Annotated in this window: 102 protein-coding genes, 1 tRNA gene and 1 pseudogene (1 of these 104 running past the window's edge); 45 read left to right on the plus strand and 59 right to left on the minus strand. The window is 72.4% G+C overall.

The features are described from left to right. A protein-coding gene (locus GPA04_RS12700) for a hemolysin family protein (protein ID WP_206674210.1) crosses the window boundary here: on the minus strand, positions 1–1132 show its 5' portion. Its footprint begins 185 nt before the window's first position; the window shows 1132 of its 1317 coding nt (coding positions 1–1132); its start codon is at positions 1130–1132; its stop codon lies off the left edge, out of view. Positions 1133–1343: 211 nt separating this feature from the next. Here GPA04_RS12700 and GPA04_RS12705 point away from each other — a divergent pair, with 211 nt between their 5' ends. The 5 genes from GPA04_RS12705 (at position 1344) to GPA04_RS12725 (ending at position 8422) form a co-directional block, all read left to right on the plus strand. Then, entirely contained in the window at positions 1344–2060 is a 717-nt protein-coding gene (locus tag GPA04_RS12705) for a response regulator transcription factor (protein WP_156224547.1), read from the plus strand. Between the two features lie 26 nt (positions 2061–2086). Further along, positions 2087–3256, plus strand: a complete 1170-nt coding sequence (locus GPA04_RS12710; protein ID WP_241680766.1) for a HAMP domain-containing sensor histidine kinase — start codon at positions 2087–2089, stop codon at positions 3254–3256. Positions 3257–3431: 175 nt separating this feature from the next. Next, the gene (locus GPA04_RS12715) at positions 3432–7355 is read left to right on the plus strand and encodes a multifunctional oxoglutarate decarboxylase/oxoglutarate dehydrogenase thiamine pyrophosphate-binding subunit/dihydrolipoyllysine-residue succinyltransferase subunit (protein ID WP_156224548.1); all 3924 of its coding nucleotides are present in this window, start codon (positions 3432–3434) and stop codon (positions 7353–7355) included. Continuing rightward, complete coding sequence (locus tag GPA04_RS12720) at positions 7352–7942, plus strand: GDSL-type esterase/lipase family protein (protein WP_277754304.1); 591 nt, start codon at positions 7352–7354, stop codon at positions 7940–7942. The genes GPA04_RS12715 and GPA04_RS12720 overlap by 4 nt, the downstream gene beginning before the upstream one ends. A 198-nt stretch (positions 7943–8140) precedes the next feature. Next, the gene (locus GPA04_RS12725; protein ID WP_156224549.1) at positions 8141–8422 is read left to right on the plus strand and encodes a hypothetical protein; all 282 of its coding nucleotides are present in this window, start codon (positions 8141–8143) and stop codon (positions 8420–8422) included. A gap of 72 nt (positions 8423–8494) precedes the next feature. Here GPA04_RS12725 and GPA04_RS12730 read toward each other — a convergent pair whose 3' ends face one another. From GPA04_RS12730 to GPA04_RS12745, 4 genes are all read right to left on the minus strand, one after another. Beyond that, positions 8495–9328 carry a DUF4097 family beta strand repeat-containing protein gene (locus GPA04_RS12730; protein ID WP_156224550.1) on the minus strand — a complete coding sequence of 278 codons (834 nt, stop codon included), beginning with the start codon at positions 9326–9328 and terminating at the stop codon, positions 8495–8497. Continuing rightward, positions 9325–10308 (minus strand): zinc-binding dehydrogenase, encoded by a 984-nt coding sequence (locus GPA04_RS12735; RefSeq protein WP_156224551.1) that lies wholly within the window; start codon positions 10306–10308, stop codon positions 9325–9327. Before GPA04_RS12735 ends, GPA04_RS12730 begins: the two co-directional genes overlap by 4 nt. Before the next feature lie 399 nt (positions 10309–10707). After that, complete coding sequence (gene rsrA, locus GPA04_RS12740) at positions 10708–10977, minus strand: mycothiol system anti-sigma-R factor (protein WP_156224552.1); 270 nt, start codon at positions 10975–10977, stop codon at positions 10708–10710. Continuing rightward, positions 10974–11753: a sigma-70 family RNA polymerase sigma factor gene (locus GPA04_RS12745; protein WP_436277912.1), complete on the minus strand. Its 780-nt coding sequence runs from the start codon at positions 11751–11753 to the stop codon at positions 10974–10976. Before GPA04_RS12745 ends, rsrA begins: the two co-directional genes overlap by 4 nt. Before the next feature lie 95 nt (positions 11754–11848). On the opposite strand from GPA04_RS12745, the gene GPA04_RS12750 reads away from it, so the two are divergent. From GPA04_RS12750 to GPA04_RS12770, 5 genes are all read left to right on the plus strand, one after another. Continuing rightward, complete coding sequence (locus tag GPA04_RS12750) at positions 11849–12361, plus strand: DoxX family protein (RefSeq protein WP_156224554.1); 513 nt, start codon at positions 11849–11851, stop codon at positions 12359–12361. Positions 12362–12395: 34 nt separating this feature from the next. After that, positions 12396–13688, plus strand: a complete 1293-nt coding sequence (gene aroA / locus GPA04_RS12755; protein WP_156224555.1) for a 3-phosphoshikimate 1-carboxyvinyltransferase — start codon at positions 12396–12398, stop codon at positions 13686–13688. Between the two features lie 4 nt (positions 13689–13692). After that, complete coding sequence (rsgA, locus tag GPA04_RS12760) at positions 13693–14712, plus strand: ribosome small subunit-dependent GTPase A (protein WP_156224556.1); 1020 nt, start codon at positions 13693–13695, stop codon at positions 14710–14712. A 71-nt stretch (positions 14713–14783) separates the two neighbouring features. Next, complete coding sequence (locus GPA04_RS12765; RefSeq protein ID WP_156224557.1) at positions 14784–15980, plus strand: carboxylate-amine ligase; 1197 nt, start codon at positions 14784–14786, stop codon at positions 15978–15980. Between the two features lie 40 nt (positions 15981–16020). Further along, complete coding sequence (locus GPA04_RS12770) at positions 16021–16437, plus strand: nucleoside deaminase (RefSeq protein WP_366464685.1); 417 nt, start codon at positions 16021–16023, stop codon at positions 16435–16437. A gap of 76 nt (positions 16438–16513) precedes the next feature. Here GPA04_RS12770 and GPA04_RS12775 read toward each other — a convergent pair whose 3' ends face one another. Then, entirely contained in the window at positions 16514–17386 is an 873-nt protein-coding gene (locus GPA04_RS12775; protein WP_241680767.1) for a helix-turn-helix domain-containing protein, read from the minus strand. 35 nt (positions 17387–17421) lie between these two features. On the opposite strand from GPA04_RS12775, the gene GPA04_RS12780 reads away from it, so the two are divergent. Next, complete coding sequence (locus GPA04_RS12780) at positions 17422–18000, plus strand: maleylpyruvate isomerase family mycothiol-dependent enzyme (protein WP_156224558.1); 579 nt, start codon at positions 17422–17424, stop codon at positions 17998–18000. 10 nt (positions 18001–18010) lie between these two features. After that, positions 18011–18814, plus strand: a complete 804-nt coding sequence (locus tag GPA04_RS12785; RefSeq protein ID WP_156224559.1) for an LLM class flavin-dependent oxidoreductase — start codon at positions 18011–18013, stop codon at positions 18812–18814. Between the two features lie 3 nt (positions 18815–18817). On the opposite strand, the gene GPA04_RS12790 is transcribed toward GPA04_RS12785, so the two are convergent. Both GPA04_RS12790 and GPA04_RS12795 read right to left on the minus strand, forming a co-directional pair. Beyond that, the gene (locus tag GPA04_RS12790) at positions 18818–19822 is read right to left on the minus strand and encodes an aldose 1-epimerase (protein WP_162458602.1); all 1005 of its coding nucleotides are present in this window, start codon (positions 19820–19822) and stop codon (positions 18818–18820) included. Positions 19823–19836: 14 nt separating this feature from the next. Beyond that, the gene (locus tag GPA04_RS12795) at positions 19837–20964 is read right to left on the minus strand and encodes a DNA glycosylase AlkZ-like family protein (protein ID WP_156224561.1); all 1128 of its coding nucleotides are present in this window, start codon (positions 20962–20964) and stop codon (positions 19837–19839) included. A gap of 190 nt (positions 20965–21154) precedes the next feature. Between GPA04_RS12795 and GPA04_RS12800 the strand changes: the two genes are divergently transcribed. Beyond that, a complete protein-coding gene (locus GPA04_RS12800; RefSeq protein ID WP_156224562.1) occupies positions 21155–21562 on the plus strand; it encodes a RidA family protein in 408 nt (135 codons plus the stop codon). Between the two features lie 50 nt (positions 21563–21612). Here the strand turns inward: GPA04_RS12800 and GPA04_RS12805 are convergent, their stop codons facing one another. From GPA04_RS12805 to GPA04_RS12850, 10 genes are all read right to left on the minus strand, one after another. Next, complete coding sequence (locus tag GPA04_RS12805; protein WP_156224563.1) at positions 21613–22164, minus strand: hypothetical protein; 552 nt, start codon at positions 22162–22164, stop codon at positions 21613–21615. Between the two features lie 68 nt (positions 22165–22232). Next, complete coding sequence (locus tag GPA04_RS12810) at positions 22233–24365, minus strand: glucosidase family protein (protein ID WP_156224564.1); 2133 nt, start codon at positions 24363–24365, stop codon at positions 22233–22235. After that, positions 24362–25324 carry an acetylxylan esterase gene (locus GPA04_RS12815; RefSeq protein ID WP_156224565.1) on the minus strand — a complete coding sequence of 321 codons (963 nt, stop codon included), beginning with the start codon at positions 25322–25324 and terminating at the stop codon, positions 24362–24364. Before GPA04_RS12815 ends, GPA04_RS12810 begins: the two co-directional genes overlap by 4 nt. Before the next feature lie 28 nt (positions 25325–25352). Further along, on the minus strand, positions 25353–26636 hold the full coding sequence (locus GPA04_RS12820) for an enolase C-terminal domain-like protein (RefSeq protein ID WP_241680768.1): 1284 nt from the start codon (positions 26634–26636) through the stop codon (positions 25353–25355). After that, on the minus strand, positions 26633–27433 hold the full coding sequence (locus tag GPA04_RS12825; RefSeq protein ID WP_156224566.1) for an SDR family NAD(P)-dependent oxidoreductase: 801 nt from the start codon (positions 27431–27433) through the stop codon (positions 26633–26635). The genes GPA04_RS12820 and GPA04_RS12825 overlap by 4 nt, the downstream gene beginning before the upstream one ends. Positions 27434–27498: 65 nt before the next feature. Then, complete coding sequence (locus tag GPA04_RS12830) at positions 27499–28365, minus strand: carbohydrate ABC transporter permease (protein ID WP_241680769.1); 867 nt, start codon at positions 28363–28365, stop codon at positions 27499–27501. Beyond that, positions 28365–29276: a carbohydrate ABC transporter permease gene (locus GPA04_RS12835; RefSeq protein ID WP_156224567.1), complete on the minus strand. Its 912-nt coding sequence runs from the start codon at positions 29274–29276 to the stop codon at positions 28365–28367. Before GPA04_RS12835 ends, GPA04_RS12830 begins: the two co-directional genes overlap by 1 nt. Before the next feature lie 123 nt (positions 29277–29399). Further along, a complete protein-coding gene (locus tag GPA04_RS12840) occupies positions 29400–30695 on the minus strand; it encodes an ABC transporter substrate-binding protein (RefSeq protein WP_156224568.1) in 1296 nt (431 codons plus the stop codon). A 62-nt stretch (positions 30696–30757) separates the two neighbouring features. Further along, positions 30758–31456 carry a FadR/GntR family transcriptional regulator gene (locus GPA04_RS12845; RefSeq protein WP_241680770.1) on the minus strand — a complete coding sequence of 233 codons (699 nt, stop codon included), beginning with the start codon at positions 31454–31456 and terminating at the stop codon, positions 30758–30760. 245 nt (positions 31457–31701) lie between these two features. Further along, positions 31702–32886: a DUF5005 domain-containing protein gene (locus GPA04_RS12850; protein ID WP_156224569.1), complete on the minus strand. Its 1185-nt coding sequence runs from the start codon at positions 32884–32886 to the stop codon at positions 31702–31704. A gap of 129 nt (positions 32887–33015) precedes the next feature. Here GPA04_RS12850 and hisN point away from each other — a divergent pair, with 129 nt between their 5' ends. Then, positions 33016–33825 (plus strand): histidinol-phosphatase, encoded by an 810-nt coding sequence (hisN, locus tag GPA04_RS12855; protein WP_156224570.1) that lies wholly within the window; start codon positions 33016–33018, stop codon positions 33823–33825. A 15-nt stretch (positions 33826–33840) separates the two neighbouring features. On the opposite strand, the gene GPA04_RS12860 is transcribed toward hisN, so the two are convergent. Genes GPA04_RS12860 through GPA04_RS12870 form a run of 3 tightly spaced genes read right to left on the minus strand, consistent with a single transcriptional unit; the run spans position 33841 to position 36191 of the window. Beyond that, positions 33841–34287: a DUF6912 family protein gene (locus tag GPA04_RS12860; protein ID WP_156224571.1), complete on the minus strand. Its 447-nt coding sequence runs from the start codon at positions 34285–34287 to the stop codon at positions 33841–33843. A 9-nt stretch (positions 34288–34296) separates the two neighbouring features. Continuing rightward, positions 34297–35574, minus strand: a complete 1278-nt coding sequence (locus GPA04_RS12865) for a CpaE/TadZ family protein (protein WP_156224572.1) — start codon at positions 35572–35574, stop codon at positions 34297–34299. A gap of 2 nt (positions 35575–35576) precedes the next feature. Then, positions 35577–36191, minus strand: coding sequence for a CpaB family protein (locus GPA04_RS12870; RefSeq protein ID WP_156224573.1), 615 nt, complete (start codon positions 36189–36191; stop codon positions 35577–35579). Positions 36192–36373: 182 nt separating this feature from the next. Between GPA04_RS12870 and GPA04_RS12875 the strand changes: the two genes are divergently transcribed. Continuing rightward, positions 36374–36592 (plus strand): helix-turn-helix domain-containing protein, encoded by a 219-nt coding sequence (locus GPA04_RS12875; protein ID WP_156224574.1) that lies wholly within the window; start codon positions 36374–36376, stop codon positions 36590–36592. 8 nt (positions 36593–36600) lie between these two features. On the opposite strand, the gene GPA04_RS12880 is transcribed toward GPA04_RS12875, so the two are convergent. Further along, positions 36601–37107, minus strand: coding sequence for a hypothetical protein (locus tag GPA04_RS12880; protein ID WP_156224575.1), 507 nt, complete (start codon positions 37105–37107; stop codon positions 36601–36603). A gap of 122 nt (positions 37108–37229) precedes the next feature. Here GPA04_RS12880 and GPA04_RS12885 point away from each other — a divergent pair, with 122 nt between their 5' ends. Continuing rightward, positions 37230–37943, plus strand: a complete 714-nt coding sequence (locus GPA04_RS12885; RefSeq protein WP_156224576.1) for a LysM peptidoglycan-binding domain-containing protein — start codon at positions 37230–37232, stop codon at positions 37941–37943. Beyond that, complete coding sequence (locus GPA04_RS12890; RefSeq protein ID WP_156224577.1) at positions 37940–38446, plus strand: Rv3235 family protein; 507 nt, start codon at positions 37940–37942, stop codon at positions 38444–38446. Before GPA04_RS12885 ends, GPA04_RS12890 begins: the two co-directional genes overlap by 4 nt. 22 nt (positions 38447–38468) lie before the next feature. Here the strand turns inward: GPA04_RS12890 and secA are convergent, their stop codons facing one another. The 7 genes from secA to mtrA all read right to left on the minus strand — a co-directional run bounded on the left by secA (position 38469) and on the right by mtrA (position 48589). Beyond that, entirely contained in the window at positions 38469–41345 is a 2877-nt protein-coding gene (secA, locus tag GPA04_RS12895; RefSeq protein ID WP_241680787.1) for a preprotein translocase subunit SecA, read from the minus strand. Positions 41346–41454: 109 nt separating this feature from the next. Further along, the gene (locus GPA04_RS12900) at positions 41455–42711 is read right to left on the minus strand and encodes a winged helix-turn-helix domain-containing protein (protein WP_156224579.1); all 1257 of its coding nucleotides are present in this window, start codon (positions 42709–42711) and stop codon (positions 41455–41457) included. Between the two features lie 89 nt (positions 42712–42800). Continuing rightward, entirely contained in the window at positions 42801–43457 is a 657-nt protein-coding gene (gene hpf, locus GPA04_RS12905) for a ribosome hibernation-promoting factor, HPF/YfiA family (RefSeq protein WP_156224580.1), read from the minus strand. 159 nt (positions 43458–43616) lie between these two features. After that, complete coding sequence (locus tag GPA04_RS12910) at positions 43617–44411, minus strand: ComF family protein (RefSeq protein ID WP_156224581.1); 795 nt, start codon at positions 44409–44411, stop codon at positions 43617–43619. Positions 44412–44496: 85 nt separating this feature from the next. Then, positions 44497–46215 (minus strand): LpqB family beta-propeller domain-containing protein, encoded by a 1719-nt coding sequence (locus GPA04_RS12915; protein ID WP_156224582.1) that lies wholly within the window; start codon positions 46213–46215, stop codon positions 44497–44499. Further along, positions 46212–47906: an MtrAB system histidine kinase MtrB gene (gene mtrB / locus GPA04_RS12920; RefSeq protein ID WP_156224583.1), complete on the minus strand. Its 1695-nt coding sequence runs from the start codon at positions 47904–47906 to the stop codon at positions 46212–46214. Before mtrB ends, GPA04_RS12915 begins: the two co-directional genes overlap by 4 nt. Then, positions 47903–48589, minus strand: a complete 687-nt coding sequence (gene mtrA / locus GPA04_RS12925) for an MtrAB system response regulator MtrA (RefSeq protein WP_156224584.1) — start codon at positions 48587–48589, stop codon at positions 47903–47905. The genes mtrB and mtrA overlap by 4 nt, the downstream gene beginning before the upstream one ends. 135 nt (positions 48590–48724) lie before the next feature. Here mtrA and GPA04_RS12930 point away from each other — a divergent pair, with 135 nt between their 5' ends. The 5 genes from GPA04_RS12930 to GPA04_RS12950 are packed head-to-tail and all read left to right on the plus strand — an operon-like array spanning position 48725 to position 54153. Beyond that, positions 48725–49786: a DUF7847 domain-containing protein gene (locus tag GPA04_RS12930; RefSeq protein ID WP_156224585.1), complete on the plus strand. Its 1062-nt coding sequence runs from the start codon at positions 48725–48727 to the stop codon at positions 49784–49786. Position 49787: 1 nt separating this feature from the next. Beyond that, positions 49788–50477 (plus strand): DUF4129 domain-containing protein, encoded by a 690-nt coding sequence (locus tag GPA04_RS12935; protein ID WP_241680771.1) that lies wholly within the window; start codon positions 49788–49790, stop codon positions 50475–50477. After that, entirely contained in the window at positions 50474–51658 is a 1185-nt protein-coding gene (locus GPA04_RS12940; RefSeq protein ID WP_156224586.1) for a DUF4350 domain-containing protein, read from the plus strand. The genes GPA04_RS12935 and GPA04_RS12940 overlap by 4 nt, the downstream gene beginning before the upstream one ends. Further along, positions 51655–52842, plus strand: a complete 1188-nt coding sequence (locus tag GPA04_RS12945; RefSeq protein ID WP_241680772.1) for an AAA family ATPase — start codon at positions 51655–51657, stop codon at positions 52840–52842. Before GPA04_RS12940 ends, GPA04_RS12945 begins: the two co-directional genes overlap by 4 nt. Positions 52843–52860: 18 nt before the next feature. After that, positions 52861–54153, plus strand: coding sequence for a DUF58 domain-containing protein (locus GPA04_RS12950; RefSeq protein WP_156224587.1), 1293 nt, complete (start codon positions 52861–52863; stop codon positions 54151–54153). Positions 54154–54281: 128 nt separating this feature from the next. On the opposite strand, the gene GPA04_RS12955 is transcribed toward GPA04_RS12950, so the two are convergent. Beyond that, the gene (locus tag GPA04_RS12955) at positions 54282–55277 is read right to left on the minus strand and encodes a stage II sporulation protein M (RefSeq protein WP_156224588.1); all 996 of its coding nucleotides are present in this window, start codon (positions 55275–55277) and stop codon (positions 54282–54284) included. A 40-nt stretch (positions 55278–55317) separates the two neighbouring features. On the opposite strand from GPA04_RS12955, the gene GPA04_RS12960 reads away from it, so the two are divergent. Then, a complete protein-coding gene (locus GPA04_RS12960; RefSeq protein WP_241680773.1) occupies positions 55318–56193 on the plus strand; it encodes an RDD family protein in 876 nt (291 codons plus the stop codon). Here GPA04_RS12960 and nhaA read toward each other — a convergent pair. The 8 genes from nhaA to ahcY all read right to left on the minus strand — a co-directional run bounded on the left by nhaA (position 56169) and on the right by ahcY (position 67137). Continuing rightward, positions 56169–57392 carry a Na+/H+ antiporter NhaA gene (nhaA, locus tag GPA04_RS12965; RefSeq protein WP_156224589.1) on the minus strand — a complete coding sequence of 408 codons (1224 nt, stop codon included), beginning with the start codon at positions 57390–57392 and terminating at the stop codon, positions 56169–56171. The genes GPA04_RS12960 and nhaA overlap by 25 nt on opposite strands. Before the next feature lie 105 nt (positions 57393–57497). Beyond that, a complete protein-coding gene (locus GPA04_RS12970) occupies positions 57498–58730 on the minus strand; it encodes an ROK family transcriptional regulator (RefSeq protein ID WP_156224590.1) in 1233 nt (410 codons plus the stop codon). A 75-nt stretch (positions 58731–58805) separates the two neighbouring features. Continuing rightward, positions 58806–61199 (minus strand): glycoside hydrolase family 2 TIM barrel-domain containing protein, encoded by a 2394-nt coding sequence (locus tag GPA04_RS12975; protein ID WP_156224591.1) that lies wholly within the window; start codon positions 61197–61199, stop codon positions 58806–58808. Then, entirely contained in the window at positions 61186–61863 is a 678-nt protein-coding gene (locus GPA04_RS12980) for a YesL family protein (RefSeq protein WP_156224592.1), read from the minus strand. Before GPA04_RS12980 ends, GPA04_RS12975 begins: the two co-directional genes overlap by 14 nt. 75 nt (positions 61864–61938) lie before the next feature. Then, entirely contained in the window at positions 61939–63504 is a 1566-nt protein-coding gene (locus tag GPA04_RS12985; RefSeq protein ID WP_156224593.1) for an ABC transporter substrate-binding protein, read from the minus strand. A gap of 64 nt (positions 63505–63568) precedes the next feature. Then, positions 63569–64549, minus strand: a complete 981-nt coding sequence (locus GPA04_RS12990; protein WP_156224594.1) for a carbohydrate ABC transporter permease — start codon at positions 64547–64549, stop codon at positions 63569–63571. Continuing rightward, positions 64536–65426 (minus strand): ABC transporter permease, encoded by an 891-nt coding sequence (locus tag GPA04_RS12995; RefSeq protein ID WP_206674211.1) that lies wholly within the window; start codon positions 65424–65426, stop codon positions 64536–64538. The genes GPA04_RS12990 and GPA04_RS12995 overlap by 14 nt, the downstream gene beginning before the upstream one ends. A gap of 229 nt (positions 65427–65655) precedes the next feature. Then, the gene (gene ahcY, locus GPA04_RS13000; RefSeq protein WP_156224596.1) at positions 65656–67137 is read right to left on the minus strand and encodes an adenosylhomocysteinase; all 1482 of its coding nucleotides are present in this window, start codon (positions 67135–67137) and stop codon (positions 65656–65658) included. A gap of 164 nt (positions 67138–67301) precedes the next feature. Between ahcY and GPA04_RS13005 the strand changes: the two genes are divergently transcribed. Continuing rightward, positions 67302–68465 (plus strand): MalY/PatB family protein, encoded by a 1164-nt coding sequence (locus GPA04_RS13005; RefSeq protein WP_156224597.1) that lies wholly within the window; start codon positions 67302–67304, stop codon positions 68463–68465. Between the two features lies 1 nt (position 68466). On the opposite strand, the gene GPA04_RS13010 is transcribed toward GPA04_RS13005, so the two are convergent. Genes GPA04_RS13010 through GPA04_RS13020 form a run of 3 tightly spaced genes read right to left on the minus strand, consistent with a single transcriptional unit; the run spans position 68467 to position 71349 of the window. Then, the gene (locus GPA04_RS13010; RefSeq protein WP_156224598.1) at positions 68467–69429 is read right to left on the minus strand and encodes a cation diffusion facilitator family transporter; all 963 of its coding nucleotides are present in this window, start codon (positions 69427–69429) and stop codon (positions 68467–68469) included. A 43-nt stretch (positions 69430–69472) separates the two neighbouring features. Then, the gene (locus tag GPA04_RS13015; RefSeq protein ID WP_156224599.1) at positions 69473–70924 is read right to left on the minus strand and encodes a phosphomannomutase/phosphoglucomutase; all 1452 of its coding nucleotides are present in this window, start codon (positions 70922–70924) and stop codon (positions 69473–69475) included. 29 nt (positions 70925–70953) lie between these two features. Further along, positions 70954–71349 (minus strand): DUF3499 domain-containing protein, encoded by a 396-nt coding sequence (locus GPA04_RS13020; protein WP_156224600.1) that lies wholly within the window; start codon positions 71347–71349, stop codon positions 70954–70956. Positions 71350–71418: 69 nt separating this feature from the next. On the opposite strand from GPA04_RS13020, the gene GPA04_RS13025 reads away from it, so the two are divergent. Beyond that, on the plus strand, positions 71419–71886 hold the full coding sequence (locus tag GPA04_RS13025) for a metallopeptidase family protein (protein ID WP_366464696.1): 468 nt from the start codon (positions 71419–71421) through the stop codon (positions 71884–71886). Here the strand turns inward: GPA04_RS13025 and GPA04_RS13030 are convergent. The 3 genes from GPA04_RS13030 to GPA04_RS13040 form a co-directional block, all read right to left on the minus strand. Continuing rightward, positions 71874–72461 carry an ArsR/SmtB family transcription factor gene (locus GPA04_RS13030; protein ID WP_156224601.1) on the minus strand — a complete coding sequence of 196 codons (588 nt, stop codon included), beginning with the start codon at positions 72459–72461 and terminating at the stop codon, positions 71874–71876. The genes GPA04_RS13025 and GPA04_RS13030 overlap by 13 nt on opposite strands. 1 nt (position 72462) lies before the next feature. Beyond that, positions 72463–72603 carry a hypothetical protein gene (locus GPA04_RS13035; protein ID WP_156224602.1) on the minus strand — a complete coding sequence of 47 codons (141 nt, stop codon included), beginning with the start codon at positions 72601–72603 and terminating at the stop codon, positions 72463–72465. A 202-nt stretch (positions 72604–72805) separates the two neighbouring features. Next, positions 72806–74314, minus strand: a complete 1509-nt coding sequence (locus tag GPA04_RS13040; protein ID WP_156224603.1) for a DUF5719 family protein — start codon at positions 74312–74314, stop codon at positions 72806–72808. A gap of 1667 nt (positions 74315–75981) precedes the next feature. On the opposite strand from GPA04_RS13040, the gene GPA04_RS21520 reads away from it, so the two are divergent. Then, positions 75982–77343 (plus strand): pentapeptide repeat-containing protein, encoded by a 1362-nt coding sequence (locus GPA04_RS21520; RefSeq protein WP_366464714.1) that lies wholly within the window; start codon positions 75982–75984, stop codon positions 77341–77343. A gap of 9 nt (positions 77344–77352) precedes the next feature. Here GPA04_RS21520 and GPA04_RS21525 read toward each other — a convergent pair. Together GPA04_RS21525 and GPA04_RS13050 are read right to left on the minus strand one after the other, a co-directional pair. Further along, positions 77353–78030 (minus strand): annotated as a pseudogene (locus GPA04_RS21525) (glycosyltransferase); the annotation flags it as partial. A gap of 19 nt (positions 78031–78049) precedes the next feature. Then, positions 78050–78400, minus strand: coding sequence for a WhiB family transcriptional regulator (locus GPA04_RS13050; protein ID WP_156224605.1), 351 nt, complete (start codon positions 78398–78400; stop codon positions 78050–78052). Between the two features lie 278 nt (positions 78401–78678). Between GPA04_RS13050 and GPA04_RS13055 the strand changes: the two genes are divergently transcribed. Continuing rightward, a complete protein-coding gene (locus GPA04_RS13055; RefSeq protein WP_241680774.1) occupies positions 78679–79320 on the plus strand; it encodes a TIGR03089 family protein in 642 nt (213 codons plus the stop codon). Here the strand turns inward: GPA04_RS13055 and manA are convergent. After that, a complete protein-coding gene (gene manA, locus GPA04_RS13060) occupies positions 79307–80491 on the minus strand; it encodes a mannose-6-phosphate isomerase, class I (protein ID WP_156224675.1) in 1185 nt (394 codons plus the stop codon). The two genes, GPA04_RS13055 and manA, sit on opposite strands and share 14 nt — an antisense overlap. A gap of 60 nt (positions 80492–80551) precedes the next feature. Here manA and wecB point away from each other — a divergent pair, with 60 nt between their 5' ends. Then, entirely contained in the window at positions 80552–81601 is a 1050-nt protein-coding gene (gene wecB / locus GPA04_RS13065) for a non-hydrolyzing UDP-N-acetylglucosamine 2-epimerase (RefSeq protein WP_156224606.1), read from the plus strand. Between the two features lie 49 nt (positions 81602–81650). Here the strand turns inward: wecB and GPA04_RS13070 are convergent, their stop codons facing one another. Beyond that, entirely contained in the window at positions 81651–82733 is a 1083-nt protein-coding gene (locus GPA04_RS13070) for a glycosyltransferase family 2 protein (RefSeq protein WP_156224607.1), read from the minus strand. Further along, positions 82730–83839 (minus strand): glycosyltransferase, encoded by a 1110-nt coding sequence (locus tag GPA04_RS13075; RefSeq protein WP_156224608.1) that lies wholly within the window; start codon positions 83837–83839, stop codon positions 82730–82732. Before GPA04_RS13075 ends, GPA04_RS13070 begins: the two co-directional genes overlap by 4 nt. Positions 83840–84080: 241 nt before the next feature. Here GPA04_RS13075 and GPA04_RS13080 point away from each other — a divergent pair, with 241 nt between their 5' ends. From GPA04_RS13080 to GPA04_RS13125, 10 genes are read left to right on the plus strand one after another with little or no spacing between them, the layout of a single operon-like run. Further along, positions 84081–84500: an OsmC family protein gene (locus GPA04_RS13080; protein WP_162458603.1), complete on the plus strand. Its 420-nt coding sequence runs from the start codon at positions 84081–84083 to the stop codon at positions 84498–84500. Positions 84501–84509: 9 nt separating this feature from the next. After that, entirely contained in the window at positions 84510–85277 is a 768-nt protein-coding gene (locus GPA04_RS13085; protein ID WP_156224610.1) for a hypothetical protein, read from the plus strand. Between the two features lie 10 nt (positions 85278–85287). Further along, positions 85288–86091 (plus strand): thymidylate synthase, encoded by an 804-nt coding sequence (locus GPA04_RS13090; RefSeq protein WP_156224611.1) that lies wholly within the window; start codon positions 85288–85290, stop codon positions 86089–86091. A 10-nt stretch (positions 86092–86101) separates the two neighbouring features. Next, positions 86102–86593 (plus strand): dihydrofolate reductase, encoded by a 492-nt coding sequence (locus tag GPA04_RS13095; RefSeq protein ID WP_156224612.1) that lies wholly within the window; start codon positions 86102–86104, stop codon positions 86591–86593. A 26-nt stretch (positions 86594–86619) separates the two neighbouring features. Next, positions 86620–87357 (plus strand): DUF4129 domain-containing protein, encoded by a 738-nt coding sequence (locus GPA04_RS13100; protein WP_162458604.1) that lies wholly within the window; start codon positions 86620–86622, stop codon positions 87355–87357. Beyond that, positions 87354–87818: a hypothetical protein gene (locus GPA04_RS13105; RefSeq protein WP_156224614.1), complete on the plus strand. Its 465-nt coding sequence runs from the start codon at positions 87354–87356 to the stop codon at positions 87816–87818. Before GPA04_RS13100 ends, GPA04_RS13105 begins: the two co-directional genes overlap by 4 nt. Then, the gene (locus GPA04_RS13110; protein WP_156224615.1) at positions 87815–88810 is read left to right on the plus strand and encodes an AAA family ATPase; all 996 of its coding nucleotides are present in this window, start codon (positions 87815–87817) and stop codon (positions 88808–88810) included. Before GPA04_RS13105 ends, GPA04_RS13110 begins: the two co-directional genes overlap by 4 nt. Then, positions 88807–90090, plus strand: a complete 1284-nt coding sequence (locus tag GPA04_RS13115; protein WP_156224616.1) for a DUF58 domain-containing protein — start codon at positions 88807–88809, stop codon at positions 90088–90090. The genes GPA04_RS13110 and GPA04_RS13115 overlap by 4 nt, the downstream gene beginning before the upstream one ends. A gap of 50 nt (positions 90091–90140) precedes the next feature. Continuing rightward, the gene (locus tag GPA04_RS13120; RefSeq protein ID WP_156224617.1) at positions 90141–90629 is read left to right on the plus strand and encodes a hypothetical protein; all 489 of its coding nucleotides are present in this window, start codon (positions 90141–90143) and stop codon (positions 90627–90629) included. Positions 90630–90659: 30 nt separating this feature from the next. Next, the gene (locus GPA04_RS13125; RefSeq protein ID WP_156224618.1) at positions 90660–91919 is read left to right on the plus strand and encodes a D-arabinono-1,4-lactone oxidase; all 1260 of its coding nucleotides are present in this window, start codon (positions 90660–90662) and stop codon (positions 91917–91919) included. A gap of 131 nt (positions 91920–92050) precedes the next feature. Here GPA04_RS13125 and GPA04_RS13130 read toward each other — a convergent pair. Together GPA04_RS13130 and GPA04_RS13135 are read right to left on the minus strand one after the other, a co-directional pair. Then, positions 92051–92124 (minus strand) — tRNA-Met (locus GPA04_RS13130). A gap of 165 nt (positions 92125–92289) precedes the next feature. Continuing rightward, positions 92290–95199, minus strand: a complete 2910-nt coding sequence (locus tag GPA04_RS13135; protein WP_436277911.1) for a UPF0182 family membrane protein — start codon at positions 95197–95199, stop codon at positions 92290–92292. Between the two features lie 199 nt (positions 95200–95398). Here GPA04_RS13135 and GPA04_RS13140 point away from each other — a divergent pair, with 199 nt between their 5' ends. After that, complete coding sequence (locus tag GPA04_RS13140; RefSeq protein ID WP_241680776.1) at positions 95399–95947, plus strand: PPA1309 family protein; 549 nt, start codon at positions 95399–95401, stop codon at positions 95945–95947. A gap of 6 nt (positions 95948–95953) precedes the next feature. Here GPA04_RS13140 and GPA04_RS13145 read toward each other — a convergent pair whose 3' ends face one another. Continuing rightward, positions 95954–97045 carry a YlbL family protein gene (locus GPA04_RS13145; RefSeq protein WP_156224620.1) on the minus strand — a complete coding sequence of 364 codons (1092 nt, stop codon included), beginning with the start codon at positions 97043–97045 and terminating at the stop codon, positions 95954–95956. Between the two features lie 137 nt (positions 97046–97182). Between GPA04_RS13145 and GPA04_RS13150 the strand changes: the two genes are divergently transcribed. After that, positions 97183–98673: a zinc-dependent metalloprotease gene (locus GPA04_RS13150; RefSeq protein WP_156224621.1), complete on the plus strand. Its 1491-nt coding sequence runs from the start codon at positions 97183–97185 to the stop codon at positions 98671–98673. 18 nt (positions 98674–98691) lie between these two features. Here GPA04_RS13150 and GPA04_RS13155 read toward each other — a convergent pair whose 3' ends face one another. Next, positions 98692–99237, minus strand: a complete 546-nt coding sequence (locus GPA04_RS13155; RefSeq protein ID WP_206674212.1) for a M48 metallopeptidase family protein — start codon at positions 99235–99237, stop codon at positions 98692–98694. A 127-nt stretch (positions 99238–99364) separates the two neighbouring features. On the opposite strand from GPA04_RS13155, the gene GPA04_RS13160 reads away from it, so the two are divergent. Beyond that, positions 99365–100408, plus strand: a complete 1044-nt coding sequence (locus tag GPA04_RS13160) for a thiamine biosynthesis protein ThiF (protein ID WP_156224623.1) — start codon at positions 99365–99367, stop codon at positions 100406–100408. 40 nt (positions 100409–100448) lie between these two features. Here GPA04_RS13160 and GPA04_RS13165 read toward each other — a convergent pair whose 3' ends face one another. Continuing rightward, positions 100449–100778: a WhiB family transcriptional regulator gene (locus tag GPA04_RS13165; protein WP_156224624.1), complete on the minus strand. Its 330-nt coding sequence runs from the start codon at positions 100776–100778 to the stop codon at positions 100449–100451. 459 nt (positions 100779–101237) lie between these two features. Then, positions 101238–103292: an ATP-dependent helicase gene (locus GPA04_RS13170; protein ID WP_156224625.1), complete on the minus strand. Its 2055-nt coding sequence runs from the start codon at positions 103290–103292 to the stop codon at positions 101238–101240. 102 nt (positions 103293–103394) lie between these two features. On the opposite strand from GPA04_RS13170, the gene GPA04_RS13175 reads away from it, so the two are divergent. Beyond that, positions 103395–103658 (plus strand): mycoredoxin, encoded by a 264-nt coding sequence (locus GPA04_RS13175; RefSeq protein WP_156224626.1) that lies wholly within the window; start codon positions 103395–103397, stop codon positions 103656–103658. A 46-nt stretch (positions 103659–103704) separates the two neighbouring features. On the opposite strand, the gene nudC is transcribed toward GPA04_RS13175, so the two are convergent. After that, positions 103705–104625 carry an NAD(+) diphosphatase gene (gene nudC / locus GPA04_RS13180; RefSeq protein ID WP_156224627.1) on the minus strand — a complete coding sequence of 307 codons (921 nt, stop codon included), beginning with the start codon at positions 104623–104625 and terminating at the stop codon, positions 103705–103707. Between the two features lie 109 nt (positions 104626–104734). Between nudC and GPA04_RS13185 the strand changes: the two genes are divergently transcribed. Then, the gene (locus GPA04_RS13185; RefSeq protein ID WP_156224628.1) at positions 104735–105913 is read left to right on the plus strand and encodes a phosphotransferase; all 1179 of its coding nucleotides are present in this window, start codon (positions 104735–104737) and stop codon (positions 105911–105913) included. On the opposite strand, the gene GPA04_RS13190 is transcribed toward GPA04_RS13185, so the two are convergent. From GPA04_RS13190 to GPA04_RS13200, 3 genes are read right to left on the minus strand one after another with little or no spacing between them, the layout of a single operon-like run. After that, complete coding sequence (locus tag GPA04_RS13190) at positions 105903–109100, minus strand: ATP-dependent helicase (RefSeq protein WP_156224629.1); 3198 nt, start codon at positions 109098–109100, stop codon at positions 105903–105905. The genes GPA04_RS13185 and GPA04_RS13190 overlap by 11 nt on opposite strands. After that, entirely contained in the window at positions 109100–112354 is a 3255-nt protein-coding gene (locus GPA04_RS13195; protein ID WP_241680777.1) for an ATP-dependent DNA helicase, read from the minus strand. The genes GPA04_RS13190 and GPA04_RS13195 overlap by 1 nt, the downstream gene beginning before the upstream one ends. Positions 112355–112391: 37 nt before the next feature. Beyond that, positions 112392–113168 carry a DUF3152 domain-containing protein gene (locus tag GPA04_RS13200; RefSeq protein ID WP_206674213.1) on the minus strand — a complete coding sequence of 259 codons (777 nt, stop codon included), beginning with the start codon at positions 113166–113168 and terminating at the stop codon, positions 112392–112394. 84 nt (positions 113169–113252) lie between these two features. Here GPA04_RS13200 and GPA04_RS13205 point away from each other — a divergent pair, with 84 nt between their 5' ends. Both GPA04_RS13205 and GPA04_RS13210 read left to right on the plus strand, forming a co-directional pair. After that, positions 113253–113495, plus strand: a complete 243-nt coding sequence (locus GPA04_RS13205) for a DUF3107 domain-containing protein (RefSeq protein WP_156224630.1) — start codon at positions 113253–113255, stop codon at positions 113493–113495. Between the two features lie 207 nt (positions 113496–113702). Then, a complete protein-coding gene (locus tag GPA04_RS13210; protein ID WP_156224631.1) occupies positions 113703–115343 on the plus strand; it encodes a DEAD/DEAH box helicase in 1641 nt (546 codons plus the stop codon).

Raw genomic sequence — 115343 nt, forward strand, 5'->3', positions numbered from 1 at the left:
CCCTCAGCCCGGTCTCGTGGTGCAGCTCGTCAGGCCGTAGCGTGCCGGCCACGACCCAGGTGCGCTCGCCCCCGGAACGCACGGGCCGCCGTCGGGGGTCGTGCTCGTCGGCGACGTCGCCGACCAGCTCCTCCACGACGTCCTCGAGGGTGACGGCGCCCGACGTGCCGCCGTACTCGTCGACCACGACGGCCATCTGGTGCCCGAACTCGCGCAGCTCCAGCAGCAGCGGCGCGAGCCGGATCGTCTCGGGGACGCGCGGCGCGTCGTCCATGAGGGCGCCGACAGGGACGCTGTCGCGACGCTCGAACGGCACCGCGACGGCGCGTCGCAGGTGCACGAGCCCGACGACCTCGTCCGGGGAGTCCTCGATGACCGGGAACCGCGAGTGCCCGGTCTCGCGAGCCCTCGCGATCACGTCGGCGGCGGTGTCGCTCGACTCGAGCGTCGCGAGCCGCATCCGGTCGGTCATCACGTCGACGGCGGTCAGCGAGCCCAGCCCGATCGACCGGGTCAGCAACGCGGCGGTGCCGACGTCGAGCGTGCCGACCGCGGCGGAGTGCCGCACCAGCGCGGCGAGCTCGGGGGCCGACCGTGCCCCGCTCAGCTCCTCGCGCGGCTCGATCCCGAACTTGCGCAGCACCCAGTTCGCCGAGGAGTTCAACCCCTGGATCATCGGGCGCAGCGCCAACGTGAAGCCGCGCTGCACCGGTGTGATCAGTCCCGCGACCTGCATCGGCTCGGAGATCGCCCAGTTCTTCGGGATCAGCTCGCCGAACACCATCGAGAAGGTGTTGACCAGGACGAGGCTCCCGGCCACGGCGATCGCGGTCGCGGCGCTCTCGGCGAGCGCCGAGGGCAGGGCCGCCGTCAGCAGGTTCGAGATCGCCGACTGGGCGGTGTAGCCGAGCAGGATCGTGGTCAGCGTGATGCCGACCTGCGCGCCGGAGAGCTGCGTCGACAGCTGCCGCAGCGCCTTGGAGACGCCGGCGGCGCGGCGGTCACCCGCGGCGACCCGGCGATCGACCGCGGTCGGGTCGAGCGCGACCAGCGAGAACTCGGAGGCGACGAAGACGAATGTGCCGGCCGTGAGGACGACACCCAACAAGACCATCAACCAGTCGACGATCACGCAGGATCCCCGACCGGTTTCGTATGACCGCTCTCCATGGTGGCGCACAGCCTAACCGGCGCGGCGCCGCCGGGGAACTGCGTCCACAGGCGCCGGCCGCACGCCGGCACCGCCCCGGACGCACGAGACCTCCCCGACCTCGTCACCAGGCCTGCGCAGCAGCGGCCGCCACGTCCCGCGAACCGGCGATCGGCTGTGCCAGAGTGGCGGTATGAGCCCAGCGACACCCGTGGTGCTCGTCGTCGAGGACGAGCCCGAGATCGCCACCCAAATCGTCCGACGTCTGGAGGCGGAGGGCTGGACCGCGCACTCGGTCGGTGACGGCAACGCCGGCGTCGAGGCGGCCACGACGCTGCGACCCGACCTCGTCGTCCTCGACGTGATGCTGCCGGGCATCGACGGCCTCGAGGTCTGCCGCCGGATCCAGGCCCAGGGCGCGGCCGACGGCCGGGCCGCACCTCCGGTTCTCATGCTGACCGCACGCGACGACGAGACCGACCTGCTCGTGGGGCTCGGCGTCGGTGCCGACGACTACATGACCAAGCCGTTCTCGATGCGCGAGCTGCTGGCTCGCCTGAAGGTGCTGCTGCGCCGGGTCGAGCGCGCTCGTGCCAGTGCGCAGACGAGCGACGGCGAACCTCCCCTCGTGCTCGGGGACCTCACCATCGACCGGGCCGCCCGGCGGGTGTTCCGGGGTACCGACGAGGCGCACCTGACGCCCACCGAGTTCGACCTGCTCGTCTGCCTGGCCGCGACGCCGCGCACCGTGCTCTCGCGCGAGCGGCTGCTCGCCGACGTCTGGGACTGGGCCGACGCCTCGGGCACCCGGACGGTCGACTCCCACATCAAGGCCCTGCGCCGCAAGCTCGGCTCGGAGCTGATCCGGACCGTGCACGGCGTCGGCTACGCGCTCGAGCCCGTCACCTAGGCCGTGTCTCGATACCGGCTCCAGACATGACCGAGCGGCACGGCCGGCAGGTCCCGACGAGCCCACCGGGTCCGCAACGGGTGCGGCACGCGCGCTCCGACGAGCCGTCGTGGCGCAACCCTTTCCCCGACACGATGCTCGACCTGCGCCCCCTCGACCCGGTGCAGTCGCTCAAGGGGAAGATGATCGTCATCATCGCCGCGACCGCGACGATGTACATGCTGGTCACCTGGCTGGGCGACCAGCTCTTCGGCCTCGGGGTGCTGCGCACCTTCCCGCTGGCGCTGGTCTGCTCGCTGGTCCTGACCCAGCTCCTCGCGCGCGGCATGACACGGCCGCTGCGCGAGATGACGGCGGCCGCCCGGGCGATGGCACGCGGCGACTACTCGATCCGCGTGCACACCAACAGCCGCGACGAGGTCGGCCAGCTCGCCGCCGCCTTCAACTCGATGGCCGCCGACCTCGACGCCCTCGACAGCCAGCGGCGCGAGATGGTCGCCAACGTCAGCCACGAGCTCCGCACCCCGGTCGCGGCGCTGCGTGCCCAGGTCGAGAACATGGCCGACGGCGTGATCGAGCCCGACTCCGACGCCCTCGAGGCCGCGCTCGCCCAGATCGAGCGGCTGTCCCGGCTGCTGGCGTACCTGCTCGACCTGTCCCGCCTCGAGGCCGGCGCGGCCGACCTCCACGTCGCGCCGATCGCCGTCGACCCGTTCCTGCGCAGCATCGTGAGCGACACCTCCCGGGCCAGCGCGCGGACCGAGCTGCGCTGGGAGGTCGAGACCAAGCCGGACGGCCTGACCGTCGTCGGCGACGAGGAGCGGCTCCGGCAGGTCGTGTCCAACCTTCTGGACAACGCCTCACGGCACTCCCCCGACGGCGGCACCGTCACCTTGCGCAGCTCGGCCACCCACGGGTACGTGGTGATCGACGTCATCGACGAGGGCCACGGGATCCCCGAAGCCGACCGCGACCAGGTGTTCGGCCGGTTCCAGCGTGGCAACGCCCCTGCTCAGACCGGCGGGACGAGCACCGGCGGCACGGGTCTGGGGCTGGCGATCGCCCGCTGGGCGGTGGGTCTGCACGAGGGCACGATCGCCGTCATCGATCCTCCCGGCGGCGTCGGCACCCGGATCCGGGTGCGGCTCCCCGCCGCTGGTCCGCGCGGTCGGGCCGGCGGCGACGACGAGCCGTGACGGACGGTCTGTGACCCCAGGTTGACCGCCGTTTGACTCGGCGGCGCGCGAGCCGGTGAATCTGGCCCACGACGGCCCGAAACAGGCCTCTCGGTGCGGGTTATGGAGCCAGTTTGTGACACGCTGGGTAGGACGTACTTGTCCACATGCAGGTTGAGGGAAGAGGCGACACCGCGTGTCCGCACCGACCGCTGGCGAAGGGGCTACCGGGCACTCCGGCGCTGCCACCTTCGGCGGTAACGAATGGCTGATCGAGTCTCAGTTCGAGGCATACCAGAACGACCCTGAGTCGGTCGAGGAGTCATGGCGGGAGTTCTTCGCCGACTACACGCCGCCGGAACAGTCCGAGCAGGCCTCGAACGGCAGCGTCGGTGCCCACGCAGGCAGCGCCACGACGAAGCAGCCGGCCGCGAAGACGCCCGCCACGGTGCCCGCGGCGCAGGCGAAGCCGCCGGCGAGCCCGCCCCAGGCCGGCGGTGGACAGACCCCGCCCGAGCCACGCCAGGAGCAGCCGCTGGCCAAGCAGCCGGCGGCATCGACCCGCCCCGCTTCCGCCGAGCCCGTGCCGCCGCCGCCCGCCCCGGTCGACGAGTCCTCGCACGCTGCCGAGACCCTGGTCGAGGAGCCGGCGCCGGTGGCGCCCGAGGCCGTCGGTCCGACAGCGCCCTACACCCAGCCCGCCCCGCGACGCCGCGAGCTGAGCACCGGGGGCGATGACGAGCTGCAGCGCCTGCGCGGCCCGCAGGCGCGCGTGGTCACGAACATGGAGTCCTCGCTGGCAGTCCCCACCGCCACGAGCGTTCGCGCCATCCCCGCCAAGCTGCTCGTCGACAACCGCATCGTGCTCAACAACCACCTGGCACGCGGTCGCGGCGGCAAGGTCAGCTTCACCCACCTCATCGGGTTCGCGCTCGTCGAGGCCCTCATGGAGATGCCCGAGATGAACGCGGGCTACCGCGTGGTCGACGGCAAGCCCGGCGTGCTGCGCCCCTCGCACATCAACCTCGGCCTGGCGATCGACCTCGCCAAGCCCGATGGCACCCGGCAGCTGCTGGTGCCCGCGATCAAGGGCGCCGAGGCGATGGACTTCGCCCAGTTCTGGCGTGCCTACGAGGACGTGGTGAAGCGCGCGCGTGGCAACAAGCTCACGGTCGAGGACTTCCAGGGCACCACGATCTCGCTGACCAACCCGGGCACGATCGGCACCGTGCACTCGGTGCCGCGCCTGATGGAGGGCCAGGGCACGATCATCGGCGTCGGTGCGATGGACTACCCCGCCGAGTTCCAGGGAGCGTCCGCGGAGAACCTCGCGCGGATGGGTGTCTCGAAGGTGATGACCCTCACCTCCACCTACGACCACCGCATCATCCAGGGCGCCCAGTCCGGCGAGTTCCTGCGGGTCATCCACAGCAAGCTGCTCGGCGAGGACGGCTTCTACGACCGCATCTTCGCGGCGCTGCGGGTGCCGTACGAGCCGGTGCGGTGGACCACCGACGTCGACGTCGACCCGGCCAACGACTTCGGCAAGCCGGCCCGCATCCTCGAGCTGATCCACGCCTACCGCTCGCGCGGTCACCTGATCGCCGACACCGACCCCCTCGCCTACCGTCAGCGCAAGCACGCCGACCTCGACGTGCAGAACCACGGCCTGACGCTGTGGGACCTCGACCGCTCCTTCCCCACCGGCGGCTTCGGCGGCAAGCCGAGGCTGCCGCTGCGCGACATCCTCGGGCTGCTGCGCAACTCCTACTGCCGCACCATCGGCTCGGAGTACATGCACCTGCACGACGGCGCGCAGCGGCGCTGGCTGCAGCAGCGGCTGGAGTCCGGCTGGAACAAGCCCGAGCCGCAGGTGCAGCAGCAGATCCTGCGCAAGATCAACCAGGCCGAGGCCTTCGAGACCTTCCTGCAGACGAAGTTCGTGGGGCAGAAGCGCTTCAGCCTCGAGGGCGGGGAGTCGTTGATCCCGCTGCTCGACCAGATCCTGCAGGCGGCTGCTCACGAGGGGCTCGACGAGGTCGGCATCGGCATGCCGCACCGCGGCCGGCTCAACGTGCTCGCCAACATCGCCGGCAAGTCCTACGGCCAGATCTTCGCCGAGTTCGAGGGGAACCAGGACCCCAAGACGGTCCAGGGCAGCGGCGACGTCAAGTACCACCTCGGCACCGAGGGCGAGTACACCTCGCTCACCGGTGAGAAGACCCGCGTCTACCTCGCGGCGAACCCCTCCCACCTCGAGGCCGTCAACGGCGTGCTGGAGGGCGTGGTCCGCGCCAAGCAGGACCGCATCGACCTCGGCGGCGGCGGCTTCTCGGTGCTCCCGATCCTCATCCACGGCGACGCCGCGTTCGCGGGTCAGGGTGTGGTCACGGAGACGATCAACCTCAGCATGCTGCGCGGCTACCGCACCGGTGGCACCATCCATGTGCTGATCAACAACCAGATCGGCTTCACGACCGGCGCCTCGTCGTCGCGCTCCACGCTGTACCCGACCGACGTCGTCAAGGGCCTCCAGGTCCCGGTGTTCCACGTGAACGGCGACGACCCCGAGGCCGTGGCGCACGTGGCCCAGCTCGCGTTCGAGTACCGGCAGGAGTTCAACCGCGACGTCGTTATCGACATGGTCTGCTACCGCCGCCGTGGTCACAACGAGGGTGACGACCCCTCGATGACCCAGCCGGTCATGTACGGGCTGATCGAGAACAAGCGCAGCGTCCGCACCCTCTACACCGAGGCGCTCGTTGGCCGCGGCGACATCACCGAGGACGAGGCGAAGCAGGCCCTGCAGCACTTCCAGGGCGAGCTGGAGCGGGTCTTCACCGAGTCCCGTCAGGACTCGGTCAAGAAGGGTGACCAGGTCGCCGGCCTCGAGGTCCCGGAGTCCCAGCAGGAGGACGCCGGGATGATGGTCGGGTGGCAGACCGCCGTGCCAGGTTGGGTGCTCGAGCGCATCGGCGAGGCGCACGTGCGCCCGCCGGAGGGCTTCACGGTCCACAACAAGCTCAAGCAGCTCCTGGACCGCCGGTCCACCATGTCCACCCAGGGCGACATCGACTGGGCCTTCGGCGAGCTCGCGGCCTTCGGGTCGCTGCTGATGGAGGGCACCCCGGTGCGCCTCGCCGGCCAGGACAGCCGCCGCGGCACGTTCGTGCAGCGGCACGCCGTGTTCCACGACCGTCAGACCGGTGCCGAGTGGACGCCGCTGACCTACCTGTCGGCGGACCAGGCGAAGTTCTGGGTCTACGACTCCTCGCTCAGCGAGTACGCGGCGCTCGGCTTCGAGTACGGCTACTCGGTCGAGCGGCCCGACGCGCTCGTGCTCTGGGAGGCGCAGTTCGGCGACTTCGTCAACGGCGCCCAGATCGTCATCGACGAGTTCATCTCCTCCGCCCAGGCGAAGTGGAACCAGAGCTCGTCGGTCGTGCTGCTGCTGCCGCACGGCTACGAGGGTCAGGGACCGGACCACTCCTCCGCACGCATCGAGCGCTTCCTGCAGATGTGCGCCGAGGACAACATGGTGGTCGCACAGCCCTCGACGCCCGCGAACTACTTCCACCTCCTGCGCCGCCAGGCCTACCAGCGGCCGCGCAGGCCGCTGGTGGTCTTCACGCCCAAGCAGCTGCTGCGGCTGAAGGCGGCGACCTCCTCGGTGGAGGACTTCACCGAGGGCACCTTCCAGCCGGTCATCGGTGACGCGCACGTCCCCGCGGACCGGGTGCAGGACGTCGACCGGGTGCTGCTGTGCACCGGGCGGGTCTACTACGACCTGCTGGCCGAGCGCGCGAAGCGGAGCAGCACGGGCGACGAGAAGACGGCGATCGTGCGGCTCGAGGAGCTCTATCCGTTCCCGGCCGCGGAGCTGGTGGCCGAGCTGTCGCGGTACCCCGACGACGCCCAGCTGATGTGGGTGCAGGACGAGCCCAGCAACCAGGGCGCCTGGTCCTACGTGTCCTACCAGATGCGGTTCAAGACCCCCGAGCTCGCCGGCCGCGACCTCGAGCACGCGAGCCGCAGGCCCGCGGCCGCCCCGGCGACCGGCTCCGGCAAGGCGCACAAGAGCCAGCAGGACGAGATCATCGCCCAGGCGTTCGCACGGTGAGCAGGCGAGTTGCCGTCGTCGGCGACGAGCTCGCCGCCGGCGTCGGTGACCCGCGCGGGATGGGGTGGGTCGGCCGTGTCATCGGCCGCACCACAGCACCGGAGACGCTGGAGGTCTACACTCTCGCGGTGCCGGGCGAGACCTCCACGCAGCTCTCCGCGCGGTGGGAGACCGAGTGCAACCGCAGGTTCGGGCCGGGTGACAACCGGCTCGTGGTGTCGCTCGGCTCGGCCGATCTCGACCACGGCATCTCGCTCGCGCGCAGCCGGCTGAACCTGGCGAACGTCCTCGACGACGCGGCGAACCGCCGTATCCCGGCGTTCGTGGTCGGGCCACCGCCACGCCCCGGTGTGGAGGAGTCGGCGCTGGCCGAGCTCAGCCGTGCCTACTCGGACGTCTGCCAACGCCGTCGGGTCCCTTACGCCGAGACCTTCGAGCCGCTCCGCGCCCACGAGCAGTGGCTCGCCGACGTCGCCGCCGGTGACGGCATCCACCCGGGGCAGGCCGGGTACGGCCTCCTCGCCTGGCTCGTGCTCCACAACGGGTGGCACGACTGGATCGGCGCCGACGACCCGGACGCCTCGTGAGCGCCCGACGGCGCTCCGGCATCTGAGGAGCCCGGCCGGTCTCAGCTCGTGACACCGGGGTTGACACGGTGCGCCGCCGCGACACGCCGGGTTGCCCGTCGGGCCGGTCTGTGTGACGGTGGATGTGTCCGAGGCGCAACGCGACCAGTGCAGCGTGCTGCTCGTCAGCGTCACAGCCAAGGCGAAAGAGAGCTGAACATGCTCAGCATCACCGAGACTGCCCAGACCGCGATCCGCTCCCTCAGTGAGCAGGCCGGGCTCCCCGAGACCGGCGGCGTCCGACTCGCGATGGACGAGACCCAGGACGGCCTGCAGATGTCGTTGGCCCCCGAGCCCCAGACGGGTGACCAGGTCGTCGAAGGCGCGGGAGCCCGCGTCTTCATGCCGACCGAGACGGCCACCCTGCTCGAGACGCAGGAGCTCGACGCTGCTGCTACCCCCGAGGGCACGGGATTCAGCCTGCGCGCGCAGGCCAGCTGACCCAGCACCGACAAGGGCCGGGCGGCGTCACACCGACGCCGCCCGGCCCTTCGTCGTGCGGGAGCGGCCCCCTCATGCGTCCTGCACGTCGCCGGGCGGCAGCGGTGGCGACCATGGGGTGGAGCGCTCGACCGTGACGTTGCCGCTGACGGTCGTCACGGTCGCCATGACGCGGTCCCCCGATCCCGCCTCGTCCACCCGCGTGACGCCGAAGCCGCTGTTGCGCTCACGCCCGTCGACCTTCACGCGCGCGGCGACGCCACGGACCTCGAGCTCCAGGTGCGCCTGCGTGGGCACCACGACGCCGACGTCGCCGGAGACCGTCGTCAGCGTCAGCAGCGACGCGCCGCCGCGCTGGCGCACGTGGATGTCACCGGAGACCGAGGTGACCGCGGCCCGTGGCAGCTCACCGTCGACCCGCAGCACACCCGAGGCCCCGCTCACGTTCACCGGGCCGTTATGGTCCTCGACCTCGACGCTCCCCGAGGCGGTGCGCAGCTTGATGGCCCCGGTGGTGCGGACCAGCCGCGAGGGTGCGGACGCCGTCGAGACGTCCACATCGCCGGTGCTGCCGCTCACGACCACCGGCGCGCTGACCGTCGCCGCCGACAGGCTGACGCCGGAGCCGACGTGCAGCCGCACGACCGCACGGTCAGGGGTGTCGGTGGACGTCAGCCGTTTGATCCAGCCGTCCCAGCCGATCGAGGGGTAGCCGACGCTGACGCGGTCGGCCTCGGTGGCGATCTCCAGCGGCTGGCCGACGATCTCGGTGACCTCCACGACCACCCCGGGCTGGTCGCGCGGCACCACCTCCAATGCGCCGCCCACGAGCTGCACGCGCACGGAGGCGCCGTCGTCGCTGGTCACGGTGTCGGGGCCGGTGATGATGCGGGACATGGTGGTCATGAGGCCGTGCCTTCCGAGGTGAGGACGATCTTGCCGAAGGACTCCCCGTCCAGGAGCCGCGCGAAGGCGGCGCGGACGGCGCTGTCCGAGCTCAGGTCCGAGGTGGTGTCGATCACGGGCGCCACACCGCTCGCCTTCATCATCGCGGCGAGCCGGGAGAGCTCGGCCCGGGTTCCCATCGTGGAGCCCACGACGCGAAGGCTGCGGAAGAACACCCGGTTGAGGTCGGCCGAGGGAGCGGGTCCCGAGGTCGCTCCGGCCACGGCCACCACGCCGCCGGGACGCAGCGAGCGCAGCGAGTGCCCCCACGTGGCCTCCCCGACCGTCTCGATCACGATGTCGACCGGCTGCACCCGCTCACCGCCGGCCACCGCGTCGTGGGCACCGAGGTCGAGCGCCCTCTCGAGCTTGGCGGCGGACCGCGACGTCACGGTCACGTGCAGGCCCGCCGCACGCGCGAGCAGCACGGCAGCGGTGGCGACACCACCGCCGGCACCCTGGATCAGCACACGCTGCCCCGGGCGTGCGTCGGCGGCGTGGAACAGCAGCCGGTAGGCGGTCAGGTACGCGGTCGGCAGGCACGCGGCCTCGGCGAACGACATCCCCTCCGGCATCGGCACCAGGTTGCTCGCCGGCACCGCCACCCGCTCGGCGAGCGTGCCCGGGTGCAGCTCGGAGAGCAGCGTGCGCCGCGGGTCGAGGGTCTCGTCGCCCTCCCACCCGCGCGAGGAGATCACACCGTGGACGAGCACCTTCGAGCCGTCCGGTGCGATGCCTGCGGCATCGGTGCCCAGCACCATCGGCAGCCGGTCCCCCGGCAGCCCCACACCTCGCAGGCTCCACAGGTCGTGGTGGTTCAGCGACGCCGCACGAACCTGCACCCACACCCAGTCCGGCGGGACCTCGGGCTCGAGCTCGCCGATCCTCAGCCCGGCGAGCGGGTCGTCAGGATCCTGGGATGCCGCGTAGACACTGCGCACCCAGCCAGCCTACGACGAACGCGAGGAGCTCAACGGTGGCGCGGGCTCCGCCGGTGACTTGCCGCCCACCCCCGCCCAGCACCGGTGAGTTAGCGCCCACACCCGCGAGGTACCGGTGAATTAGGGCCCACCGCAAGCCCTTCGGTGGGCCCTAACCCACCGCCACTGCGGGGACGTGGGCGCTAGGTCACCGACGCGGTCGGTGGACGTGCATGCGCAACCACGCGCGAGGCCGGGCCGCAGCCGAGCGTGCAGGACCGCCGTCGTGACAGCGGGCTGTGCGTCGCGCCCACCCAGAGACCGCGAGGAGCCGCAGGAACACTGGTAGTGCTGCACGTGGACAGCCACCGTTGGCACGCCCCATGCAGCTGGTCAGCCCAGCACGAGCTCCGATCCCTGTCAGCCCGCCCCGGAGGTGCGGGCACGGATCACCGTGATCTCGGTGCGCACACGCAGACGGAGGGTCTCGGGTGCGACCTCGGAGCAGGACCGGCGCAGGACGGCGCGCAGCCGCTGCTCGAGCTCGGCCTCACCAAAGCACGAGGTGCACTCCTCGAGGTGCGCGCGCAGCCGGTGGCCGTCGAGCTCGCCGATCTCGGAGTCCAGGTACTCCTCGAGCTTGTCCAGCGCCTCTTCGCACTGGCACCGCTCGCTGGGCTGGTCGCTCATCGTCCCTCCCTGACCAGACCGAGGTCACGGGCGTGGTCGGCCAGCAGCGTGCGCAGCTGGCGACGGCCCCGGTGCAGCCGTGACATCACGGTGCCGATCGGGGTGTCCATGATCTCGGCGATCTCCTTGTAGGCGAACCCCTCGACGTCGGCGAGGTACACCGCCATCCGGAAGTCGTCGGGAAGATCGGCGAGGGCCTGCTTGATGACGTCGTCGCCGATCTGGTCCAGCGCCTCCGCCTCGGCCGAGCGCAGCCCGGTGGAGGTGTGCGAGGCGGCGCGGTGCTCCTGCCAGTCCTCGATGTCGTCGGCGTTGGACTGCAGCGGTTCCCGCTGCTTCTTGCGGTAGGAGTTGATGAAGCTGTTGGTGAGGATCCGGTACAGCCACGCCTTGAGGTTCGTCCCCGGGCGGTACTGGTGGAACGCGGCGTACGCCTTGGCGTACGTCTCCTGGACCAGGTCCTCGGCATCGCTCGGGTTGCGCGTCATGCGCAGCGCGGCGCCGTACAGCTGGTCGATGAGAGGCATCGCCTCGTCCTCGAACCGCTGGTCCCGCTCGGCGGTGGTCTCTTCCGGTGCGCGCTCCAGATCGGCGCTGTCGCTCTCGGCGATCACGCCTGGTCCCTCACCCTGATCTGCCATCACCGACGAGCCTAGTCTGCGTCGGCGACCTCGCCGCGCCGGGGGGCCGCTGGGCGCCGGCCGGCCGGCGGTACCAGGGCAGCCGGGCCGTGCCGGCGCCTCGGCACGGGCCCGATCGGTCGCAGTCGTGGTCAGTGCTGTCACGTCCGGCTCAACGTCGAGGAACGTCTCGGGAATTCCCGGCGACGCTTCGGCTACCGAAGTGGCCCGCAGTGCTGTAGCAATGAGACATGAGTCCTCTTCGTGCGCTCGCACGCCCGCTGCTGGCATCGGCTTTCATCCTCGACGGCGTCGACGCGCTGCGTCATACCGAGGAGCACGCCCGCAAGGCCCAGCCGTTCGCCCCTGCGCTCGCCAAGGCCGGGGCGAAGGTGCCGGGCCTGCCCACGGACCCGAGGACGCTGACCCGTCTGGTCGGTGCGGTCCAGATCGCTGCCGGCGTGCTGCTCGCCACCGGGAAGGCACCGCGCGTCGCCGCAGCGACGCTCGCGGTGATCACGGTCCCGACGGCGATCGTTCGCCACCCCGCGTGGGCCAGCACCGGTGCCGAGCGGCAGGAGCACCTCGGTGGCCTGCTCCGCAGCGCCGCGCTGCTCGGCGGCCTGATCTTCGCGGCCGAGGACCGCGAGGGAAAGCCGTCGATCGGATGGCGCTACGACAACTGGCGCGAGCACCGCGAGGAGCTCGTCCAGCTGCGCGACGAGCTCAAGGCCGAGGTCAAGGCCGCCAAGCAGGCCGCCTGATCGTTGACGGTCTCGGGATGACTACCCTGGGCGGGTGCTGACTACCGCCGCCTGGCCCGCCCCCGGCGCGCACGCGCCGCTGGACGCGACCGTCCTCGTGCCCGGATCGAAGTCGCTGACCAACCGGGCGCTGCCGCTCGCGGCGCTCGCGACCGAGCCGACCACGATCCGCGGCGCGCTCCGCTCGCGCGACGCCGACCTCATGATCGCGGCGTTGCGCGCGCTGGGCACCGGGATCGAGGTCGCCGACGGCGGCACGACGGTCCGCGTCACCCCCGCGCCGCTGCGCGGGCCCGCCGAGATCGACTGCGGCCTCGCCGGCACCGTGATGCGGTTCCTGCCCGCGATCGCCGCGCTCGCCGACGGCCCCGTGGTGCTCGACGGCGACGCGGCCGCACGAGTGCGGCCCATGGGTCCGGTGCTCGCGGGCCTGGCCCGCCTCGGCGTGAGGGTCACCTCCGCCGACGGCGGCGAGCCCCGTCACCTGCCCGTGACGGTGCACGGTGCCGGGTCCGTGGTGGGCGGCGAGGTCGAGATCGACGCCTCGGCGTCCTCCCAGTTCGTCTCGGGCCTGCTGCTCGCGGCCCCCCGGTTCGAGGCCGGGCTGACGCTGCACCACGTGGGCGAGGTGCTCCCGAGCCAGCCCCACATCGACATGACGATCGCGGTGCTGCGCGAGCGCGGTGTGGACGTCGACGACATCGCACCGGGCAAGTGGCGCGTCGAGCCCGGCCCGATCGCCGGCGGCGAGGTCGTGGTTGAGCCGGACCTGTCGAACGCCGGACCCTTCCTGGCGGCCGCGCTCGTCGCCGGCGGCACCGTCCGGGTGCCGCACTGGCCCGGCGCGACCACGCAGCCGGGGGCGTTGCTTCCCGACCTGCTCGGCCGCATGGGCGCCGATACCGACCTCACCGACGGCGTCCTGTCGGTCACCGGCACCGGCTCGGTACGCCCGATCACGGTCGACCTCGGGCTCGCCGGCGAGCTCGCGCCGACGATCGCCGCGCTGGCGTCGCTCGCGCCCGGCGAGTCCCGCCTGACCGGCATCGCCCACCTCCGCGGCCACGAGACCGACCGCCTCGCCGCTCTCGTCACCGAGATCGACCGGCTGGGCGGCCATGCCGAGGAGCTGCCCGACGGTCTGCTGATCCGGGGCGGCGGGCTGCACGGCGCCGTCGTCGAGACCTACCACGACCACCGGATGGCGACGTTCGCCGCCGTCGTGGGTCTCGCCGTCGAGGGTGTCGAGATCATCGACATCGCGACCACGAGCAAGACCCTCCCCGACTTCCCCCAGATGTGGGCCGACATGCTCGGGGCGCGCTGAGACCATGACGCGGGACCTGCAACGCGACGCCGAGGACGACGTGCGTGTGCGCCCGAACCGGCGCGGCAGCCGCCCTCGCACCAAGCACCGCCCCGAGCACGTGAGCGCCATCCCAGGGATGGTCCTCGTGGTCGACCGCGGCCGCTACGACGTCCTGCTCGACGACGGCCCGCGGGTGCGAGCGATGAAGGCACGCGAGCTGGGTCGGGCCGCGATCGTGGTCGGGGACCGGGTCGACGTGGTCGGCGACACCTCCGGCGCCCCGGACACGCTCGCCCGCGTGGTGCGGGTGCACGAGCGGGCGACCACGCTGCGGCGGTCCGCCGACGACACCGACGACGCGGTCGAGCGGGTGCTCGTCGCGAACGCCGATCAGCTGGTCGTGGTCACCGCGCTCGCGGACCCCGAGCCCCGGCCGCGCATGGTCGACCGCTGCCTCGCGGCCGCGTTCGACGCCCGGATGGACGCGCTGCTGTGCCTGACCAAGGCCGATCTCGCCGACCCGGCGCCGTTCGCGGCGCAGTATGCGGCGCTCGACGTGCCCGCGCTGGCCACGGTGATCAGGCAGGGCACGATCGAGGGCATCGAGGCGCTGCGCGAACGGCTGACGGGCAGGGTGTCGGTGCTGATCGGGCACTCGGGCGTGGGCAAGTCGACGCTCGTCAACGCGTTGGTGCCCGAGGCGCTGCGCGACACCGGTGGCGTCAACGAGGTGACAGGGCGGGGACGGCACACCTCCTCCTCGGCGGTCGCGCTGGCGCTGCCCGAGGGAGGCTGGGTCATCGACACCCCCGGTGTGCGCGGCTTCGGGCTGGCGCACATCCAGCCCGACGACCTGATCCGGGCGTTCGCCGATCTCGACGACGTGGCCGAGGCCTGCCCCCGCGGCTGCACGCACGCCGCCGACGCACCGGACTGCGCGCTCGATGCCTGGGTGGCCTCCGGGGCCGCGGGAGCGGCCGGCGAGGCGCGGCTCTCGAGCTTCCGGCGGCTGCTCGCCAGCCGTGAGGGCAACGAGAGCTAGCGTCCGCAGCCCGGTTCGGCAGGCCTTGCCAAGCGTGATCCGCCGACGCTTTCATCGTCGACACTGAGCACATGCGTACCCTTGGTGTTGAGGAAGAGTTCTTGATCGTCGATCCCTACGACGGCAGTCCCCTGCCCCTCGCCGCAGACCTGCTGCGCCACCAGGACCCGGGCGACCAGGTGCATCTCTCTCCGAACCCGACGGTGACTGTCGAGATGCACCAGGAACAGCTCGAGGTCATCACGCATCCGCACAGCAGCCTGAGCGGACTCGCCGCCGAGATCGTGGCGGGCCGCTCCTACGCCGACTCGCTGGCCCGCAGGGCGGGCGCGAGGATCGTTGCGCTCGCCACGTCCCCGCTCGCGGTCAGACCGCATGCCACCAGCAACGACCGTTACGACGTGCTGCTGGAACGATTTGCTCTGACGGCACGTGAACAGCTGACCTGCGGATGCCACGTCCATGTGTCCGTCGACTCGGACGAGGAAGGGGTCGCGATCCTGGACCGCATCAGGTCCTGGCTGGCGCCGCTCATCGCGTTGAGCTCCAGCTCCCCGTTCTGGAACGGCACGGACAGCGGCTATGCCAGCTTCCGCACCCAGGCCTGGAACCGGTGGTCCAGCGCCGGGCCCACGGAGGTCTTCGGCTCGGCGCGGGCCTACCAGAGGATGGTGGCGGACCTGTCGGGCACCGGGGTGGTCATCAACCCGGACTTCGACGCGCGCATCTCCGCCCGCCACCCCACCGTCGAGATCCGGGTGTCCGATGTCTGCCTCGATCCGCGCGACACCGTCATGATCGCCGCCCTGGTGCGGGCGCTGGTGGAGACGGCTGCCCGAGAACGGGAGGCCGGACAGGCACCGGACATGGTTCCGGCCATCATCCTGCGCCAGGGGACCTTCCTGGCCAGCAGGTGGGGCATCCGCGGCGACCTGCTCGATCCGATCACCCACCGGCCGGACACCGCACGGCGTGTCATCGGCGTGCTCTACGACCATGTCCGGGACGCCTTGGAGGAGGCGGGGGACGCGACCTACGTCTGGGAGTCCCTGCAGAGGATCCTCAGCACCGGGACCGGGGCCGATCGACAGCGGCAGGCCTACGAACGCCGTGGCCGACTGGCCGACGTCGTGACCGACGCCATCGGGGTCACTCACCACGAACCCACCGATGTCCTCCCACCGGGGAACGGCCTCGCGGCTGTCCCCACTCTCGGGAGCGCTGGGGAACCGGCGCGCGAGGACGAGCTCGGCCTGCTCACTGCCTAGGCTCATCGGGAAACCAGGAGCAGGGGAACCAGGAGAACGCATGGACGGCGGAATTACCGAAGAGGACCGGCGCCGGCTCGCGCGCTGCGTCGAGCTGGCCGAGGAGGCGCTCGCCGATGGTGACGGACCCTTCGGCTCGGTGCTGGTCGACGGCTCTGGTGCCATCCGCGCCGAGGGACGCAACCGCGAGGTCAGCGACGGCGACGCCACCCAGCACCCCGAGCTGGTGCTGGCTCAGTGGGCGGCGCGGAACCTGTCTGCCGCCGAGCGGGCCGACGCCACCCTGTACACCTCGGGCGAGCACTGCCCGATGTGCGCCGCGGCGCACGGGTGGGCGGGATCGGCAGGCTGGTGTTCGCGATGTCGACGCCACAGCTGGTCGAGCTGCGAGCCTCACTGGGACTGCCTGCCGGGCCGGTGGCGCCGCTCCGGGCCCACGAGGTCGCACCGCAGGTGACGGTCCTCGGGCCCGTGCCGAGCCTTGTCGAGGCCGTCGCGGCCCTGCATCGTCGGGCTGCCGCACCTCGGTAGCCTCAGCGATCCCGATCGCGGGCGGGAGCGACCCGGGGACGACGCTCGTCCGGCGCTGCGAAACGCGCAGCGAACCGGCCCGGCGTCATCCCGGTGACACGCCGCCAGTCGCGCGTGAAGTGGGCCTGGTCGGCATAGCCGAGATCGGCGGCGACGCGCGCGAGGTCGACCTCGTGGTGCCGCAGCCGCTCAGCCGCCTCGTGCAGCCGGCGGCGCTGCACCAGCCAGCGCGGTGTCAGCCCCAGCCAGCGCCCGGTCAGACGCTGCAACGAGCGCTCGGTCGTGGCGAAGGCCTCCACGAGACCCGAGACACGCACCAGGTCCGGCTTGCCCTCGACGTAGGCGACGACGTCGTTGACGCGCTGGGCCTGCTCCCCGATCGGCAGCAGGTGCTCCAGCTCCGCCTCGAGCAGGCCCGCCGCGGCGCGCTGCCGCTCGCCGTCGCCAGGATCGGGCCCCAGGGTCCTCCGCACCCGGGTCACGAGGGCCTCGCCGCCGGGAAGCACGTCCGAGAGCGGCACGTGCCTGTCGCGGAGCTCCCGCATCGACCTGCCGGTGAGCAGGTGCCCGGTCGCGGGCTGCAGCATCACCCCGCACGCCCACCCGGTGCCCTCCAGGTCGGTGCGCGAGAGGCCGGAGGCGACGCCGTAGAACCGGGCATAGCTGTGGGAGACGACGATCAGCGCGCATGGGTACTGCAGCACCTGCTGCGTGCGGACGCCGCCGCCGGGCACCGACCACACGGGCATCCAGAAGCGGCGCACCAGCGACGCCATCGCGGGCGAGGGCGCCAGACGAGCGATCCGGAACGAGTCGTCAGCAGGGTCGACCAGGTGCGCACGCTCGACGTCGTTCAGCCTGTCGGGTTTCGACAAGACCCCTCCTCTCTGCCCCTTCTACGGTCGTGATCATGACGACCACGAACCACACGGACAACGCCGACCTGCTGAGCCTGCAGTACCGCACGCTCGCCGACCGCATCACCAGCCTCCTGCACGCCACCGACAGCCGGTCGCTGCACCGACCCAGCCCGTGCGAGGGCTGGGACGGCGCCGACGTCGTCGAGCACATGATCACCACCCAGCGCGACTTCCTCGGCCGCCACACCACGATGCCCGAGCTGACCGCCACCGAGCCGATCGAACGCTGGCAGCAGCATGTCGCGCAGGTCGGCGCGCTGCTGGCCGACGGCATCGGCGAGACCCACCTCGAGGGGTACTTCGGGCCCACCACTCTCGGCGCCACCCTGGCCCGCTTCTACGGTTTCGACATGGTCGTGCACCGGTGGGACATCGGTGCCGCCATCGGGGTCGACGTCGTCTGGGACCAGGACGAGCTGGCGCAGACCGAGACCAGCATCGACGGCTTCGGCGACCACCTCTACGCCGACGGGATCTGCGCCGAGCCGATCGAGCCCGGCCCCGGTGCCACGCGACAGCAGCGGCTGCTCGCGCGCATGGGGCGGCGCGGTGTCGGTGCCATCGCCTAACCTGCTCGGCATGGCCACCATCGGACTCATCTTCCCGCCGGACCAGCCGCCGGAGCGGCTCCACGAGATCGCGCTCGCCACCGAGGCGGCCGGCATCGAGGAGCTGTGGCTCTGGGAGGACTGCTTCAAGGAGAGCGGTATGGCACCGGCCGGTGCGGTGCTCGCCTGGACCGAGCACCTCCGGGTCGGCATCGGCCTGTTCCCGGTGCCGCTGCGCAACGTCGCCCTCACCGCGATGGAGATCGCCACGCTCGCGCGGCTGTTCCCCGAGCGGCTGCTGCCCGGCATCGGGCACGGTGTGCTGGACTGGATGGGCCAGGTCGGTGCCCGGGTGGCCTCTCCGCTGACGCTGCTGCGCGAGTACGGAACCGCGCTGCGCCGCCTGCTCGAGGGCGAGAACGTCACGGTCGAGGGCCGGTACGTCAACCTCAACGACGTGCAGCTGAGCTGGCCGCCGCAGAACGTGCCGCTGCTGGTCGGCGCCGAGGGCCCGAAGACCCTGGCGCTCGCCGGGGAGATCGGCGATGGCATCATCCTCACCGGTGGCACCGGGACCGAGGGGGCAGCGCAGGCGATCTCGATCGCCCAGCAGGCCCGGCGGGACGCCGGCATCGACGCCGAGCTCGACGTCGTCTCGTTCCTGTCCGTCCCTGTGACGATCGGTGCCGACGAGCTCAGCGAGCAGATCGCGGCGCTGACCGCCGTCGGGGCCACGCGCGTGAGCGTCTGCGGGGTCTCCGAGGACGGTCCTCCCGATGGCAGCGAGCGCATCCTCGGGCTGCTCGAGGTCGTCGGTCAGGTCGCGGGGCGGTGACCCTCAGGGCGCCTCGGTGCTGAGCCCGACCGTGACGGTGCGGGTCTCGCCGCCTGCGAGGCGCAACGGCGTGCCACCCTTCGTCTTCGCCACCTCCAGGCCCTGCCCGGGGTAGGTGGTGCCGGGCTCGATCGCGCACACGTAGGCGCGCTTCCACCACGGGTGGCCGGGGGTGTCGCCGAGCTCCTGCCACAGCCACGCGCTGGGGTAGACGCTCGTGTCCCACTCCAACCGCGCCGCCAGCCCGATCGCGTCGTTGACCAGTCGTGCCCACCCGGTCTCGAACTCGGACAGGTAGACCAGGCGGTGGGTCGGGAAGTCCGGAATCCTCGAGAGGTCGACGGCGGAGCCGTCCTGCGCGGGTGCGTGCGGCCACGTGGACCGCTGCCCCGCGGCGAGGTCGCCGTCGGCGATCGTGTCGTCGGTCTCGGTGACGCCGGCGCCGGTCTCGATCCGCGTTCCCGCGGCGACCAGCGGCGCACCGAACGAGGGGTGCTGCGACCACATCACCTCGATCGGGACCGGCGCGAGGTTGGTGAGCGTCTCGGTGACCGCGAGCGCGCTGCCGATCAGCTCGAGCCGCCGGTGCAGCCGCAGCGGTGCCCGGATCAGCCCGACCTCCAGCTCTGCCCACACCCGTTCGCCCTCGACACCGGTGCCGATGACCGTCCACGGCAGCAGCGCGGCCTCGCCGTGGAACCCCCAGGTGGTGCCACCGGGTGCCGGCGTGGCCGCGCCGGCGTTGGGGCACAGCACGTTCCAGCCACCGGGGAACCGCTCGCCCCACTCGGTCTCGGTCGGGGCGCTGAACGGGCCGGTGCTGCGCGGCGGGATCCCCCAGGGGACGCGCCACAGCACGTCGACCTCGGTGCGAGCGTCGACGAAGGACACGATGTCGCACCCCAGCTCCGGGATCAGCTGCACCCGCGCGCCGGCGGTCACCATCTCCAGCGCGGGCCACCCGCCCTCGACCGTGACCTCGCGAACCTCCGCTGCCTGTCCGTTCACTGCCGCTCCTTCGCTCATGCGTGTGGCCCCACCGTGATGTTCCCGATCGTCAGCTCGGCGCGAGCCTGCACGATCTCGCCGATCCGCGCCACCTCGTCCGCGAGCGCGTCATCCAGACCTGCGGCGAGCGGCTCCAGCGGCTCGACCCGCACGTCCATCCTCGCGCCCGAGCGCTTGCCGTGCCACACCCCGGCCACGACACCGCGCACCAGCAGCACCGGGAAGTTGCCCGCCTGGCTGCCGGCGAGCGCCCGCTCCGCCGCGCGACCTGGGAACAGCTGCTCGCGCGGCTGCGCGGCCACGACGTAGGCGTCGAAGTACGGCAGCAGCACCACCTCGGGGACCGCCGGTTGCCGATCGTGGTCGACGGCCGCCGGTGCGCCCTGCTCGGAGCCGCCGCTCGCAGCCGCCCACGCCGCGCGCGCCCAGCTCTCGCTGGTGGCCAACCACCTGGCGAGGTGGCGGGGCTCGGAGGGACCGTAGGCGGCCCGGTAGCTCGCGACCAGCCACGGGACCGCCACCTCGGCGGGTGCGGGCTGGAAGCCCGGCAGCCACGCGGCGGGTGAGGTATAGGTGACGGCGCGGCCGCGCGGCCGCCCGAAGCAGAGCGCACCCCGATGGGCCGCGACCGTGACGGCCTGCCGCCACCTCGGCCAGAAGGTCCCGAACGCCGGCATCGTCTCCTCGACCGCCCAGGCACCCAACGTCTTCCCGATCGCGGCATCCAGCTCTGTCAGGGTGAGCTCGTCGTCGGCGAGCACAGCCGCCACGGCGGCCACGACGTCGTCGACCTGACCCTCGTCCAGACGCACGCCGACGGCCTGACGCGACGTACCGCCGTCGAGCGCGGTCAAGGCACCGACCCACAGGTGCAGGTCAGCAGCGGGCAGCAGATGCACGGTGCCACGCGGGCCGTAGGTGCGCACCAGCTCGCGGCGTTCCCAGAGCGATGCCTGCACATCGGCGCAGGTCACCCCCTCGAGTCGCCGCGCGATCGAGTGCTCGGCAGCCGACTGGACCTGAGCGTGCGCGCCGCACATCGCGCGCACGGCGTCCGGGACCTGAGCCACCGAGCCGAGCGGCGCCGTCAGCCCCTGGTGGGCCATCCGCCGGCGCGAGACGCTCTCCCAGTCATCGCTCATCGATGACGATTCTGTCCTGCGCGTCAAGGATCGGGCGGTCGCTGCGCCGTCCAGCCTGCGGTGTGCGCAGGAGTTGCGTCGTGCGGCGCGGATCCAGCAGGCTCGTTGCCCTCCGGCGCGGAGCCGAGCGCGCCGGGCGCGTCCGCACAGCGACGCGACACGTCCCAGAACCGACACCGGAAGGTGGACGATGCCCACAGCCGTGACCCTCATCCGTTCCAGCTCGTTGTCCGACGTGGCCGAGTACGCCTACGCCGCCACCGCTCCGGCGGACTCGCGCCTGATCTTCCTGGCCGGCTCGTGCCCCCTCGACGAGGGCGGAGCGACCGTCGGTATCGGTGACTACGCGGCCCAGGCCGCCCGGTGCGTCGAGAACCTGCGCACGGCGCTGGCGGCTGCCGGGGCCGAGATCGACGACGTCATCAGCACACGCGTGCTCGTCGCATCGACGCAGCAGGCCGACCTCGTGACCGCGTGGGAGGTGGTTCGTGACGCCTTCGGCGACCACGACGTCCCGAGCACGCTGCTCGGCGTCACCGTCCTGGGGTACGACGACCAGCTTGTCGAGATCGAGGCGGTCGCCGCCGTCCGCGACTGAGCGGGCGCACGGCGAGCACAGCGCTTCCACGGTGCCGCACGAGCGTTGGTTCAGGCGATGCGGGTCCGACCCTGGGAGTAGTGCTGGATCGCGGGCAGGATCGTCTCGACCCCGGGCAGCAGACCGGTCCCGCCCAGCAGCAGTCCCCGCTTCTGGTACCCCGCCCACGAGGCGGGGTCCGCCTCCACGCCGACCTGACCGGGCATCGCCTGCGGGTGCAGCACGAACCTCAGCAGCGGCTGCCCGAGCTGGACCTTCCGGCGCACCTCCACGACCGCCTCCCACGGCAGCCTGACGGTGCCCTGCTGGCTCTGGAGCTCCATCCCCCAGCCATCGATCGTCAGCGGTCGGCTGATCGCGAGCCGGCCGCCCCAGTGGTAGCACTGGAACGCGATCTGGAAGATCTGGCTCGCCAGCAGGAGCAGGAAGACCACGACGAAGGACCGCAGCGCCTGCTCCGACGTGAGCACCAGCAGCACGACCGCGGCGAGGAGGGCCAGGGTCAGCACGCCGTGCAGGATCAGCACGGTGCGGAACCTGCGGTGCAGCGCGGCGAGGTCGGATCGGACGACGAGCTCAGGCGGCGCTGCTGCAGGCTGCATGAGACCTCACCCTGCCACGGACACCCCGGGCGATCGCACCGAGACCATGGGCACGGGTGCCCCTCCGGTCAGTCGCCCGACCGCTCGTGAACGCCCTGCGCGTCGACGTCATAGACGCGCTCCCCCACCCGCAGCCCGAGCAGCCGGGCGCCGGGGTCGACGGTCTCGAGGCAGCCCGCCGTCGTCACGGTCCCGTCGAGCCCGACCTCCACGCCGAAGATGCCCGAGATCACGAGCTCGCTGAACGAGCCGGCCGAGGAGCAGCTCCAGTCGAGCAGGTACGGCCACTGTGGCGGCGACTTGCGTGCGCCGCCCTCGATCGGGTCGGCGGCCTCCTCGACGAAGTGACCCTGCCCGGGCGGGCCCTGTCGCGCCGTCCGCGCCAGACCGGGCAGCCAGGCGGCCACCACGTCGGCCCCACCGAGAGCGATCGCGGCACGCCCCGCGTCCGGTGGCCACGCCGGGTAGGCGCCGTTCCACTGGTGGTCGGCACGCAGCGAGTACCCGGCGTCGGCGTCGAACGCGGACAGCGCTCTCATCCAGGACGGCGTGCGCAGCTCGGTGTCGAAGAACCGCACCATCTCGGCGCGCACCTGCTCCGGCAGGTCCTCGGCGATCGTGGTGCCGACGGTCGCGAAGTCGTAGCAGTGGCGGGTCGGCTCGAGCGAGCCGTCGGGCTGCCGGGTGTGGAAGAACCCGGCACCCGGGATGTAGAGCTCCTGCACGAGGCGAATCACCTCGGCTGCCTCGGCGCGCAGCGCCTCGGCCTCGGCAGGGTCACCGCCCTCCAGCTCGACGAGCTCGGCGGCCACCCGCATGCACCAGGCGTTGGCGGCGTTGAGGCTCGCGATCTCGTGGGTGTAGCTGGAGACGCACTCGAGCAGGTTGTCGATCCCGCCGTAGTCCGCGAGACCGCTGGGCCGGCGCAGCCGGTGCCACGCGCGCGCCCACGACCGCACGTGGTCGCCGAGCCGGCGCTCGTTGCCCTCCGCGTCGGTGAACACCTCGTCGAGGAACGCCAGGTCCTGCGTGAACGCGACGTAGTCCCGCACGAGCCGGGTCATGGCGTAGTGGTTGACCGAGTACCAGTAGCCCACGGGCTTCCCGGTGAGCCACTCGGTGCCGAAGTGCGAGTCGATGTCCAGGCTCACCCAGTGCGCGATCTGCTTGCGCATCTGAGCGGGGTCCATCAGCGCGTGGCTCTGCGAGGACAGCGAGTAGTCCCAGATGAAGGTCGTGGTGGCCCAGTATCGAGGCATCAGCGTGTCGTAGGTACGGCCGAGCACCGATGCCGGGTTGTCCCGCATGAACCACAACGTGCCCATGGCGCCCCAGTGGTACAGGGTGCGGAGGTCGTCGTTGCTGGTCTCCAGCCGTGGGATCGTCCCCGACAGCGCCGAACCACCGTCGAACAGCGCCGCCAGTGCGGCGTCCCACGCCTCTTCCGAGGCCGTCACGGCCGCGCTCACATCAGCCCCGATGCGCTCGACGGCGGCGCTCGCCTCCTCCTCGGTCCTGGCGATCGCGTGGACGTAGCCGAGCTCGACGACCTCGCCGGCGCCCAGGGCGAGCTCGACCTCGACGACCCGAGGGCCGCCGTCGGGCACGGTCGCGGAGGCCGGGGCGAGGAGGCGCTGCACGCTCGCCGCGTGCTCGTCACCCTCGCGGAGCTGGACCCCGAACGAGGACCTGCTGACCTCGGAGTCCGCGATCGGGGTGCCGGTGACGGTCAGACCGTCCCGGGTGAGCTCGTTCGGGGCCTGCGGCAGCTCCGCGCTCGCCCAGCGGGCGCGGCTGGTCACGGTCGAGGCGAGCCAGAGCCCGAGCCGCAGCGTGCGGGCCTCACCGGTGTTGGTCACGACGATCCGGACGACCACCGCGGGTTCGCCGGGCGGGCACACCGTGGTGGTGTCGACGCGCCAGCCGTCGATCTCGGTGGTGCGCTCGACGCGATCGGGCCGCCAGGTGACCTCGACCGGCTGCCCGTACGAGCGCGCGAGCCGGCCGCCCAGGTACAGCTGCCCGGTGATCGTGTCGCCCTGTGCGACCGGCGGCACGTTGAGGCTGCGGATGGCGACGACGTCGTGGTCGACCTGCGCGGTCGCCCAGTGGTTGGTCAGCCCGGGCGGGTTGATCATGTCGTCGAAGCGATCGACGATCCGCGCCGAGGTGAAGTCGGCGCAGGTCGGGAGGGGGGTCATGAAACTCCTCGTAGGTGGTGGTCGAGCCAGCCGGCCAGGCAGGCGTCGTCGTGGGCGCCGCCGCCCTCGTGGCCGTTGTGCGGCCACACGCAGGTCTCAGGTGGCGGGCTCATCGCGTTGATGGCGGCGAAGATGCCCGAAGGCGGGCAGATCAGGTCGCCGAGCCCGACCGAGATCATGGTCGGGCAGCCGATCCAGGAGCTCAGGTGGGCGACGTCGACGTGATCGAGCGCGGCGAGCGTGCGCTCACCGCGGTCGCGGTACGTGGCGAGGTAGGTGCCGAGCTCGCGGTACGGCCCCTCGCCGGCGACCTCGACCGAGCGGGCGATACCGCACAGGTACGGCGTCCGTGCGAAGGCTGCCGCGACGTCGTCGTGCAGCGCGGCAGCGGCGAGCGACATCGCCCCGCCCTGGCTGTGCCCGACGACGGCGATCGGCTGCCCCGCGCCGGCGGGCAGCTGCGGCACGGCGTCGACGGCGCGGACCGCGTCGGTCAGCAGCCGCCGGTAGTAGAGGTGCTCGGGCGCCTCGACGCCGCGCGTGAGCATGCCGGGTGCCGCGGGACCGGAGCCGTGCGGGTCAGGGGTGTCGCCGGTGTTCCAGATCGACCCCTGGCCACGGCTGTCGACCACGAGGTAGGCGTAGCCGTGCGTGGCCCACAGGGTCCGCTCGTGCGGCAGCCCGCGGCCACCGCCGTAGCCGAGGAACTCGATCACCACGCCTGCCGGGTCGGGCGGCAGCAGCCACCACGCCCGGATCGGTTCACCGCCGAAGCCGGGGAACGTCACGTCGTGCACCGTCAGGGTGCGCATCGGGTGGTCCAGCCGCTCGACGATCACCTCACCGCCGGCCGCGCGCGAGGTCGCGAGCGTGTCGTCCCAGAACTCGCGCAGCCCGGTCGGGGGCCGGCGCGGGTGGCGGTAGCTGCGCAGCTGCGCCAGCGGCAGGTCGGTCAGCATCGGGTGGCACCGAGCAGCACCCGGCTGATCACTCCTGCTCCCAGTGCGAGTACGCCTGCTCGAGCGCCGCCGGGATACCGGCGATCGTCGGGTCGGCGTACTGCGTGTTGGGCAGCATCGGGTACCAGTCCGGTCGGCCCGGGTCGCGGTCGTAGGGGTAGCCGCCGAGCCGCTGGTAGCGCTCGGCCGCCGCACCGACGGCGTCACGGTCGAGGGTGACGCCCAGGCCCGGCCCCTGGGGCACGGTCATCCGACCGTCCGTGTAGGGCACCAGGCCGCCCTCGATGACGTCGTGGCGCAGGTGGTGGTAGTGCGCGTCCGCCGCGTACACCAGGTTCGGCAGGACGGCGCCCAGGTGGCGCATGGTGGCGAGCTGGATGCCGAGCTCGCCCGAGGAGTGCACCGCCACGCCCAGCGAGAAGGCCTCGCAGATCCCGGCCGCACGGATGCAGGGGCGGATCCCACCCCAGAACGTGGTGTCGAGCAGGATGACGTCGACGGCGGGGTCACGCACGTTGGCCGCGAGCTGCTCGGGGTTGACCACCACCGTGTTGGTGGCGAGCGGGATCGAGGTGTTCTCCCGCACCTGTCGCATCCCGGTGAGCGAGTACACCGGGTCCTCCAGGTAGTCGTTGTTGAGGTCGGCGATGTGCTCGGCGAACCAGATCGACTCCCCGACGCTCAGCACCCCGTTGGGGTCGTAGCGGACCTTGTCCTCCGGCAGCGCCTGCGCCAGCGCGCGGAAGCACTCGAGCTCGTACGCGGGCGGGAACACACCGCCCTTCAGCTTGTGCACGCGGAAGCCGTGCAGCTTCTTCAGCCGCAGCGCCTCCTCGACGAGCTGGTCGGGTGTGCGGATCTCGCCGCTGCCGTCCGGACCGGGATACCTGAAGAACAGGTAGCTGGCGAACTCGACGTCCTCCCGCACCCGGCCACCGAGCAGGTCGGTGACGCTGAGCCCGGAGTGCTGGCCGAGGATGTCGAGACAGGCGAACTCCACCGCGGCCAGCAGCTGCGTGCGGTTGTTGTAGAGACTGGCCGTGGGGTTGGCGATCATCCAGCGCAGCGACTCCACCTGTGCAGGGTCGTGACCCTTCAGGTAGGGCAGCAGGGCGCGCACGGCACCCTCGGCGCTCTCGCCGCCGCCGCCCAGCTCGCCCAGCCCCACGAGGCCGTTGTCGGTCTCGATCTCGACGATCGTGCGGACGAACCGGCCCCAGTGGGCGCCGTTGGAGTGCCGCAACGGCGCCTCCAGCGGCACGGTCACCGTGGTGGCCCGGATGTCGACGATCTTCATGCCCGTGCCGCTCACGCCTGCTCCTGCTCGTCCGGTAGCACGACGGCGTTGCCGGACGTCAGCCCGCCGTCGACCTTGATGTCGGCACCCGTCACGAAGGAGGCCCGCTCCGAGAGCAGGAACTCGATCATCTCCGCGACCTCCGAGGGCTGGGCGACCCGCCCCAGCGGGTGCGACCTGCCCCACTGCGCGATCGTCGCCTCGACGTTCTCGGCGCCACCGAACTCCGCCGCCGCCCACCGCAGCATCGGGGTGTCGACCGAGCCGGGACAGACAGCGTTGACGCGGATGTTCTCGTGCGCGTGGTCCACCGACATGGCGCGCACCATCGCGTTGAGCGCACCCTTGGTGGCCGCGTAGGCGGCGACCCCGTGCTGGGCCATGTAGGCCTGCACGGAGGAGACGACGACGATCGAGCCACCGGCCCCTGTTCGTCTCATCTGCGGCACCGCGTGGTGCGCGGCGAGGAACACCCCGCGCACGTTGACGCTGAACGCGCGGTCGAAGGTCTCGATCGCGTCCTCGGCGTCGACGGTCCCGTAGGTCTGGATTCCGGCTGCGCACACCAGCCCGGCCAGCCCGTCGCCGTCCTCGTCGACCCTCGAGAACGCGGCCGCGACCGACTCGGGTTCGGCGAGGTCGGCGACCAGGGGGACGGCGTCGGGAAGGTCGCTGACGAGCGCGGCAAGCCTTTCTGGGTCCCGGTCGAGCGCGTACACGCGCGCGCCGGTCTGCGCCACCCGACGAGCGGCGGCCTCACCGATCCCTGCTGCCGCTCCGGTCACCAGCACGGGTGCCAGCTTCGTGGACATGCCCTCTCCCACTTCCTCGATCTCGACGCCGGTCCGACCGCGTCCCGCAGTCACGGCGGGTCCGCTCAGAACTGTCCCAGCGACAGCCCGCGCGTGAAGGCGCGCTGGGTCGCCAGGAACAGGACGACCGTCGGCAGCGAGACGAGCAGCCCGCCCGCCAGCACGGTCGACATCGCCGATCCACCGTAGGTGCTCTGCAGCGCCGACAGCGCGGCGATCACGGGACGCACCGTCTCCGACTGGGACAGCGTGAGCCCGAGCAGCAGGTCGTTCCAGATGAAGGTCGCCTGCAGGATGAAGATCGCCACCAGTGCCGGCGCGGACATCGGCAGGTAGATCCTCCAGAAGATGCGCCAGGCCGAGGCGCCGTCCATCACGGCCGCCTCGAACACCTGGTGCGCGATGCCGCTGAAGAAGTTGCGCATCACGAACGCCGAGAACGGCACGGCGATCACCGTGTACACGAGGATCATGCCGACCCGCGAGTTGTAGAGACCGGTCTGCGCGTAGCCGATGAACAGCGGCATCAGGATCATCTGCAGCGGGAAGATCGTGCTGGCGAAGATCAGCACGAACCAGAAGAACCCGTTCCGCAGCCGCAGGGCCACGATCGCGAAACCTGCGGCGGCGCCGATGATGACGGCGAGCGCCGGACCGCTGATCGCGTACAGCGCGGTCGAGAGGATGCCGAGCGAGAGCCGCCCCCGGCCCCAGGCGTCGGCCATGTTGCTGACCAGGCCGCCGAGGTCACCGAACTGCCAGATCGAGTAGTCGCCGAACACCTCGGGGCGCTTGGAGGCGTTCGCGAGGAGCAGGTACACCGGGAGGAGCCAGATCAGGCCCATCACGGCGAGCAGGATCTGACGCAGCAGCACGCTCATGCTGAAGGGCCGCCGTCGCGCCACAGGTGGGCTCGTCGAGATCGTGGTCATCACACGCTCCGTTCCGGTGCGAGCTGGCGGCGCAGGTACAGCACCGAGGCGAGGACGGTGACGACGGTCAGGAACACCGCGACCGCGGCGCCGAGGCCGTAGTCGTTCGTGATGAAGGTCTCCTTGTACATCGTCAGCGCGAGCGTCTCCGAGACCCCGCCGGGCCCGCCCTTGGTCATGCCCCAGACGATGTCGAAGGTCTTCAACGAACCGACGATGCTCAGCCCCACGACGACGGTGGTCAGCGGGGCCAGCATCGGCCAGGTCATGGTGCGGAACATCGTGAACCCGGACGCGCCGTCGACCTTCGCGGCCTCCAGCGGCTCCTTCGGGATCGACTGCAGCCCGATGCCGAACAGCAGCGCGTTGACGCCGGCACCCTGCCAGCTCGACGCCACGATCATGACGAAGGTGTTGAGGGGTGCGTCCAGCAGCCACCGGGGCGCGTCGGCGCCGAAGAACCCCACGATCTGGCTGAGTGCGCCGTTGGTCTGCAGCACGAACGACCAGATGACGCCCACCGCGACGCCGGAGAGCGCGTACGGGATGAGGAAGGGCAGCCGGAAGAAGGTGGCGCCGGGCAGCCCATGGCTGAGCACGGCGAGGAACAGGCCCAGGCCCACCGGCAGGATGATCGTCCCTGCCACCCAGTACAGGGTGTTGACCAGCGAGTTCACCAGCCCGGGGTCGGAGAACATCTGGACGTAGTTGGCCAGACCGACCCACTCGGGGTCACCGAGCCCGTTGTAGTCCGTGAAGGAGATGTAGGTCGTGTACAGGAACGGCAGGTACAGCACGATGCCGGCGAGCAGCACCGCCGGGGCGATGAAGCCCACGGACGGGAGCGCGAAGGCGTTGCGCGACTTGCGCTGGGGCAACATCTCCTCGCGCCGGGCGGCCGGAGCGGTCATGGCTCTCCTCGCGGAGTCGGGATGGACGTGGGTAGGGGTGGGTGAGCCGGGTGCACTTTCCTCGCTCACCCACCCCGGTCAGGGAACGGGGTCGCGCCCCTGCCCGGGCGCGACCCCGTGGTCCTACTGCTCCGCCCAGTAGGCGTCAGCAGCGGCCTGGATGGCCTCGAGGTGGGCCATCGGGTCGCCGTTGTTCGTCACGAACGCTCCGAACTCCTCGGATGCGACCGTGTAGATCGGCACGGGGGTGGCCTCCAGCCAGCGCTTCTGGATCTGGAAGTCCGGACCGGTCACCTGACTGACCACGGCCGAGAGGGCCGGGTCGGGCGACTCGACGTTCGGGTTGAAGGACACGTCGCCGAAGGCCTCGGTCCACGCGTTCTGGGCGTCGACGCCCATCCACCAAGCGCTGTAGTCCAGCGCGGCCTGCTCGTTGGCGCTACCGGCGCCGACGCACAGCGGGCCGGTCTCGACGATCGCCTGCTGGGCCTCCACGTCGGGGTTGACGTTCGGGATCGCGAAGATGCCGTAGTCCTCGTCCGGGACCATGCCGAGCGCGTTGAGCTGGCCGGTGAAGAAGGTGCCGAAGTTCGCCATGGCGACCTCACCGGTCTGCAGCAGCGTCTGCGGGTCGGTCGTGACGCCCGGGTCGATGAAGTAGCCGTCGGTCTGCATCTGGTGCCAGACCTCCATCGCCTCGACGATCGTCGGGTCGGTGTAGGAGACGCTGCCGTCCTGCAGACCCACGTACGCCTCGGGGTCGGAGCCGGCGACGACGGTCTGGAACCACACGAACTCGAAGATGAAGTTCATCTGGTGGAAGGGCACGACGCCGTTGTCCACGAGCGTCTGGGCGTTGCTCATCAGCTCGTCCCACGTGGTGGGGACCTCGAGGCCGTTGTCGGCGTAGACCTGCTTGTTGTAGTACATCACCCAGTAGACGACGTTCAGCGGCACGCAGTACTGCTTGCCGTCGTAGGTGTAGTTCTCGATCAGCCCCTCGGGGACGTCGCCGTTGGCGGCAGCCTCCTCCCAGAGGTCGGTCGTCTCGGCGACGAGCCCGGCCTCGACGAGCTCGCCCAGCTGCCCACCGGTGTGCCACGTGAACAGGTCCGGCTTGTCGTTGGTGCGGAACGCCTGCTTGATGAAGGCGTCGTACGCAGCCGCGTCGGAGTAGCCGGTGAAGCTGAGCGTCGACTGGTCGGCGTCGCCCGAGGCGGCGTTCATCTCGTCGAACTGCGGCTCCCAGGCCGCCTTGTCGGTGAAGAAGCCGAGCTCGGTGGGAGCGGCATCCCCGCCGTCGCCACCGTTCCCGCCGCCGCCGCCGCCCTCGTCGCCGCCGCCGCTGCAGGCACCGAGCAGCAGCGCTGTCGCTGCCGCCGCTGCCACGAGCGCCGACCTGGTGTGGTGTTGCTTCATTCGTCGCACCTCTTTGTGTGGTGGGTGGTGGTCCGCCGGTGGCCGCCGGACCGTGAACTGGATCAGTCGGAGTCGCTTCGGGAGCGGATCACGTCGATGACGCTCGCCAGGTGCCCGGCGACGGCGGCGTGCGCGCCGGCGGCGTCACCCGCGACGATCAGGTCCCGGATCTGCGTGTGCTCGTCGTAGTCCTCGGCAGCATCCCCGTGCAGCGCGAGGATCGCGCGCTGGTCGTCGGCGTGCAGCAGCACGATCGAGTCGAGCACCTCGCCGAGGATCGCGTTGCCGGTGGTGGCCGCGATCGCACGGTGGATGTCGAGGTTGGTCCGCCAGAGCATCTCGTCGCCGACGGCGAGCTGTCCCCGCGCGACCGCGAGCGCGTCCTCGAGCCACGCCAGGCCTCGCTCGTCGCGGGTCTCTGCGGCCAGGCGGGCGATCTCCGGCTCGAGCGCCCGGCGGGCCTGCAGCAGCTCGACCAGCTGCTCGACGTCGGATCTCGGCAGCACCGGGTTCATGAGCACGCGGCGCCCGGCGTTCGGGCCGACGTAGACGCCCGAACCGTGCCTCAGCTCGACGATCCCGATGCCCTCGAGGCGGCGGAGCGCCTCGCGCATCGTGGGGACGGCGACGTTGAACCGCAGCGCGAGCTGCTTGACGCCGTCGAGCTGATCGCCGGACGCGAGCCCCTCGGCCGCGACGATGTCCATCACACCGTCGGCGAGCTGGCTCGACAGGGTCGAGCGAGGGGGCGTCGTCGTCACGTAGGTGATCTAATCACTTGCTCACTTGATCAACCAACGCGACGACACGAATGTTGCAGATTCGTGACCCACCGGCCCTCACCGGCCTCCGCGCCCGCCCCTCCCGCCTTCACCCCCCATCCCGTTCGAGGTAAACAACCACCTCCGCAGGGCCCCCGATTACCTCGACAGCAAGAGGGGTGCAGCGGACTCCGCAGCCCCCTGGGTCGGGTCGAGGTGATCGGGGACCGCGACGAGGTGGGCGATTACCTCGAACGCTCGACGTCGATCTCGACCTCGATGAACCGGGGGCGGTAGATCGAGGCGTCCTCGTAGAGCTCGGTGGAGTCGAAGCTGTTGACGTTGTAGGTCACGAGGATCGTGTCGCGGGTGCGCAGCTCGGGGTGCTCGTGGGCGTTGTAGGCCCAGATGTTGGGGTTGCCGTAGCTGCCGGTCGCACCGACCTCGGGCATCTCGTAGACGAGTCCGGCGGGCTGGAACGGCCCCGTCGGCGAGCACGAGGTGTACGCGACGATGTTGCGGCTGAACAGCTCGTTGGTGTCCTGCGTGATCAGCAGGTAGCCGTCGCGGTACGGGGTCACGCTGTACTCGTTCGCCACACCGGACATGACCGCCGCGGTGTCGGTCTCGGTGGGCGACCAGCCGCTGCCGGTCCAGTACTCCCAGGTGCCCGTGAGGTCGGTGCCGCGCACGCGGGCGATGTGCATCGACTTGACGAGACCCTGGTCGTCGACGCCGTAGATGTAGGTGTAGCCGCCGTGCCCGTGCAGCGGCTCGGCGATCCAGCTCGCCCACTGCACGCCGGACGCCGAGGGCAGCGGCGTCAGGCTCTCGAGCTCGAGGCTGCGCCCGTCGAACGTGGCGAGGTGGTTGCTCTCCCACCCGAAGTCGAAGCTGCCACCGCCGCCGTACCAGAACCGCAGCGCGACCAGCTGCACGTCACCGCGCTTGGTCTGCAGGCCGTCACCCACCCAGTACCAGCCCGCGGGCTCGTCGGTGGGCGGGCCGATCAGGGAGGTCTGGTCGGGACCGGTGACGGTGCGCAGGTTGTCGCGGCGGTCCTGCACCACGAAGCTGTTGTTGAGGAAGGGCGAGTCGAGCGGCCGCGAGCCGTCGTCGGCGACCTCGCCGAGGAAGGTGTCCGAGAAGACCCAGGCGATCTGGCCGCCGCGCATCGGGATCGAGTAGGTCGAGTCGCCGCCCGTCCACTCCCCGGCGGTGTTGCCGTAGCTCGTGAAGGCCTCGGTGAGCTCGGGCTCGGGCGCACCCGTGAACGTGAGGGTCTCATCGACCAGGCGGCAGCTGTCGCCGTGACCACCACCGTGGCCGTGGCCACCGCCGGCCGTCGCCGGAGCGGCGCCCAGCAGGCCAAGACCCGCGACGAGGGCGGTCACGCCCAGAGCGGTGTGAAGACGACGAGGACGCACCATCGGAACAGCTCCTTCGCTGGAGGGTGTGCACCCGAGGACGAGCATGCCGGGCCCTGCCGCTGAGGTCAACCCGTCTCGGCCACGGCCGCCTCCCCGGGCGCCGCACCGACCTGGACTAGCGTGTCGACCATGCAGGATCCCCCCGCGCGGCCCCGGTACGACGACGACCTGCGGCTCGCCCACGTCATCGCCGACCAGGTCGACAGCCAGACCATGGCGCGCTTCAAGGCCCAGGACCTGACGGTCGAGACGAAGCCCGACACCACACCCGTGACCGACGCCGACCGCTCGGCCGAGGAGATCGTCCGCAGCCAGCTGTCCCGGACCCGGCCCCGCGACGCGGTGCTCGGGGAGGAGTTCGGGGTCACAGGGCACGGCGCGCGGCAATGGGTGATCGACCCGATCGACGGCACCAAGAACTTCGTCCGCGGCGTCCCGGTGTGGGCGACCTTGATCGCGCTGGTCGACGGCGACGACCCGGTGGTCGGGCTCGTCAGCGCGCCGGCGCTCGGCCGGCGCTGGTGGGCCGGCCGAGGCTCAGGGGCCTGGACGGGTCGCTCGCTGTCGCAGGCGAGCCGGATCTCGGTGTCGGCGGTCACGAAGGTCGAGGACGCGTCGTTGTCCTACTCGAGCCTGTCCTCGTGGAACGACGCCGGTCTGGGCGAGGAGTTCCGCGACCTGGAGGCGCGTTGCTGGCGCAGCCGTGCCTACGGCGACTTCTGGTCCTACATGCTGGTCGCCGAGGGCGCCGTCGACATCGCCTGCGAGCCCGAGCTCGAGCTGTACGACATGGCGGCGCTGGTCCCCATCGTCGTCGAGGCCGGGGGCCGGTTCTCCTCGCTGACCGGGGAGGACGGCCCGTACGGCGGCAACGCCGTGGCCTCGAACGGCCACCTGCACGAGGACGTCATCTCCTCGCTCGCCGCCCGTGCCCGCTGACGGCGGCTCAGCTTCTCAGGCGAGCAGCCGCCGGAGCAGCTCGCGCTCGGTGACGTCGAACCAGAGCAGGTCCAGCTCGCCCGCGGCCTCGCTCGCCTCCTCGTCACCGCCGACGGCGGCCCTCACCAGCGCGGCCGCCTCGCCGTCGTCCGGGTCGTCGACATGGATGCTCACGACGGCGGACCACGGCACCTCGGGGGCGCTCACCTCGGTCGGGTCCTCGCCCCGCGCGGGCTCCGCCGCGCCGACATCGGCGGCGATGACGACCCGCACCGGCGCGTCGGTCGCCGTGAGCAGCGCGAGCGAGGTGTCGGCGGCCGCGAGGAAGGCGGGCACCTCGAGGTCCTCCTCGGACTCCCCGGGATAGGCCGAGCGCAGGGCCGGCGTCACGGCGTGCGCCGCCCGCGCCGCGATCGAGTCCGCGGCGAGGTCGGCCGCGCGTGCCGGCAGGTAGATCCGCATGTGCCGAGACTAGGTGCTGGCAGTGCTCGCAGTGCTCGCGCGGCCGCCCCGCCCGGCTCGGCGGCGCCGCGACCGCAGCTGCGCAGGAACACCGGTCACGGTCTCGGCGAGCCGGGCGATCGCCTCGCGCGCGGGCGACTTCGGCGCGCTCTCCACGAGCGTCGCGCCGCCGAGGCTGGCCTTGTCGCACGCCGACCGGTCGTCGGGGACGATCAGCACGTCGCCGACGCCCGCGAAGCGGTGCAGCGCCTCCCGCACCGAGTCCGCCGGCCGTGGACCGGCCGCCTCCGCCCGCACGCGGGTGACCACCACGTGGCGGCGGGAGGGCACGCCGGGGCGTCCGTCCAGGTCCAGCAACGCCTGCACCAGCCGCTGGATCCCGATCGGCTCGGCCGCGCCGACCATCACGAGCGCGTCCGCGTCGGCCAGCGCCGACGTGGTCACCGCGTTGCGTCGCTGACCGAGCACGGCGTCGAAGCCGCCCGCGCGGTCGTCGTCGGGAACCCAGACCCCGGCGTCGACCACGACCCAGTCGACGAGACGGCGAGCGGGAGCCCAGACCCCGTCGATGCCGGCACCGGAGACCTCGCGCCAGCGCGTCGCCCGCGGCAGGCCCGGCAGCACCAGCAGCCCGTCACCGACCTGCGCGCACAGCCGCAGCAAGGACGCCTCGTCCAGGGTCCCCTGGTCGGCGGCACGGACCGCCGCCGCGATCCCGGCGGACTCCTCGAGCAGCCCGAGCGAGGGGGCCACCGCGGCCCCCCAGATGTCGGCGTCGATCAGCAGCGCCCGCTGACCCGTCGCGGCGATCTCGGCGGCGAGGTTGATCGCGACGGTGGTGCGACCCGGCGCGCCCGTGGGGCCCCACACCACCACGAGACCACCACGCCGAGGCTCCTGCGCACTCGTCTCCTCCTGGTGGACGATCTCGGCCACCGCCGTCGGCACGGCCGCGGCGGCGGCCGCCGTCGCAGCGACGACCGCAGCCACGCCCTCGTCCGCCGCCACGACGGCGGCACCCATCGCGGTGTAGCGCTGCCGGTCCCGCTCGTCGCACACGACGACCGTGCTGGTGCCCGCCTGGGCGAGCCGGGCCACGAGCGAGCGGTCCGGCTCGTGCTCGGCGTCGATCACGGCCACAGAACCGAGCCCGGCCAGCGCGGCGGCCACCAGCTCCGCGACGTCCGCGCAGCGCCTCACCACGACCAGGTCCGGCGAGGCGTCCACACGCGTGACGGTCGCTTGCTCGAGATCGCCGACGAGCGCGACCAGGACCCCGTGGCTCACGCTCAGCCGACCCCGCCGAGGACCGGAACGATCGTGACCTGACCGTCGGCCGCGAGCGCGGCCAGCAGATCGGGCAGGGCGTCCTCGTGGACCAGGACCTGGACCTGCACCGAGTCGGCGCCCGCGAACACCGAGGTGTCGGCGTGCACGTCACGGACCTCGACGTCCTCGACCAGGAGCTCAGGCGCCAGCAGGCCGCCCTGCGGGGAGGTGGGGTCGGGCATCGCGACCCACAGCTCGACACGGCTGCCCGCCGTGACCAGGTCCTGCATCGCCGCGGACATCGCGATCTGCACAGGCCGCAGCTCGAGCTGCTCTTGCGAGCCCAACGAGGAGAGCGGCACCAGCTCGCCGGCACCGACCGTCCGGGTGATCACGGCGGTCTCGAGATCGGCTCCGGGCACCAGGTACACCCCCTCGACGCCGTCGAGCCGCACCTGCACGACCTGCAGGTCGGCGACCTCGACGACATCGCCCGGGGTCAGCGCGGTGTCCGCCTGGTACACCTCGACGGTCGCGTCGGCGCGCGAGACCGCCCAGGAGCCGAGGGCGACCGAGGCGACGACGAGCAGGATCCCGACACCCAGCCTCGGGTCGCGCCAGCTCGGCCTGCGCATGCGTCCCCCACCGGCATCCGTCACGGCTACCCCCTTCGGCTGTGATCGTGGCGGCCATTATGGATCAGTCCGTCCGGCCGCTGCAGCCCGTTGTCCACACGCTGCTCACCGTGCGACGCGCCGCCGTCCACAGCTCACCGCCGATGCGGCGACGACCACCTCGGAGGTGCGAGACTTCCCCCATGGAGCCGCGCTTCTTGTCGCTCGCCGATGTCTGCGAGGTGCTGCAGGTGCCGATGCCCACCGTACGGGCACTCGTGCGCAGCGGCGAGCTCCGGGCGATCCAGATCGGCGGCAAGGGCACGTGGCGGGTCGAGCGCACCGCGCTGGAGTCCTACATCGAGCACCGCTACGCCGTGGAGGAGCAGCGGTTGCGCGAGGGCGCGCAGGCGCGCGACTGACCCGGCCGTCAGGTCGAGGACACGCTCAGCAGCGCCGACCACGGGACGCTGAGGATGCCCAGCCCCGCCGCGACGTCGACGTGATCGGCACCCACCCGCACGAGCAGCCCGGTCTGGTCGCCGCCACGGCTGCGCACCACGACAGCCTGCCCCTCGCCCGCGAGCGCACGCAGCACGTGGCCCAGCCCGAGGCCACGCTCGATCGCGCCCGGCGCCGGCGCCGCACCGGCTAGCGGCCAGGCCATCGCGATCGCGGCCACCGGCACCAGGTGACGTCGCTCGCCCTCGGCCAGCAGCACCCACTCCGGGGCCGCGTCCTTGACGACGCCCACGCGGTCCGAGGAGTCCACCAGGCGCAGCGTCAGCGGAGCACCCAGGCGTGCCCGCAGCCGGTCGCCGAACCGGGTGCCGGCCGCCTCGGCCTCGGCGAGCTCGCGGATCTCGGCGTCGTCGTCCGCGCGGCGCTCCGCCTCCCACTGGGCCTGCAGATCGGCAAAGAGGGCGTCCCACCGCACGCGGCCACGGTACGGCACAGCACCTCTCGTCCACAGATGCCGGTGCGAAGCACTGGACCCAGACCTGCGGATACTGATAGGAACTGACATGAACTAACACGGTCAATCGCGAGGAGCTCTTCATGCATCGTCGGGTCGCCGGTGCCGCCACCCTCGCGGCAGCAACCTTCAGCGGCCTCGTGCTGCTCCTCGGCCTGCTGCGGCGGGCGATGACGCCCGGTCCGCGCACGCCGGACGACGTCGTGACGCTCGGCGTCCTGGCCATCGGCGTGCTCGTGCTCGGGTGGTACCTCGCGACGGCGATCGCCACGCTCAGCTGCCTGGTCGCCCGCGCCGCCGGGCGCGCCTGGGTCGCCGGTGAGCGACGCGTCGACCGCTGGGGCGCGCCGCTCGCGCGACGGTTGCTGCTGACCGGTGGCAGCGCCGCGGTCGCCGCGGCCGCAGCGTTCTCCCCCGCCGTGGCAGCACCGCCTCCCGCCGACGTGGGCCCTGTGGCTGCGCTGGCCGACGACCTGGGCTGGGGAGCCGACGACGACCCGGCGACGCCACCCGCCGACGCCACCGACGAGCCGTCGGAACCGTCGAGCCAGCCGGAACCCGAGGTCGACGCGGCCTCCTCCACGGCACCCGCGCCCAGCTACACCGTGGCTCCCGGCGACACCCTCTGGGCGATCGCCGAGCACCACCTGCCCGCGGGCAGCTCCGCCGTCGACGTCGCCGCGGCCTGGCCGGCCTGGTACGCGGAGAACCACGACGTCATCGGTCCCGACCCCGACCTCATCCACCCCGGTCAGGTGCTCGTCGCTCCCGACCACGACCCCGAGGAGCACGCATGAGCGCACTGGCTGCCGTCGATCCGATCACCCCCGCCGTCCCCGCACCCGAGGCGCAGCGTCCGGCGCACCTGCACGAGCTGCGCCCCTGGGACCGGATCGCCTTCCGTGCGCCCGAGCCCGAGCGTGAGGGCCGGGTCGACGACGCCCCGCCGCTGACCTGGCCGCGACCGCTCGTGCAGGACCTGCCGGACCCGGCGATGTGGTGCGGCACCATGGTCCGCACCTGCGTGGAGGTCCTGCTCGGCGCTCGCCCGCCGGCCCAGCTCGCACGCTGGCTGACCGCGGACCTCTACGAGATGCTCAGCCGGCGGGCGGTCCTGGGGAACACCGCACCGGCGACCGCGCGACGTGTGCGGCTGCTCCGCGTGCACGTGTGCGCGGTCGACGAGGCACGCCACGAGGCCGCGGTCGTGATCCACGACGGCCGGCGCGTCCGCGCGGCAGCCATCCGGATCGAGGTCTACCGCGGTCGCTGGCGCGCCACCGCGCTCGAGATCGGCTGAGCCGCTCGGTCGCGCGGGCGGATCAGCCCTTGCGCTTCTTCGCCTGCTTGGCAGCACGACGGCGAGCCTCACGGTTCGCCGAGCTCGCCGCGGCGCCACCCGGCGCTCCGGCGCTCGAGGCGCCGGCAGCGGGCTTCGCCGCCCCCCGGGCCGAACCGGTGACCCGGGTCCCGCCGTCGCCGTCACCCGAGGGCGCCGAGTACGTCAGCTGCCCCGGCCGCTGCGGCAACCCACCCACACCCAACGGGTCGGGCGCGCTCGCCCTGGCCGGGATCGACTTGCCGCCGGACCGCCGGCCCTGCTGCTGCCGCGGCGCCTTGGTCGGTGCCGGCACGTCGACCGGGGCGTCCTCGGTGCTGACCGGAGGCACGTCCTCGGTGCCGTCGGCCGGCGCGTCCTGGGTGCCGTCCGCGGGAGCGTCCTCCTGGCCGGGAACCTTGACGTCGAGGTTGAACAGGAACCCGACGACCTCTTCCTTGATCGCCTCGTCCATCGCCTGGAACAGCTGGAAGCCCTCGCGCTGGTACTCGACGAGCGGGTCGCGCTGCGCCATCGCGCGCAGCCCGATGCCTTCCTTGAGGTAGTCCATCTCGTAGAGGTGCTCACGCCACTTGCGGTCGACCACCGACAGCACCACGCGCCGCTCGAGCTGGCGCATCACATCGCTGCCCAGCTCCTCCTCGCGCTTGGCGTAGGCGATCGTCGCGTCCGAGGTCAGCTCGTCGATCAGCATCTCCCGGGTCAACCTGGTCAGCCCACCGGCCTCCTCGATCACGTCCTCGACGGTGATCGAGACCGGGTAGATCTGCTTGAGGTCGGTCCAGAGCTGCTCGAGGTCCCACTCCTCCGGCACGCCCGCGGTCGTGGCCTCGGTGACGACGTTGGTGATGACCTCCTCCCGGAAGGCCAGCACCTGGTCGGTGAGGTCCTCGCCGTTGAGCACCCGACGGCGCTCGCCGTAGACGACCTCACGCTGACGCGAGAGCACGTCGTCGTACTTGAGGACGTTCTTGCGGATCTCGAAGTTGCGAGCCTCGACCTGGGACTGGGCGCTGGCGATGCCGCGGGAGACCATCTTCGACTCCAGCGGCAGGTCGTCGGGGAATCCCGGCGCGTTCATGAACCGCTCGGCGAGCCCGGAGTTGAACAACCGCATCAGGTCGTCCTCGAGCGAGAGGTAGAAGCGCGACTCCCCCGGGTCGCCCTGGCGACCGGATCGACCGCGGAGCTGGTTGTCGATGCGCCGGGACTCGTGCCGCTCGGTGCCCAGCACGTAGAGGCCTCCGAGCTCGGTCACCTCGTCGTGCTCGGTCGCGACGGACGTCCTGGCCTCGGCGAGCGCAGCGGGCCAGGCGGCCTCGTACTCCTCGGGGTTCTCGACGGGGTCCAGCCCCATCTGCGCCATCGCCTCGATGGCGATGTACTCGGCGTTGCCTCCGAGCATGATGTCGGTACCGCGACCGGCCATGTTCGTGGCGACCGTGACCGCGCCCTTGCGGCCGGCCATCGCGACGATCGCCGCCTCGCGCGCGTGCTGCTTGGCGTTGAGGACCTCGTGCGGGACGCCCTGCTTCTTCAGCAGCTTGCTGAGCAGCTCGGACTTCTCGACGCTGGTGGTGCCGACCAGCACCGGCTGCCCGTCGGCATGCCGCTCGACGATGTCGGCCACGACCGCGTCGAACTTCGCTGACTCGTTCTTGTAGACGAAGTCCGACTGGTCCACGCGCACCATCGTGCGGTTGGTGGGGATCGGGACAACGCCGATCTTGTAGGTGTTGGCGAACTCCGCGGCCTCGGTCGCGGCGGTACCGGTCATCCCGGCCAGCTTGTCGTAGAGGCGGAAGTAGTTCTGCAGCGTGATCGTGGCGAGCGTCTGGTTCTCCGCCTTGATCGCGACGCCCTCCTTCGCCTCGATCGCCTGGTGCATGCCCTCGTTGTAGCGACGCCCCGGGAGCACGCGACCGGTGTGCTGGTCCACGATCAGCACCTCGCCCGACTTGACGATGTAGTCCTTGTCGCGGGCGAAGAGCTCCTTGGCCTTGATCGCGTTGTTGAGGAACCCGATCAGCGGGGTGTTCAGCGACTCGTACAGGTTGTCGATGCCGAGGTGGTCCTCGACCTTCGCGATGCCGGGCTCCAGGACCCCGACGGTGCGCTTCTTCTCGTCGACCTCGTAGTCCTCGTCGGCACGCAGCCGCTTCGCGACCCGCGCGAACTCGGCGTACCACTTGTTGATGTCGCCGGAGGCGGGACCCGAGATGATCAACGGGGTACGGGCCTCGTCGATGAGGATCGAGTCGACCTCGTCGACGATCGCCATGTTGTGGCCGCGCTGCACGAGCTCCTCGGCGCTCCACGCCATGTTGTCGCGCAGGAAGTCGAAACCGAACTCGTTGTTGGTGCCGTAGGTGACGTCGGCGGCGTACTGCTCGCGCCGCACGTCCGGCGTCTGCCCGGACACGACGGTGCCGGTGGTCAGGCCGAGGAACCGGAACACGCGGCCCATCAGATCGCTCTGGTAGGAGGCCAGGTAGTCGTTGACCGTGACGACGTGCACGCCCTTGCCCGACAACGCGTTCAGGTAGGCGGGCAGCAGCGCGGTCTGGGTCTTGCCCTCACCGGTCTTCATCTCGGCGATGTTGCCGAGGTGCAGCGCCGCACCACCCATGATCTGGACGTCGAAGTGTCGCTGCCCCAGCGTCCGGTCGGTCGCCTCGCGGACGACGGCGAAGGCCTCGGGCAGCAGCGAGTCCAGGGTGGCGCCGTCGGCGATGCGCTGCTTGAACGCCTCGGTCTCGGCTCGCAGCTCGGCGTCCGAGAGGTCCGCCATCACGTCCGAGAGCGCGTTGACCTGGGTGGTGAGCGCGCTCAGACGCTTGAGCACGCGCCCCTCGCCCATGCGAAGGATGCGATCGAGAACGGACACACTGGCTCCTGGTGCTGCTGGGGAACATGCGGCTGGCTGCCGACCATCGTACGTGCGGGGCCTCCCCCGGCGCGCGGCCGCCTCAGAGGACGTGACGCAACGCCCCCACGAGGTCGCCTCGCGCATCGTCGGCGATCTCGATCCGCGACAGCCCGAGCCACTGCGCCGACGCGCGCAGCTCCTCAGCCATCTCGGACGCGACCACCGGCGCGGCCGGGCCCTCCGCCTCCTTGAACGCGGTGCGCACCACCAGGGTTCCCCGTGCCCGGTCCGCCTTGAGGTCGGTGCGCCCGGCGACCTGGTCGCCGAGCAGGAAGGGCAGCACGTAGTAGCCGTCGGTGCGCTGCGCCGCCGGGGTGTAGATGCCGATCCGGTAGTGCATGCCGAACAGCTCCAGCAGCCGGCGCCGCTCGAAGACCAGCGGGTCGAACGGTGCGAGCAGCGCACGTGCGTGCGTCACGCGCGGCAGGCTCGCCTCGGCGTGCAGATACACCGGCCGGGACCAGCCGGACACCTCGACCGGTTCCAGCCGTCCTCGCTCCACGAGCAGCTGCACCGCAGCGGTGGCCTGGGCGACGCTCATCCGGAAGTAGTCGGCGAAGCAGCCGATCGTGCCGATGCCGTGGGCGCGCGCCGCCGCGTCGACGAGCGTGGTGACCGCCTCGCGCTCCTCCACCTCCGCCAGACCCACCAGCGCCGGCGGCAGCACCCGTTCGGTCAGGTCGTAGGCCCGCTCGAACTGCGACGTCCGGTGAGCGACGGCGAGCTCACCGGTGAAGAAGCAGGCCTCGAGCACCTGCTTGGCGACCGACCAGTTCCACCCCCAGTGCTCCTTGGGGCCGCGCTCGTGGCCGAGCAGCTCGTGCATCTGGCCGGCCGTGATCGGCCCCTGCTCCGCGACGACGTCGAGCACGTGGGCGTAGACCTCGGGATGCTTGGTGCGCACCTCGGCGGCGAAGCCGCGCTCGGCGAACCGTCGCATCCGGTACCGCAGCAGGTGGAACGTCTCGGGTGGCACGTAGGCCGCGACATGGGCCCAGGACTCCATCAACCGCCGCGGCCGGGAGGGGGTGCCCCGGGAGGCGCGGTCGATCAGCCCGGCGTCATAGGGCCCGAGCCGCGAGAACGCCGGCAGCAAGTGGGCTCGCGCGATCACGTTGACCGAGTCGATCTGGAACAGCCCGACACGGTCGATGGTGCGTTGCAGGTGCGCCATCGTGACGGCACCGCTGGGACGCGCCTGCCGGCCGGTTCGTGCCAGGCCCTGCGCGTGGATCGCCACCCTGCGCGCCTGGGCGAGGGTCAGCCTGCGGGTCGTCGTCGAGCTGCTCGTGGCCACCGGTCCACTATGGCGGCTGCCACCGACAGATGCCGCTCGCCACGGGTCCGCCGGGCGCGACGCGCTCGCCCGGCGGACCCGGCGTCAGGTCACGCGGACGCGGCCACCTCGGCCGGCTGGGTGGTCGTGTTCAGTCGGATGACGCCGTAGGTCCAGCCCTTGCGGCGGTAGACGACCGCTGGCTGGTGGGACTCCGCCTCGATGAACAGGAAGAACGGGTGCCCGACGAGCTCCATCTCGGCGACGGCGTCATCCACGGTCATCGGCTCGGTGTCGTGGACCTTCTGACGGATCACCACCGGTGAGTCACCGAGCTGCTGCTCGACGGCGACGCCCGGCTCGAGCGGTCCGCCGAAGCTGGTCTCCTCGACCTCGGCCTCGACCTCGGTCGAGGCCTCCGGCGCGGGAGCGACGTGGTCGCCGTGCTCACCGCGTCCGTGGTGCCGGGACTTGCGTCGGTCCTGGTGCCTGCGCAGCCGCTCGAGGAGCTTGGTCGTGGCGAGGTCGAGCGCCGCGTAGCGGTCCGAGGCACTCGCCTCGGCTCGCACGATCGGCCCCTTGGCACGGAGCGTGAGCTCCACACGCTCGGCCACCTCGGCCATGCGTGGGTTCGCCTCGTGCATGATCTCGACGTCGACGCGCTGGGCGTAGGGCTGCAGCTGGCCCACCTTCGCGAGCTTGCCCTCGATGTGCCTGCGGAACCGCTCGGTTACCTCGGTGTGTCGGCTGACGACCACGATCTCCATGGTGAACAGAACCTCCGTGAGTACCTCGTGCCGTGGTCGGTGCCGACCACGGCTGCTGGTTCACCGCACGGACCACCCGCGCGGCTCTGCTGGTCGTGGCATCACCCCCCGCTCTCCCAGCTCTGCAGCTCGGGCGGGGTCGGGGATCATGTGTCGACGCTAGTCCACCTCCCTGAGGATTCGCTGGGTTTCTTTGCCTGGACCTGACAGATCGATGACCCCTGATCCGGGCGGGGCGGTCACCGCGAGCGCGACCGCTCCCACGACCACGCCACCGGCTGCCCGCAGCGCATCCGCACTGGCGGCGAGCGTCGCCCCCGTGGTGACGACGTCGTCCACGAGCAGGCACGCGCAGCCCTCCGGCAACCGCCCTCGGCAGCGCACGGCCCGCGCCCGGTCCCTGCTCCGTGCCGCGGCTCCCAGCAGGTGGCCGCTCCCCTCACGACGGCGGAGCGGGTCGACGACGGCGACCTCGCGTCCCGTCGTGGCCGCCAGACCGCGGCCCAGCGCGTCGGCCAGCTCACCGACGACGAACCGGCCGGCCCTGCGCCGAGCCGCACCCGAGGGTGCCGGGACCACGAGAACGCGACCCTCCGTCGTCGGCCACTCGATCTGGGCCACCGCCCCGGCCGCGCGCTCGACGGCGGCGGTGAGCGGTGCCGCGAGGTCGGGCCGGCCACCGGACTTCCAGGCCAGCACGGCGTGCCGGACCGGTCCCGCGTAGACCGCGAGCGCCCACGTGGGCAGCGGTGGGCGCTGATGCGGCGCGTACTCCGGCGTCCCCAGGTGCTGCGTCAGCTCCTCGCACCGTTGCGGCTCCCCGAGCAGCGCGGTGCAGCGGCGGCACAGCGCCCGGTCCGGCCGCCCGCAGCCGGCGCACTCCTGCGGCAGCACCAGCCGGCCGAGCGCGCGGAGCACGGCGGCGGCCTCACCTTGGCGTGGAGCTCCGGCCATCCCGTCAGCATCGCGCTTTCGAGCGCGTGGCGGCTCCGGTGCGAGCCCCGCCTGTGGACAGCGGCACGTCGCGGCGTCCTGTGGATCACCCGGCGAAGGCCGCCGCGAGCACCCCTTCGTCTTCGTCGATACGTCGCCACCCGTTGCCGCTGCGGCCGTACAGATCACCGGCGGCCGTGACGAGGAACAGCTCGCGTCGACCGTCGCCGGCCGCGACCGCGATGGCGCCCTCGACCGTGGGCAGCGGCGCCGTCTGGCCGCCGACCCCGACGAGCAGCACCGTGAGGGCCGCCTCGCCGTCGGCACCCAGCACCCCGAGCTCGACGTCGTCGACCCACACCAGGTCGCGGACGTTCGTCAGCGGCGCTCCGATCGGCTGCCCCTGCGACACGGCGACCGGTCGACCCGAGGAGTCCCGTTCGATCGCGGCCACGTAGACGATGACCGAGGTGGTGGTCCTGACCGCGTAGGCGAGCCGGGCGCCCTCGCGGCTGACGCGGATGGCGACGACGTCCGCGCCTGCCAGGTCCGGGACCGCCACGGCCTCGGTCGCGCCGGCGACCGGGTTCGCCACGACGAGCTGGCCCTGGTTCGTCGCGGTCCCGGTCGGGCCGGTCCACACCCAGCCGTGGGCGTCGTAGGAGGGCGCCAGCAGCGGGGCGTCCGGCGCGTGCAGCACCGTCGGTTCCCCGCCGCCCTCGGCGAGCGCGACCAGGGTGCGTGAGCCGACCAGCCCCACGAGGGGGCCGGCCGCGTACGGGAGCGCGAGCGCGTCGAGCCCGCCGGGCACGCCGTAGCCACCGGCGAGCTGGCTGAGGCCGTTGCCGCTCAGCAGGCCCAGCCCCTCACCCGTGGCCACGACCGGGCCGCGGACCGGGACCGGCGTGGCCTCGATCGGGGCCAGCGACTCCTCGATCGGCAGCACGTTGTCGTCCACGCTGATCTGCACCCGGTTCACCTGGCCGAGCTGCCGAAGGGTCTCGGCCAGCTGCTTCTGCGCATACGCCCGGTCGGCCGCACTGGCGTCGAGGAACTCGGTGCTGAGGGAGACCGTGGCGACCCGGTCGTCGATCTGGACCCCTTCGATCGCCAGCTCGGTCCCGCCGGGGAACGCCGTGACGACGGCGGGTGAGGTCAGCCAGTCGACGGGTCCGCCGAGCAGCGCGCGCACCGAACCCCGCACGGCGCTCGAGCGTGGCAACCAGCGCAGGTCGGGGACGAACCGCGGCTCCTCGTCCCCGCTGAGGAAGTAGATCGGCACCTCGCGGTACTGGGTCCCGAAGGTCACCTCGCTCATCAGCACGCCCGCCTCGAGCTGGCTGATGCGCCACTGGTCACCCGCGATCTGCACCAGCTGGAAGTGGAACTCCTGCCGGGTTCCCGGCGCCGCCTCGGTGTAGCTGCCGTCAGGCGCCACGGTCGCCGCCACGGTCGCCGCCACGGTCACCGAGCTCCCGACCGATCCCGCGACCGCACCCTCGACCGTGACCTCGAGCGGGACCGCGTCCGAGTACACCGTGACGCCGCCCAGGGAGTTCCACTGCGAGGCGCCTGCGACGGTCATGAACTCGCGGGCGCGTGCGAAGTCGTCGCCCAGCCCGAAGCTGGAGGCGAGCAGGAAACCCTGCACGATCGCCTCCTCCGAGGCGTCCTCCGCCGGGCCGGGCGCGACGACCTCGATGCCGCTGTCGACCGGTGGTCCCCCGCGGCCCTCCGCGACGCCGCCGTCGGTGGGCAGCGACAGGCAGCCCGTGAGCGCCACGAGCACGACCGTGGCGACGGCGAGCAGTCGTCGGGTCCTCATTCGCTGATCTCCGCCATGAAGTCGTCCGGCAGCGCGTGCGGGCCGGCCGGGTCCCGGTGCACCTCCGGCTCCACGTGCTCCCGCGGCGGCCGCAGCTCCAGCGGGTGCTGCTGGATCTCCAGCCCCGCGCGCAGCGGCAGCGTCAGCCGGAACGAGGCTCCTTCGCCGGGCGATCCCCACGCCTCGAGCGTGCCACCGTGCAGCCGCGCGTCCTCGAGCGAGATCGCCAGCCCCAGACCGGTGCCCCCGAGGGTCCTGCGCCGCGCGGGGTCGGCTCGCCAGAACCGGTCGAACACGCGCTCCGCCTCGGTCGCGGTCATGCCGATGCCGTGGTCGCGCACGAGCACCGACACCGCGCGCGCGTCCGCGGCCATCAGCACCTCGATCGGCTCGCCCTCGCCGTGCTCGACGGCGTTGACCAGCAGGTTGCGCAGCACCCGTTCCACGCGGCGGCTGTCCATGTCGACGCGGACGCGCCGGTCGGGCAGCGTGCTCACGATGTGGGAGCCGCGCTGCTCGGCGAGCGGCTCGACGATGTCGATCACGCGCTCGACGACGACGCGCAGGTCGGCCTCCTCGACGTCGAGGGTGGCTGCTCCGGCGTCGAACCGGGAGATCTCCAGCAGGTCCGCGAGCAGCGACTCGAACCGGTCGAGCTGCGTGGCCAGCAGCTCGGCCGAGCGCGCCTCGGTCGGACCGAAGTCACCTCGCGCGCTGTTCAGCACCTCGCTCGCCATCCGGATGGTGGTCAGCGGCGTGCGGAGCTCGTGCGAGACGTCCGAGACGAACTGCTGCTGCATCGTCGACAGGTGCGCGAGCCGTTCGATCTGGTCCTGCATGCTCTGCGCCATCTCGTTGAACGAGCGCGCCAGCACGGCCAGCTCGTCGACGCCGTGGACGTCCATGCGTTCGTCGAGCAGCCCGTCCGCGAGCCGGCCGGCGGTCCGAGCGGCCTGCTGCACGGGGTTGAGCACCTGCTTGGTGAGGTACCAGGTCATCACCAGCAGCAGCAGCACCAGCGCGAACGCGCCGACGAGCAGCACGCGCTGCAGCAGGTCGAGCGTGGCCTGCTCCTCGGCGAGGCTGTAGACGAAGTAGAGCTCGTGCTCACCCGCGATCGGCAGCGTCACCAGGGAGCCGGCGGCGATGCCCGGCTCCACGCCGTCGGCGGTGCCGATCGCGACCGGCTGCCACATCTGGGTGTCCTGCTCGCGGACCGCCTCGCGCAGGGCGTCCCTGATCAGGGCGCGCTGGTCGTAGTCCGAGACGTACTCCGGGAACTGGGTGCCCTGACCCGGCAGCCGCAGCAGCAGCACCGACGGCCCGCCGGTGCTCCGCACCGAGTTCAGGACGTCCCAGACCAGCTGCTGGACGTCCTGCAGCCGGGCCGCGTTCGAGGAGTCGAAGGCGCTCTGGACCTGCTCTGCGCGCACCGCGGCGTCGGTGAGGATCTCCTCGCCACGGGTGTCGTAGAGCGCGTCGCGCACCTGCCCCGACAGCGCGGCCCCGAGCGTCAGCAGGGCGATCAGCCCCACGGCGACCGTCGTCACCGACACCCGCACCCGCAGCGACCGGCGCCAGGCACGCGCGAGAGCCCGGACCCGGGCGCGGGTGCGCCGCCACGCGGAGCGGCCCCGGCGGCGCAACCGCTCCAGCCACGGCGGGACCGCCCGCTCAGCCCCGGTGCTCATCGCGCCGGCGGGGCTCCGGCCCGGTAGCCCACGCCACGCACCGTCACGACGACCTCGGGACTCTCCGGGTCCTGCTCCACCTTGGCGCGCAACCGCTGCACGTGCACGTTCACCAGCCGGGTGTCGGCCTGGTGCCGGTAGCCCCAGACCTGCTCGAGCAGCACCTCGCGCGAGAACACCTGCCACGGCTTGCGGGCGAGCGCGACCATGAGGTCGAACTCCAGCGGGGTGAGGTTGATGACCTCCTCGCCGCGGGTCACCCGGTGCCCGGCGACGTCGATCACGAGGTCGCCGATCAGGAGGCGCTCGGTGTCCGGCCCGTCGTGACGGCGGAGCCTGGCCCGGATCCGCGCCACCAGCTCCTTGGGCTTGAACGGCTTGGCGATGTAGTCGTCGGCGCCGGCCTCGAGCCCGCTGACCACGTCGGTGGTGTCGCTCTTGGCGGTCAGCATGATGATCGGGACACCCGACTCCGCCCGGATCTGCCCGCACACCTCGATGCCGTCGATGCCGGGGAGCATCAGGTCGAGCAGGACGAGGTCGGGCTGGCTGGACCGGAACGCCTCGAGGGCGCCGGTGCCCTCGTAGCAGAAGACCGGTTCCAGGCTCTCGGACTGCAGGACGATACCGATCATCTCCGACAGCGCGGCGTCGTCATCGACAACCAGGACGCGTGGGCTCATGGCCCTATGGTCGCACCAGGGCCCGGGTTCGGTGCCCGGGCAACGCCGCAGCGCCCCAGAGCGGTGCCCGCGGGCCCCCGCGCCCGGCGTGCGTGCGAGGATGGGCGCCCGAGGATGTGAGCAAGGGGAACAACAGTGAGCACACCGACGCCGCCGCCCGGGGGCGGGGACCAGTACCACGGTCAGGGCACCGGCTGGGGCGACGCGCCCCAGGTGCCCAGCTACGGCTCGCCCCAGGCCTACGGCCAGTTCGGAGCGCCCGGTCAGGGCCCGTTCCCGCCGGTGGCACAGCCCGGGATCATCCCGCTGCGGCCGCTCACGATGGGCGAGATCTACGACGGCGCGTTCAAGGCGATCCGCGCGAACCCGTTGGTGATGTTCGGGCTCGCGGCGGTCGTCGTCGCGGTCGTGACCATCATCCAGGGCGCGTTCACGTGGGGCCTGTCGGAGGAGCTCAACCGGTGGGCCGGTCAGACCCCGACCGAGGCGGACCTCGATGAGCTGTACGGAACCCTGAGCGCCTCGCTGCTGCCCAGCCTGCTCAGCGGCGTCGTCAGCTTCGTCGTCACCACGGCGCTCAACGGCGTGCTCATCCACAGTGTCAGCCAGTCGGTGATCGGGCGCACACTTCCCCTGGGTGAGCTGTGGAAGCTGGTGCGGCCGCAGCTGTGGAAGCTGATCGCGCTGACGCTGCTCATCAGTATCGCCGCCGCGCTCGTCATGATCGTGTGCTTCGTGCCCGCGTTCGTCGCGGGTGCCAGCGGTGACCTCGGGCTGACCCTCGGCCTGGCGCTGCTCGGGCTGGTGCTCGCGATCGCAGCGCTGCTGTTCGTGGTCGTCGCGACCGTGCTGGCGACCCCGGTGCTCGTGCTCGAGCGGTCCGGGGTGGTTGCCGCGGTGCGGCGCTCCTGGCAGCTGACGCGGACCTCGTTCTGGCGGATCGCGGGCATCTACCTGCTGACGTCGATCCTCGTGGCGATCGTCGCCGGCATCGTGTCGGCGCCGATCGGGATGCTCGGCCAGGTGATCGGCGGCGTCACGGGCATGACGATCGCGCAGCTGGTCGGCACCGTGGTGGCGGCGGCGATCACCACCCCCTTCGTCGCGGGCGTCATCGCCCTTCTGTACATCGACATCCGGATCCGCCGCGAGGGTCTGGACGTCGAGCTCGCGGCGGCGGCGGCCGAGGGCGTCTGAGGTGCACGGTCCGGGACTGCTGGGCCTCGCGGTCCCGCGGGAGCCGCCGCTCACGCCCGACGCCGACGAGGCACGCTCGTGGGCCGAGCGTGAGCTGGAGAAGGCGATCTACGACCGCTCCCCCAGTCTGTGGGACCGGTTCCTGGACTGGTTGAACGACCTGTGGGAGCGGATCTTCGACTCGAGCGGCTCGCTCGGTCCGGTGCTGATGCCGCTGGTGGTGCTGCTGGTGCTGGCCGTCGTCGTGGGGATCGCGCTGCTCGTCGGCGGCCCGATCCGTCGCCGCCGCCTGCGCCGCGGGCAGGGCAGCGTCGAGGTCCTCGACGGCGACGAGCGCACCTCGGCCGCGCTGCGCAGAGCCGCCGACGCCGCGGCCGCCGCGGGCGAGTACGGCACGGCGGTGCTCGAGCGGTACCGGGCCATCGTCCGCTCCCTCGACGAGCGCGCGGTGCTCGAGGACCGGCAGGGCCGCACCGCCCACGAGGCCGCCATCGCCGCCGGCGCCCGGCTCGCGCCCTGCGCGGACGCGCTGCGGCGCGCCGCCGAGATGTTCGACGGCGTCTGCTACGGCGATCTCGTCCCGACGGCCGACGACGACGCGTGGCTGCGTGGGGTCGATCGCCAGGTCGCCGGCACGCGCCCCTCGCGCACCGGTGACCTCGCCGAGAGCGAGCTGGTGGCGCCACGATGAGCAGCACGGACACCGCCACGAGCGCTCCCACGATCGTCGCGCGCGGCTACGGCGCGGGCGAGCGAGGACCCGAGACGAGCACCGCCGCCGGTCGCCGCCGCACGGTGACGATCGTCGTCGCTGTCGTCGCGCTGCTGCTCGTCGCCGTGCTCGTCGCCCAGCTGACCACCCGGAGGACCTCGGACGTGGCCTACGCCCCCGACAACCCTGACCCACGTGGCGCGCGTGCCGCGGCACAGGTGCTCGAGGAGCAGGGCGTCGACGTGACCTATGTCCGGACCACCGCGGCGGCGATCGCCGAGGCCGAGGCCGGGAGCACCCTGCTCGTGCTCGACGCCGACACCCTGCGCCCGGAGCAGCAGCAGGCGATCGCGGAGGTCGAGGCCGACATCGTGCTGGCCAACCTCGGTGGCGGCAGCCTCAGCGCCCTGACCGACCGCATCGAGATCGACTCCTACACGCAGCGGGCGAGCCGGCCGGTCGACTGCGAGGACGAGCACGCCGTGGCTGCCGAGAGCATCACCGCCGGCGGCGCGGTCGTCAGCGGCGACGTCGAGACCTGCTTCCAGGCCGGCGAGAGCGGTCTGTACGCCACCTGGACCGAGGGCGACCAGACGTGGCGGGTCCTCACCGACGGCTGGATGCTCACCAACACCGGGTTGCCCGTGGCCGGCAACGCCGCGCTGGTGCTCCGCTCCCTCGGCGCGCACGACCGGCTGGTCTGGTACGTCCCGGACCCGAACGACGGCTTCGGCACCGAGACCCTCGCCGACCAGTTCCCCCTCCCTGCCCCGGTGGTCCTCCAGCTGTTCCTCGTCGGCGTCGCGATCGTGCTCTGGCGCGGGCGCCGGCTCGGTCCGGTCGTCGTCGAGCCGCTGCCGGTCCAGGTCAAGGCCTCTGAGACCACCCGCGGCCGCGGGCGTCTGTACCGGCGCGCGGGTGCGCACGCGCACGCCGCCGCGGCGCTGCGCGCAGGTTTCGTCGCCCGCGTCGCCGGTCGGGTCGGGCTGCCGAGCCACGCCGGCCGCGACCAGGTCGTCGACACCCTCGCACGGGCGAGCGGCCGCAGCCACGAGTCGATCTTCGACGTCCTCTACGGACCACCCCCGACCACCGACGAGGGCCTCGGCTCTCTCACCCAAGCCCTCGACACCCTCGAAAGCGAGGTCCAGCGCGCATGACGCAGCCGTACCAGCCCCAGCAGCCGTACCAGCCCCAGCAGCCGGAGCAGCAGCCTCAGCAGCCGTACGGCTACGGGCCGCCGCAGCAGCAGCAGCCGCAGCAGTCCGAGCAGCCCTACGGCTACGGCCCGGGTCCCTACGCACCCCAGGGCTACGACCCCCAGCAACCGGAGCAGCAGGGGTCCGAGACCGGTGTGCTCGCGCAGCCCGAGCTGCCGCCCGAGCAGGGACCCGGCTCCGAGGTGCGGACCAAGCTGGCCAGCCTGCGCACCGAGGTGGCCAAGGCCGTCGTCGGTCAGGACGCGGCGGTCACCGGTCTGGTGATCGCGCTGCTGTGCCGCGGCCACGTGCTCCTCGAGGGCGTGCCGGGCGTGGCGAAGACGCTGCTGGTGCGCACGTTGGGCGCCGCGCTCGACCTCGAAATGAAGCGCGTGCAGTTCACGCCGGACCTGATGCCCGGTGACGTGACCGGTTCGCTGGTCTACGACGCGCGCACCTCGGAGTTCTCCTTCCGCGAGGGCCCGGTGTTCACCAACCTCATGCTCGCCGACGAGATCAACCGCACGCCTCCGAAGACCCAGGCGTCGCTGCTCGAGGCGATGGAGGAGCGACAGGTCAGCGTCGACGGCACGCCCCGCCCGCTGCCGGACCCGTTCGTGGTGATCGCCACCCAGAACCCGGTCGAGTACGAAGGCACCTACCCGCTGCCCGAGGCCCAGCTCGACCGGTTCCTGCTCAAGCTCGTGCTGCCGCTGCCCGAGCGCACCGACGAGATCGGCGTGCTGCAGCGCCACAGCGACGGCTTCGACCCCCGCAACCTGCAGGCCGCCGGGGTCTCCCCGGTGGCCGGTGCGGACGACCTCGCGCAGGCCCGCGAGGAGGTGCGCCAGGTCCAGGTCGGTCCGGAGGTGCTCGGCTACATCGTCGACATCTGCCGGGCCACCCGCACCTCGCCGTCGCTGTCGCTGGGTGTCTCGCCCCGTGGTGCGACGGCGTTGCTCGCCACCTCGCGCGCGTGGGCGTGGCTGACCGGCCGCACGTTCGTGACGCCCGACGACGTCAAGTCGCTCGCGCTCCCCACGCTGCGGCACCGCGTGCAGCTGCGCGCCGAGGCCGAGCTCGAGGGCGTCAGCACCTCCTCGGTCCTCGAGGGCGTGCTCGCGACCGTGCCCGTCCCGCGCTGAGCGGAGCGCCGAGCAGACATGTCGATCACCTGGCGAGCCGTCGCGCTGGCAGCACTGGGCCTGGTGCCCGTGCTGCTGCTGCCGCAGATGGCGACGGTCGGTACCTGGCTGCTGATCTGGCTCGCGCTCGTGATCCTGGACGCGGCGCTGGCGGCCTCGCCGGCGAAGGTCGCGATCACCCGTGGCCGGTTGCCGGCGGTGCGGCTGACCGAGCCTGCGACCTCGACCCTCACGCTGGTCAACACCGGTGGGCGGCGGCTGCGCGGTGTCGTCCGCGACGCCTGGCAGCCGACGGCCGGCGCCGAGCGCAACCGGCACCCGCTCGACATCCAGCCGGGCGAGGCGCGCAGGGTCAGCACCCCGCTGCTGCCGGTGCGGCGCGGCGACCTGCTGCCCCATCGCGTGACGCTCCGTACGCTCGGGCCGCTGGGCATCGCCGGCAGGCAGCGATCGATCCCGGTGCCGGGGACGCTGCGGGTGCTGCCCGAGTTCTCCTCGCGCCGCCATCTGCCGTCGCGGCTGGCGCGGCTGCGCGAGATGGACGGTCGTAGCGCCGTCAACGTCCGCGGGCCCGGCACCGAGTTCGACTCGCTCCGCGAGTACGTGATGGGCGACGACGTCCGTGCGATCGACTGGCGCGCCACGGCCCGCCGTCAGGAGATGGTCGTGCGGACGTGGCGCCCCGAGCGCGACCGGCGCGTGCTGATCGTGCTCGACACCGCGCGGCTGTCCGCCGCCCGCCTCGGCGACGCCCCGCGGCTCGACGCCGGCATCGAGGCCGCGCTGCTGCTGACCGCGCTGGCGACCCGGGCGGGCGACCGGGTGGAGCTGGTCGCCGTGGACCGGGAGGTGCGGGCACGCGTGAGCGGCACGCACGCCTCGGCCGTGATGTCGACGATGGCGGCCGCCGTCGCACCCGTCCACCCCCGGCTCGTGGAGCCGGACTGGACGCTGGTGGCCCAGCTCGTGCGGGACCGGCTGTCGCAGCGAGCGCTGGTGGTGCTGGTCACCGCCGTCGAGGCGAGCTCGGTCGAGACCGGTCTCGTGCAGGTCGCCGCCACGCTGGCGGGCGACCACCAGGTGGTGGTGGCGTCCGCGACCGATCCCGAGGCCGAGGCGCTGCGCCGGGGTCGCGAGACCTCGGCCGACCTGTTCGACGCCGCGGCGGCCGAGCGCGCGGGGCTGGAGCGCCGCGCCGTCACGGTCGAGCTGCGTCGAGCCGGCGTCGAGGTGGTCGAACGGCTCCCCGACGACCTGGCTCCCGCCCTCGCCGACACCTACCTCGCCCTCAAGGCTGCCGGCCGGCTCTGAAAGGACGGCGGCCCGACCGGTCCGGTGGTGGGCAGAAGTCGTCGCTGGTCACGCGTGCGAGCGCTCACACGCCCGAGACGCCGTGATGCGCGCCCAGTTCTGCCCGCAGGCCCTCGGACGGCGCGGCCTCAGCCGGCCATGGCGACGGTGTCCTCCAGCTGGTCGGCCCGCATGTCACCGGTCTCACCGTGGCGGACCGCGATGCGGCCGAGCACCAGCGTGTAGACCCAGTAGACCGCGAGCGCGAGCGCTCCGATGGCGATCTTGACCGCCGTCGGCAGCTCCGAGGGCGTCACGTACCCCTCGATGAGGCCGCACACCAGGAACAGCACGGTCAGCCCGATGACCAGGGTGATCATGGCCCTGCCCTCCTCGGCCATCGCGCGCGCCCGCGTGCGCGGTCCGGGGCTGACCCACGTCCAGAACAGCTTCAGCCCGGCGCCGCAGGCGATGAAGATGCCCGACAGCTCGAGCAGCCCGTGCGGCAGGATCAGGCCGAAGAACACGTCGAGCATCGTGAACTCGGCGAGCACCGCGGCGGCCTGCCCGATCGCCATCGCGTTGGCGACCAGCAGGTAGATCGGCCCGATCCCGGTGGGTCCGAGCGCGATCGCGCGAGCACCGATCCAGGCGTTGTTGGTCCAGACCTGGGTGGCGAACGTGCCGGGCTCGTAGGTGGAGTAGTAGGAGGCGAACGCCTCCTCGGCATAGCGCTGCCGCTCCGTGGGGGTGCCGATGGCCGCCAGCAGCTCCGGGTGCGTGAAGGTCCACCACGCGGTGGCGACCCCGATGAGGATGAAGGCGAGCATCATCGCCACCGTCCACCACCGCACCCGGTAGAACGCGGCGGGGACCGAGACCACGAAGAAGCGGACGACGTCGCTCCAGCCGGGCTCGTGCGCACCGGCGATCAGGCTGCGGCCGCGACCGAGCAGGTTGGAGAGCCGGGTGAGCACCGTGGGGTCGGGCGCCGACGTGCGCACCCGCGAGTAGTCGGTGGCCGTGGCCTGGTAGAGCCGGATCAGCTCGTCGGCCTCGGGCCCGCTCAGCCGTCGCGAGCGGGTGAGGTCGCGCAGCCGGTCCCAGCGCGAGGAGCGCACCGCCACGAATGCGTCGACGTCCACGGCGCCATCCTCGCACGCCCTCGAGCACTAGCCTGGAGCCATGTCCACGACCGCGCCGACCGCACCTGCGGCGAACGGCGTGATGACCCCGGCCGGCGATCCGGTCGTGGCAGGGCTGGTCGTCACCGGCGAGGCGGTCGCGCTGGAGCTGCGCCCGGCCAACGTCGCCCAGCGTCTGATGAGCGGTGTCGTCGACCTCGCGATCTACGCCGCGGTCAGCTTCGCGCTGCTGCTCGGGCTGTCCCGGCTGATCGAGAACACCGCGCACTTCAGCATCCTCATGGTGGTGGTCACCGTCACGATGATGGTCGCCCTCCCGACCACCGTGGAGTCGCTCACCCGTGGCCTGTCGGCCGGGAAGCTCGCCGTGGGCATCCGGGTCGTCCGGGACGACGGCGGACCGGTCAGGTTCCGGCACGCGCTCGTCCGGGCGATGCTCGGCGTCGTCGAGATCTGGCTGACGTTCGGTGGTCTGGCGGTGGTCGTCGCGATCATCAACAAGCGGAGCAAGCGCCTGGGTGACCTGCTGGCGGGTACGTACGCCATCCGGGTGCGTGGCGCCGAGGACGCGCTCGCCCCGTTGCTGATGCCGCCCGACCTGGCCGCCTGGGCGGAGGTCGCCGACATCCGTCGGCTGCCCGACCAGCTCGCGCTCTACGCCCGGCTGTTCCTGTCGCGCACCGCGATGATGAACCCTCCGGTGCGGGAGCAGCGGGCCCGTCTGTTCGCCGCGTCGATGGAGCCCTACGTCTCGCCGCCTCCGCCCTGGGGCACGAACCCGGAGCGGTTCATCGCGGCGGTGCTGGTCGCGCGGCGCGACCGCGAGTACCGGTCGGCCGTGGCCGAGGAGGAACGCGCCGCCGAGCGCGCGGAACGGACCCGGCGGCTGCCCTACGAGATCCCCGACGCGTCCTGAGCCGCCCGCCGCAGCTCGTGACGGCGGCCGCGCCAGACCAGCAGCGCACCTCCGACCAGGGCGGCGAGCAGCGAGGCCGCCAGCACGCCCATCGTCGCGTGCTCGGTGTGGGGGCTTCCCTCGCCGTACGCGAGCCCGGCCACCAGCAGCGAGACGGTGAACCCGATCCCGGCCAGGGTGCCGACCGCGACCACGTCCGCCCACCGCAGCCCGGGAGCCAGCGACACCCCCCGGAACCGGCACACCAGCCACGTGGTCAGCGTGATGCCCAGCGGCTTGCCGACGACCAGGCCGAGGACGATGCCCTGCGCCACCGGGTCGGCCACCGCCTCGGCGAGCGCGGCCGGCGCCACCGCCACCCCGGCCGCGAACAGCGCGAACACCGGGACCGCGAAGCCCGCCGACAACGGTCGCCACCGGTGCTCGAGGCGTTCCGCGTGCGCGATCGGGACCACGAGCCCGAGCGCCACCCCCGCGATCGTCGCGTGCACACCGGAGGTGTGCAGCAGCGCCCATGCGACCAACGCCAGCGGGATCAGCAGCAGTGGGTGGGTCAGGCCCGCTCGCAGCAGCAGCCAGAACAGGACGACCGCCGCGGCGGCAGCCAGCAACCACAGCAGGGCGATGCCGTCGGAGTAGCCGATGGCGATCACGAGGATCGCGAGCAGGTCGTCGACGACGGCGAGCGTCAGCAGGAAGGCGCGCAACGCCGTCGGGAGCTTCTTGCCCGCGATGCCGAGCACAGCGACGGCGAACGCGATGTCGGTCGCGGTGGGGATGGCCCAGCCGTGCGGCCCGCCGCCCTCGGCGGTGGTGTTGACCGCGAGGAAGAGCAGCGCGGGCACCACCATCCCGCCGACCGCCGCGACCACCGGGACGATCGCGGTGCCCAGACGGCGGAGCTCACCCTCGACGATCTCGCGCTTCAGCTCCAGGCCGACGACGAAGAAGAAGATCGCGAGCAACCCGTCGGAGGCCCACTGGCCCACGGTGAGGTCCAGGTGCAGCGCAGCGGGGCCCAGCTCCAGGTCGCGGAGGCCGGTGTAGGCGTCCCTCCAGGGCGAGTTCGACCAGAGCAGCGCGATCACCGCGGCGACCACGAGCAGCACCCCGCCCACCGACTCCCCGCGCAGGGTGTCGAGGTAGTTGCGCAGCCCGCCGGGTGTCAGACGGCTGAACAGCGGTTCGCGCTGGCTCATGGCGGCTCCCGGGTCGGTGGCACGGACGGCCCGACCAGACGTCCCGGCACACCCATGCCGCCCGATGACAGGCACTGCCGACTGTACCGGCGCGTGGCGACAGGGTCAGAGCGCGATCGGGATGCGGGTGGTGATCAGTCCCGCGTCGGCGAGGAACCGTTCGAGCGCGATGGTGGCCACGCCGGTCGCGACCGAGTTTCCCTTGACGGTCGACAGCTCGAGCTCGAGAGCGTCGGCCGACTGGCCCGGCGACTGCGCTGCGACGTGCTCGCGCACCGCCGGCAGCATGTGCGCGCCCAGGGCCCACGCCGTCCAGCCCGTCAGCGTCACGGCCTGGGGGTTCACGACAGCGACGAGGTCCGCCAGCGCCGACCCCAGGTAGTAGGCGGTGCGGGCGATCGTCTCGCGCACCGCGTCGTCGGGTTCCGGGCTCTCGATCGCCCGCGCCATCGCACCGATGACGTCGCGCTGCAGCTCCATCGCCACGAGCGGGTGGTCGGGGGCGATCTCGCTGAGCGTCCGCAGGATGCCGGGCGCGCCGACGTACGCCTCCACGCAGCCTCGGCGGCCGCACCGGCACTCGCGCCCGTCGAGCGCGAGCAGGGAGTGGCCCCACTCCCCCGCCGAGTTGGTCGAGCCCCGGGCGATCTGTCCGTCCAGGACGATCGCGGCGCCCACACCGGTCCCGAGGTTCACCGTGACCAGGTTGGGGCAGAACCGGCCACGCCCCAGCCACAGCTCCGCCGTCGCGATCGCCTTGAGCGGGTTGTCGATGACCAGCGGCAGGGCGACACGCTCCCGCAGGTGGTCCAGGTCGACCGTGCGCCACGCCCAGTGCGGGACGAGCACCGAGACCCCGGCCGACCCGTGCACCAGCCCGGGCAGCGACACCCCGACGCCGCGGACGTCGTCACGGGCCACGCGCTCCTGCTCGAGCACCATGTCGAGGGCCTCGCCGATCGCCTCCACCATCAGCTCGGGGGTGAGGAAGTGCTCGTCGCGCTCGACCTCGACGAACCCGAGCTGGTTGAGGGCGGTGTCGAACAGCACGGCGCGCACGTAGGTCTCGGCGACGTCGATGCCGACCACGCGCCCGCCCGCACCGTTCATGCCGAGCGTCGCTGTCGGCCTGCCGACCAGCCCCACGCTCATCTTGGTCTCGACGAGGATGCCGGCGGTGATCAGCTCGCCCACGACCGTGGCGACCGTGGCGGGGCTCAGACCGGTGGCCTGCACGAGCTCGTTCCGGGTGATCTCGGCCGCCGACAGCACCGCGTGCAGGACGTCGAGCCGTGAGTCGCTGCGGATGTCACGGGCGGTCCGTCGTGCCACAGCCATCTCATTCCCCGGCTTTCCGCATACCTGCCTCGGTGCGCTCTGCTCCGAGGCCGCAGGGCACGGCCGCCGGGTGCGTCATGGCGCGCACGCGAGGCTGACGGGCGCCAGACCCGGTGCGCTCAGCGTCACGATAGTGCGCTCGGAGCACCGGACGAACACGGCGATGCGGCCGTCGAGCGTGGAGCGGCTCTCGGAGCTGTAGGGGGTGTTGTCACCGAGGTCACCGTTCTCGAGACCCAGCAGCTCCCCCGCCTCCACCCGGGCGGTCACCACGACCTCACCACGCGCGGGGCGGCCGTGCTCGTCGCGCAGGACGCACTCGATCTGTGCCACCCCGTCGAGGCCGAGCCCGACGGCGCCGGCGGCGTCCACGATGTCGGCCGGCGGTCGCCACCGGGTCGCCTCCATGCTGGTAACCGGTCCTCGCGGGACCAGCTCGTCCCGAGCCACGACGACGCCGTCCTGCAGGACGCTGAGCACGAGCGGTGCGTCCTGCGGTGCCACCTCGGCGCTCCAGCAGCCGATCTCCTCGTCCCGCCGGAGCTCGACCTGCTCGCCCGCACAGGTCAGGGTGAGGTCGTCGCCGTTCGCGAAGCAGAGCACCTCCAGCAGCGGCCCGGCCGAGGCGTCCCAGGTCCTGGAGACCGGGTGCGTCCAGAACGGTCGGCGTTCCTCGCCGGCGCCCGGAGGGCGGGTCACGAGGTAGGCGACGGGTTCCTCCGACCACCAGCTGCGGCGCAGGTGCCAGGTGTGCTTCTCGAATCCGGCGAGCGTGAGCACACCGGCCCCCGAGCCGTGGATCGGCCACCCGTGCGCCTCCCCCAGGTAGTCGATGCCGGTCCACAGGAACTGGCCGGCCACGTAGTCGTTGTCGAGCACGTACCGCCACGCGTCGTAGCGATGGGAGTTCTCGCTGCCGACGAACGGCTTGTGGGGGAACCGGTCGTGGTCGGCCGCGTAGAGGTGCTCCTTGTAGTTGTAGCCCACGAGGTCGACGGTCTCCAGCAGCCCGGTGCGGCTGGAGACCTCCGGGAACGCTGCCGCCAGGGTGACGGGACGCGAGGGGTCCAGGCGCCGGACGATGCCCGCCAGTCGCTCGGCGATCCCGGTCAGCCGCCGCATGTCGGGTCGATCGGGGTCGTAGACGCGCTCGGCCGCCGGCTTGTTCGCGTCGTTGTTGCCGGTCATCTCGTCGAAGAGCGGGCTCGCGTAGGGGTCGTTCGGATAGTCGATCTCGTTGCCGATGCTCCAGGCGATGATCGACGGGTGGTGACGGTGGGCGTCGACCATCGCGGTGAGGTCCTGCTCGTACCACTGCGGGAAGTCGGCGGCGTCGCCCTGGTGCCGCGGCGGGTAGACGTTGTGCCCCTGCCACCACTTGTTCTTCGGGTTCTCCCACTCGTCGAACGCCTCGTCGATGACGAACAGGCCGAGGAGGTCGCACAGCTGGTACAGCTCGGGCGCATGCGGGTTGTGCGCCATCCGGACGGCGTTGCAGCCCATCCGCTTGAGGCTGAGCAGCCGTCGCAGCCACACCTCCGCCGGAACGGCGGTGCCGAGGCACCCCGCGTCCTCGTGCAGGCAGACGCCCTGCAGGAGGCGCGGCCGGCCGTTGATCGAGAACCCGTCGTCGGGGTCGAAGGCGAACGTGCGGATGCCGAGCACCGTCTGGTCCGTCGAGCCCACCTGGTCGCCGTTCTGCGGCCAGCGCAGCGTCGTCGTGAGCCGGTAGAGGTGCGGCTCGGTGTCGGACCACAGCTGCGGCTGCGCGATCTCCACGAGCAGGTCGACGTCCGCGGTGCCGTGGGCGGGGACCTCGACCTCGGACGTCACGCCGTGGACGCTGTCCGTGGTGAGGGAGCGCAGCTCGTGGTGCACGTGGACCGCCGCCGGGTGGTCGAGACCGCTCGTGATCTGGTGCTCGAGCCGCACCGTGGCGTGCTCGGGATCGGCCGCGACGGTCGTGAGGACCGTGCCCGGCTCAGGGATGTGCACCTGCTCGCGCACCTGCAGCTCGACGCGGCGGGTGATGCCGGCACCGTTGTACCAGCGCGAGTTCGACAGCCGGGTGTGCTCGACGCGGACCGCGACGACGAGGTCGTCGTCGGGGGCGTAGGAGACGATCTCGGTCAGGTCGAAGGCGAACCGCGCGTATCCCGAGGGCCGACCACCCAGGTGGTACCCGTTCACCCAGACGGCAGCGTTGCGGTAGACGCCGTGGAACACGAGCTGGATCGAGCGTCCTTCGAGAGGCCCCAGGTCGGTGAGCGGGACGTGCGTGCGGTACCAGGCCACACCAGCCGGCAGGTACCCGGTGCCGCTGGAGTGCTCGACGGCGAACGGCTGCTCCACGCTCCAGTCGTGCGGCACCGTGACCGGACGCCACGCCTGCTCGTCGACGCGCTTGCGCCACACGTCGGGATCGTCGACCGGCAGGAATGCCCAGCTGGTGATGTCAAGAGAGCGCACGTGCGGTTCCGTCCTTGGTGACGAGGTCTGAGCGGGGTGCCGGGATGTAGGTGTCGAAGACGCGGACGAAGAGGATGCCGGTGAGCACCGCGACGGCGGCGAACCCGAACGCGAACCAGAGCAGCCCGTAGACCGCCACGCGGGGGTAGAAGACGGTGACCACGACCGGGAGCGAGGTGAGCGCCATGGCGGCGAGCGCGGTCAGCGGGTGTCGCCAGGCCATCAGGCGTGCGTTGCGCAGCACCCGCGAGGTCACGTCGTCGAACGTGGCCAGGTAGGGGAAGGCGAACAGACCGGTCAGCGCCAGCTGGACCACCAGCACCAACCAGATCACGAGCAGGACGAGCTGGGCCACCCCGGCCACGAACGTCGTCACCACCACGTACCAGGCGGCCAGCACGCCGGCCAGCGACGCGAGCACCAGCAGCAGCTGGCTGCCGCGCCGGACGTTCTCGCGGAAGGCCCGCAGGTAGTCACCGGTGACGGACTCGGAGCGACCACGGACGATCCTCATGGCGGTCCCGTGCAGGGCGGTCACCGAGGCGCCGAGCGTGACGACCGGCAACGAGGTGGCGACGAAGATCAGGTTGAGGACGATCACGTCCGCCGCCTTGCCCAGCACGCGCATGAGGGCCGAGTCGGCGCTGAAGATGCTGTCGAGCACGCGCACTCCTCCTCTGGGTCGGCGGGTGCAGGCCGTGGCTCCACGGCCTGCACCCGCCCGCTGATCGGCTGCTGACTATCCCTGGTTCTGCGCCCAGGCGTCGAGATCCGCCTGGACCGAGGCCAGCGCGTCCTCGTAGCCGGCGTCGAGCAGCTTCTGCCGCATCTCCGCGATCGCAGCCTCAGGGTCGGCGAACTTGCCGTACTGCAGCTGCGGGATGTACTCGGAGAACACGCTGCCCATCGCGGCCAGGATCGGGTCGATCGGGTCCTTGTTGATGAGGAGCGTCGAGTACGGGTAGTCCTTGGCGTCGGCGTCGAGCTGGTCGAAGAGCTCCTGCTTGTTCGGTGCGTCGGTCACCCGCGGCAGCTCGAACTCGTCCATCCGCCCGCCCCAGAAGTTCGCTCCCAGGCTGTCCGTCGAGGAGTCGTAGCCCTCGGGGAAGTCGAGGAAGCCGTCGTCGGTGACGATGTAGTCGGTGCCCTCGATGCCGAAGTTCAGCAGCCGGTAGCACTCCTCGTCGTTGCGGATCAGCTCGTACACCTCGAGAGCCTTCTCCGGGTTGCTCGAGTTCGCGCTGACCGCCATGGCGCCGTGGGTGAGGATGTCGCGGAAGTAGTTCCCGTTCTCCTGGCCCCAGTAGAAGAATCGCGGGTCCGAACCGGGCTGCTTGGTCGACAGGTTGTCGTACACGCCTCCGGTGAAGGTCTGCGTGTGGTGCTGGTCCACGCCGGACAGGCCGGCGTAGAGCTGCTCACGGGTGTCGCCGTCGTAGTTGAGCGCGTCCTCGCGCCAGACACCCATCTCGTTCCACTCCTGGGCGAGCTCGGCCGCCTCGAGCAGCTCGTCACCCTCCATGTACCAGGAGGTGACGGTGTCGGGGTCCGACTCGGAGGTGTGGAACGGGTAGTAGTTGCCCGCGCTGACCTGCTGGAGGGTCTGCAGGTCGGTGTGCCCCTGGAGGTAGCCCGTCAGCGCGGCCTCGTTGGCGCCGGCGACGTCCCACGGGTAGGCGTCGGGGACGTTGTCCTTGACCCACTGGAAGTAGGTCGTGAAGTCCTCGAACTCCGTGATCTCACCGTCGGGGAAGCCCGCCTGGGTGGCCCAGTCGCCGCGGTAGAAGAAGCCGTGGTTCGTCCACTGGGTGAAGTTGTCCTCGGGGATGAAGTAGATCTCGCCGTCGTCGAGCTTGGTCACCTCCCAGTGCCCCTCGCTGTCGACCTGCTCCCAGGTCTGCGGGGCGAACTCCTGGAGCATCTCGGGGCTCAGCGGCAGGAAGGCGCCCTTCTCGGCGTTCTCCCACGCGAACAGCCAGTCGGTCGCGGTGGTGATCAGGTCGACGTTGTCGTCGCCGGACAGGAGCTGCACGTTGTACTGGGTCTGCCAGTCGGCCCACTCGATGTAGTACAGGTCCAGCGTCGCGTTCGCCTGCTCGATCAACCGCTCGTTGAGCTGCTCGAGCATCGCTTCCAGCCGACCGTTCGTCGGCTTGTCGCCCAGCACCAGCATGGTGATCTCGGTCGGTGCGCCGCCCTCGCCGCCACCTCCGCCGTCCCCGCCGCCGGAGCAGGCCGCCAGCGCGGCCACGCTCATGCCGAACGCTGCGACCGCGGCCGCAGCCTTGACAGTCCTTCTTCTCATGCGAGTCTCCTTCGTCTCGTACTTCGGGTGTGCGGTGGTGGGGTGCCTCGTCGCGAGGCGGCTGTCATCCCTTCACGGCACCGACGGTGATGCCGGTGACGAAGTACTTCTGGACGAAGGGGTAGAGCAGCAAGATCGGTCCGGTCGCCACGACGGCGCTGGCCATCTTCAGGGTGTTGCTCGGCAGGTCGGTGATGCTGACGTTGGAACCCGCCACGGAGTTGCGCAGCGCGTTGGCCGTGTTGATCAGGTTGTAGAGGTGGTACTGCAGCGGTTTGAACTCGACGGAGCTGCCCAGGTACAGCGACGACAGGTACCACTCGTTCCAGTAGCCGAGCGCGAGGAACAGCCCGATGGTCGCCAGCGCCGGCTTCATCATCGGCAAGGTGAGCTGGGAGAAGATCCGGAAGTCCCCCGCACCGTCGACCTTGCCCGACTCGATGATCTCGTAGGGCACGGTCCGCATGAAGTTCTTCATCAGGATGATCAGCCACGGCGTCATCAGCAGCTGGAGGAACACGGCCAGGTAGCTGCCGCGCAGCCCGAGGTCGCGTGCCACCCACAGGAACGTGGGCGCCAGCCCGGCGGAGAACAGGGTGGTGAAGTAGATGAAGAACGAGATGTAGTTCCGGAACCGGAAGTCCTTGCGGTAGAGCGCGAACCCGGTCATCGCGATCACGAACAGCCCGATGGCGGTTCCCACCGTGGTCATGGTGACCGTGACCACATAGGAGCCGATGATCTGCCGCGGCGCCTTGAAGATGTACTCGTACGCCGTGAGGGTGAACCCGCGGGGCAGCAGCCCGAACCCGTCGCGGACCACCGCCGACTCGCTCGAGAGCGAGGCGGAGATGATCAGCACGAACGGGAGCGCGCAGAACAGCGCGAACAGGCTCACCGTGACGTACGAGATGCCCCGGAGCACGTAGTCGCCCGTGCTCAGCTTGATCGTGCGGGGGCGTGTCTGCAGCGGAGAGCTCCGCTCGCCCGTCACCACCGCGGCGACCTCGACAGCGGCCGGTGCGGCCGTCTCAGAAGAGTGCATAGTCCTTGTTCATCCTTCGCACGAACCAGTTGGCCAGCATCACGAGGGTGAATCCGAAGATCGACTGGTAGAGCCCCACGGCGGTCGACGTCGTGAAGTTGTTCTGCGACATCACCATCCGGTACACGGCGGTCTCGATGATGTCGGTGGTCTGGTAGAGGGTGGCGTTGTTGCCCACGAGGTTCCAGAACAGGCCGAAGTTGCCGTGCATGATGCCGCCCAGGGAGAACAGCAGCAGGATGATGAACGTCGGTTTCAGGCTCGGCAGGATGATGTAGCGGATGCGCTGCCAGGCGGACGCACCGTCGATCGCCGCCGCCTCGAACAGGCTCTTGTCGATCCCCATGATCGCGGCGAAGTACACGATCGAGCCGTAGCCGGTGCTCTGCCACAGGTGCACCAGCACGATGATGAACGGCCAGGCGCCGGCGATGCTGTAGATCTTGATCGGGTCGCCGCCGGTCTGCACGATCAGGGCGTTCAGGGCGCCGGTGTCGTAGTTCAGCAGGTTGAAGGCGATCACCCCGATGAGCACCACCGAGATGAAGTAGGGCAGGAACATCAGGGTCTGCGCGACCTTCTTGAAGTACTTCATGCGGATCTCGTTGAGCATGATCGCCAACGAGATCTGCAGGATGTTCCCCAGCACGATGAACGCCAGGTTGTACAGGATGGTGTTGCGCGTCAGCAGCCACAGCTGCCCGGACCTGATGAGGAACTCGAAGTTCTGCAGCCCGACGAACGGGCTGCCGAAGATGCCGTCGCGGTAGTTGAAGTTGGTGAAGGCGATCCAGATCCCGGGCAGCGGCGCGTAGTTGAACACCACGAAGAACGCCACGGCCGGCAGGCACATGAGCAGCAGCACCTTGCTGTCCATGATGCTCCGCAGCAGCGATCGAGGGCGACGCGTAGCGGCGGTACTGGCCATCCGTCTGCCTCTCTGCAGGAACGGGACCGGCGTCGTCGCCGGCTCTATGATCGACACTAATTCTAACTGTCGATGAAACTGAGCAGACGGTACTCCACGGGCGCTCGGGGCGCAAGACCCTGGGTGCTACCGCCCGCGCGTGGCGCGTCCGGTCGAGGGACGCGCCACGTCGGGAACCTCAGTAGCGGTAGTGCTCGGGCTTGTACGGGCCGGCGACATCGACGTCGATGTACTCCGCCTGCTCCTTGGTGAGCTCCGTCAGGTCCACCCCGAGCGCCTCGAGGTGCAGTCGGGCCACCTTCTCGTCGAGCAGCTTCGGCAACCGCTCGACGCCGGCGCTCTCGCCCTCGGCGAGCTCCTCGGCCTGAGCGAGCGCGATCTGGGCCAGCACCTGGTTGGTGAAGGAGGCCGACATCACGAACGACGGGTGGCCCGTCGCGTTGCCGAGGTTGAGCAGCCGGCCCTCGGACAGGACCACGATCGATCGGTCCCCGGCCTCGGCACCCTCGACCGGCGGCAGCCGCCACTCGTGGACCTGCGGCTTGATCTCGATCTTCTCGACGCCGGGCACGCGAGCGAGGCCGGCGAGGTCGATCTCGTCGTCGAAGTGCCCGATGTTGCCGACGACCGCCTTGTTCTTCAGCCGGAGCAGGTGCTCCACGCCGACGATCCTGGTGTTGCCGGTGGTGGTGATGACGAAGTCGGCCTGCGGTGCCACGTCGTCGAGGCGGGCGACCTGATACCCGTCCATCGCGGCCTGCAGCGCACAGATCGGGTCGATCTCGGTGACGATGACCCGCGCGCCCTGGCCGCGGAGCGCCTCCGCGGCGCCCTTGCCGACGTCGCCGTACCCGCACACGACGGCGACCTTGCCCCCGATGAGCACGTCGGTGGCCCGGTTGAGGCCGTCCGGGAGCGAGTGGCGGATGCCGTACCGGTTGTCGAACTTCGACTTGGTCACGGAGTCGTTGACGTTGATCGCGGGGAACAGCAGCTCGCCGGCGGCAGCGAGCTGGACGAGCCGGTTGACACCGGTCGTGGTCTCCTCCGAGACGCCCTTGATGCCGGCGGCCACCCGGGTCCAGCGCCCCGGGTCCTGCGCCACCGTGCGGCGCAGCAGGTCGAGGAAGACCACCTTCTCCTCGGAGTAGCCGACGTCGCCGGGCTGGGGTGCGGGCGGCACCGCGCCGGCGGCCTCGAAGCGCACGCCCTCGTGGACGAGCATGGTGGCGTCGCCGCCGTCGTCGAGGATCAGGGTGGGGCCGCCGGTCGGCGAGCCCGCCCAGTCGAAGATCCGCTCGGTGCAGTCCCAGTACTCGGTGAGCGTCTCGCCCTTCCAAGCGAACACCGGGACGCCGCGGGGGTCCTCGGGCGTGCCCGCACCGACCACGACCGCCGCGGCGGCCTCGTCCTGCGTGGAGAAGATGTTGCACGACGCCCAGCGCACCTGCGCACCGAGGGCGACCAGCGTCTCGATCAGCACGGCCGTCTGCACGGTCATGTGCAGCGATCCGGCGATCCGGGAGCCTGCGAGCGGCTGGCTGGTGGCGTACTCGGCGCGCAGCGCCATCAGACCCGGCATCTCGTGCTCGGCCAGGCGGATCTGGTGACGTCCCGCCTCGGCCAGGCCGAGGTCCGTCACGTGGTGCTCGATCGTCATGGCCCCAGGCTATCTGCGGCTCCTCCGCCTGGGGCCCCGAGGCGGACCGGTGCCCGGCACCGCGGCGCGCGTGCCCACCACGAGGACGATCGGTGGTCGCGCCGGGGTGCGGGCCGGTGCGGCTGCGAGACTGGTCGGCGTCGGCACCCGTAGGGAGGACAGTGATGACGCACGCGTTCGACGAGATCACGGCGGAGCGCCTGCGGGCCAGCAACGGCAAGAAGTGGGTCGAGCACGGCTCTGCCACCGGGGCCTGGATCGCGGAGATGGACTTCGGCACGGCGCCGGCCGTGCAGGCGACCCTGCGGCGGACGGTCGAGACCGGCGAGGGGCTCGGCTACCTGCCCACGCGCTCCCTGGCCGCACTGCAGCGCTCGTTCGCGGGTTTCGTCGCCGCGCGGTACGACTGGCACCCGGCACCCGAGGACGTGCGTCCGATCGCGGACGTGCTGTCCGGGTTGCAGGCGGCCGTGCGGCTGACCTCCCGCCCGGCGTCGCCGCTCATCCTGCCGACGCCGGCCTACATGCCGTTCCTCACCCTGCCGGGCGCCCTGGATCGCGAGGTGATCCAGGTGCCGCTGGTCCGGCAGCGGCACCGGTACGTCTACGACCTCGAGGCCCTCGACGCCGCCTTCGCCGCCGGCGGTCACCTGCTGGTGCTGTGCAACCCGCACAACCCGGTGGGGCGGGTGCTGGAGCGTGACGAGCTGCTGGCGATCAGCGAGGTCGTCGAGCGCCACGGGGGACGGGTGTTCGCCGACGAGATCCACGCCCCGCTCACCTATCCGGGTCACCGGCACGTGCCGTACGCGAGCATCTCCCCCGCAGCCGCCGCGCACGCGATCACCGCGATGTCGGCCTCCAAGGCCTTCAACCTCCCCGGCCTCAAGTGCGCTCAGCTCGTGCTGAGCTCCGACGCCGACCGCGAGGCGTGGGAGCGCGGCGGGCACCCCTACGAGGACCAGGCGTCCACCCTCGGGGCGCTCGCCGCCACGGCGGCCTACGCCGAGGGCGGCGACTGGCTCGACGACGTCATCGACTACCTCGACGGCAACCGCCGCGCACTCGCCGGCCTCGTGGCCGAGCACCTGCCCGGCGTGCTCGCCTCGGAGCTCGAGGGCACCTACTTGGCGTGGCTCGACTTCACCGCCACCGCGATCGAGGCGCCCGCGCCGTTCTTCCGGCGGCACGCCGATGTGGCGGCGACCGCCGGCGCGCTGTGCGGAGACGCCGGTCGCGGGTTCCTGCGGTTCAACATCGGGCTGCCGAGACCGCTGCTGGTGCAGGCGATCACCCGCATGGGTGCCGCGCTGGCCGAGGCGCGCTGACCTAGTCGATCGGGCGGTCGGAGGTGGCCGGCTGCGGCGCGGTCACCGGGCCGGCGCGACGCAGGTCCGGCTCGAGGTAGATCTGGGTGCTCAGCGGCACCGCGTCACGGATGCGTACCTCGGCGGCGTCGATCGCCTGCGAGACGTGCGCGGCGTCGTCGGCCCGCTCGACCTCGACCTTGGCGGCGACGAGGAGCTCGTCGGGCCCGAGGTGCAGCGTGCGCAGGTGGATCACCGAGACGATCCCCTGACCGGGGATCGCGGCCTCGATCGCGCGCTGGTGCTGGGGGTCCGCCGACTCCCCGAGGAGCATCGAGGCCATCTCCCTGGCCAGGAAGACGGCGATCACCACGAGCAGCACGCCGATCGCTCCGGACCCGATCGCGTCCCAGCGGCCGTCGTGGGTCACCAGCGTCATCGACACGCCGAACAGGGCGAGCACGAGGCCGATGAGGGCGCCGAGGTCCTCGAGCAGGATCACGGGGATCTCGGGGGCGCGGGACTCCTTGACGTACCGTGCGAAGGACTTGTCGCCGCGGACGTGGTTGGCCTCCCGGATCGCGGTCCGGAACGAGAACCCCTCCATCACGATGCCCAGTCCGAGCACGGCGAGCGGGACCCACCACCACCGGCCCTCGATCGGGTGCGGGTCGGAGAACTTGTGCCACGCCTCGTACAGCGCGAAGCAGCCACCGAGACTGAACAGCACGATCGAGACGATGAACGCGTAGATGTAGCGTGCGCGGCCGTACCCGAACTGGTGGTGCTCGGACGCGGCCCGGTTCGCGCGCCGGGCACCCAGGAGCAGCAGCCCCTGGTTGCCCGAGTCGGCGACCGAGTGCACGCCCTCGGCGAGCATCGAGGAGGAGCCTGTCAGGAGATAGGCGACGAACTTCGTGACGGCGATGCCGAGGTTGGCTGCGAGGGCAGCGACGACGGCCTTCGTGCCTCCGCTGGATGACATGGATCGGAGCGTACGCCGATCCGGGCGCCGGGCGGCCCGCTCGTCAGCCCTCCAGGCCCGGCGCGCTCCCCTCGCGCACGATCGCCAGCACGGCGTCACGGATCTTCTCCATGATGTCCTCGTCCTCGGCCTCGACGTTGAGCCGCAGCAACGGCTCGGTGTTGGAGCTGCGGAGGTTGAACCACCACTTCGGGGTCGCGTGCCAGTGGTCGAAGGTGAGGCCGTCGAGCTCGTCGATCACCACCTCGCCGGAGGCGATGTCGTCGGCGAAGGCCGCCAGCACCCGCTGGCGGGCGGCGTCGGCGTCCTCGATGCGCGAGTTGATCTCCCCCGACGCCGAGTACGGCGTGTACATCTCCGACAGCGCCGAGAGCGGGTGCTCGGAGTCCCGCAGCGCGCGCAGGACGTGGAGCGCCGCCAGCATGCCGGTGTCGGCGAACCAGAAGTCGCGGAAGTAGTAGTGCGCGGAGTGCTCGCCACCGAACACCGCGTTCTCCTGCGCCATCTGCGCCTTGATGAACGAGTGCCCCACCCGGGTACGCACGGTGCGGGCGCCCGCTCCGCCCAGCAGGTCCGGGACCGACCGGGACGTGATCAGGTTGTGGATGACGGTCGCCTCGCGTCCGGCCTCCTTCTCCTTCTCGACCTCGCGCAGGCCGACCAGCGCCGTGACGGCGCTGGGGCTCATGGCGACACCACGCTCGTCGACGACGAAGCAGCGGTCGGCGTCGCCGTCGAACGCCAGCCCGATGTCGGCGCCCTGGGCGACCACGGTCGCCTGCAGGTCGACCAGGTTGGCGGGGTCGAGGGGGTTCGCCTCGTGGTTCGGGAAGGTCCCGTCCAGCTCGAAGTACATCGGCACGATGTCCAGGCCCAGGTCCGGCAGGCCGGCCGCCGTCGACAGCACGGCGGGTGCGGTCAGCCCGGCCATCCCGTTGCCCGCGTCGATCGCGACCTTGAGCGGGCGGCCACCGCTGATGTCCACGAGCCCGCGGAGCAGCTCGGCGTACTCGGTGAGCGTCTCCCGCGAGGTGGTCGCGGCCTCGTCCCCGCCCGCGGGGATGCCCTCGTCGAGGTACTGCTCGGCGAGCCGGCGGACGTCGGCCAGCCCGGTGTCCTGGCCCACGGGGCGCGCCAGCGCGTGGCACATCTTGATGCCGTTGTACTCGGCCGGGTTGTGGCTCGCGGTGAACATCGCCCCCGGGAGACCGAGCGCGCCGGAGGCGTGGTAGAGCCCGTCCGTGGAGCAGAGACCGATGTGCACGACGGCGACGCCGCGCCAGGCGGCTCCCTCACCGAACGCCGTGGCCAGCTCGGGCGAAGACTCCCGCATGTCGTAGCCGATGACGATCGAGGCCGCGCCGCTGGGGATGGCGACGACATCGGCGAACGCGGCACCGAGGGCACGCGCGACGTCGGCGTCCCACTGGTCGGGGACGACGCCCCGCACGTCGTAGGCCTTGACGATGGCGCTCAGATCCGTGGTTGCAGGCACGGACCGAAGATTACGCAGTCGAAGGCCGTTCAGTCGCCTTCGCCACGGATGACACGGAGGTGACCTCGGCGGCCGACCTCGGGGGGAGGCCGCCGTTCCGTGACGGAGGCAGGTGCCCCGACGGGCCGTGCGGCGGGCAGGTGCTCCGGCGGCGGCGTCCGCGACGCCTCACGCACCGCATCGGCCAGCGCGAGCAGGTCGTCGCTGCTGGGTGGTGCGGGCTCGAAGTGGCCGGCGAGCCGGACCACGTCCCAGCCGCGCGGCACCGTGAGCCGTTCGGCGTGGTTGGTGCACAGGTCGTAGCTGTGCGGCTCGGCGTGGGTCGCCAGCGGCCCCAGCACCGCGGTGGAGTCCGCGTAGACGTAGGTGAGAGTGGCGACAGCGGGGGCAGTGCAGGTCGCACGGGTGCACTGACGGGCTCTCACGTGCGTGAGGCTACCGGGTGCGCCGCGGCTGGCCCGCACCCCACGCCGCCGCGTGGCAGAGTGGGTCTCGTGGCGGACCGACCGGGCAGTGAGATCGCACGGGCACGGATCCCCTCGCGCCGCACGGGTCGTCGGCGCGACCGTCACGGGCGCGGTCCTCGCGGACCGCTGCTGCCGCCACTGATGCCGGCGGCTCGGACGCGCGCGCAGCAGTTCGACGACGTCGTGCTCGGTGTCGTCGAGACGCTGGAGCGGCGTCTGGGGCGCGACCTCGAGGGCGTCGAGTTCGCCGTCGAGGAGGTACCGCCGTCCGAGCCCGCTCCCTGGGAGCACGGCGCGATCCCGCTGGGCCGGTACTTCCCGGCGGACGCGGCGGCGGGGCTGACGCACCGGATCGTCGTGTACCGGCGGCCGGTGGTCGGCCGAGCGGACGGCGCCGAGGACCTCGCGGCGATGGTGCGCGACGTGCTCGTCGAGCAGATCGCCCACATGCTGGGGCGGCCGCCCGAGGACATCGACGCCGACTACGAGTCCTGACCGGGCTGCCGCTGGAGCTCGGGGTTGACCACGGCGAACACCCGCGCGCGCTGCGCCTTCGCGGGGCGGTCGGCGGGGTCGCGGTCGGCGAGCTGGGCGATCCGCCGGGCGAGGTCGACCGCAAGCGCGTCGAGCTCCTCGGGGGTGGCCCAGACCGTGTTGGTGATCATCGAGGCGGCACCACGCCAGCGCGCGGGGTCGGCGTGGGCGTGGGAGTAGTACTCCTGCACCCGCTGCGACTCGCGCTCGAGCGTGAGCAGCGCGAGCTGGTCGGAGGCACGCAGCGCGTCGTGGCGCTCGACGTCGGGCCGGACGTCGTAGCCGCCGGGGACCAGCCGCCAGGGTCGCTCACGGCCACGACGGTCGGCGGGCTCGACGAAGCCGTACTTGCCGAGCGTGCGCAGGTGGAAGGAGCAGTTCGCGACCGTCTGGCCGCAGGCCTGCGCGCACTCGGTCGCGGTCGCCTCGCCCAGCCGGTCGAGCAGCTCGAGGATCTCGAGCCGGACCGGGTGGGCGAGCGCGCGGATCCGTTCCGGACCGCCGCGCGGCGCTGCGGCGCCGCTGGGCTCGGTCACGTCAGTGGCGCAGGAGGCTCAGGCTGCCCTGAGCGTGCACGGCGTCGAGACGACGCTCGGCCAGCTCGGCGGTGCGGGCCTCGGCGTAGGTGGAGAAGGCGGAGGTGAGGACAGCGACGGTGCGGGTCGCGACGGTGGACATGGTCGGTGCTGCTTTCTGCTGACGCTGATGCGATGAAGGTGGCCCCGCGGCTCGCGTCCTCGCTGCGGGATACCGGTCGTCCCGATGGGGTCGACAGTACGTGCAACAGTCGTTGCGCAACGTTCATTCCGCGTCGATGGTGCGCGACGTCTCATGTGATCCGGGTCCCACCCGGCCCCGTCTCGAGAGCTCTCGAGAGCTGTCAGTCGGTGACCCGGACGGCGACGGACTGCTCCGTGTACGGGTCGTTGACGATCGGGTACGCGGAGATCAGGGAACCGTTCTCGGCATCGCCTGCGACCACCGCGGAGGCGAGGAACCCCTCCCCCTCCAGCAGCACCGCGATCGTGCCGTCGGGCACCTCGAGCTCGGCGGTGGCTCCGGCCGTGACCGGGACGGTGGACTCCAGGCCCACCTGACCGGCGGCGTCATAGGTGCGCACGCTCACGTCGGTGTCGGCGGTGCCGGGGTTGGTCACGGTCAGGACGGCGGTGTCCACCAGCCCGCTCGGGACCGGCAGCACACCTGCCGAGACCGGTGCTGACGCCGGCAGCCACGCGATGTCGACCGGGGCCGTGTCCGGGTCCTCCTCGCCCGCGGTGCCGGTCCGGGTCAGCTGCACCGCACCGGTGATCGGCACGTCGGAGGTGACGCGGACGCCGTACAGGCCGGTCGGCACGCCGGCCAGCGAGATGTCGGCGACCGTTCCGGGTTCGATCACCGAGGCCTCGGCACCCGCGAGCACCGCGGCACCCTCGGGCCCGAGCATCTCGACCTGGACGGTGGCGGCGTCGACCCCGGGGTTGACCAGCCGCAGCAGCGCGCTCGCGCTGTCGGCGTCGGACAGGGCGGACCCGGCGATCGTGAGGTCGGTGGTCGGGTCGGCGGCGGGCCCGACGAGCTCGGTGCCCGCCGGGATCAGTCCGTCGAGCGAGGTGTCCTGGATCGTGGGGACCACGCGGCCGCCCTCGACGTCGAGGCGGATCGCGATCCGGGGCTCCAGGGAGATCGTCTCGAGCAGCATCGTGCGCACCCCGCCCGCGGGCACGACCATCGGTGCGATGTCCGGGAGCGGGCCTGTCGCACCCCACCCCGTGAGCGTGACCGAGGCGGTCGTCTCCCCCGGGTTGCTCAGCACGAGCCGGGCGCTCGCGCCCAGCTGCGTCGATCCCCCGACCAGGACGGCGCTGCTCACCGGCTGCTGGCAGGTGGTCACCGACAGCCCGCGCAGGTCGCCGGCGTCGGCGCGCGCGACGCTGACGCCGCCCACGAGCGGGACGCCGTCGGCGAACGGCTCGACGACGCCCACGTACGGGTCGGTGACGTCCGGCTGGGACATCGTCGCGACCGGTCCCGCGGTGCCGGCGTCGCTGCCTGCCTCTGCGATCGGACCGACCGTCATCGTCGGCGCCTCGGAGCTGCCGAGAGCGGTCAGCTCGGCGAGCGTGGCCACGGCGCCGCCCCCGGTGCCGAGGTCGGGGTCGTAGTCCACATCGTCGCCCGCGGCCGCCGTGGGCAGCGTCGGCGCGGCGGCGCACACCCATGTGGTCGCCCCCGCGCCGACGCTCAGCGGCTCGACCTCGATCGCGGTGGTCTCCGGGGGCCCGGCGACCGTGCCGGCGAGCCCGACACCGACGGTCAGGGCGAGCACGAGCAGACCGCTCAGGACCAGGCCGATCCGACGCAGCACGCCGGCACGTGAGCGTGCCATCAGCTCTCCTCGTCCATGGGCTCGAGGCGGCGTCGGCGCGTGGGCAGCGCGATCAGCGCGACCACGACGAACGTGACCACGATCGCGAGGCGCCACGGGCCGGCCAACGGGTCGTCGAACCGCACGACGAGGTCGCCGCCCGCTCCGGCGGGGACCTGGAACGCCTGCTGCCAGCCGTGGCTGACCGAGCGCAACGGGGCGCCGTCCAGCCATGCGCGCCAGCCGGCAGCAGGGCGCTCGGACAGCACGAGCGTCGCGGCGTCGGCCACCACCGGGAGCTCGGTGCGGACGTCCACGACACCCGCCGCCACCGGCGTGGTGGTGCCGTCGGCCGCGACCAGGGCGACACGCGCGACCGACGCCTCCTCCGTGCTCACGCGCCACACGACACCGGAGGCGTTCTCGGTGACGCGTTCCAGCCCGCGCACGCTGTCCAGCAGCGCGATCAGCCGAGCCCGCGCGACGTCGTCGGTGGTGCTGCCCGTGATGACCGAGTCCAGCGGCGGGACGATCACCACGCCGACGGCGTGGTCGGCGAGCGCCTCGGCCGCGCCGCTGAGGGTTCCGGTGGCCAGGCCCGCGACGATCCGTTGCAGCGACGCGGTGGCAGGATCCGCCTCGTCACGGTCGAGGTCCGCGAGCGCGAGCGCCGAGGAGGTCTCGGTCAGCTGCGGTCCCGCGTACCGCCAGAGCTCGGCGTCGACGGTCCCGGCGTCGGTCGCCCACACCGCCAGCACCCGGGACCTGGCGTCCGAGGCCTGGAGCTCGTCACCGATCGCGGGGACCGGGTCGCTCTGCCGCGTCGTCAGGGTCAGCACCTCACCCCGCAGCATGGTGGTCCAGCCGACGGCGGCGAGGCCGATGCCGCCGACCAGCACGATGCTGATCAGCGCCACACCGAGCTGGCGCCACCCGAAGCTGCGGCCGTGCAGAGCCGCGCGCAGACCGCCGCCACCGATCGCGGTCGCCATCACGAGCCCGAGCAGCAGCAGCGACGTCCCCGGGCCCGCCCAGCCGCGCGCGACGACGTCCGTGCCGTCGGCCAGCCGGGCGACCCCGATCTCCGCGTAGGGCGCGAGCACGGCCGCGGCCGCACCCAGGGCCGCGACCAGCCAGGCGAGCCGGACGCCGCGTGCCTGCGCGCCGCCGCGGGCGAGCGCGACCACGGCTGCCACCGCCACCGTGGCCGAGGCAAGGAGCACCAGCCACTGCGAGACCGAGGCGATCCCGGCTGCCGGCGGGTCCTGCGGCCAGCCCAGCAGCGCGAGCAGCGGCGTCGAGGGCGGGGTGGCGGCCACCGCGCCCGGTCCGGACAGCAGCAACCGCCAGCCGTCCTCGGCCTGCGCGGCGTAGGTCAGCAGCGGACCGAGCAGCACCAGCGGCGGGATCGCGACGAGCAGCAGCCGCGCCCGGCCCGGCACCCCCCGCCGGGGCAGCACGATCGCCAGCACGAGCAGGCAGGCCAGGGCCGCCGGCAGCAGCACCGGTGCACCGGCGGCGGCCGCGGCCAGCGCCAGCCCCGCCGCTGCGGCCGCACCCAGTGAGCCCACCCCGGAGGGGCGGGCGACGATCGTCGCGGTCTCCTCCTCCTCGGCGGCGTACGGCTCGGCGGTGTTGGAGACGATCGCGTGGGCAGGATCGTCGAGGTCGTCGGGGTCGTCGAACGCGTGGGGGTCCTCGCGCCGGTCGAGGGCCGCCTTCGTGCCGGTCGGGTCGCCTGGCTTCGTCGAGGACTCGCCGTCAGGCCCCTCGACGGCGGTGCCCGGCTCGCCGGTGCCCGGCTCGCCGGGGCTCGACTCGCCGGTGCTCGACTCGTCGGTGCTCGCCTCGTCGGCGCTCGGCTCGCCGGCGCTCGGCTGCGCGGTGTCGGGCTCGTCGCTGTCCGGCTGCTCGGTGCCGGACCTGGACGCGCGGGCCGCCTCGAGCTCGGCCACCTCCTCACCCGAGAGGACACGCTGGATCTGGGCGGTCGGGGCGTCGTCGGCGACCGCCGCGAGCGCCGCCAGGCGGCGCTTGCGGACCTCGGCTGCGGGCGCCGTCGAGACCCGCGGGTCCACCCGGCGGGCACCGACCAGCCCGGACACCACGACGTCGCGGCGGTCCAGACCGAACGCCCGCGCGAGCCCGAGAGCCACGAGCGGCAGCAGCACGTGCGCGAGCACCGCACCGAGGCGGCCACCCGCGATGGCGAGCACCAGCGGAGGCGCGAGCCCCCAGATGATCGCGGCCCAGGCGCGCAGCGCGAGCGAGCGCGTCGCCGCGCCCGCGGCGAACCAGGCCGTGAGTGCGGCGAGCGGGATCGCCACCACGACCACCAGGGAGATCGTCACCCACACCGGCGTCCCGAAGCTGCCGCCGGTCAGCGCCGACAGCACGCCCAGCACCATGAGGAACGGGTCGGCCGGGGCGCGCCAGCCGTCCCCGGTCGCGAGCCACGGCGAGGTCGCCGCACGCCACAGCTCCGCGAAGGACACGTCGGCCGGGAGCAGCGAGCCGCCCACCAACGGACCGGAGAACGCGACGGGCGCGAGCGTGATCGCAGCGACGGCCGCGGCCACGAGCAGCACCCCGCCGAGCACCAGGCGCCGCTTGGTGCCGAGCGCGGCGCGCTCCTTCATCTCCAGCTCCGAGGGCGCCCGCACGGTGCGCCGCTGCGCCGCGGCCTGCAGCCGTCGGTCGCGCCGCACGCCGGCGACGTCGCCCCAGGTGGCCTGCAGCGGCCGCAGCCGCGCGCGAGAGCCCGCACGGGTGGTGCGGGCGCGTCGGCGCGCCCGCGCGATCGAGCGCCACCCGCCCAGGGCGGCCAACGGCGCCCACAGCTCGTCGGCGACGAGCGGCAGCTCCTTCGACACGAGCCGTGCGGCGGCGCGCACCGGCGCGGCGACCAGCGCGAGCAGCGCCACCAGCGGCACGAGGGGCGCGCGCGACTCGCTCAGCCGGCTGTGCAGGATCGAGGTGCGTCGCTGCCGGAAGCTGTGCGCGGGCTCGGGCTCGGGCGGGCGCCGCGACTCGCGCCGTCCCCCTCGTAACCCCCAGTAGCTGGCGCGCGCGTGCCGCACCACGGCGCGCGGCACCACGACCACGCGGTGCCCCGCCAGCCGGGCCCGTCGGCTCAGGTCGCGACCGTCGCCGAACGGGCCGAGGGCGGGATCCGGTCCGCCCAGGGTCGCGAACACCTCGCGGTCCACGAGCATGCCGGCGGTGCCGACGGCGTCGATGTCCTCGCGGTCGTCGTGCTGGCCCTGGTCGACCTCGCCGTCCTCGATGCCGGAGAACCGCTGGATGTCACGCGTGTACTGCACGCCGACCGAGATCAGCCGGTCGGGATGGCTCCAGCCGACCTGCTTGCTGCCGGCGACGGCGATCGACCGGCCGGTCTCCACGACCTGCGTCAGCGCGGCGAGCGCACCCGGCTCGGGTGCCGAGTCGTCGTGCAGCAGCCACAGCCACGGGGTGTCGACCCCGGCGGCGGCGACCGCGGCGATCACCGCGGGACCGAAGCCCTCGGCTCCCTCGACCGCGACCAGGTGGGCCACGAGCCCGGCCTCGTCCACCGCGGCCCGCAGCGCGGCGGCATCGGTGTCGGCGTGGGCGAGCACCACCCGGTCGGGTGCGACGGTCTGGGCGGCGAGCGCCGCGAGCGTCTCGGAGAGGTAGCTGCTGTCCCCGACGACCACGACGACCGCAGTGACGCGGGCACGCGAAGGACGGCTCATGCTGGGGACGGCAATGCGGTCAGCCCGCGCTGTGGTTGATCTGCCTGAGCTGCTTGAGCTGCTTCAGCTTGCGACGCTCCCGTTCCGAGAGCCCGCCCCAGATCCCGAAGCGCTCGTCGTGCATCAGGGCGTACTCCAGGCACTCCGCGCGCACCTCGCACGAGGAGCAGACACGCTTGGCCTCACGGGTCGAGCCGCCCTTCTCAGGGAAGAACGCCTCCGGATCGGTCTGCGCGCACAACGCTCGTTCCTGCCACCCGAGGACGCCGTCGTCCTCCTCGACCCCGAACATCGCGACGAAAGGGGAGGGCGCTGCTGGCTGCGGCGCGTCGCCGTAGCTCAGCGGACCGTCCCCGAGTATGTTCCACACCGCCGGTACCCCTCATCTCAGTCGATGTACATGCCCCGCTGGCTGCTGCCTCGTGGCGATCACGCGCTGCCGACCTTGCCAGCACCTCTCGCCGCTGCTGCCTGCTGGTCCTGCCTTTCGGTCAGGCATCGTGCCCGCCGCACCTGCCCGGTCCCGATGCCGCCTTCACGATGGGGCCTTCGCGATGCTGCTCAGAAGGTCATCCGTGTGCGGTACCCCTAAATTACACGCGTGTTATCCCCCGGAGTCAAGCCCGCGGCGTGCTATACCTCGGCGTCGTGACCCCTCCCGTGCTCGCCACGCTCTCCCGGTGGGAGCCCAGCAGCCCCCGGCTCACCTGGTACGGCGAGGCCGACGAGCGCGTCGAGCTCTCCGGTCGGGTGCTGTCGAACTGGGTGATCAAGGCGGCGAACCTGCTGACCAGCGAGTGCGGCGCCGGCCCGGGAACGACCGTGCAGATCGACCTGCCGGCGCACTGGCGCCTGCTCGTGTGGACCCTCGGTTCCTGGGCGGTCGGCGCCGCGGTCGCGCTGGGCGGCGAGCAGGGCACCGCTCCCGATGTCGTGGTCACGCAGCGTCTCGAGCCATGGCTCGACGCCGGAGCGGGCGATCTGGTGGCGGTCACGTTGCCGGCCCTCGCGCGGGCGTGGCCGACGCCGCTGCCCGCGGGGGTCATCGACGGCGCCGCCGAGCTGATGGGGCAGCCCGACCAGCCGCTGTTCGCGGTGCCGCCGCTGCACGGCGGTGCCGTGGCCCAGGGCCACGGCGAGCGCGTGCTGCTGGTGGCCGAGGACCCCGCGACGCTCGTCGAGCGCGCCTGGGCCTGCTGGGAGCAGGGTGGCTCCGCCGTCGTCGCGACGCCACGGTCTGCGGCCGAGCTGGACTCGATCCGGAGCCAGGAGGCCGTCAGGGCACCGTGACCTGCGCGAGCCGCCCCTCACCCTCGAGCACCACCGGGGTCGGCGACGCCGCCACGAACGCGGCCTCACCACGACGCAGGCTCAGCCGGTCGGTCCCGTGCCGGGCGACGACGTCGCCGTCCAGCGAGATCAGCACGCGTGGCCCGCGTCCGGGGATGACCACCGGGCCACCCTGACAGGTGGCGACCGCGAGCTCGAAGTCGTCGACCGGGGCGTAGAACATCTCGACGTCGTCGTTCACGTGCTCGGCCGCGATCCGGACCGGCGGCGCCGCGATCCAGTCGACCGTGCGCAGCACCTCGTCGGCGTCGACGTGCTTGGGTGTCAGACCGGCGCGCAGCACGTTGTCCGAGCTGGCCATCACCTCGACGCCCAGACCCGAGAGGTAGCAGTGCACGCCGCCGGCCGGCACGAACAGGGCTTCTCCCGGGCGCAGCGTGACCGGGTTCATCAGCAGCGACGCCACGGCGCCGACGTCGCCGGGGAACGCCTCCGCGAGCCGGGCGACGATCCGGTCGGCACGCACCGAGGGCGACGTGCCGGCGGCCAGACGTGCGGCGACGGCGGCCACGGTCTCGGCGACCGCGGCCGCCGTCGGGCACGTCGCCGGGTCGAGGAGCCGCGTGAACGCGGCCCTGACCCCGGCCGGGCCGATGTCGGTGCGGAGGTCGGCGAACAGGTCCCAGGCGAGCGGGGTCTGCAGCCCGGCCAGCATCTCGGTGGCGCGGCGCGCGGTGCGGAACCCGGCGAGCGCCTCGAACGGCTCGAGCGCGAACAGCATCTCGGGCTTGTGGTTGGCGTCGGGGTACCGGCGGTGCGGCACGTCGCGCGGGATGCCTGCGGCCTCCTCCTGCTCGAACCCCGCAGCGGCCTGCTCGAGGCTGGGATGCACCTGCAGCGAGAGCGGGCTGGCGGGGGCGATCAGCTTGACGAGGTACGGCAGCTGCGGTCCGAACCGGCTGAGCACCCCGCGACCGAGGTGGCCGTCGGGGTCGGCCTCGATCAGCGCCCGCAACGACGAGCCGGACTCCAGCGTGGCCGGTGCGCTCGCATGGGCACCGAACCAGACCTCCGCCACCGGGTCGGCCGCGGCCGGCTCACCGAGCAGAGCCGGGATCGCCGTGCGCGACCCCCACGCGTACGCCTGCCGGGCGCCGGCCAGCCTGTGCATCACCACGCCCCTGCCCCTGGTGTCACCACTGGGATCCTCACGCGTGGCAGGCTACCGGGCGTGAAGATCCTCAGCGTGGTCGGCGCCCGACCCCAGTTCGTCAAGCTCGCCCCGGTCGCGGACGCGATCACCGCGGCCGGTGCCGAGCACGTCATCGTCCACACCGGCCAGCACTACGACCCGCTGCTCTCGGACGTGTTCTTCGACGACCTCGCGATCCCGAGCCCCGACGTGCACCTCGGGGTCGGGTCGGGCAGCCACGGCAAGCAGACCGGAGCGATCCTGGCCGCGCTCGACGACGTCCTGGCCGCGCACAGCCCCGACTGGGTGCTGGTCTACGGCGACACCAACTCCACGCTCGCCGCCGCGGTCTCGGCGGTCAAGATGCACCTGCCGCTGGCTCACCTGGAGGCGGGGCTGCGCTCGTTCAACCGGGCGATGCCCGAGGAGCACAACCGCGTGCTGACCGACCACGCCGCGGACCTGCTGCTCGCACCCACCCAGGTCGCCCTCGGCCATCTGCGCGACGAGGGCCTGGCCGACCGGACGGTCGTGGTGGGCGATGTGATGACCGACGTGCTCTACCGCACCCGCGGGCGCGCCGATCCGCTGCCAGGGGCCGAGGAGGCGGTCGTCGCGACGATCCACCGCGCCGAGAACACCGACGACCCGGAGCGGCTCGCCGCGATCGTCGCCGAGCTCGCCGGTCTGGTCGCCGGCGGTCGCCGGGTGCTGCTGCTGGCCCACCCGCGGCTGCGTGCGAAGGCCGCCGCGGCCGGGATCGACCTGACCGCCGGGGGCGTCGAGGCACGCGACCCGCTCGCCTACCCGGCGCTGGTGGCCACGGTGGCGGCGTCGCAGGGTGTGGTCACCGACTCGGGCGGCCTCCAGAAGGAGGCGTTCCTGCTGCAGGTCCCGTGCACGACGGTGCGGACCGAGACCGAGTGGACCGAGACCGTCGACCTCGGCTGGAACGTGCTCGTGGAGCCGGGCGGGATCGCCGCCGCCGCGGCCCGCCCCCGTCCCGCCGATGTCGATGCCGCCCCCTACGGCACCGGCGACGCGGCCGAGCGTGCGGTCGCGGCCCTGGCGGACCACCTCCCCCGCTGAGGCCCACCGCACCCGGGAAGCGCAGCGGGGTGTCGAGCGATCGTCCCGGTCAGCGCACCAGCACCGACGCGGCCATCAGCCGCAGCGGCGCCTCGCGCGCCAGCACGCGCGAGGGGTCGGCGGTGAGCAACGTGCGCGGCCGGCCGTGGCGGCGGCGCGCGTGCGCGAGGGCGATCAGCTGCTCGGCGTCGCCGGAGCCGTCGAGGATGCGGTCGAGCAGGGTGCGGTCGGCGAGCGAGAGGACCGCCGCCATCCCGGGCGCGGCGGCGAGCAGCTCACGTGCCACGGCGGCGAGTGCGGCCCGCTCCTGCGCGGTCCACCACGCCGGGTCGCTCCGGTTCAGCACAGCGCCGAAGAGGTGGATGCGGGTCAGCTTGACGCAGACCGATCGCCGCTCGGCCAGCCCGAGCGCCGTGAACCAGGTGCGGCGCAGGAGCCGCCGCACGAACGCGAGCTCGTCGGCGATCGGACGGGTCGCGGTGGTCACCCGGTCCGCGGCGTCGCCACCGATCTCGTAGGCCGGTCCCGATCGGTCGAACACCACCCGCCCTCCGAACCACAGTCGCGTCACGAAGCCGACGTCCTCACCGACCGCCACGGCGTCCATCCGCAGCCCCAGCCGCGAGATCGCGGCGCGCGAGATCAGTCCGAGCGGAGCGCTGCGGTAGCTGAGCCGGTCACGGACCGGGTGCAGGACCCCGCGCCGCCACGGCCTGGTGGGCGGGGTCGGCACCACGCGGCCGTCGTCGTGCTCGAGCCGGGCGATCACGGCGTCGGCGCGGTGCTTGCGCGCGAGCCAGAACCAGGAGGCGACGGCGCCCGGCGCCAGGGTGTCGTCCGAACCCATCACGCAGACGTACTCGGCCTCGGCGGCCTCGATGCCCGCGTTGAACGGCCCGGCCGGTGACCTCGTGCCGTCGCGGTGCTCCAGGAACCTCACCTGGTCCCGGTGCTGCTGCGGGAGCGCGGCGGCGATCTCCGCCGCCGGCACGTCGTGGCAGACGACGGTGAGCCGCACCCCCTCGCCGTTGTGGTCGAGCACCGAACGGACGGCCCTGGCGATCGGCCGGGCAGGGTCGTGCACGGCGATGACGACGTCGACCCCGACCGCCACCGGCTCAGCAGCGGTCACCGCGACCTCAGCAGGTGGCGGTACTCGGCCACGTACCCCTCTGCGATGCGCACAGGCGCGAAGCGGTCGCCGATCGTCGCGGCGATCTCGGCGGCCGTCAGGTGCTGGGTGCGGCGGTGCAGGTCGGTGATCGCGTCGGCGTAGGCCTGCGGCGTCTGCTCGCCGACCAGCGTCCCCACCGCGGGGTCGATGTACTCCCCCTGGCCGCCGGTCGCCCCGACGACCACCGGCCGCCCGTGCACGAGCGCCTCGGCCGCGGACACGCAGAAGTTGTCGCCGCGGGTGGGAAGCACGAACATGTCGGCCGCCTCGAGTGCAGCGGTGACACCCGCCGGGTCCTGCGGACCGGCGAGCTCGACGACCTCGCTCACCCGGAGCCGCCGGGCCAGCCTGGTCACCTTGCGAGCGAGGGGACCGCCACCGACCCAGATCAGTCGTGCGGGCACGCCCCGGTCGCGCAGCTCGGCGATCGTGCGGACCGCCAGCAGCGGGTCCTTGCGCTCGACCAGTCCCCCGACGGCCACGAGCCGCAGCTCCTCGGCGGGGCGCAGCGGCCTCCCGGTCACGTGCTCCCGGGGCGGCACGATGCACCCGATGGTCGCGGTGCGACGCGGGTACCGCGCGCGGCGGATGGGACGGGCCAGGTAGTCGCACACCGCGGTCACGGTCTGCGGCGCGCGCAGCAGCAGCTTCACGAGCCCGACGGCGGGGCGCAGCGGCAGCACCACCGTGCGCGGGTTGGTCAGGCCGGACCAGTGCTCGGTGTGCAGCCACGGCGTGCCCACGCGTGCCACCACCAGCGGTGCGAGCGAGGACATCGCCATCGAGTGCACCACGTCGGCGCCCGCCAGCAGTCGCGGCAGCGTGCGCGCGACCCGGATGATGTCGAGCGGGTCGAGCGGGTTCATCGGCACGCGACGCACCCGGATCCCCTGGTGCTCGGTGAGCGCGACGCCGTCGTGCAGCCGGGGCGCCACGAGATGGACCACCTCGACCGCGGTCACCTCCGGGTGCGCAGCGATCGCGGCGACGTCCTGCGCCACGAAGACCCCGGTCCCCGGCGCCCGATCGGTCGGGAACCACGTCGTCACCGCCACGATCCGCACGAGGCTCAGGGTACCGGCCCACGAGCGGCGAGCGGCGAGCCTGTCGGCTCGCTCCGCCGTCGGGCGGTAGAAAGGGAGAGGCCCGGCCAAGTATGAGTTGGCCGGGCCTCAGTCTCCCTGAAGAGACGACTCCGCGGAGGGAGGTGCGCTCATCATGGACCTGCCTCCGAGCCACCGCAAGAGGCTGGGCGCACCAACCTGGCACGAGGCCGCGGACGCGCCCGGGTGCGATGATGTCGACATGGCAGACCTGCACGTCGAACGCACCGGGGTCCGGCAGGGCGTCGCCACCAACGGGCGCGGCGCCGAGCTCCGGTACGGCCCCGTCGAGGTCGACGGATCCTTCACCCCCGGAGAGCTGCTCGCGCTCGCGCTGGCCGCGTGCAACCTCATGAGCGCCGACCACGCGCTGGTGCGCCGCCTCGGTGAGGACGTCCGGGCCAGCGGCTCGGTGACCACGGTCAAGGACGTGAGCGCGAACACCTACGTCGACGCCGCCGTCGAGCTCACGGTCGGCAGCGCCGAGGCGGGCGTCGATCTCGACGACGAGGCCTGGGCCAACCTCCGCGACGTCGCCGGGCGAGCCATCGCCCAGAGCTGCACGGTGGGACGCACCCTGGAGCACGGGCTGCCCCACACACTGACCGTTCGACGAGCCTGAGGAGGCGCGATGCGGGACACGGGCCAGACCGACGCACCACAGCCGAGCGCTGATCCCCGCGGTATCGAGGCGGCGCTCGACGCGGCGCTGGCGTTCCCGACCGACCGGATCCGGGCGCACGTGGACGGCATCCGCCGCAAGCGACCGGACGCCACCCCGGCGGAGGTCGTGCAGATCCTCGAGAAGCGCTACCTGCTGGCGGTCAGCGCCTCCGGCGGGGCCGTCGGCGCTGCGGCCGCGCTCCCGGTGATCGGCACCGGCACCGCGCTCGCGCTGACCGCCGGCCAGGTGGCCTCGTTCCTGGGTGCCTCGAGCCTGCTCGCGCTCGCGGTGGCCGACGTCCACGGCATCTCGACCGACGACCGCGCCCGGCGTCGCGCGCTGCTGCTCACGGCGATGCTCGGCGACGAGGGTCCGGAGCTGCTCAGCCAGCAGATCGGCCTGAACGCGGTCACGTGGGGGCGGACGCTGCTGACGCGGCTGCCGCTGGCCACCGTGAAGGCCGTGAACAAGACGCTCCGCGGCCGCATCGTCAAGACCTCCGCGGCCAAGATCGGCTCGATGATGCTCGGGCGGCTGCTGCCGTTCGGCATCGGCGCCGCGGTCGGCTACGCGGGCAGCCGGGTGGTCGGCGGCCAGATGATCGAGGGCGTCCGGGCCGCCTTCGGGGAGGCACCACCCACCTTCGTCCGCGAGGTGCACGCGACGTTCGTCATCGACGACGAGATCCACGACGCCCTGCAGCTGGACTCCCCCGACGAGCGGTCGGCGCCGTAAGGTGGCAGACGTGAAGGCGCCCGACACCCAGTACGAGGACCTGCTGCGGACCGTGCTCGAGTCCGGGACCCCGAAGTCGGACCGCACGGGCACCGGCACCCGCTCGATCTTCGGTCACCAGATGCGCTACGACCTCGCGGAGGCCTTCCCGCTGATCACGACCAAGCGGGTGCACGTGCCGTCGGTGGTGCACGAGCTGATCTGGTTCCTGCGCGGGGACTCCAACGTCGCCTACCTGCGCGAGAACAAGGTCCGCATCTGGGACGACTGGGCCGACGAGCACGGTGAGCTGGGTCCGGTCTACGGGGTCCAGTGGCGTTCCTGGCCCACACCCGACGGCGGCCACATCGACCAGATCAGCCGGGTGCTGGAGCAGCTGCGCACCCAGCCGGACTCGCGCCGCATCATCGTCTCGGCGTGGAACGTGGCCGACCTGGACCAGATGGCGCTGCAGCCCTGCCACGCGTTCTTCCAGTTCTACGTGGCGGACGGCCGGCTCTCGTGCCAGCTGTACCAGCGCAGCGCCGACCTGTTCCTCGGTGTGCCCTTCAACATCGCCTCGTACTCGCTGCTCACCCACATGGTCGCCCAGCAGGTCGGCCTCGAGGTCGGCGACTTCGTGTGGACCGGCGGTGACGTGCACATCTACGACAACCACGTCGAGCAGGTGCGCGAACAGCTCAGCCGCGAGCCGTACCCGTTCCCGCAGCTGCAGCTGCAGCAGGCGCCGAGCCTGTTCGACTACCGCGCCGAGCACATCGAGTTCCTCGACTACGCGCACCACCCGGGCATCAAGGCCCCGATCGCGGTCTGAGGTCACCGGCATGCTGGGCATGATCTGGGCGCAGTCACGCAACGGCGTCATCGGGCGCGACGGCGACCTGCCCTGGCGGCTGCGGGAGGACATGCAGCACTTCCGCCGCACCACCGGCACCGATGCGGTGATCCACGGGCGCGCCTCGTGGGAGGCGCTGCCGCCGAACCTGCGGCCGCTGCCCGGGCGGCGCAACATCGTGCTGACCCGGCGGGAGGGCTACCAGGCCCCCGGCGCCGAGATCGCCCGCTCGCTCCCGGAGGCGCTCGCGCTCCTCGACGGCGCCGACGCCTGGATCTGCGGCGGCGGCGCGGTCTATGCCGAGGCCATGCCGGTGGCGGACGTCCTCGTGGTCAGCGACATCGACATCGAGGTCGACGGCGACACGTTCGCTCCCGAGATCGGGCCGGGCTGGGCCGAGCCCACCGTCGGCGACTGGGTCGAGGCCAGCAACGGCATGCGGTTCCGCGTGCTCACCTATCGGCGGGAGCCGCTCGCCTAGGGCGAGCGGGCGCCGAGATGGGCGACGTGGACGAAGGCGACCACGAGGGCAGCACGGCAGGGCGGTCGCAAGCCCTGACGGTGGCGGCCATCGCGGTGCTCGCGATCGTGCTGGCGCTGCTGGCCGGCGCAGCGGCCGGGCCGTGGGAGTGGCCGGACCCGGGCAGCGGCAGCACACCCATCGGGAGCGGGGAGCCGCCTCCGACACTGTTCCCGACCTTCCCCTCCCAGGAGGCGCCGCCCGACCTCAGCGAGGCGGAGCCCGGCGGCGAGAACCCGTTCGTGCGGTGGCTGATCATCGCGACGGTCGCGGCGATCGGGGTGCTGGTGATCCTGCTGCTGGTGCGGCTGGGGCTGATGCTCCGGAGAGGCACCGTGCCGCCGCCCGACCCGCGCCAGGTGAGCACGCCGCACGCGGAGGAGCTGATCGACGCCCCCGCCATCCAGGAGGGCATCGCGGCCGCGCGGGAGGCGCTGACCTCCGACCGGCCACCACGAGACGCGATCGTCCGGGCGTGGCTGGCGCTCGAGACGGCGGCCGGTGACGCCGGCGTGGTCCGGCGTCCGTCGCAGACACCGACCGAGTTCGCGAGCCTCGTGCTGACCCGTACCTCGGCCGACGACACCGCCGTCGAGATCTTGCGGCGCCTGTACACGCGGTCGCGGTTCTCGGAGGCCGAGGTGACCCGCGACGACGCCGAGCGGGCCCGTGCGGCGCTGGAGCGCATCGCGCTGTCGTGGTCGGCGCTCGAGGTCCGGCCGTGACGAGGGGGCGCTGGTGGGGGGTCGCGGGCGTCGCCGTCGGGATCGCGGTGATCCTGGTGCTCATCGGCTCCGACGTGCCGCACGCCGTGCTCGGCGGCATGCTGTGGGTGCTCGGGGTGATCGTCGTGGTCAACCTCGGCCTGGGCCAGCGGGTGTCCCTGCCGCGGCTGCCGTTCGACCGCCGCGACGGCGCCCGGACCGAGGTCTCGGCGCTGTCCTGGGCCCTGTACGGCTCGGACGGCGTCTCGACGCAGGCCGCCCGGATGCTGCGACAGGTCTGCCGTGACGGCCTCGCCGAGGCCGGGATCGACGTCGGGACCGCGAGCGGCGCCAGCCGCTCGACCGAGCTGCTCGGTGCACCGTTGACCGCCTTCCTCGTCGACCCCGACGCACCCCCACCCGATGTCCGTGTCGTCCGAGCAGCCGTGCTCGCGCTCGAGAAGCTGGAGAAGTCCGTATGACGAGTCCCGAACCACCGCCCGGTCCTGAGCCGTTGCCGATCCCCGAGGTCACCCGTCTCGGCCAAGAGGTGCTGCGCGAGGTGGGCACCGTGATCGTCGGCATGGAGGGGCCGCTGCGCACCGCGCTGGCGGCCGTGCTCGCCGGCGGGCACGTGCTGTTCGAGGACGTCCCCGGACTGGGCAAGACCCTGGCCGCCCGCTGCCTGGCGGGCGCGCTCGGGCTGGACTTCCGCCGCCTGCAGTGCACCCCGGACCTGCTCCCCGCCGACATCACGGGCTCCTACACCTACGACCCCGCGTCCTCGGAGTTCGTGTTCCGGCCCGGACCGGTGTTCACCGGCCTGTTCCTGGCCGACGAGATCAACCGCACCGCACCCAAGACGCAGTCGGCGCTGCTGGAGGCGATGGCCGAGCGTCAGGTCACCGTGGAGGGCAACTCCTTCCAGCTGCAGCGCCCGTTCCACGTGCTGGCGACGTCGAACCCCGTCGAGTACGAGGGCACCTACCCGTTGCCCGAGGCGCAGCTCGACCGGTTCATGGTCCGCATCGGCGTGGGCTACCCCACCGCCGAGGGCGAGGTCGACGTGCTGATGCGACGGCTGCAGCGGCGTCGCGAGGAGGCGAGCGTCGGGCAGGTCGTCGACGCGAGCACCGTGCTCGCGATGCAGGCCGGTGTCGAGACCGTCACGGTCGACCCCGACGTGGTGCGGTACTGCGTGGACCTCGCGGCCGCGACCCGCGGCATGAGCGCCCTCGAGGTCGGTGCCTCGCCGCGCGGCTCGCAGGCGCTGATGCTGGTCTCGCGTGCGGTCGCGGTGCTGGCGGGGCGCGACTTCGTCACCCCCGAGGACGTCAAGGCGATCGCCGTCGCCGCGCTGGCGCACCGGCTGACGCTGACGCCGGCGGCCTGGGCGTCGGGCACCCAGCCCGCCGACCTCGTCAGCCGGATGCTCGACCAGGTCCCCGGTCCGGCGACCGTCGGCCGCGCGTGATCCTCGTCTCGGGTGCCGCCGCCGCTGCGCTCGTGGCGGTGACGGTGCTGGCCATCGGCGTCGCCGGCGGACGTCCCGACGTCGCCGTGATCGCCGTGCCGGCGCTGCTGACCACGCTGTGGGCGGCGCTGACACGGCCGCGGCGGGGTGGCGTGGTGACGCTGCAGCCGACGACCGAGCACAGCGAGACCGGGCAGGTGCGGGCGCAGGCGAGGCTCGATGTGGATCCTGGCGTGGAGGCGGTGGTGCTGCGGGTGGCCTCGCAGGGCTACCGGTCGCAGCACGCCCTGGTGGCCGGGGGCTCGGACCGGACGATCCCGCTGTCGCTGGAGACGTCCCGGACCGGCGTCCACGACATGTTCCGGGTCGACTGGATGTCCGAGGCGTTCGGCGCCGTGCTGGTGACCTCGCCGCGCAAGGCCGGCCCCGTGCCGATCGCCGTGCACCCGGTGGCGCGACCGCTCAAGGACATGCCGCTGCCGTTCCGGCTTCCTGGACTGACCGGCAACCACACCTCGCGCCGGGTCGGCGAGGGGTACGAGACCCACGACGTGCACGAGTTCGCTCCCGGCGACCGGCTCCGGCGCATCGACTGGCGGGTCAGCGCACGCCGCGCCATCGACCTCAGCACCGGTCGGCTCGGGACCCTCTACGCCCGCAGGACCTTCGCGACGGCGGACGCCACGGTGATGATCGTCGTCGACTCGCGTGACGACGTCGGTGAGGACGTCTCGGCCTGGGCCGGCGGCGTCGACGTGCGCATGGACGAGACCACCTCCCTCGACGTCGCACGCGAGGCCGCGGCAGCGATCGCTCGGGCCTACCTCGACCTGGGCGACCGGGTCGGGCTGGACGACCTCGGCCGACGACGGCGGCCGGTCCCGCCCGCCGCCGGCCGGCACCAGTGGGAACGGATCCAGCAGCGGCTCGTCCGGGTGGCGCCCGAGGGCTGGCCCGACCGCCGGCAGCGGCCGCCGCAGCTGCCCTCGGGTGCCCTGGTGGTGCTGTGCTCGACGTTCCTCGACGACGAGGCCGCCCGGATCGCGCGCCGGTGGCGGGCGTTCGGGCACCGCGTGATCGCCGTCGACACCCTCCCGCAGGTCAGCACGGCGTTCCTCAACGGCTTCCAGGAGACGGCGCTGCGGCTGGTGCTGCTGGCGCGGCGGCAGCGGCTGCGCGCCCTCGGTCGCACCGGCGTCGAGATCGTCGCGTGGTCCTCCAGCACCGCCGTGGAGCTGCATGCGCTGTCCCGCACACGGATGCCGGGGGGCCGGCGGTGAACCTCGCGAATCTGTTCAACCCCGCCCCGCAGCGGCGGCAGCGACCCCCGGTGTCGATCGACCTGGAGCACAGCGTGCCCGCGTGGCTGCTGCGCGGTGCCTCCGCCGCGGTGATCGTCCTGGGGCTCGGACCGGTGGTCGGGGACCTGGTCGTGCCGCTGCTCGTGGCCGTCGCGATCGTGATCGTCCCGCACCCGGGCGTGGTCGCGGCACTGACGCTGGTGGGTGCGGGCTACGTCTGGAACCAGCCACCGGACCTGCTGGTGTGCGCGGTGTTCGTGCTGGTGCTGCACGCGGTGGCGACGCTGGCACGGTTGACGGCGCCGCTGCCGCCGACCGGGCGCGTCGAGTCCCGGCTGGTGCTGCGGGCGCTCGCCGGCTTCGCGGTGATCCAGCTGCTCGCCCAGGCGATGGTCGTGCTGGCGTTCGCGGCGATGGCGGGGATGCCCACGTTCAGCTGGTTCGCCGTCCTCGTGCTGGCCGGGATCGCCGCCGCCGTGGTCGCCGGGGTGCGCTGGGTCGGCCGGCACACGCAGTGACACGCGGTTGCGCGCGGCCGCCCGCTCTGGATGGATAGGGCCGTGACCAACCAGACCATCGGCACCACCTGGGCCGGCACCCACACGTTCGGCGCGCGGCAGCTGCACGTGCCGCACAGCCTCGAGCAGGCGCGGCAGGTGATCGCCGACGCGACGCGGATCCGCGCGCTCGGCTCCCGGCACTCCTTCAACGACCTCGCGGACTCCCCCGGCGACCTGATCAGCCTGCGTGAGGTGCCGCTGCCGCTGGAGGTCGACGCCGCGAGCGGGACCGCGCTCGTCCACGGCTCCCTCACCTACGGCGCGGTGGCCGAGCAGCTGGACGCCGCCGGGTTCGCGATGCCGGCGCTCGCCTCGTTGCCGCACATCTCGATCGCCGGCGCCGTCGCCACCGCGACCCACGGCTCCGGCGACCGCACGCCCAACCTCGCCGCTGCGGTCACCGGTGTCGAGCTGATCGACGCCGACGGCGAGCTGCGCTGGTTCGAGCGTGGCGAGACCGACTTCCCCGGCGTCGTCGTGGCCCTCGGCGCGCTCGGCGTGGTGACGCGGCTCCGGCTCGCCGTCGAGCCGACCTTCCAGGTGCGCCAGGACGTCCTCAACGGCGTGCGCTGGGAGACGGTCACCGAGCGGTTCGACGAGATCACTTCCGCCGCCCACAGCGTGAGCATCTTCACGCGGTGGGCGGAGGACGCCATCGACCAGGTCTGGCTGAAGAGCCGCGAGGACAGCGCTCCGACCGAGCTGTTCGGGGGCAGGATCGCCACGGAGGACCAGCACCCGATCCTCGGGATCGACGCCATCAACGCCACCCACCAGGGCGGCCTGCTCGGTCCCTGGTACGACCGGCTCCCCCACTTCCGCATGGGCTTCACCCCCAGCAACGGCACCGAGATCCAGAGCGAGTACCTGCTGGACCGCCGCCACGCGGTCGACGCGATCCAGGCGCTGCGCGAGATCCGGGAGCAGCTGGTCGGGCTGCTGCAGGTGTGCGAGATCCGCACGATGGCCGCAGACGACCTCTGGCTGTCCGCCGCGTACGAGCGCGACACGGTCGCGTTCCACTTCACCTGGTTCCGCGAGCCCGAGGCGGTGCACGCGGTGCTGCCGGCGCTCGAGCGGGCCCTGGCTCCGTTCGACGCGCGCCCGCACTGGGGCAAGTGGTTCGCCATGGACCGCTCCGGTCTGGAGCAGGTGTTCCCGCGCATCGGGGACTTCCGCGACCTCGCTGGCCGCCTCGACCCCGCCGGCACGTTCCGCAACGACTACCTGGACCGCCTCGTCCTTTGAGAACGCCGCGTGCACTGGACCGCCGCGTGCTCTGAGGGGACCGGCTCGTTCCTCGCGGCGCCCGGCCTCCCAGCATCCGCCCGTACCAACGACAAAGGCGCCTGACTCTCGTCAGGCGCCTCGTCGTTTCGTGGCGGGGGCGGGATTTGAACCCGCGACCTCCGGGTTATGAGCCCGGCGAGCTACCGAACTGCTCCACCCCGCGTCGGCTCCACCACTCTACGTGGCCCCGACAGCGAGGGCAAATCGAGACCCCGCGGTGGGCGGCAGAGCGGGAGCAGCCCCGGAATCACGCCGACATCGGACATCGGCGGCGAGCCGGACCGTTCCCAGTCCGATCTCACCGCCGATGTCCGATCTCGACCCCGGGTCAGCCGGTGGCGTCCTCCGTGGCGTCCTCCGTGGCTCCGTCGGTCGCGCCGTCGGCCTCCGCACCGGAGATCTCCGCCTCGGCGGCGATCGCGTCCTCGAGCGCTGCCTGCAGGCGCTCCTGCGCCTCGCCGTAGGCGGCCCAGTCACCGGCAGCGAGCGCCTCCTGGCTCTCGGTCAGCGCAGCACCCGCGGCGGCGAGCGCGTCGCTGAGCCGCTGCTGGGCGTCCGCGGCCGGGTCGGTGCCGCCGCCGGCGTCGCCGCCACCGGGATCGGTCGGGTCGTTGGGATCGACGTCGGCATCACCGGCATCGGCACCCGAGTCGCCGCCGAAGACCTGGTTGAGGGCTTCGTCGAGCGTCGCGGCGTAGCCGACCGAGTCGCCGAAGGCGACCAGCACGCGGCGCAGCAGCGGCAGGTTGGTGGTACCGGTGGACTGCACGTACACCGGCTGCACGTACAGCACGCCGCCACCGACCGGCAGGGTGAGCAGGTTGCCGCGCAGCACGTCCGAGTCGCCCTGGGCGATGATGTTGAGCTGCTCGGCGACCTCCGGGTTGGAGTTGAAGTTGTTCTGCACCTGCCCCGGACCCGGCACGGTGAGATCTCGCGGCAGCTCGAGCAGCCGCAGCGTCCCGTAGTCGGGATCGACCTCGCCGTCCCTGCTGCCCGTCTCGGAGTTCACCGCGAGGAAGCCGGTCAGCACCGGGCGTCCGCTGATGATGAAGCTCGTGCTCAGCGAGAACGAGGGCGTCTCCTGCCCGGGCATCTGCAGGGTCAGGTAGTAGGGCGGCTGTGCCACCTCGGCCGTGGCGACCGGGTCGTTCGGGACCGTCCAGAAGTCACCGCCGCTGAAGAACGTCGTGGCGTCGGTCACGTGGTACCTCGTCAGCAGCTCGCGCTGCACCTTGAACATGTCCTCCGGGTAGCGGAGGTGGCTCATCAGGTCACCGCTGATCTCGGACATCGGCGTGAAGGAGTTGCCGAAGACCTGCTGCCACGTCTGCAGCACCGGGTCCTCGGTGTCCCAGGCGTACAGCGTCACCTCGCCGCTGTAGGCGTCCACGATCGCCTTCACCGAGTTGCGCATGTAGTTGATGGTGTCCGGGATCTCGAACTGCGAGGACTCGGCGTCGGTGAACGTGTCGCTCGTGGCCGTGGCGAACGTCTGGTGCTCGGAGTAGGGGTACTCGTCCGAGGTCGTGTAGCCGTCGACCACCCAGACGACCTCGCGGACGCCGTTGCCGTCGGTGTCGACGACGGCCGGGTAGGCCTTGCTCTCGAGCGTCAGGTACGGCGCCACCTGGGACACCCGCTCCAGCGGGTCCCGGTGGAACATGATCTGCGACTCCGACGTCACGCGGTCGGAGAACAGGATCTGCTCGCTGCCGAACCGGGCCGCGAACAGCAGCTGGTTCCACAGGTTGCCGACCGAGGGTCCGCCCTCGCCGGTGTAGGTGTAGTTCTGCTGGCCGTTGTCGGCGTTGTCGTCCGGGTAGTCGAGCTCCCACGGCGTCGTGCCCTCGGGGGCGCCGACGATCGAGTACTCGGGAGCGTTCTGGCCGAAGTAGATGCGCGGCTCGTAGTCCCCCAGCGCTCCCGTGGTCGGGATGCCGGACTGGAAGAAGGTCGGGCGACCATCGGCGTTCACGGTGTTGCCGTAGGCCGCGACGACGCCGTAGCCGTGCGTGTACACGGTGTGGTCGTTCACCCAGTTGGAGTCGACCGCGTCCATGTTGAGCTCACGGACCGCGATCACGGTGTCCTGCAGCTGCCCGTCGATCTCGTACCGGTCCACCGAGAGCTGCTCGGGGAAGGTGTAGTACGGGCGGTTCTGCTGCAGCTGCCGGAACGTCGGCGACACGATCGCGGGGTCGAGCAGGCGGATCGAGGCCGTCGACTCGGCGTCCTCGCGGAGCTGGCCCTCCTCCGCCTCGGTGACCGCCGTGTACGGCTCGGTCTCGACGCCGTCGAGCCCGTACGCCATCCGCGTGTAGTCGATGTTGTGCTGCAGGAACTCCGCCTCGAGCGCCTGCTCGTTGGGGTTGACGCGCACGCCCTGGATGATCGCCGGGTACACCCCGGCCGCCAGCACGCCCGAGACCACCATCAGCGAGACACCGATCGCCGGCAGCCGCCAGGTGCCGCGCGCCGAGGTGAAGAAGAACAGCACCGCGACCGCCACGCCGATGACGGCGAGGATCGCCCGTGCGGGGATCACCGCGTTGACATCGGTGTAGAACGCGCCGTCGTAGAAGTCGGCGCCGCCGACCTTCGACAGCAGCGAGTACCTGTCCAGCCAGTAGTTCGCGGCGATGAAGAGCACGAACACCCCGGCCAGCACGGCGACGTGGATCCGCGCGGCGCGCGAGATCCGCTCCCCCGGCCCGGAGATCTGCAGGCCGCCGTACAGGTAGTGCGTGAACAGCGCCGCGGCGGCGCCGAAGAACGTCACCGTCATGAGGAACGAGACGATGAACCGCAGGAACGGCAGCGCGAACGTGTAGAACGAGACGTCCAGGCCGAACTGCGGGTCCGTGACCCCGAAGGTCTGACCGTTGAGGGCCAGCAGCATCGGCTGCCACTGGGTGCTGGCTGCGGAACCGGCGAAGAAGCCCGCGACCAGCGGGGCGGCGATGAACACGACCCGGCGCAACGGCTCGAACGCCTCGCGGTAGCGGTCGAGGTCGCGCTGCTGCGGCGTCGTCGGCACGTACATCGGCCGGTGCTTGTACGCCAGGCGCAGGTTGAGCCAGATGACGGCGCCCATGATGCCGCCGCCCACCAGGAACAGGCCGGCGCGGCTCAGCCACTGGGTGCGCAGCACCTCGGTGAAGCCGGTCTGGGAGAACCAGAGCCACTCCGTCCAGAAGCGCGCGAAGATGAAGAACAGGACCACGAGCCCACCCACGATGAGCAGAGTGGGCAGCAGGGCGCCGCGGCGGCCGGCGGCCGGGCGTCGTTCAGCAGAGATACAGATCACCTCGGTGGGGGGAGCGCCGCTGACCGCGGCGGACGGGGTGCGGGCAGGCTGCACGCTCCAGCAGGAACAACGCAGCAACCGCCCCCGAAGTTTCCCACATCCGGCGCGGACTGGAACGATGTGGCAGGTGGAACCCGAGAACACCCTGGACCAGGCTCGTGGCGAGGCCCTGCGGCTCGCCGTCATCGACATCGAGCGGCACGTCGCGCGCGGTGGCTGGGACGCCCCGACGGCGGTGTTCGCGCTGGTGCGGACCGCCGACGCGCTGGTGCGCACCCCCGAGCTGGCCGACCAGCTCCCGGCGGACGCTCTCGCCCTCGCGCGGACCAACCCCGATCACCTCACCTCGATCGAGCAGGAGGGGCTGCCCGCGGCCGCCGACCTCGAACAGCTGCTCGCGCAGCTGGCGTGGCCCGAGAGCGTCGACGGCGCCGCTCTCGTCGTCGAGCGGATCGTGCTGCCGCCGGAGGTGGCCGAGGGCGCCGAGGAGATGTCGGTGGAGGAGCTGATGGCTCACCCGCAGCGGCAGGACGTGCGGATCGCGGCCGGGGTGCTCCGCACCGGTGAGTCCTGGTGCGCGTTGCGCTCGCGCGCGAACGACAGCGACGAGAACGTCGGCGGCGCCCCCGACGCCGTGCCCGGGCTGGTCGAGGCGCTCAGCGCGACACTGGCCTGAGCGCCCTCAGCAGGTCGGCAGGTCCGAGGCGCTCCCGGCGGCGACCGCCTCGACGGCGTCACGGGCCTGGTCCAGCGTGCTCACGCTGATGACCTGCAGCCCTGCGGGCACATGACCCACCACCTCGTCGCAGTTCGCCTGCGGCGCCAGGAAGTACTCGACGCCACCGGCGCGGGCACCTGCCAGCTTCTGCTGGATGCCGCCGATCGCCCCGACGACCCCTCCGAGGCTGATCGTCCCGGTGCCGGCGATCGGGTGACCGCCGGTCAGCTCCCCGGGCGTGAGCTTGTCGATGATGCCGAGCGCGAACATCGTTCCGGCGCTGGGGCCGCCGATGTTGTCGATCTGGATGTCGACATCGACCGGGTAGTCGAACTCGCCGGACAGGAACACCCCGAGCACGCTCCCACCCAGGCCGTCGTCCCCCGTGGGCACCGGCAGCCGCGTCTGCTCGCCGTCACGGTCGACGACCAGCTGGACCGTCGTCCCCGGCGGCGTCCGGGCCAGCTCGTCGGAGAGGTCGGCGAACGTCAGCACCTCGATCACGCCACCATCGGTCTCGATGCCGGTGATGACGTCCCCGTCCTGGGCGACGCCGTCGGAGCCGGACCCGGGCTGCGTCCCGACGATCGTCAGCTCGGCGGGCACCTCGTACCCGAGCGCGGTGAGCGCGGCGACCGTCGCGTTCTGCTGCGAGGTCAGCATCTGCTGGCTCGACGCGGCGTCGATCTCGTCCTGGGTCTGACTGGTGTCGAAGAACGCCTCGACCGGCGCCACCCGGGTGCTCGGTGAGACCCACCCCTTGATGACGGCGCCCGCGTCCACGGGATACCCGGGACCGCCCGCCGTGGTGACGGTGGTCAGGTACAGCTCCCCCGACGTCTCGTACGTCTCGGTGCCCTCGACGCTGATCAGCTCGACGTCGTTCGCCTCGCCCAGGGTGTCGACGATCGGGCCGGGCGCCTGCACCCCGTAGGGCACCGGGACGGTCATCATCGTCAGCAGCAGGACGAACACCACGAGCGCCGCACCGGTCATCGTGATCAGCCGTGGGGTCACGCCCCACTCGGTGAGCCGGGTCCGGATCGTGGCAGCCATGGGGACATTGTCGCCGACCGGGGACGAGCACCGATGACGGCCGCTACCCCGACCGCCGGCACCGCCTCTCGTGCGCCCTGAGCGAACCTCGGCACCTGCACCGTCCGCGCCGGTGCCCGCCCGCGTACCGTCGGAGGATGGATGATCGCGAGCAGTGGCGACGGATGCTCGAGTCTGTGCTCGGGCCGGAGGGCGCCGAGGAGGCCATGCGCGCACTGGAGGCGAGCGGCGCCGATCCCGCCGAGTGGGCCAAGGCCTCCGGCTTCGCCCAGAACCCGCAGGCCCTCGCCGCAGCGATGCAGCAGATGCAGCGGATCCTCAGCTCCGACGACGGCGGGGAGTCCGACTGGCGGTTCGCGCACGACGTGGCGCGACAGGTCGCGCACACCGGCGGCGACCCCGCGGTCACCGCTGCGCAGGCCGCGAAGGTGCGCTCGGTGCTCACGGTCGCGGACCTGTGGCTGGACGCGGCGACCGATCTGCCGCCCGCCGGCACCCAGCGCGTCGCCGCGTCGCGAGCCGAGTGGGTCGAGCGCACGCTGCCGACGTGGCGCGCGGTCGCCGACCCGATCGGGGTGTCCGTCTCGGAGGCGCTCGCCGGCGTCCTCCACGACCAGCTCGGCGGCGAGCTGCCCGAGGAGCTGGGAGCCCTGCCCGGCGGCATGGACCTCCCCCGGCTGATCACCAAGCTCGGTCGCCTCGGGTTCGCGATGCAGGTCGGCCAGGGCGCCGGCACCCTGTCGCGCGAGGTCTTCGGCGGCACCGACACCGGTCTTCCGCTGCTGCGCGGGTCCGAGCTGCTGCTGGTCCCCGCCAACGTCGAGGCGTTCGCCGAGGGGCTCGACGCCGAGACCGACGAGGTCTGGCACTTCCTCGCCGTCCGCGAGGCCGCGCACGCCCGGCTGTTCGCCCACGTGCCGTGGTTGCGCGCCCACCTCCTCGGAGCCGTCGAGGCGTACGCGCGCGGTGTCGAGATCGACGCGGAGCAGATGGAGGAGGCGGTCCGGTCGATCGACCCCACCGACGTCGAGCAGCTCCGCAACGCGCTCGGGCAGGGCATCTTCTCGCCGCAGCGCACCCCCGACCAGGAGCGGGCGCTGGTCCGGCTCGAGACCGCGCTCGCGCTCGTGGAGGGCTGGGTCGAGGAGGTGACGGCGACCGCCGTCGCGCCGCACCTGCCGCACGCCGTGCCGCTGCGGGAGATGCTGCGCCGCCGCCGTGCGGCCGGCGGCCCCGCCGAGGACACGTTCCGGCAGCTCGTGGGCCTCGAGCTGCGCCCGCGACGCGCGCGCGACGCGGCCCGGCTGTGGGCACTCATCGCCCGGGACCGGGGCATCACCGGTCGCGACGAGCTGTGGTCCCAGCTCGATCTGTTCCCGACGACGGAGGACCTCGAGCACCCGGAGCTCTTCGGTGACCGGCGCGCTGACGAGGACGACGTCACGGCCGATCTCGACGCCGCGCTCGAGGCCATCCTCAACGACACCGGTGCCGACGACGCCCCGCGGGAGAACCCCGCGCAGCAGGCACCCGCCACCGATGAGGGCACTGAGGCCGCGGAGCCGCCGGACGAGCCCGGGGACGCCGAGCCCGGCGACGCGCCCAGGCCCGGCGGACCGACCGGCTGAGCGAGCACGTCGACCCTCTCAGTCGACGTCGGGCTCCTCGTCCGAGCCGGGCCCACCCTCGGAGTCGCGGTAGGCGACGCCGTGCAGGAAGCCGCGCGCCCGCTCGGTGTGCGGGTAGCGGTTGACGATGTCCCAGAAGTCCTGCCCGTGCCCGCCCACCACGAGGTGGGCCAGCTCGTGCACCAGCACGTAGTCGACCACCCAGCTGGGCATCCCCTGCAGCCGGTGCGAGATCCGGATCGTGCCCTGAGCAGGCGTGCAGGATCCCCAGCGCTGCCCCTGGTTGGTCACCCAGGACACCGATGTCGGGCGGACGTCCGGTGGCAGGTAGGTGGCGGCCAACCGGTCCGCCGCGGCGGCGAGACCGGTGTCGCTGGGACGACGGCGCCGCTCCTTCGCCAGCACCCGCTTCGTCATCACCGCGACCCAGTGCTCCTCCTCGGCGCGCGTGAACCGCGCCGGGATCGCGACCACGAGCCGACCCTTCTCACGGAACGCCGAGACGGTCCGCCGCCGGCGCGTGCTGCGGCGAACCTCGACCTCGGGATCACGGGAGTCGGGCACCCGGCGAGTATCGCAGCGGCCGCCGACAGCCCGGTGCGTTGTCCACAGACCTCGCGCGCGGCGCCGTCATCCACAGCCGGCCGCGCGGGCGTCGCCCGCCTCGCACCGCCCGTGCCACGCTCGCCCGATGGCGGCGTGGCGGTACCTGCGACCAGGGGTGGCGGTGCTCTGGCGTGCCCCGGGAGCGTCCCAGGTCGGGATCGACCCGCGCTGCGCCGTGGTCCTCGACGACCTGGACCCGCTGCAGCAGGCACTCCTGGAACAGCTGCCCCGGCTCGGCGGGGAGCCTGAGCTCAACGCCTACGCGCGCACCCTCGGGGTGGGCCGGGCGCCGGTGCGGGAGCTGCTGGACCGGCTCGAAGAGCTGGGCTACCTGGTCAGCGGGTACCCGACCTCCGACACCCCGGACGACCGCTACTGGCACCTGGCCGCGATCGCCGGGCACGCACGTCCTGGCCAGCGATCGGCGGCCAGCGTCCTGGTCCGCGGGCTGGACCAGCTGGGGCTGCGCATCGCCCAGATCCTCGCGCAGGCGGGCATCGGCAGGGTGGTGCCCGACGACGACCGCCCGGTCACCCTCGACGACCTGGGCGGCGGCGGCTATCGCACCCACGACCTCGGGCGCCCGCGGCGGGAGCGCGCCCTCACGCTGCTGCGGGGCACCTCCCCGATGACGGCGCTGACCGCGCCTGCCGCTGTGCCGCCCGACCTGGTGGTGCTCGTGGAGCACGGCGCGGTCGACGCGGTGCGGGTGCGACCGCTGATGCGGGACGACGTGGCCCATCTCCCCGTGCTGGTGCGCGAGCTCGACGTCGTCGTCGGGCCGCTGGTGCGGCCGGGAGCAGGACCATGCCTGCGGTGCCTCGATCTGCACCGCCGTGACGAGGACCCCCGCTGGCCCGCCGTCGCGACCCAGATCACCGCGAGCCCGCCCGACGGCGTCGAGACGTCGCTGGGTTGGCTCGGGGCGGCGTTGGCGGCGCACCAGGTGCTCGCCGTCGTCGACGGCCGCGGCGTCCTCGTGGCCGGGACCTCGCTCGAGGTCAGCGCGACCTATCCATTGCCCCGCTACCGGGAGTGGGCGGTGCACCCGGACTGCGGCTGCACCAGGCCGGCCGAGCACGACGACGCCGCCGCGGCGCCCGTGGGGCGCCCCGGCGGCGTGTCGTGACGCGGCAGCACGTGCTGGGTCCGTCGCTGCGAGACCCGGCTCATGCGGCGCTCCACCGCGCGGCCTCGTCCTTGCGCGGCCGTCCTCGGCCCCGCTTGCGCGGGACGACGCGGCCGTCGATGAAGACCTCGCCGCCCCAGACGCCCCATGGCTCGGCGCGGTCGATCGCGCCCTCGAGGCATGTCACCTTGAGGGGGCACTCGGCGCACATCGCCTTGGCGCGCTCGACGTCGTCGCCGCGCTCGGCGAACCAGAGGTCGAGGTTCGTGGGGTCCTGGCACGGGAGCGAGAGGTCGGGCTCGTCGGTCGCGGGCGACGGCCAGCTCGTCGCCGACCCGGAGGTCGTGTCGAAGATTGATGTGTACTTCACGGGGTGCTCCTGAGGCACTCGTTCGGTCAGCCGGAAAGGCCGGCGGTGAACGTCTCGTCTGCCGTCGATGGCAAAGGACGAGGGGTCAGCCGCGGGCCGATGGCTCCGCGGCTGAGCGCGTCAGTCGCGTCAGGAAGCGGAGCCGGTGCAGGCGCTACGGGTCGGATCGCCCGCGCCGCCGCCGGTGGGAATGGGCAGAGCCATCCCCCGGTTACGGATACCTCGATCGAGGAGGACGACGCTGGGGGCGATCGACTGGCCGTAGGCCTGGATCAGATTCATCACAGCGTTTCCACCTCCTCACGATCGGGGACCCTCATGCTGGCTAGGCCAGGTCCGGACTCACAGAACACGGGAGACGTTACACCGCCCCCGGGAGGGGTCCAAGGTATTAATCGAGATTCTTTTTTCTGGGTCTGAGCGGGTCCGCGCAGCCGCCCGGGCCCGCAGGGCGAGCGTTCAGTCGTGGCTGGGTTCGTCGCCTCGCACGACGGCGAGGATCTGCGCGCCGTAGGCCTCGATCTTCGTGGGTCCGATCCCCCGCAGGATCGCGAGCTGACGGAGCTCGCGCGGCTGGGCTGCCGCGATGGCCACCAGCGTGGAGTCGTGCAGGATCGTGAAGCCCGGCTTGTCGATCTGCTTCGCGACCTGGGTCCGCCAGCCCCGGAGCCGCTCCAGCAGGTCGGGGTCGACATCCTGGGCGGCGAGCGCGGCCCTGGTCGCCTCGGTCTTGCTGATCGCGGCCGACCTGCGGCCCCGGCTGGTCTCCTCGGGCCAGATGCCTTCGAGGAATCGGGAGCGCCGCCGGTTCCCACGGCCGCCCGAGGTGCGCGAGCGAGCGAACGACAGGTGCAGGTGCTCCCGGGCGCGGGTGACGCCCACGTAGAGCAAGCGGCGCTCCTCCGCGATCGCATCCTCGCCGTCGGCGAGCGAGATCGGCAGCAGCCCCTCGCTGACACCGACGAGGAACACCGCGTCCCACTCCAGACCCTTCGCGGCGTGCAGCGAGGCGAGCGTGACGCCGTCGACCGTGGGGGCGTGCTGCGCGGCCGCGCGCTCGAGGAGCTCCTCCACGAACCCCTGCATGTCGGCGCCACGGGTCCGGGCGAGCTCGTCGGCGAGCTGCACCAACGCGTTCAGCGACTCCCACCGCTCCCGGGTGGCGCCGCGCGCCGCAGGCGCCTCGGGCTGCCAGCCGGCACCGCTGAGGACCGCGCGGACGTGCTCGGGCATGGTGCCGTCCATCTGCGCGCGGGCGGCGCCGCGCAGCAGCACCATCGCGTCCCGGATCTCGCTGCGGGAGAAGAACCGCTCGCCGCCGCGCACCAGGTAGCCGATGCCGGCCGAGGCCAGCGCCTGCTCGATCGTCTGGGACTGCGCGTTGGTCCGGTACAGCACCGCGATCTCCGACGCCGACACCCCTTCGCGCTGCAACGCCGCGATCCTGGTCGCGACGCCACGCGCCTCGGCCTCGTCGTCGTCGTAGACCTCGAACGCCACCGGCCGCCCCGAGGGGCGTCCCGCGACCAGCTCGACGGCGGCCGCGTTCCGGTGCCGCCCGGCGCGCGCGAGCACGTCGTTGGCCAGCCGCACCACCTGAGGGGTGCTGCGGTAGTCCCGCACCAGCCGCACCACGCCGGCCTCCGGGTAGCGGCGGCGGAAGTCGGTCAGGTAGCGAGGGCTGGCACCGGTGAAGGAGTAGATCGTCTGCGACACGTCTCCGACGACGCAGATCTCGTCACGGTCCCCCAGCCACAGGTCGAGCAGCCGCTGCTGCAGCGGCGAGACGTCCTGGTACTCGTCGATGACGAAGTGGCGGTACTGGGTGCGGACCTGGGCCGCGACATCCTCCCGCTCGGCGAGGATGCCGACCGTGAGCAGCAGCACGTCCTCGAAGTCGATGACGCCGCGCTCGGACTTGGCCTCCTCGTAGACCGAGAGCAGCCGCGAGACGGTCGTCAGGTCGTGGCCGGCGGTCTCGGTACGGCCCGCGGCGGCTGCCGCCCGCACGTAGTCGTCGGGCGTGATCATGCTGACCTTGGCCCACTCGACCTCGGCGGCGAGGTCACGGATGGCGATCCTGTCGACCGAGAGGCCGAGCCGGCCCGCCGCCTCACCGATGAGCGGGGCCTTGTGCTCCGCGATCCGCGGGACGCTGCCCCCGATCGCCTGCGGCCAGAAGTAGGAGAGCTGTCGCAGCGCCGCGGCGTGGAAGGTCCGGGCCTGCACGGCGCCGACCCCGAGGTCGCGCAGGCGGGAGCGCATCTCACCGGCGGCCCGGGCGGTGAACGTCACGGCGAGGACCCGGCGCGGGTCGTAGCGTCCGATCAGCACCCCGTGCGCGATCCGGTAGGTGATCGCGCGGGTCTTGCCGGTGCCGGCGCCCGCGAGCACGCACAGCGGCCCGGTGAGGGTGCTGGCGACCTCCCGCTGGTCCGGGTCGAGGGCCTCGAGGAGCTCCTCCGCCGTGAGCGGGGCTCCTCCTCGAACGGTGCTGGGCGGGGGTGTCGACATCGTCACCGATTGTCGCAGGCGGGACCGACATGGGCCGGCCGGCCTGCACAGCAGCAGGGAACTGCAGGGAACATCGCCGCAGCGGCAACGGTTGAGGACGGCATGACCAGCACCCCCGCTCCCGGAACCATCACGATGTACTCGACCACGTGGTGCGGCTACTGCCAGCGCCTGAAGGCCCAGCTCGGCAAGGTAGGGATCGACTACACCGAGGTCAACATCGAGGAGCAGGCCGACGCCGCGGCATTCGTCGAGTCGGTCAACGACGGCAACCAGACCGTCCCCACGGTGGTGTTCCCCGACGGCTCCGCCGCGACCAACCCCTCCCTCAAGGAGGTCCAGGCACGCCTGGCGGTCTCGGTCTGAGGCCGGCGGCGGTGGCCGGACGGCTACGTCCTGACGCGTGAGGGCCTCAGGCTGAGATCCACGGGGTCACCGGCCAGTCACGGCCGTACCAGTCGCTGATCAGGTAGTGCGCGATCGAGGTCGGTCGCGGCAACCGGATCGTGCCGTCGGTGATGAGCGTCGTGAGCTCCTCACGGCTGACGAACATCGCCTCGGTGACCTCGACGCCGTCGGGCCGGGGCTCGGTCGTGACCGCCCGGCCGCGGAAGCCGAGCATCAGCGAGGCCGGGAACGGCCACGGCTGGGACCCCTGGTAGGTGACCTCACCGACCTCGATCGCGGTCTCCTCGAGCACCTCGCGTCGTACCGCGGACTCGAGCGACTCGCCAGGCTCGACGAACCCGGCCGGGACCGAGAACTGCGTCGCCGGCCAGGCGACGCCGTGGCCGAGCAGGAGCCTGTCGTCGTCGTCGACGATCGACATGATCACCGCGGCGTCGGTGCGCGGGTACTGCGCGGAGCCCTCCCGGCTGCACTGCCGCTCCCAGCCGGCGAGCGCGAGCGTGCTCGGCGCACCGCAGCGCGGGCAGAACCGGTGCGCGGCGTGCCAGTTCGCCATCGCGAGCGCGGCGGTCGCCACGCCCGCCGCCAGCGGCTCGAGCTGCCATCCCACGTCCCGCACGCTGATGCCCGACGGCGGACCCTGGGGATCGTCGAGCGCTCGCCCGGGGTCGGGGTCGGGCAGGCCCGTGCCCAGGTCCGCGACGTAGCTCCAGCCGTCCTCGTCGCGGCCCAGGTACGCCGCCTCGGCGCCCTCGGCGATCTCGGAGCCCAGCTCGAGGCCGGTCTCGTCGCCGCTCACCCGGCCGCGGCGGACCCGGACCACCCGGACCCGCGGGCCGGCGAGGATGGCCTCGATCCCGTCGCTGCGCCGTCGGGCGTCTCGATCGAGCGTGCCCCTGCTCAACGGCAGCGCGTCGGAATCCACGCGATCAACCTAGGCCATCTCGGCACCCGGTCCTGATGCCCGCCGGGCCGTTGCCGTTCCCGGCGCGTGTCACCGCGGCCCGGCGCCGCTCGCGACGTAGGTTGGTCACGTGCCCGAGCAGCCGCGCACCCCACTCGCCCTAGCCGCCCTCGCGACGATCGCCCGACCAGGTCTCGACGTGGTGGCGACTCAGCCACCCCGCGAACCGGGAGCGGACTTCGACGTCGTCGGCATCGTCGACGCCGAGGATCGCCGCTGGATCGTGCGCTCACCGCGCCATGCGGCGGCCGGGGCGGCGATGGAGGGCGAGGTCGCGCTCCTCGGCGAGCTCGCCGACGCCGTCGACCGCGGCCTGCTCCCCTTCGACGTGCCCCGCCCCGCCGGCTTCGCCCCGCTGCCCGAGGGTGGGCGCGCGATGCTCTACCGCGAGCTCGTGGGGCACCCGCTCGATCCCACGCGCCTCACCCCGGACGCGCCCCTGCTCCGGAGCCTCGCACGTTCGATCGCTGCCCTGCACGAGCTCTCCGGGGCGGTGGTCCGCACCGCGGGGCTGCCGGACTACGACGCCGAGGGCTACCGGCAGCGCCGCCTCGCGGAGGTGGACGAGACCGCGAGGACCGGCCACCTGCCGACCCGGTTGCTCCGGCGCTGGGAGCACGCCCTGGAGGACGTGTCGCTGTGGCGGTTCGCGACCACCCCGGTGCACGGAGACCTGGCAGGCGAGCACGTCGTCGTCGACGGCGACCAGGTCGTGGGGCTCGTCGACTGGTCCGACGCCTGCGTCGCCGACCCCGCCGACGACCTCGCGTGGCTGCTGGCCCAGACCTCGCCCGCGGCCGCCGACGCCGTGATGGAGCACTACCGGAGTGCACGAGGAGGCGCGGTCGACAGCGACTTCCACGCCTTCGATGCCCGCGCCACCCTCGCGGGCGAGCTCGCCGTCGCCCGCTGGTTGATGCACGGCGTCCGGATCCGCTCCGACGAGGTCATCGAGGACGCGATCGACATGCTGCGCGAGCTCGACGAGGCCGTCTCCGGCGCACCGCCGATCGGTCGCGTCGAGCCCGTCGTGGAGCAGGTGCCACCCCGCTTTCCGCCGACCGAGCAGGCCGACGACCTCGACGAGCGCGACGCCGGCCGCGAGAGCGACCTCCCGCCGTCGTTCGAGCCTCGCGGCGAGACCCCCGAGATCGACGACGACGACGACGACGCGATCACCTCCGAGCGGAGGTCCGCGCCGAGCCCGGACGAGGACGACGCCACGGCCGAGCTCCCGATCAAGGACTGACGCGCCCCGCCGTCAGCTCCGCGATCAGGTCGGTCACCTGCGCCGGGTCGGCGTCGTCGGCCTCGATCGTGACGTTCGCGGCCACGTGGTGGAAGGACGCGCGCACGTTCTCGAGCGGGACGTCCCGGTAGCGCGCCCACGCGAGCCGGTACAGCACGAGCTGCAGACGCTTGGCGTGCAGGTCCTCGGGGTCGGACGGCGGTGGACCGGTCTTCCAGTCGACCACGTGGTAGCGATCGGGGCCGTCGGAGAACACCGCGTCGATGCGGCACCGCACCGTCATGCCGGCGATCGGGGTGTCGACGTCGGCTTCCACGACGTACGGCACCCGGTGCGCCCACGCGGAGGCGAGGAACGCCGCGATCAGCGCGTCGAGCTTGGGCTCGGCGCCCACGTCGGCATCCTCGGCACCGGGAAGCTCGTCGGTGTCCAGCAGCGCCTGGCTGCCGAAGTGCTGCTCGACCCAGGCGTGGAACGCCGTGCCGCGGCGCGCGGCGACGCTCGGACGGCGTGGGATCGGCCGGCGCCGGTCGCGCAGGAACCGGTCCCGGTCCGCACCGAGCGCGACGACCGCTGAGGCGGACAGGTGCACCGGGATCGCCGCGCCCACCGTGAGCGAGGCGTCGCGCTCGGCGAGCAGCAGCTCGGCATCGTGCCACCAGCGCGCGGTGGTCTCGTTCTCGGCCGGGACCACCCCGCCGAGCTCGGCGAGCCGGTCCCTGCCCGGCGGCACCGGCCAGGGCCCCGAGATCACCTGGTCGTGGACCGGGTTGGACTCGTGGGCGCTGCCCTCCGGCCAGCTCGGGCCGACCTCGGCGACGCCGGCGTCGATCAGCTCGGTGAGGAACAGCGACGGCGTGGCGATCCCCTTGCCGTCGCGCCAGAACGAGCCCAGCAGCAGCAGCTCACGCCTGGCACGGGTCAGCGCGACGTAGGCCAGGCGCCGCTCCTCGGTCAGCTCGCGCGCACCCTCGCGCTCCTTGAAGTCGTCGAGGACGGCGGCGAGCTCCTTGGCGGAGCTCGCCTCGGCCAGGTCGAGCTCGGGCAGGTGGGCGCGGTCACCGCGCAGGGCGTACGGCAGCGTCGACGCGCCCGTCAACCACCCGGACCCGCGCCGCACGCCCGCCTTGGTGGGCGCTGTCGTGGGAAAGGTCCCCTCGACCAGCCCGGGGATCACGACGACGTCCCACTCCAGCCCCTTGGAGGCGTGCACAGTCATCAGCTGGACGGCGGTGGGATCGGGCTCGGCCTCGGCGACGTCGAGGCCGCGCTCCTCCTCCAGCGCCGCGTCGAGCCAGGCGAGGAAGGCGCCGAGGCTCCGGTCCTCGGCGTCGCCGGAGAACCGCGACGCCACCGCGGTGAGCTCGTCGAGGTTGCGACGGGCCTCGCCCACCGGACCGGGTCGCTGGGCCGCGACCTCGATGTCGAGCCCGAGCAGGTGCTCGGCGGTGGTCACCAGCTCCGGCAGCGACAGGTAGCTGAGCGCCCGCAGCGCGCGGAGCGCTCCCGCGAGCCTGGCCAGCCGGGACCGGGCGGCCTCGCTCAGCTCGCGGCCGCGGGTGTCGCGCCAGCCGCGCGGCGGGAGCTGGTCGATCGCCTCGACGAGGCTCGCGAGCTCGGCGGGCTCGCGCACGGCCGGCACCTCCGACTCGGGAAGCTCGTCGGCGACCGACGCGCGGTCGGGGGCGCGCCGGCTCCGCGCCTGCGACGCCGCCCACTCCCCCAGCGCGAGCAGGTCCGCGGCGCCCAGGTCGACCGAGGGTCCGGTGAGCAGGCGCATCAGTGCGTCACCGCGGCCCGGGTCGTGGACGACGATCAGCGCCGACCAGATGTCGGTGACCTCGGGCGTGTGCAGCAGCCCCGCCAGCCCGACGACCTGCACGGGGACACCGGCGGCCTCCAACGCGGCCGAGATCGACGCGAACTGGGCGCGTTTGCGGCACAGCACGGCCGCGCTCGGTGGTTCGCCCTCCGTCTGGCGCGCCTGCACCAGGTACTCGGCGACCGCTGCTGCCTCGGCGGGGATCGTCTCGAGGAACCGCGCGGCGACGCGCCCCGGTCCGGCGCCGGGCCGCGCGTGCAGCACGGGCACGTCGCCTGCCGCCTGGGCGCGCAGCGGCCCGGCGACGCTGTTCGCGGCGTCGAGCACGGCCACGTCGTTGCGCCAGGCCGTGCTGAGCGTCGCCGTCGGGGCCGCGCCACCCTCCGCCCGGTGGAAGGTGGCCGGGAAGTCGAACAGGGTGCCGGCTGCCGCGCCGCGCCAGCCGTAGATCGCCTGGTGCGGGTCACCGACCGCGGTCACCGGGTGGCCACCCCCGAACAGCGCGGACAGCAGCTCGACCTGCGCGATCGAGGTGTCCTGGTACTCGTCGAGGAGCACCACGCGGTAGCGGCCGCGCTCGGCCCGGCCGACCTCGGGCACCCCGGAGGCGATGCGCGCCGCGAGCCGGACCTCCTCCCCGAAGTCGATCAGACCGCGCTCGTGCTTGCGATCGACGAAGGCCTGCACGAGGTCCATCAGCTGGGCGCGGGTGCGCAACGCCGCTGCGGCCTTGAACGCGTCGGAGGACTTGGTGGGCTGCAGCTCCTCGATCGCCTCCGCGACCGCTTCCAGCTCCAGGCGCGCGGTGACCGGGTCGACGCCGTGCTCGTTGAGCTCGCCCTCGAGCGCCGTCAGGCCGTCGACGAGCGTGCTCGGCTTGTAGCCGGTCTCGATGTCGCCGGCCCAGCTGGTGACGATCTCGTCGGCGAGCTGGAACCGCCCGGCGTCGCCGATGTGCGTGGCATCGGGCGTCAGCCCGAGCCGCAGCGCGTGGTCGCGCACGATCGAGCCGGCGTAGGAGTTGTAGGTCGCGACGCGCGGCCGGTCCTCGACATCGATGACGGCTCCGGCTGCGCGGACCTCACGGATCCGCTTGCGGACCCGGTCGGCGAGCTCGGCCGCAGCCTTGCGTGTGAAGGTGAGCCCGAGCACCTCCCCCGGGGCGACGAGCCCGTTCGCCAGCAGGAAGACCACCCGGGCCGCCATGGTGGCGGTCTTGCCCGAGCCCGCACCCGCGACGACGAGCATCGGCTCCAGCGGCGCCTCGATGACCGCGGTCTGCTCCGCGGTCGGGGCCGGCTGACCGGTCACCTCCGCGATCCGCGCCGCCGTCCAGGTGATCGTGACCTCGACGTCCTCGCTCATCACCGCTCACCCCCTCGCGGCACGACACGGCCGCCCTCGGGCTGCACCGGGCAGGAGGTTCGCACCTGGCAGTAGCCGCACATGGGGTTCTGCTGCGCCGGGAACTCCCCCGAGGTCAGGGTGCGCACCGTGGTCGCGATCAGCTCGTGCGCCCAGCCCGGGTCGGCGGACGCGGCGAGCGGGTCCTGGTGCCGCAGGGCCGGGCCACGCGCGCCGGTGCCGAGGTAGACCAGCGAGCCGCCCTGGGGCTGCGCCTCGCCGAACGCGCCGTGCTCGACGGCGAGCTGATAGCTGCCGAGCTGGGCGTGCGTGGCGGTCTGCTCGGCCGTGGGCGGCGAGGCACCGGTCTTGAGGTCGATGACGCGCAGGCCCTCCGGGGTGTGCTCGACGCGGTCCATCCGGCCCCGGACGCGGGCCGAGGCGCCGTCGACCTCGATCTCGACGTCGAAGTCCGCCTCGACGTCGACCGCCCCGGGCCGGTCGGCCAGGTAGGTCGCGAGCCGTCGCACCATCTCCTCCGCGCGGGCGCGCTCCTGCCGGGAGACCCAGGCCTCGTCGAGCCCGATCTCGTGCCATCGCCGCGCGAGCTCGGCCTGCAGCTCCTCCAGGGTGCCGTGCGGCAGCTCCGCGGCGATCTCGTGGATCAGGTTGCCGACGTTCTGGGCCTGCGAGCTGGGTTGTCGCCCACCGGCGGTGCTGAGCGCCCAGTGCAGCGGGCACGAGGTGGCCTTCTCGACGGCGGACGGCGTGACCGGCACCGGCTGCGCCGTGTCGTAGGCGGGCGTGCTCGAGGTGGGCGCCAACCGGTCGGGCCAGCGCTCCGGGTCGGCGGCCTCGACGCCGCTGGCGCGCAGGTGCTCGAGCACCCGCAGCGCGGCAGCGGCCTCGCCGTCGGAGCCGTGCAGCGCGGCACGCAGCTCGCCGACCAGACCCCGCAGGTCCAGCGCCGCGGTGACCGGCGACGGCTTCGGAAGCCCCACCGAGCCGCTGCCGTCGGGGCCTGCGGGGAGCAGCGTCTCGTAGAAGGCCGAGGGCCGGGCGTCGGTGTCGAGCACGGCTGTGAGCAGCAGCGAGCGGCGTGCGCGCGAGCACGCGGCGACGAAGGCGCGGAGCTCGTCGGCGAGGACGTCGGCGCGTGCCGATCGGAGCGCCTCGGCGACGTCCGCCTCGTCCGCGCGCCGCAGCCCGGTGTCGCGGGCGTTGGTGATGTCGGCGAGCTGGTGCGCGCCGAGGAGCGTGTCGCGGATCCGCAGGTCCGGCCACGAGTCCTCCTGGACGCCGGCCACGACCACCAGGTCCCACTCGCCACCGGCGGCGCTGGCGGCGGTGTGCACCGACACCGTCTCGGAGTCCTCGCCGCGGGCGGCGAGCGTGTCGGCGGCGAAGTCCTGCGTCGCGAGGTGGGCCAGGAAGGTGTTCGGGTCCGCACCGGTGGTGCGGTCCGTGAACTGCTCGGCCGCGGCGAACAGCGAGACGACGGCGTCGAGATCGGCGTCCGCGCGGTCGGCGGACGCCCCGCCTGCGAGCGCGCGGTCCTGCCAGTGGCGTGCGAGCCCGGTCGCGTCCCACATCGCCCACAGCGCCATCTCGGTGCTGCGCGGGTCCTCGGCGAGGGCGGCGCGACCGGCGTCGAGGACGGCGGCGACCGAGGAGACCGCGTGGTGCAGGCGCGGCGGCAGGTCCGCGAGCGCCTCCTCCTCGCGATCGCTCGCCAGCAGTCGGGGCAGCAGCTCGTCGGAGGGCGTGCCCGCGCGGTCGCGCTGCCGAAGCACGCGGCGCAGCGAGCGCATCGAGACCGCATCGAGCCCACCCAGCGGTGACAGCAGCAGCGCGGCCGCCGCCTCGGTGGTGATGACCTCGTCGATGACGCAGCGCAGCGCCACCAGGAAGGGCCGCACGGCAGGCTCCTCGCGCAACGGCCGGTCCGGGGTGGCCGCGGCGAGCGGGATCGCCGCGGTCCGCAGGCCGCGGCGGATCTCGCCGACGCGGGCGCCGGTACGCACGATCACCGCCATCTCGGACCAGGGCACCCCGTGGCGCAGGTGCGCGATCCGCAGCTGCTGGGCGATCGCCGCGACCTCCTGTGCCGCCGTGGGCAGCAGCAGGTGCCGCACGGGCGGCGTTGACGTGCCCGCGGAGCCCGAGGTGGCTGCGGAGGCCGACGAGCCTGACGAGGGCGTGGGCTGTGCCGGCCCGGCTGCCGGTGCTGCGAGCCGGCGACGGTCGTCGCCGAGCACCGGCAGCTGGATCGTCAACGACCGGATCGCCTCGCGCAGGTGGGGTCCGTGCCGGTAGCTGGTGCCGAGCACGTGCGTGGTCGCCCCCAGCCCGCCGTCGATCGTCCCGGCCGCACGGGTCGCGGCGTCGAGGAGTGCGGGCTGGCCGCCACGGAAGGCCTGGACCCCTCGGTCGGGGTCGCCGAGCACGGCGACCCGGGCGCCGTCGTCGGCCAGGGCGGTGAGCAGCCGGGCGGTCGCGAGGGTGGCGTCCTGGTAGTCGTCGTGGATCACGAGCGACCAGCGCGGTCGGGTCTCCTCCGACACCTCGGTCTGCCAGGTCCGCAGCGCCACGACGGCCTGGTCGACGATCGTGGCGGCGTCATAACGGGCGCCGCGGTCGGGGGTGAGCTCGCCGAGCGTCATGACGTCGCCGTACTCGGCGAGCAGGCGGCCGGCGGCGCACCACTCGGGCCGGTCGTGGCGACGACCGAGCTCGTCGAGGTCCTGGCCGTCCAGACCGGCCTCGGCAGCGCGCATCAGCAGGTCGCGCAGCTCGGCGCGGAACGCGGGCAACCGCAGCGTCTCCGGTCCGATCCGGTCCGGCCACGCGATCGGGACACCTTCGCCGCTGAGGTGGCCGGCGATGAGATCAGCGAGCACGGTGTCCTGCTCGGGGCCGGACACCAGCGTGGGCGCCGGCTCGCCGCGGTGGCTCGCGCGCAGCCGCAGGATCGCGTAGGCCAGCGAGGCCGGCGTGCGGACCAGCACCTGACCGGTGGTGCGGTCCAGCCGGCGGGCGAGCTCGTCGCGCAAGGCGCCCGCACGCTGGCGCGTGGGAACCATCAGCAGCGCCGACTCCGGCGGGTGGTTCGCGCTCCAGGCGACGAACGTCTCCAGCGCCGTGGTGGTCAGCCCAGTCCCGGGCGCGCCGAGAACCACGTGGTTGCCCCCCGCGAGGACGGCATCACGCGCACCGAGCTGATCGGCGTCGAGCGCGGCGATCGCCGGGGCGCTGATCAGGGCTGTCTCGGTCACGGCAGCATGAGACCACAGGCCACCGACACGAGGTCCGTCACGGGTGCGGCCACCCGTTCGGGGCGCACCCGTCGAGATCGATGCTCTGCTGCACCATCACGGGCGCCGGCTCGCCGGGGACCGGGCACTGCTCGTGCGGGTGGCCGAGCAGGTGGCCGACCTCGTGGTTGACCAGGTACTGGCGGTAGTCGGTGAGGTCGCCGCCGCCGGCGGCCCAGGCGTCGGCGCCGAACACCCAGCGGTCCGCGTTGAGCGCGGCGTGGCCGTAGCGGCCGCAGGACCACCTGCCGTTGGTCGCCAGCGGGGCGCACATCTCGTCGACGGTCGCGGCCGTGGCGAGCACCACCCGGATCTCGGCCTCGCCGTCGGTACGCGCAAAGCGAACAGAGCCGTCGGCTCCCCAGCCGCGCGGGTCGTTGAGGGTGCCGAGAACGAACGCGGCGAACGCGCCGTCGTCGACGTCCAGACCTTGCTCGACCTCGACCCGCACGGTCATCACCGCGGCCGTCCCGGCCGGCGGCTCGGTCGCCCCGGGCACGATCCGCAGCTCGCCGGTGCTGCTGTCCGGAACGCGGTGCGTGCGCACTCCTGCCAGCAGATCCGCCTGTTCCTCGGGGCTCGGCGTGCTCGGCTCGGTCGAGGGCGTCTCGGGCGAGGCGGTCGACAAGGTGACGGGAACGGCGGGGGTGACCTCCGCCGTCGGGCGCCCCGGGCCGGCACCCGAGGACCCCTCGAGCAGCAGCGGACCGAGCAGGACACCGACCACGAGCGCGACGACGAAGACCGCTCCGGCGGTCACCACGCGTCGAGACATGTGTCCATCGTGTCAGCCGTGCGTGCCTACGATGGATCCGGGCCGACGTGCGGTCCGTCCAGGATCCAAGAAGAGGTAACAAGCGTGGAGATCACCATCGGCGTCCGCGACATCGCCCGCGAGATCACGCTCGAGGTCGCAGGTGATGCCGACGAGATCGTGACCAACGTGACCGACGTGCTGGCCAAGGCCGCGAAGGGTGACACCGCCGCCGTGCTCGACCTCACCGACGAGAAGGGCAACCGGACGATCGTGCCCGCGAGCGCGCTCGGCTACGTGCAGATCGGTGCCAACGAGCCCCGCCGGGTCGGTTTCGGCACCATCTGAGCACCGCTCGCGCACCGCTGACCCCGGCTGCGGCCTGCTGGCCGTAGACTGAGCGCGACCAGGCTGCCCGGTCGCCCTGTTCGGAAACGGCACGCCTATGACGGCCGAGCCCTGCTCGGCCACGACCTTTCGCGATCGGCTGCCACCACGAGGTGACGGATCGCTGTGCTCTCCGCCGGCGCGTCACCACGACCGAAGGCGCCACACATGACCGATTCCCTCGAGGAGATCGTCGCCGAGACCACCGAGGTGGAGATCGCCGACCCGCACGCCGAGGTGCCCGCCACCTTCGCCGACTTCGGAGTCTCCGAGCCCATCGTCCGCGCGCTCAGCGACGTCGGCATCACCCATCCGTTCCCGATCCAGGCGCTGACGCTGCCGATCGCGCTCAGCGGGCACGACATCATCGGCCAGGCCAAGACCGGTACCGGCAAGACCCTCGGCTTCGGCATCCCGATCCTGCAGCGCGTCATCGGCCCGGGCGAGGACGGCTGGGAAACCCTGCCCGAGGCCGGCAAGCCGCAGGCGCTCGTGGTGGTCCCCACCCGTGAGCTCGCCGTGCAGGTCGCCGGCGACCTCGCCACCGCTGCCCGCCACCGCAGCATCCGTGTGCTGCAGGTCTACGGCGGCCGCGCCTACGAGCCGCAGATCGAGGCGCTGAACCGCGGCGTCGAGGTCGTGGTCGGCACCCCCGGACGCATGATCGACCTGCTCAAGCAGCGCCACCTCGACCTGTCGAAGGTCAAGGCGCTCGTGCTGGACGAGGCCGACGAGATGCTCGACCTGGGCTTCCTGCCCGATGTCGAGACGCTGCTGGCCGCCACCCCGCCGAACCGTCACACCATGCTGTTCTCGGCGACCATGCCCGGCCCGGTCATCGCGATGGCCCGCCGCTACATGAGCCGCCCCACCCACATCCGGGCGCAGGACCCCGACGACGACGGCAGCAAGACCGTCAGCGCGGTCACGCAGTTCGTCTACCGCGCGCACGCCCTCGACAAGGTCGAGGTGCTGGCCCGGATCCTGCAGGCCAAGGACCGCGGTCTCACGATCGTCTTCACCCGGACCAAGCGCACCGCCGCCAACGTGGCCGAGCACCTGACCGAGCGCGGCTTCGCCGCCGCCGCGATCCACGGCGATCTCGGGCAGGGCGCGCGCGAGCAGGCACTGCGCGCGTTCCGCAACGGCAAGGTCGACGTGCTGGTCGCCACCGACGTCGCCGCCCGCGGCATCGACGTCGACGACGTCACGCACGTCGTCAACTACCAGTGCCCCGAGGACGAGAAGACCTACCTGCACCGCATCGGGCGCACCGCCCGCGCCGGCAACACCGGCACGGCCGTGACCTTCGTGGACTGGGACGACGTGCCCCGCTGGGGGCTCATCGACAACCAGCTCGGCCTGAACCGTGGCGAGCCGGTCGAGACCTACTCCTCCTCCCCGCACCTGTACTCCGACCTCGGCATCCCCGAGGGCACGAAGGGCCGGCTGCCGCGCAGCGAGCGCACCCGCTCCGGGCTCGGCGCCGAGACGCTCGAAGACCTCGGCGAGACCGGCAAGGGTGCGAGCAAGCACGGTGGCGCCTCGCGCGGCCGGGAAGGCTCACGCGATGGTGGCCGCGACGGCGGCCGCGACGGTGGCCGCGACGGCCAGGGCCGCGGACGCCGCGGTGGTCGCCGCTCGGAGGAGGGCGGCAGCAGCCACGCCCAGAAGCCTGCCGCCGAGCAGCCCGCCCGGACCGCCGAGCAGGGCGAGCCGCGCGCCGAGGGCGCGCCGCGCCGTCGTCGCCGTCGCACCCGTAGCGGTGGCAGCAACGCCGGAGCGGCGCCCCAGGCTCAGCAGGACTGA

Source organism: Pseudactinotalea suaedae (genome assembly GCF_009733815.1).
Lineage (GTDB): Bacteria > Actinomycetota > Actinomycetes > Actinomycetales > Beutenbergiaceae > Pseudactinotalea > Pseudactinotalea suaedae.

Bases quoted from the DNA above. Each gene is read 5' to 3' on its own strand.
- GPA04_RS12825 (WP_156224566.1), bottom strand. From the start codon at position 27,433: ATGTCCACGAAGCTGGCACCCGTGCTGGTGACCGGAGCGGCAGCAGGG.
- GPA04_RS13095 (WP_156224612.1), top strand. From the start codon at position 86,102: ATGCTGGGCATGATCTGGGCGCAGTCACGCAACGGCGTCATCGGGCGC.
- GPA04_RS12705 (WP_156224547.1), top strand. From the start codon at position 1,344: ATGAGCCCAGCGACACCCGTGGTGCTCGTCGTCGAGGACGAGCCCGAG.
- GPA04_RS12835 (WP_156224567.1), bottom strand. From the start codon at position 29,276: ATGACCGCTCCGGCCGCCCGGCGCGAGGAGATGTTGCCCCAGCGCAAG.
- GPA04_RS12800 (WP_156224562.1), top strand. From the start codon at position 21,155: ATGCCCACAGCCGTGACCCTCATCCGTTCCAGCTCGTTGTCCGACGTG.
- GPA04_RS13005 (WP_156224597.1), top strand. From the start codon at position 67,302: ATGACGCACGCGTTCGACGAGATCACGGCGGAGCGCCTGCGGGCCAGC.
- rsgA (WP_156224556.1), top strand. From the start codon at position 13,693: ATGACGCGGGACCTGCAACGCGACGCCGAGGACGACGTGCGTGTGCGC.
- ahcY (WP_156224596.1), bottom strand. From the start codon at position 67,137: ATGACGATCGAGCACCACGTGACGGACCTCGGCCTGGCCGAGGCGGGA.
- GPA04_RS12710 (WP_241680766.1), top strand. From the start codon at position 2,087: ATGACCGAGCGGCACGGCCGGCAGGTCCCGACGAGCCCACCGGGTCCG.
- GPA04_RS12985 (WP_156224593.1), bottom strand. From the start codon at position 63,504: ATGAGAAGAAGGACTGTCAAGGCTGCGGCCGCGGTCGCAGCGTTCGGC.
- manA (WP_156224675.1), bottom strand. From the start codon at position 80,491: ATGCACAGGCTGGCCGGCGCCCGGCAGGCGTACGCGTGGGGGTCGCGC.
- GPA04_RS13125 (WP_156224618.1), top strand. From the start codon at position 90,660: ATGGATAGGGCCGTGACCAACCAGACCATCGGCACCACCTGGGCCGGC.
- GPA04_RS12730 (WP_156224550.1), bottom strand. From the start codon at position 9,328: ATGACCACCATGTCCCGCATCATCACCGGCCCCGACACCGTGACCAGC.
- GPA04_RS12840 (WP_156224568.1), bottom strand. From the start codon at position 30,695: ATGAAGCAACACCACACCAGGTCGGCGCTCGTGGCAGCGGCGGCAGCG.
- GPA04_RS12885 (WP_156224576.1), top strand. From the start codon at position 37,230: ATGCATCGTCGGGTCGCCGGTGCCGCCACCCTCGCGGCAGCAACCTTC.
- GPA04_RS12830 (WP_241680769.1), bottom strand. From the start codon at position 28,365: ATGACCACGATCTCGACGAGCCCACCTGTGGCGCGACGGCGGCCCTTC.
- secA (WP_241680787.1), bottom strand. From the start codon at position 41,345: ATGGGCGAGGGGCGCGTGCTCAAGCGTCTGAGCGCGCTCACCACCCAG.
- GPA04_RS12725 (WP_156224549.1), top strand. From the start codon at position 8,141: ATGCTCAGCATCACCGAGACTGCCCAGACCGCGATCCGCTCCCTCAGT.
- GPA04_RS13145 (WP_156224620.1), bottom strand. From the start codon at position 97,045: ATGGCTGCCACGATCCGGACCCGGCTCACCGAGTGGGGCGTGACCCCA.
- rsrA (WP_156224552.1), bottom strand. From the start codon at position 10,977: ATGAGCGACCAGCCCAGCGAGCGGTGCCAGTGCGAAGAGGCGCTGGAC.
- GPA04_RS12810 (WP_156224564.1), bottom strand. From the start codon at position 24,365: ATGACCCCCCTCCCGACCTGCGCCGACTTCACCTCGGCGCGGATCGTC.
- GPA04_RS12960 (WP_241680773.1), top strand. From the start codon at position 55,318: ATGTCCACGACCGCGCCGACCGCACCTGCGGCGAACGGCGTGATGACC.
- GPA04_RS12765 (WP_156224557.1), top strand. From the start codon at position 14,784: ATGCGTACCCTTGGTGTTGAGGAAGAGTTCTTGATCGTCGATCCCTAC.
- GPA04_RS12780 (WP_156224558.1), top strand. From the start codon at position 17,422: ATGACGACCACGAACCACACGGACAACGCCGACCTGCTGAGCCTGCAG.
- GPA04_RS13200 (WP_206674213.1), bottom strand. From the start codon at position 113,168: ATGTCTCGACGCGTGGTGACCGCCGGAGCGGTCTTCGTCGTCGCGCTC.
- GPA04_RS12870 (WP_156224573.1), bottom strand. From the start codon at position 36,191: ATGCGCAGGCCGAGCTGGCGCGACCCGAGGCTGGGTGTCGGGATCCTG.
- GPA04_RS13080 (WP_162458603.1), top strand. From the start codon at position 84,081: ATGGCAGACCTGCACGTCGAACGCACCGGGGTCCGGCAGGGCGTCGCC.
- GPA04_RS13040 (WP_156224603.1), bottom strand. From the start codon at position 74,314: ATGGCACGCTCACGTGCCGGCGTGCTGCGTCGGATCGGCCTGGTCCTG.
- GPA04_RS12990 (WP_156224594.1), bottom strand. From the start codon at position 64,549: ATGCACTCTTCTGAGACGGCCGCACCGGCCGCTGTCGAGGTCGCCGCG.
- GPA04_RS12860 (WP_156224571.1), bottom strand. From the start codon at position 34,287: ATGCGGATCTACCTGCCGGCACGCGCGGCCGACCTCGCCGCGGACTCG.
- GPA04_RS12940 (WP_156224586.1), top strand. From the start codon at position 50,474: ATGAGCAGCACGGACACCGCCACGAGCGCTCCCACGATCGTCGCGCGC.
- GPA04_RS13210 (WP_156224631.1), top strand. From the start codon at position 113,703: ATGACCGATTCCCTCGAGGAGATCGTCGCCGAGACCACCGAGGTGGAG.
- GPA04_RS13190 (WP_156224629.1), bottom strand. From the start codon at position 109,100: ATGAGCGAGGACGTCGAGGTCACGATCACCTGGACGGCGGCGCGGATC.
- GPA04_RS12915 (WP_156224582.1), bottom strand. From the start codon at position 46,215: ATGAGGACCCGACGACTGCTCGCCGTCGCCACGGTCGTGCTCGTGGCG.
- GPA04_RS13110 (WP_156224615.1), top strand. From the start codon at position 87,815: ATGACGAGTCCCGAACCACCGCCCGGTCCTGAGCCGTTGCCGATCCCC.
- GPA04_RS13085 (WP_156224610.1), top strand. From the start codon at position 84,510: ATGCGGGACACGGGCCAGACCGACGCACCACAGCCGAGCGCTGATCCC.
- GPA04_RS12875 (WP_156224574.1), top strand. From the start codon at position 36,374: ATGGAGCCGCGCTTCTTGTCGCTCGCCGATGTCTGCGAGGTGCTGCAG.
- GPA04_RS13150 (WP_156224621.1), top strand. From the start codon at position 97,183: ATGGATGATCGCGAGCAGTGGCGACGGATGCTCGAGTCTGTGCTCGGG.
- GPA04_RS12795 (WP_156224561.1), bottom strand. From the start codon at position 20,964: ATGAGCGATGACTGGGAGAGCGTCTCGCGCCGGCGGATGGCCCACCAG.
- hisN (WP_156224570.1), top strand. From the start codon at position 33,016: ATGCAGGATCCCCCCGCGCGGCCCCGGTACGACGACGACCTGCGGCTC.
- GPA04_RS13170 (WP_156224625.1), bottom strand. From the start codon at position 103,292: ATGTCGACACCCCCGCCCAGCACCGTTCGAGGAGGAGCCCCGCTCACG.
- GPA04_RS12970 (WP_156224590.1), bottom strand. From the start codon at position 58,730: ATGGCTGTGGCACGACGGACCGCCCGTGACATCCGCAGCGACTCACGG.
- mtrA (WP_156224584.1), bottom strand. From the start codon at position 48,589: ATGAGCCCACGCGTCCTGGTTGTCGATGACGACGCCGCGCTGTCGGAG.
- mtrB (WP_156224583.1), bottom strand. From the start codon at position 47,906: ATGAGCACCGGGGCTGAGCGGGCGGTCCCGCCGTGGCTGGAGCGGTTG.
- GPA04_RS12995 (WP_206674211.1), bottom strand. From the start codon at position 65,426: ATGGACAGCAAGGTGCTGCTGCTCATGTGCCTGCCGGCCGTGGCGTTC.
- GPA04_RS12805 (WP_156224563.1), bottom strand. From the start codon at position 22,164: ATGCAGCCTGCAGCAGCGCCGCCTGAGCTCGTCGTCCGATCCGACCTC.
- GPA04_RS12890 (WP_156224577.1), top strand. From the start codon at position 37,940: ATGAGCGCACTGGCTGCCGTCGATCCGATCACCCCCGCCGTCCCCGCA.
- GPA04_RS13035 (WP_156224602.1), bottom strand. From the start codon at position 72,603: ATGTCCACCGTCGCGACCCGCACCGTCGCTGTCCTCACCTCCGCCTTC.
- GPA04_RS13175 (WP_156224626.1), top strand. From the start codon at position 103,395: ATGACCAGCACCCCCGCTCCCGGAACCATCACGATGTACTCGACCACG.
- GPA04_RS12815 (WP_156224565.1), bottom strand. From the start codon at position 25,324: ATGCTGACCGACCTGCCGCTGGCGCAGCTGCGCAGCTACCGCCACCCG.
- GPA04_RS12950 (WP_156224587.1), top strand. From the start codon at position 52,861: ATGTCGATCACCTGGCGAGCCGTCGCGCTGGCAGCACTGGGCCTGGTG.
- hpf (WP_156224580.1), bottom strand. From the start codon at position 43,457: ATGGAGATCGTGGTCGTCAGCCGACACACCGAGGTAACCGAGCGGTTC.
- GPA04_RS12850 (WP_156224569.1), bottom strand. From the start codon at position 32,886: ATGGTGCGTCCTCGTCGTCTTCACACCGCTCTGGGCGTGACCGCCCTC.
- nhaA (WP_156224589.1), bottom strand. From the start codon at position 57,392: ATGAGCCAGCGCGAACCGCTGTTCAGCCGTCTGACACCCGGCGGGCTG.
- GPA04_RS12945 (WP_241680772.1), top strand. From the start codon at position 51,655: ATGACGCAGCCGTACCAGCCCCAGCAGCCGTACCAGCCCCAGCAGCCG.
- GPA04_RS12770 (WP_366464685.1), top strand. From the start codon at position 16,021: ATGGACGGCGGAATTACCGAAGAGGACCGGCGCCGGCTCGCGCGCTGC.
- GPA04_RS12910 (WP_156224581.1), bottom strand. From the start codon at position 44,411: ATGGCCGGAGCTCCACGCCAAGGTGAGGCCGCCGCCGTGCTCCGCGCG.
- GPA04_RS12750 (WP_156224554.1), top strand. From the start codon at position 11,849: ATGAGTCCTCTTCGTGCGCTCGCACGCCCGCTGCTGGCATCGGCTTTC.
- GPA04_RS13010 (WP_156224598.1), bottom strand. From the start codon at position 69,429: ATGTCATCCAGCGGAGGCACGAAGGCCGTCGTCGCTGCCCTCGCAGCC.
- GPA04_RS12785 (WP_156224559.1), top strand. From the start codon at position 18,011: ATGGCCACCATCGGACTCATCTTCCCGCCGGACCAGCCGCCGGAGCGG.
- GPA04_RS13160 (WP_156224623.1), top strand. From the start codon at position 99,365: ATGGCGGCGTGGCGGTACCTGCGACCAGGGGTGGCGGTGCTCTGGCGT.